Origin of the sequence: Kitasatospora cystarginea, from assembly GCF_039533515.1 — a bacterium.
GTDB lineage: Bacteria > Actinomycetota > Actinomycetes > Streptomycetales > Streptomycetaceae > Kitasatospora > Kitasatospora cystarginea.
On sequence record NZ_BAAATR010000017.1, the window covers coordinates 56004 to 169729 of the forward strand.

Below are 113726 nucleotides of genomic sequence, written 5' to 3' on the forward strand. Positions count from 1 at the left end.
GGAGTAGGCCGCACCGTTCGGTGGCGACGCCGCGGAGCGTCCTCGGGGGCTCCGCGCGGGCCGGAGGGCGTCCGGCCGTACCTCCCCGTGCGGAGCGAGGGGCTGAGTGCGGTTGCCGTCCGGTCGGGCGGCGGTCGGGGCGCGCGAGGGGCGGTGCGCGCTGGGGCGGGAACTTCGCGACGGGGGTCGGCCGTACGAGTAAGTGATCGGAAGGGTCGGACCCGGGTACGGTGGCCTGTGGCGTCGTGCCGGCGAGGCCGTCCGTCAATCCGTCCTCGGCCGTCGGCCGGGGCACCCCAAGCCGTCGCACATGCCGGGAAGGACTCAAGTCCCAGTGAAGCCGCTCCGCCTCCGCCTGCTCCTGGGTATCGCCATCGTGGCGGCGGTGCTCTCCTGGGCAGGTGCCAAGCTCTGGGACTCCTTCGGTCAGTTGCCCGGCGTTCCCACGGCCGCGCCGATCGTGCTGGCCGTGGTCGCCGTGGTCCTGCTCGCCACCGCGATCTCGCTGCGGAGCCGGCTGAAGGCCATGCGGGAGCGCCAGCCGGGCGCCAAGGGCGTGGACCCGCTGGGCGCGGCCCGGGCGGTGGTCCTTGGCCAGGCCAGTGCGCTGGTGGCGGCGGTGGTGACGGGCGTCTACGGCGGCGTCGGCGTCTTCCTGCTCGGACTGCTGGACGTCACCGCCCGCAAGCAGCAGGCCGTGACGGCCGGGTTCGCGGTGCTGGCGGGGGCCGGGGTGGTCGCCGCCGGGCTCTGGCTGCAGCATGTCTGCCGGCTTCCCGAGGACCACGACGACCCGTCCGGGCCGGCGGCCACGCCCCGCTGAGCGGACGGCGGCGGACGTGCGGGCACCGGGCGGATGGTTTCCCGGTGGTCGGGTCCGCGGTGGTCGGAGTCGCGGCGGGTTCGGTGGTTCGCGCCGCGGAACTGTCGTGACGTCAGGTGGTGGTTCGGGTACCCGAAGTGGTTCTGGCTCGCTGTCAAGACCCGAAAGGGTGTCGCGGCTGACAGGGTCCCAATTCGCACGCTAGTTTCTTTGGCATGTCACGTGGACGCCACCGTCAATCTTCCGTCCTCGGCCGGGCCGCACCTCCGATCGCAGCGGGTGCCCTCGTCCTTGCAGCACTGGTCGAACTGGTGGTCAGTCCCGATGTGCCGCTGGTCCGGTCGGTCGGAGTGGCGGCGGTCTTCGGCGCGGTCGGCATGGCCGTACTGCTGCGCCAGCGGGACCGGATCGCCAAGCAGGCGGCCGAGGCGGCCGCGAAGCGCCGGCTGGTGGCCGAGGAGCGGTACGAGGAGCAGATCGCCGAGGCCGAGTACGCCGCCGAGGTGGCCGAGGAGCGGGCCACCCGTTTCGGCCGCCGGCTGACCGCCGAGAAGGCTCGGCTGGCCAAGGCCGAGACGGAGATCGCCCGGCTGCTCCGGGAACGCGCGGTCGCCGTCGCCGAGCAGGCCATGAAGGAGGCGGAGGCGGCCCAGCGGGCACTCGTGGAGGCCCGGCCCGAGTACCCGGCCACTCCGGCGGCGTACGTCCGTGCGGCGGCCGTGCTGCGGCAGTTGGAGTGGAAGGCCGAACGGGCCGCGGCGGCTCGGGAGGGCGCGGGGCGGGCGCAGCTGGAGCTGCGGCCGAAGGCGCAAGCGGTGCCGGCTTCGGCGACGGGTGCGGCAAGGCTCGTTCCGGTGGCGCCGACCGCTCCCGCGCTGCTGGTGGCGCCCGCGGCGGCAGCGGCCGCTCAGGACGGTGCGGCGGGCTCGATCGTGCCCGCCGGGCCGGGTGGGGGACTGGTGCGCCGGCTCGCCCCGGTCGCCGCGTCCGCCGAGCCGGCCCGACCCGCGGCCACGGCCGTGCCGGTGTCCGCCGCGTCCGACCTGCCCGCTGGGGCCGAGCGGATGGCCGCTCCCGCTGCGCCCGCTGCTTCCGCCGCTCCCGTCGCGCCGGCTGTGCCCCAGCCCGCGCTGTCGGCGGTCGGCCCGCTGCCGGCCCGTCCGGCGCTGTCGGTGCCGCGGCCGGAGTCGGACGGTGGTACGGCCGAGCGGGCTGCGGTGCAGCCGCGGATGCTCGGGGCGGCGGGTGCCCCCGCGCAGGGCGGTGCCGCTCCTGCCGGGCGGCAGCGTCCGCGTCCGCAGGGGGTCGGCCGGTCCTCGGGGTTCAGCTTCTTCGGGCGTCCCGGCGCGGCTCGTCCGGCAACTCCGGTGCCTGCCGCCGATGGTGTGGCGGAACTGGGCGAGCGGGCCGATCTGGCGGACGTGGTCGGTGACGAGGCCGTGGCCGAGAGCGTCCGGTACGCCGTCCCCGGGGCGGCCGGGACGGCTGCCGAGCCCGCCGTCCCGCCCGCCGCGCAGCCGGTGCAGGCGGACGCGCGCCCCGACCACGCCCGCCCGGAGGTGGTCGACCTGACGCCGCACGACGAGACCGAGCTCCTGGAGGTCTCCGAACTCCGCGCCAAGCACAACCGGCAGCGGTAGCAGCCGGCCGTATACCGACGCGAACGCCCGGCCCCTGCTGAAGGGGCCGGGCGTTCGCGTCGGTGCGGTGCGTCAGATCGCCACGCCGAAGTCCTGGGCGATGCCCGCGAGGCCGGAGGCGTAGCCCTGGCCGATCGCGCGGAACTTCCAGTCGGTGCCGTTGCGGTAGAGCTCGCCGAAGATCATGGCGGTCTCGACGGCGGCGTCCTCGGAGAGGTCGTAGCGGGCGATCTCGGCGCCGCCGGCCGCGTTGAGCACGCGGATGTAGGCGTTGCGGACCTGGCCGAAGTTCTGGCCGCGGGCGATCCCGTCGTAGATCGTGACCGGGAAGACGATCCTGCCGGCCTCGGCTGGCAGCCCGGCCAGGTTGACCTTGATCTGCTCGTCGTCGCCGTCGCCCTCGCCGGTGCGGTTGTCGCCGGTGTGCACCACGGTGCTGTCCGGGGTGCTGGTGTTGTTGAAGAAGACGAAGTGGCCGTTGGACAGGACCTTGCCGTCCGCGTTCAGCACGATCGCGCTGGCGTCCAGGTCGAACTCGGCGCCGGTGGTGGTCCGTACGTCCCAGCCCAGGCCGACGGTGACTGCGGTCAGGCCCGGGGCCTCCTTGGTCAGCGAGACGTTGCCACCCTTGGAGAGGCTGACTGGCATGGTGTGTGGTGTCCCTTCGTTGCTCTTGTGCGTAAAGAACGTAAAGGGGCCGGACGCGGTTCCGGCGAGGCGGGGCCGATTCGTCCTCGCGTCGGTGTGGCCCGGGCGGGGACCGGTCAGACGCGGGGGTACTTCCCTTGCAGCGTCCAGATGTTGGGGTTGTCGCCCAGGCCCTCGTGCAGCTCGGTGAGATCCGCGATCACGTCCTGGAGGAAGTCCCGGGCTTCCCGGCGCAGTTCGGCGTGGCGGACCACGGCGGGCGGGGAGTTCCGCCGCCAGGTCGCGCTGATCTCCACCAGGCCGAACCGGCGGGCGAAGCGCAGCAGTTCGGTGTTCTGGGTGAAGTCCAGGTCGAAGGTCTGCACGGCGGCGGAGCGGCTGCCGCGCACGTCGCGGTCCAGCTCCTCGACGGTGTCGCAGAGCGCCCAGGCGAAGTCGAGCACCGGCACCCATCCCCAGGCTGTGGAAAAGTCCCGGTCGTCCGCCTCCAGGAAGATGTCGCCGCAGAACAGGTCGTACCGCAGGCTGCGTACCGACGCGGTGCGGTAGTCGGTCTGCGGCGGGTCGGGGAAGTGGTCGGAGAGGGAGTAGTCGAGCTCGATCACGTACGCCATTGTCCGGCACGCGGGGCCGGCGGGTGCCACCTGAGGTTGTCCACAGCTGTGGACAAGTGGAGATGGCGACAGACGAGTGGGGATGGCGACAAAGAGAGAAGGTGTTCGGTCGACGGGTGGATAACCGGGTGACCCGGGCGCGGCGGGGCGGGATGATGGGGGACATGCCTGAGCCAATCCGCGTTCGGGGCTCGGTGGTCGTACCGGAGGCCGAGCTCGTCTGGCGCTTCTCGCGTTCGTCCGGCCCCGGCGGCCAGCACGTCAACACCTCCGACACCCAGGTGGAGCTGCGCTACGACCTGGCCGCCTCGGACGCCCTGCCACCGGTCTGGAAGGAGCGGGCGCTGGAGCGGCTCGCGGGCCGGCTGGTGGACGGTCGGATGCTGGTGGTCCGCGCCTCCGAGCACCGGTCGCAGTGGCGCAACCGCGAGGTTGCCGCCGCCCGGCTGGCGTCGCTGCTGGGGGAGGCGACGGCACCGCCGCCGAAGGTCCGGCGGGCGACCAAGCCGAGCCGGGGGATGGTCGAGCGGCGGCTGGAGAACAAGCGGCACCGCTCGGAGCTGAAGCGGGGGCGGAGCCGGCCGTCCGCCTACTGATGACCGCCGCCGGGCTTGCGCGGTGGCGGAGTTGGAGACCGCCGCGATCAGGGCGACCGGGCTGCCGCGCGCGCGGTTCACGGGCGAAGGCCCCGCGGCTGTCAGCCGCTCCCGGGGTTCAGGCGAACTTGCGGTAGCCGGTGCGGAAGTAGAGCAGGGGCTTGGTGTCCGGGCCCGGGATGCGGGCCGCCAGCACCCGGCCGATCAGCAGGGTGTGGTCGCCAGCGGAGACCCGCTGCTCGGTGCGGCACTCGACGGTGGCGAGGGCGCCGTCGATCAGTGGGGCGTTGGTGAACTCGCCGCGGTGGTGCGGGGTGTCGGCGAAGAGCAGGCGGTCGCTGAGGCGGCCCTTCATGGCGAAGCGGGACGCGATCGTCCGGTGCTCCTCGCCGAGCAGCGAGACCGCCCAGGTGTCGATCCGGGAGAGCAGCTCGTCCATCCGGGAGTCCTCGCGCACCGAGATCAGCACCAGCGGCGGTTCCAGCGACACCGACAGGAACGAGGTCGCGGTCATCCCGGCGTCCTCGCCGTCGGCCCCGCCTTCGGGGTCGTGGGCGGTCACCAGGGTGACGCCGGCGGCGAGCTGGGCGAGCGCGGCCCGGAACTCGTCGGCCGTGGCGGTCGGGGCGGAGGCGGGTTGTGGGGAGCTGTACACGTACTGCACGGTAGTCGGCGCGGCGGGTGGGCGGCATCGGACCCTGGTCGTAGGACCCACCCGGACCGGAGTCCCATCAGGTGCCGGGTGGGCGGAGGAGGACTCACCCGCGAGGTGGTGGGCCGACGCCTCCCGGTCGTCACGGGGGTTGAGTGCCGATGTCCGGCCGCCGGCCACCCGATGTTCGTGATTGTCCGGGAATGGCTGGGTTTCGGGCGACTGAACGGCATATGTATACATAAGGGCTATGTGATTTGGGTCACAAGTGGCGGCCTATTGTTGACCGAGCGTGCCGATCGCAGTGCTCGCTGTGATTCAGTTCTTCTGGCAATCGGACCATAACCAATCAAGAACTATCCGAAGCAGCCGGGGAGCCCCCGCATGGAAGCCGAGTCGGAGCCGTACGTCCGCCTGGCGACCCTCCGCACCTTGCACCGGGTCGTGGCGGACCTCAACGCTGCCCGCAGCCTGGCAGGCACCCTGCAGGCCGTGGTCGAGGGCGCGGTGCACGGGCTCGGCTTCGACGCGGCCGCCGTCAGCCTGGTGCGGCCGGACGGTGATCTGGTCGTGGCGGCGGTCTGGGAGATCGAGGAGAGCGCCTTCGGCGGGCCGGCCGTGCTGCTCGGTCAGGTCGGCTCGCGGGAGTCCTGGGAGCGGCTGCTCGGCGTCAGCGACCACTGGGGCACGCTGCGCTTCCTGCCGTACGACCGGGGCTGGGCCGTCGGCCCGGACATCCCGCGCTGGACCGGTGACGGCCCGCTGCCGGTGTACGCCAACGACTGGCACCCCGCCGATGCCCTGCTGGCCCCGATGTACAGCGCGGGCGGCGATCTGCTGGGCGTGCTCTCGGTGGACCGTCCACGCAGCGGGAAGCGCCCCGGAGCGTGGACCCGCGAGGCCCTCGAGATGTTCTCCCTGCAGGCGTCCATCGCCATCGGCAACGCGAGGCTACGCGCGGAGATGCAGCGTGCGCTGGCCCGGCTGGAGAAGGAGCAGCAGGCGCTGCGGGCCAGCGAGGAGAGCTTCCGGCAGGCCTTCGAGTTCGCGCCCAGCGGGATGGCCATCACCGAGCTGCACGGTGCCGGGCGGGGCCAGCTGAGCCGGGTCAACGACGCGCTGTGCCGGCTGCTCGGCCGTCCCCGGGCGACCCTGCGCCAGCAGCGCTTCGCCGACCTGGTGCACCCCGACGACCTGGCGCTGCTGCACCGGACCAGTGCCGACGGCGGCCGGGCGGAGGTGCGGCTCTCCCGGCGGGACGGCGGCTACCAGTGGGTCTGCCTGCGCAACTCGGTGGTGACCGACGCCGCCGAGGGGCCGAGCTTCCTGCTCACCCATGTCGAGGACATCGAGGACCGCAAGCGGCACGAGCTCCAACTCGCCCACCGGGCCAGCCACGACGCGCTCACCGGCCTGCCCAACAGCGCCGAGCTGCGGGCCAGGCTCGCCCACCGGCTGTGCGACCAGGCGCAGCTGCCGGGGGCGGCGGGGCCCGCCGCGGCCCGCCCCGGGATCGCCCACGGCGAGATCGGCTTCACGCCGCCCGAGTACGTCCCGCCGGGCTACGCCCCGCCCGGGTACCCCGCCCCCGCCTACGCCGACCCGCTCGGGGCCCCGCACACCCAGCCCGCGTACGCCGCTCAGGGTGCCTCGTACGGCGCGCACGGCGACTACGAGGGGCTGGGTGCCCCGGCCACGCTGACGCACGGCTACGGCGCCCCTGACGACCCCGGGGGCGCGGGCGACTCGCGCTCGCCGGAGCGGGACCGCGCGGACTTCGCCGCCGGGCACCCGCCGGGCCGCCGGGAGGAGGCGCCGCCGGACCACGTGCACGCCGTGGTGCCGTCCGAGGGCGGCGGCGAGCTGTGGAGCGGCGGCTTCCGGGGCGGCGGGGCCGAGAAGGGGCTCGCGGTGCTCTTCTGCGACCTGGACGGCTTCAAGTCGATCAACGACCGGTTCGGGCACAAGGCGGGTGACGCGGTCCTGATCGAGGTGGCCAGGAGGCTCCAGCAGGCCGTGCGCGAGGGTGACACGGTGGCCCGGCTGGGCGGCGACGAGTTCGTGGTGCTGGCCGACGGGATCGGCCGCGAGGAGGCCAAGGACCTCGCCGGGCGGCTGCGCAACGCGATCGTCCCGCCGATGCGGATCGACAACCGGACCACCCGGGTCGGCGTCAGCCTGGGTATCGGCTGGGCGGGTTGCGGGATGAGCATCGAGGAGGTCCTGCACGCCGCGGACGAGCGGATGTACGACGAGAAGAGGGCACGTGGAGGTGCTGTGAGGGGCGCGCGGGGAGAGCGTTCGCATCGGCGTGCGGGCTGAGCGCAGTTCAGGGCGCCTTTCTCTGTTGTCCGCTGTGGAAGGTAGGGTTCCCGCGTACGAGCGTCACCACTGGCCCGTACGGCGCGCTGCCGTGCGGCGCGCTGCGATGGGGAGTTGACCACCGTGACCACGGCCGGCAGCAACGGCGCGCCCGAGGGCGCGGCCGAGGACGACCCGTTCGCCCACCTCTACCGCCCGGCGGAGGGCGAGTCGGCGCCCGACACCACTCCGATCCCGGGGCAGCCGCGCACCCCGTACTCGCGCCCGGTGGAGGTCGGCCGCACCCAGTACGGTCAGCAGTCGCGATCGCCGTACGGGCAGCAGCCGTTGGCGGTGCCGACCCAGACCGTGCCGCAGCAGAGCCGCTACGCCGAGCGCTCCCGCCCGCAGCCGGGTGAGGAGCGGGCCTCCGGCGGGCGCGGCAAGGCCGCGGTGATCGGTGTGGTCGCGGTGATCGCGGCGGTCGCGATCGGCGGCGGGATCGCGCTGTCCGGCGGCGACGCGGGCAAGTCCGACGGCGCCGCCAAGCCGTCCAACCGCGCGAGCGCGCCGGTGAGTTCGAGTGCGAACCCGAGTTCCTCGCCGTCGTCGGCGCCCTCGGTGCCGCCGCCGTCCACGGACACGATCGCGGATGCGTCCAAGTTGCAGCTGCAGGACGCCCCCGTGGACAACAAGATCAAGAACGCGAAGTCCGCGGACGGCAGCTACGCCACCCTGACCGGCGGGCCCACCTCGACGGTGAGCTGGACGATTTCGGTGGCCACCGAGGGCACGTACAAGTTCTGGGTGCACTACAACAACCCGGGTTCCGACATCAACGGCATCGTGATGGTGAACGGCAAGCAGTTCGCGTCCCCGATCGGGCTGCAGAACTACACCCACTCCAGCGATCCCGACCAGGCCTGGACCCGGAGCAACATATGGCCGCAGCTGCAGGCCGGGGCCAACACCATCTCGATCTCGGTCCCGGCCGGGAACACCGTTCCGATCGACCAGGTGGCGATCAGGCCGCAGTCGGACGGCACCCCGCCCTGGTGACCGCCCCCGCCGGCCGGGCCGCAGTCCCGGTCCGCCTCCGGCAACGGGCACGGTCGTCCCCCGGAGGGTGAGTGGCGGGGCGCAGTGCCGCCACTCACCCCCCGATGGGACGGGGAAGGCTCAGGCCGCCCGGGCGACCGCGCGGAAGCGGTCCGCGCCGGTGATCCACTCGCCGCGGCGCATCACCGCGACGAGGTCGTACGTGTCGGAGTCGAGGACGACCAGGTCGGCGTACTTGCCCACTTCCAGGGAGCCGATGGAGTCCGACAGGCCGAGTAGCCGTGCCGGGACGGTGGACAGGGAGTGCACGGCCTGGCCGAGGCTCAGGCCGTTGACGGTGACGGAGCGTTGGAGGGCGACGTCGAGGGTGAGGGTGGAGCCGGCGATGGCGCCGCCCTCGACCAGCCGGGCGACGCCGGCCTCGACCCGGACCTGGAGCGGGCCGAGCGGGTAGAGCCCGTCGCCCATCCCGGCCGCGCCCATCGCGTCGGTGATCAGCGCGACCCGGTCGGCGCCCGCCGTGCCGTAGGCGAGGTCGAGCACCGAGGGGTGCAGATGGACGCCGTCGTTGATCAGCTCGACCGTGACCCGCTCGTCCTCCAGCAGGGCGACGATCGGGCCCGGGGCGCGGTGCTGGATGCCCGGCATCGCGTTGAACAGGTGCGTGGCGACGGTGGCGCCGGCCTCGATCGCCTCCAGCGTCTTGGCGTAGTCGGAGTCGGTGTGGCCGACGGCCGCGATGATGCCGAGGTCGGCGAGCATCCGGACCGACTCCAGGCCGCCCGGCAGCTCCGGGGCGAGGGTGAACATCCTCGCCTGGCCGCGCGCGGCGTCCGCCAGCTTGCGCACCAGTGCCGGGTCAGGGGCGCGCAGCAGGTCGGGACGGTGGGCGCCGCACCGGCCCGGGGAGATGAACGGGCCCTCGAAGTGGATGCCCGCGAGCACGCCGTCCTCGACCAGCTCGGAGAGCACCGCCGCCTGGTGGCAGAGGTCGTCGATCTCGCCGGTGACGGTGGAGGCCATGGTCGTGGTGGTGCCGTGCTCCAGGTGCGTCCGGGCGACCTTCAGCGCCTCCTCGGCCACCCCGGAGGCGTACGAGGCGCCGCCGCCGCCGTGCACGTGCAGGTCGACGAAGCCCGGGACGACGGTGTGGCCGGTCAGGTCGAGGTCGCCCGGGGCGCGGTTCCCGCCGCCCGCCGGGGACTCGTCGGCCGCCACCGTCGCGATGCGCGAGCCCTCGACGGTCAGCCGGCCCTGTTCGACGACACCGCCCGGCAGCACCAGCCGGGCACCGGTCAGCGCGGTACCGGCGGCGAAGGGGACACCCCCCTCGGCCTGGCGGCCGGGGGCGCCCTCACCCGGCCGATGGCTGGGGGACGTTGACTGATTCCGCGCGGTCGTCACGCGGTCACCTCCATCGAGAGCAGGTCCCAGGCGAGCAGGCCCGCGCCCAGGGAAGCGGCGGTGTCTTTGAGCATGGCCGGTACGACCTCCGGGGGCATCTGGAAGGTCAGCCGCTCGGCGACGGCCGTGCGCAGGGGCGTGAAGAGGGTGTCACCGGCTTCCGCCAGACCGCCGCCGACGATCACCGTCGACGGATCGAGCAGGCTCTGCGCCAGCACGATGCCGTCGGCGAGTGCGTCGAGCGCGGTCTGCCAGACCTCGATCGCCCGCTCGTCCCCGGCTTCGACGGCCCTCGCGCAGGCCGCGGCGTCGGCGGTCGGGTCGCCGGAGCGCTCGGCCCAGGCCCGGGAGACGGCCGAGGCCGACGCCAGGGTCTCCAGGCAGCCGCGGGCGCCGCAGCCGCAGGCCGGGCCGCCGGGGCGGACCACGACATGGCCGATCTCCCCGCCGTAGCCGTGGGCGCCCGCCTCGATGCGTCCCTCGATGCCGATGGCGCCGGCGATGCCGGTGCCGAGCGCGACGAACAGGAAGCGGTCCACGCCGCGCCCGGCGCCGAGCCGTCCCTCGGCCAGCCCGCCGCTGCGGACGTCGTGGCCGAGGGCGATCGGCAGGCTCGCGCCGTCCGGGCCGCCGAGGCGCTCGCCGAGCAGCTTGCGGATCGGCAGGTCCCGCCAGCCGAGGTTGGCGGAGAAGACGGCGATCCCGTTCTTCTCGTCGATCGTCCCCGGTACGGCGACGCCTGCCGCGAGCGGTGCCCGACCGAACCGGCTGCGGCCCTCGTCGGCCAGGTCGGCCGCGAAGTCGAGGATGGCGGCGACCACGGCGTGGGTGCCGTGCTCCCGCCCGGTCGGCCGGCGTGCTTCGAACAGCACCGAGCCGTCCGGGGCGAGCAGCGCGGCCTTCATGCCGGTGCCGCCCACATCGAGTGCGATGACGTGCTTCACGGGTGACAGTGTCCCTTGGCCAGGTCAGAGAGGTCTAGTCCAGTCGCGGGATTGGTCTGGTCCAGCAGGGGTGAGCTTTGTCGCCATTGGAGATGTGCCGGGTTCTGCGGCCATGGGCGGCCGTCCTTTTCCTGTTGTACGGACGGCGCGGGCGGGTGTCCAGGAGCGTGCGGGGCGTGCCGGAGCGCAGTTCCTGACGGAGGGGTTCTAGCCGAGGACGACCGAGCGGGTCAGGCCGCGCGGCTCGTCGGGGTTCAGGCCGCGAGCCCCGGCCAGGGCCACCGCCAGCCGCTGGGCCCGGACCAGGTCGGCCAGCGGGTCCAGGCCGGCGGTGCCGGAGTCGGCCACCAGCAGGGCGCCGGTGCGGGCGATGTCCGCGGCCAGGCCGTCCGGCAGTTCGCCGAAGCACCAGACGGCCCGTCCGGGGGCGGCGATGCTGATCGGCCCGTGCCGGTACTCCATCGCCGGGTACGCCTCGGTCCAGGCGGTGGCCGCCTCGCGCATCTTGAGCCCGGCCTCCTGGGCGAGCCCGTACGTCCAGTTCCGGCCGAGGAAGGTGATCTGCTCGGCGCCGAGCAGGCCTTCGGGCAGCGGCCGGGCGATGGCGTCCTCGGCGTCCTCGGCGGCCTGCGGGACGCTCTTGACGCCTGCGGGGAGTGCGCCCTCCAGCTCCAGGTGGGCGCGCAGCAGTGCCAGTGCGGTGGTGGCGAACCTGGTCTGCACCACCGAGCGCTCGTCGGCGAAGTCCAGTACCAGCAGTCGGTCGGAGGCGCCGGAGATCGGGGTGCCGGGGTCGGCGGTGACGGCCGAGGTCGGCGCCTCGACCCGGTCGAGCACGTCCAGCACCTCGGTGGTGGTGCCCGAGCGGCTGATCGCCAGGACCCGGTCGTAGTCGCGTCCGTACCGGAACTCGGAAGCCGCCAGGGCGTCCGTCTCGCCGTGCCCGCCGGCCTCCCGCAGGGCGGCGTACGCCTGGGCGATGAACCAGGAGGTGCCGCAGCCGGTCACCGCGACCCGCTCGCCGCGTCGTGGCAGCGCCGGGGACGCCTCGGCGGCGAGTGCGGCGGCGCGGCGCCAGTTCGCGGGTTGGCTGGCGAGCTCCTCGCCGGTCAGGGAAGTCAAAGCCATGGGTGCGAGCTCCTCGGAGTGCTCAGGTCCATTGCTGCGTCCTGCTGGGGTGCACCAGAGAGTGCATGGAGCGCGGAGTGCGTGAATCTGATTGATTTATAGCTGTTTCGCGCAGGACTGCGCAATGAGTGGGGCCGGCGGTGTGCCGGTTGGCCGGTCGCGGACAACGTCCGGGTCGGCACTGATGTGCGAAGCTGTCCAGGCTTCGCGCATCGGCGCGCGGCAGTGACCGCGCTGTTCGCGGCGGTCGCATCGAGTGCGTCGGTACAGGAGGAGCGGCCCAGCGTGTCCAGGTACGAGCGGTGGAACGCCCTGCTGGAACTGCTCGCCGAGCACGGCAAGTTGGAGGTCGAGGAGGCTGCCGACGCGCTGGAGGTCTCCGCCGCCACCATCCGGCGCGACCTCGACCAACTCGCCCGCCAGCAGATGGTCACCCGTACCCGCGGCGGCGCGGTGGCGCACAACGTCTCCTACGACCTGCCGCTGCGCTACAAGACGGCCCGGAACACCGACGCCAAGCAGCGGATCGGCGTGGCGGTGGCCGGACTGATCGAGGCCGGCGAGGTGGTCGGCCTCAACGGCGGGACCACCACCACCGAGGTGGCCCGCGCGCTGGCCGTCCGCCCCGACCTGGCCGAACGGCCGGAGAGCGGCCTGGGGCAGAGCGTCACCATCGTGACCAACGCGCTGAACATCGCCAACGAGCTGACGGTCCGTCCGCACGTGAAGATCGTGCTGACCGGCGGTGTCGCCCGCCCCCAGTCGTACGAGCTGATCGGCCCCCTCGCCGGGCTGGTGCTGAACGAACTCACCCTGGACGTCGCGGTGCTGGGCGTGGACGCGCTGGACGCCGAGCACGGTGCGACCGCCCACCACGAGGGCGAGGCCAGCGTCAACCGGCTGCTCGCCGAACGGGCCCGCCGGGTGGTGGTGGCCGCCGACTCCTCCAAGCTGGGCCGCCGGGTCTTCGCCCGGATCTGCGGCGTGGACCGGATCGGCACACTGGTCACCGACGGGGGCATCACCCCCGAGCTGTCCGCCGCCTTCGCCGAGGCCGGGGTGCGGGTGATCGTGGCCTGAACCCCCGTGGCGAGCGCGGGAGTCGGGCAGCAGCGAAGAGTGTGGCCGTCGGGTGCGGACCAGCGCGAGGCGGCACGCCCTCGAAGGCGCCGCCCACCCTGCCGTTCCCGGCGCGGAACTCCTCGATCACGGAGAGGCCGAAGGGGTTGCCGTTGGCGGTGCCGGTCTCGGTCACGGCGGTCGTCCTGCCGGTCCGGTGACGCGGGTCTCGATCGCCGCAACACCGGCCGGCAGGGCATTCATCCCCGGGAAGTGACGGGATCTCAGTCGTTTCCGAGGTCGATCGAGTAGGCCTTGCGCAGGGTCTCGTGGACGGTCCAGGTGGTGCGGTCGCCCTCGCGCAGGACGGCGAAGTCGCCGGGGCCGACCTCCAGGGTCGTGCCGCCCTCGATCTCGATGGTGGCACGGCCGCTCACCACCACGAACAGCTCGTCCGCCTCGACGTCGGTCACCACGCCCGGGGTGACCTGCCAGACCCCGCGCAGCCGGCGGCCGTCCTCGGACTCCCAGAGCACCTTGCCGGTGACCTCCGGGGCGCCGGAGACGATCTGGTCGGGGTCGAGCGGCTCGGGGTCGAGTTCGAGGTCGGGGATGTGCAGAGCGAAGCTGTTGGTCATGCCCCGACGCTAGCCGGACGGCGGGTGCGGCGGGGGTGACAGGGTGTGTCCGAGCAGCCGGGCACAATGACACTTCGTACCGGCTCGGCAGGGAGGTGGATGTGGTGTCCGGACTGAGCGAACGCGAACTCGCGGTGCTCGCGCTGGAAGCGCGGCAGTGGCGTACGGCGGGTGCCAAGGAACGCGCCATCCGGGAGGAGCTCGGCCTCTCGGCCACCCGGTACTACCAGCTGCTCAACGGCCTGCTGGACCGGGAGGAGGCGCTCGCGCACGACCCCGTGCTGATCAACCGGCTCCGCCGGATCCGGGAGGCCAAGCGGGCGGAACGCTAGGACGCCGGGGGCCCTGTCCGCGCGGCCTCCAAGGCCTGTCCGGCGGGTCTTTCCGGATCGGCGCGCGGCGCGCCACGCCCGGCTCCGCGCGTCTTCGAAGGCTCAGTCATCCCTGTGCTGGGTAGGGTCGGTGCATGGGTAGGACCGAACAGTTCGCACCGAGTACCCCGGTCGGCCGGGCGGGCCTGGCGGCCCTGCTGGCGGCCCCGTCCGAGGCGGTGATCGCGCTCGACTTCGACGGGACGCTGGCCCCGATCGTTCCCGACCCCGAGCAGGCGCGCGCCCATCCCGACGCGGTGGCCGCGCTCTCCCGGCTGGCTCCACTGGTCGGTGCGGTGGTGGTGGTGACGGGCCGGCCGGCGGAGGTGGCCGCGCGGTACGGCGGCTTCCCGGCCGCCCCCGGCCTCGGGCACCTCACCGTGCTGGGCCACTACGGCGCCGAACGCTGGGAGGCGGAGACGGCCGAGCTGACCGCCGCCGAGCCGCCGCCCGGGGTGGCCGCCGCCCGCGCCGAACTGCCCGGCGTGCTGGAGCGGTCGGGCGCCCACCCCGGCACCTGGGTGGAGGACAAGGGGCGGGCGCTGGGCGTGCACACCCGTCGAACCGGCGCGCCCGAAGCCGCGCTCGAACTGCTCCGCGAGCCGCTGGCCCACCTCGCCGCCGACCACGGCCTGATCGTCGAACCCGGCCGCTACGTACTGGAGTTGCGTCCGCCCGGGGTGGACAAGGGTGCGGCGCTGACCGCCTTCCTGGCCGAGCGCCCGAGGGCCGGCGCGGTGCTGTACGCCGGGGACGACCTGGGCGATCTGCCGGCGTACGCGGCCGTCGAGAAGCGCCGGGCGGACGGGCTGCCCGGCCTGCTGGTGTGCAGCAGCGGGACGGTGGCGGGCGAGGCCCAGGTGCGCGAACTCGCGGAGCAGGCTGACCTTTCGGTGCCCGGACCCGCCGGACTGGCCGAGCTGCTCACCGAGTTGGCGGACCGGATCGAATCGGCGGGCTGAACCGACAGGCCTCGGGGCGGAGCGGGGCGCGGGCGAGCCGCGCCCCCCCTCCCTGCCCTGTTGGCGGCGGAACCGTCAGTCCAGCGCGCGGAGTTGGTCCAGGAACCACTGCTGGGGCGAGAGTACGGTGGCCGCGTCGGCCAGCCGCTTGGTGCGGTCGGCGCGTTCGCCGGCGGGCATGTTCAGGCCCCGGTACAGGGCGTCGGCGGTGGCGACGATGTCGTACGGGTTCACCACCAGGGCGTCGTCGGCGAGTTCGGCGTGGGCGCCGGCCTCGCGGGAGAGCACCAGGGCGCACCCCGCGTCGGAGACCACCGGCACCTCCTTGGCGACCAGGTTCATTCCGTCCCTGATCGGGTTGACCAAGGCCACGTCGGCGAGCCGGTAGGCGGCCAGCGAGCGCGGGAAGTCGTCGTTGACGTGCAGGATCAGCGGGCGCCAACGCTCCGTACCGAACTCGTCGTTGATCTCCTGGGCGATCCGCTCGACGGCGGCCGTGTACTCCCGGTACTCGGGCAGGTCGTGGCGGGAGGGGTAGGCGAAGGCGATGTGCACCACCCGGTCGTGCCACTCGGGCCGAGTGCGCAGCAGGTGCCGGTAGGCGAGCAGGCCGCGGACGATGTTCTTGCTCAGCTCGGTGCGGTCCACCCGGACGACCGTCCGGCGCGGTGTCCCGTCCGCCGAGCTGCCGACCGACTCGCGCAGCGCGGCCAACCTGGCGTCCACGTCCGGCCGGTGGGACCGGGAGCGGAGGAAGTCGGCGTCGGCGCCGAGGCTGTGCACACCGAGCCGGGTGGTGCGGCCGGAGAGGGTGACGGTGAGGGCGTCCCGGTCCACCGTCGCGCCGAGCACCGCCTCGCAGCAGTCGGCGAAGGCGAACGCCCAGCGGAGCGTCAGGAACGCCGCCCGGTCGGCCCCGAGGATGCCGGCGAGCACCGCCTCGGCGACATCGTCCGGCAGCATCCGGTAGTACTCGGGCGGGGCCCACGGCGTGTGCGAGAAGTGGCCGATGCGCAGGTCGGGCCGCATCTCGCGGAGCAGGGCCGGGGTGAGCGAGAGGTGGTAGTCCTGGACGAGCACCGCCGCGCCCGGGGCCGCCTCGGCGGCCAGGGCCTCGGCGAAGGCGGCGTTGTACGCGCCGTAGGACTCCCACGCGCGGTGGAACCGCTCGTCGAAGAGCGGCGAGAAGGGGGTGTCGTACAGCAGGTGGTGGACGAACCACAGGCTGGAGTTGGCGATCCCGTTGTAGGCGCGGTTGAAGGTGTCCGGGTCGATGTCGAGCATCCGCACGGCCTGGCCGCCGACGTCGAAGCCGCCCAGATCCAGCCTGCCCTCGGGGGAGCGGCGGACCGCCGCGCGGTCGGCGTCGCCGAGCGCGGCGCAGACCCAGACGGAGGACGGGTCGTCGATCGCGGAGAGACCGGAGACCAGGCCGCCGCCGCCTCTGCGCGGGGTCAGTGAGCCGTCGACCTCGATGCTGAAGGACACCGGGCCGCGGTTCGAGGCCACCAGGATCGGTGCCCTGCCGGTCGGATTCGAACGTTCGGTCGCGAAGTCGGCCATCAGTCCTCTTCTCAGGGCCGCGGATTCATCCGAAGGGATGGGCTCCCGGTGCGCGGTGGATGGGAGCGCTGCGGACCCGTACAGTCAGTGACCTGCCCACGGGCAGCGGTCAGGGCTTGGCCGCCGTGAGGTTCCACGGGGCCAAGTGGGACGCCCTCTCGTCGCGAGAGGGGGAGTCACGTCTTCAACCTTGCCGGACGGCAATGGTTGCAAACCACGCGCACCCCGGGCGACACACCGCGGCGGCGACCCCGCGCGGATCCTCACCCGGCGGCGGGGCGCGCCGTGTACTCGGGAACCGTCCGCATCGGGGGTCGCTCCAACGCCGCGACCGGGTGGGTGTGGGAGGCGAAGCCGCGGGCGAGCGGGTCGCGGGTGAACTGGGTGAGATGCGGGTGGACCAGGTCGTCCGCGGCCTTGAGGCGGTGGGTGCGCTCCAGTCGTTCCAGGGCGGTGCGGTAGATGGTGGCCGCCATCCGGCCGAGGGCCTGTCCGTCCTGGTGTCGGTGGTGCCGGACGCCGACGTCCACCTGGGCCAGGGCGTCCAGGCCGACCTCGTCCAGGGCGTCCACCAGCAGGCCCAGTTCGACCCCGTACCCGGTCGGGAAGTGCAGCCGCTCCAGCAGCGAACGCCGTGCCGCGTACTCCCCGCCCAGCGGCTGGACGAACCCGGCCAGCAGCGGCCAGTGCAGGTTGAGCAGCGGCCGTGCGACCAGCTCGGTCACCCGTCCGCCGCCGGCCGGCACCACCGCACCCGCGGTCTCCAGCGGCCGGTCGTACATCGCCTTGACCAGCTGGATCCCGGGGTCGGTGAGCAGCGGCCCGATGATCCCGGAGACGAAGACCGGGTCGAATTCGCGCAGGTCGGCGTCGATGAAACAGACGATCTCGCCGGAGGTGGCCAGCAGCGAGCGCCAGAGCACCTCGCCCTTGCCCGGGACGGCGGGTATCCGGGGCAGCAGGTCGTCGCGGTGCACCACCCGGGCACCGGCGGCGGCGGCGAGTTCGGCCGTCCGGTCCACCGAGCCGGAGTCGACCACCACCAGCTCGTCGACCAGCGCAAGCCGCTCCATCAGTTCGCGCCGGATCGTCCGGACGATCTCGCCGACCGTCGGCTCCTCGTCCAGCGCGGGCAGCACCACGCTGACCGTACCCGCCCGGCCCGCCGCCCGCTTGGCCGCCAGCAGGGCCTCGACGGGACGGTCGGCGGCCGTCCAGGAGCGCTCGCGCAGCCAGCGCCCCACCTCCGGCAGCAGGGCCTCGGGGGCGGTCACCGCCTGCTCGGCTCCGGGCGCTTCGATCCGGTGCCGGCGCTCCTCAACCCGGTGCTCGTTCGCCGCCTGTCGTCCGTCGCGGGCGGCACAGCCGCCGATCGGCACTGCGGCATCGGCGCGCCCCTCGACTCGGCGGGTCGGCTGGTCGGGCACGGTGTCGCTCCTTGCGCTCGGGCGGAAACTGTCGGGTTCATCTCGTGTGTCGGACGCTCCCCTTCGAGCTTGACACCTTCGGCTACAGTCTTCGTAACTCGGCCCGGGGCTTCGCACCGCGGGGCCGGCCGAGCAGCGTGACCAGCGCGATCACAACTTCACAGAGCTCATCCAGAGGGACTGAGGGAACGGCCCGTCGACGTCCCGGCAACCTTCTCGCCCGGCTGTCGCACAGGCCCCGGCGGGACAGGTGCCAATTCCGGCCCGTGGCGCGACCGCACCACGGGGAAGATGAGGAGAGAGGCCTCGCCATCATGGCTACCGCTACCCGTGTACCCGTCGCCACCGTCGACCTCGGCCCCGCCGCCGCACTGTCCTGCCGCGAGTGCGGCACCCGCTTCCCGCTCGGTCCGAGCTTCGCCTGCCTGGAGTGCTTCGGCCCGCTGGAGATCGCCTACGACTTCGGGTCGTACCGTGCCGAGGAGTTGCGCCGGCGGATCGAGGCCGGCCCGGCCAGCATCTGGCGCTACGCCCCGCTGCTGCCCGTCCCGGCCGACGTGGCCGGCAAGCCCAACCTGAACCCCGGCTGGACCCCGCTGGTCAAGGCCGACAACCTGGGCCGCGAACTCGGCTTCAGCGCGCAGCTGCACATCAAGGACGACTCCGGGAACCCGACCCACTCCTTCAAGGACCGGGTGGTCGCCTGTGCCATCGAGGCGGCGCGAGCCTTCAACTTCACCACCCTGTCGTGCTCTTCGACCGGCAACCTGGCCGGCGCGGTGGGTGCGGCGGCGGCCAGGGCCGGGTTCAGGTCCTGCGTGTTCATCCCGCACGACCTGGAGCGGGGCAAGGTCGTGATGGCCGGTGTCTACGGCGGCGAACTGGTCGGCATCGAGGGCAACTACGACGATGTGAACCGGTTCTGTTCCGAGCTGATCGGCGACCCGGCCGGTGCGGGCTGGGGCTTCGTCAACGTCAACCTCCGTCCGTACTACGGCGAGGGCTCCAAGACCCTGGCGTACGAGATCTGCGAGCAGCTCGGCTGGCGGCTGCCGGAGCAGATCGTCGTCCCGGTCGCCTCTGGCTCCCAGCTCACCAAGATCGACAAGGGCCTGCAGGAGCTGATCGGGCTCGGTCTGGTCGAGGACCGGCCGTACCGGATCTTCGGCGCCCAGGCCGAGGGCTGCTCCCCGGTCTCCGCGGCCTTCAAGTCGGGCCGCGACGTGATCCGCCCGGTCAAGCCGGACACCATCGCCAAGTCGCTGGCGATCGGCAACCCGGCCGACGGCCCGTACGTGCTGGACATCGCCCGCCGCACCGGCGGCGCGGTCGAGGACGTCACCGACGCCGAGGTGGTGGCCGCGATCAGGCTGCTGGCCCGGACCGAGGGCATCTTCGCCGAGACGGCGGGCGGGGTGACCGTCGGCGTGCTGAGGAAGCTGGTCGAGACCGGTCGGCTGGACCCGTCGAAGGAGACCGTCGCGATCAACACCGGCGACGGTCTGAAGACCCTGGACGCGGTGGCCGACGCGGGACTGACCGCCACCATCCGCCCGACGCTTAACTCCTTCCGCGCTGCGGGCCTGGCGTCCGTCTGACGCCCGCCCGCTCCCTCCCGGCCCCAAGACACCACCGCACCTAGGAGCTTCGCACCATGAGCGCTTCCGTCCGCATCCCCACCATCCTGCGCACCTACACCGGCGGTGCCGCCGAGGTGAGCGCCCAGGGCGCGACCCTGGCCGCCGTCATCGCCGACCTGGACGCCAACCACCCCGGCATCGCCGCCCGCATCCTGGACGACGCGGGCAAGCTGCGCCGCTTCGTCAACGTCTACGTCAACGACGACGACGTGCGCTTCGCGGAGGGCCTGGAGACCGAGATCAAGGACGGCGCCAGCGTCTCGGTCATCCCCGCGGTGGCCGGCGGCTGCTGACCGGCCGGCACCCGCTCCGGATGCCGCGGGACTAGCACACCGGGAGCCGTCGACGGGCATGGAATGGCTATTTCCGTGCCGGTCGGCGGCTCTCGGCGTGCCGGTGGAAAAGGGTGGCCCGAAGGGGCGGTAAAGTGCGCAGATACCGGCATGCATCCCGCCGGCCAACCCCGGGAACGCGGCCCGCGGCGGGCCCGCCCCCGACGCCCTGACGGCCGATCGCATACACAGGGCTCTTCCGGCCGCTAAGACGGACCTTGGACAGTCTGCCGCAGAAGATGTCAGGACGACGTCAGAAATTCACCGGCGATTTGCGAGCGTTCGTCCATTATGCCCGGCGGGAATAGGCACGGTCTGCCGCTTTCATCCCGCGGTATCCGAAAACTTCCGGATGGAATTCCCGGAAGTTGGGCCTGTTGCAGAGGGCACCTGTCCGGATACATTCAGCGGCGGTCGCACGCAATCACCCGTCGGCCCGGCAACTCCCGGGAGGCGGCGGAGGTTTGCGGCGTGCACGGCTGCGCCCAGGGGGGTTTCCTCGGGCCGGCCTACCAGCCTGGGCCCGCACCCTGCGGGTCCGTGAAGGGCCAGCACAGCACAAGGGGAGTTCGGAATGGCTCAGGGCACCGTCAAGTGGTTCAACGCGGAGAAGGGCTACGGCTTCATCGCGGTCGACGGTGGTGCGGACGTGTTCGTCCACTACAGCGCGATCCAGATGGACGGCTACCGCACCCTCGAAGAGGGCCAGCGGGTCGAGTTCGAGATCTCCCAGGGGCAGAAGGGCCCGCAGGCGGACATGGTCCGCGCCGCTGCGGTCTGACCTTCCGGCCTGCGGAGCCCTCGGCTCGGTCACGAGCTGGCGCTCACAACGTTGTTCGAGCAGTGGACCCGTACGACCCCCGTCGTGCGGGTCCACTGCTGTCTTCGCCGGTGTCCGGATCCGGACACCGGCGGCCGCTCGTGATCGCCGACTCCCGGTCGACACTGTCGCATTGGGCTTGCACTCGGTATCCCAGAGTGCTAATCATTGGCGTTAGCACTCTCCGCTCGAGAGTGACAACGGACCGGGTCGGTGAGGTTCCGGGGAGCGGCAGGGGAAAGGACCCCCGCTCCTGGGTGCCGTCCGTCGCGGGCACCTCTTGGTCCGAGCAGTCGACCGTGTCCTGGAGGACCACTTCCGATGGCCAAGATCATCGCGTTTGACGAGGAAGCTCGCCGCGGCCTTGAGCGTGGCATGAACCAGCTTGCCGACGCAGTCAAGGTGACGCTGGGCCCCAAGGGCCGCAACGTCGTCCTTGAGAAGAAGTGGGGCGCCCCCACGATCACCAACGACGGTGTCTCCATCGCCAAGGAGATCGAGCTCGAGGACCCGTACGAGAAGATCGGCGCGGAGCTCGTCAAGGAGGTCGCCAAGAAGACCGACGACGTCGCGGGTGACGGCACCACCACCGCCACCGTGCTGGCCCAGGCCCTGGTTCGCGAGGGTCTGCGCAACGTCGCCGCCGGCGCCAACCCGATGGCCCTGAAGCGCGGTATCGAGAAGGCCGTCGCCGCCGTCTCGGACCAGCTGCTGGCCCAGGCCAAGGACGTGGAGACCAAGGAGCAGATCGCCTCCACCGCCTCCATCTCCGCCGCCGACACCCAGATCGGCGAGCTGATCGCCGAGGCCATGGACAAGGTCGGCAAGGAAGGCGTCATCACCGTCGAGGAGAGCAACACCTTCGGCCTGGAGCTGGAGCTCACCGAGGGCATGCGCTTCGACAAGGGCTACATCTCCGCCTACTTCGCCACCGACCTGGAGCGGATGGAGGCGTCCTTCGAGGACCCGTACATCCTGATCGCCAACTCCAAGATCGGCTCGGTCAAGGACCTGCTCCCGCTGCTGGAGAAGGTCATGCAGTCCGGCAAGCCGCTGGTCATCATCGCCGAGGACGTCGAGGGCGAGGCCCTGTCGACCCTGGTCGTGAACAAGATCCGTGGCACCTTCAAGTCCGTCGCCGTCAAGGCCCCGGGCTTCGGTGACCGCCGCAAGGCCATGCTCGGCGACATCGCCATCCTCACCGGTGGCACCGTCATCTCCGAGGAGGTCGGCCTCAAGCTCGAGAACGCGGGCCTGGACCTCCTGGGCACCGCCCGCAAGGTCGTCATCACCAAGGACGAGACCACCATCGTCGACGGTGGCGGCGACAGCGAGCAGGTCGCGGGCCGCGTGAACCAGATCCGCGCCGAGATCGAGAACAGCGACTCGGACTACGACCGCGAGAAGCTGCAGGAGCGCCTGGCCAAGCTGGCCGGCGGCGTGGCCGTCATCAAGGCCGGTGCCGCGACCGAGGTCGAGCTCAAGGAGCGCAAGCACCGCATCGAGGACGCCGTCCGCAACGCCAAGGCCGCCGTCGAGGAGGGCATCGTCGCCGGTGGTGGCGTCGCCCTGCTGCAGGCCGGTGTCGCGTTCGAGAAGCTCGAGCTGGACGGCGACGAGGCCACCGGTGCCAACATCGTCCGCGTCGCGCTGGAGGCCCCGATCAAGCAGATCGCGACCAACGCCGGCCTCGAGGGCGGCGTCGTGGTGGAGAAGGTGCGCAACCTCCCCGCCGGCCACGGTCTGAACGCGGCCACCAACGAGTACGTCGACCTGGTCGCCGAGGGCATCATCGACCCGGCCAAGGTCACCCGCTCCGCGCTGCAGAACGCCGCGTCCATCGCGGCGCTGTTCCTGACCACCGAGGCCGTCATCGCCGACAAGCCGGAGAAGGCCGCTGCCCCGGCCGGCGGCGGCATGCCGGGCGGTGACATGGACTTCTGATCCTCCCCGAGGATCGGCGAGTTCTGATCGTCCACGAGGGCGGTCTCCCCACAGCGGGGAGGCCGCCCTCGCGGCGTTCCCGGAAGCGGTCACCCGTTCGTGGGACGCTGGGCGCATGGACGGTTTCGGCGGCTCCGAGGACCCGTACGGTGAGTGCGATCAGCGTCACGAGGAAGGGGGGAGGTCAGCGGTGACCGCGATGGCTGTCGAGCCGGGTCTGCACTGGAACTATCTGCTGAACACCTGGCGGGAGCTGGACGTCCCGGAGGGCTGGCGCGCCGAGATCGACGAGGGGAAGATCCACTTGGTGCCTCCGCCCGGTGTGGACCACAACATGATCGCCGAGGAGGTCCACCGGGCCCTGATCGAGTGCCTGCCGCCAGGCGTGGGCGTCTATCAGAGCCTGGGCACGGAGATCGTCCTGTGAAGACGGACGGCGTCCCGACGGCCAAGGAAGCTGCGGGAGAATCGGGGTATGGCCAGCTCTGAGATCGAAACCGCACTGCACGCCGCCCGCGCCCTGATCCTCGCCGACCTCACCGCCCGGGACGTGGCCGAGGCGGAGGTCGTCTCGATGGTCGAGAAGGCCGTGACGCACCGGCGCTGGTGGCTGGAGCAGTGGCCGGACGGAACGGATTTCGTGCTCGGGCTGCTGGCGCAGGACGTGCAGGACGCGCTGCTGGAGGCGTACGGGCGCTGGCCGCTGTGCACCGCCTGCGCCGCCGAGGGCGACCCGCACGCTCTCGGTGTGGAGCCCGAGTTGGGGCCGGAGCCGCACTGGGTCTGCGGCAAGAACGGCATCGTGGTGGCGCCGGTCGGGCAGCTGACGTGATCCTCATCGACCCCCCGGTGTGGCCGGGCCACGGCAGGCTCTGGTCGCACCTGGTCAGCGACGTCTCGTACGAGGAACTGCACGCCTTCGCCTGCGAACTCGGCGCTCCCGAGCGCGCGTTCGAGCGAGACCACTACGACATCCCGGCCGCCCGCTACCAGGACGCCCTGCGGTTGGGTGCGCAGCCGGTCGGCAGCAAGGAGCTGGTGGTCCGGCTGACCGCCGCCGGGCTGCGCCGGCGCAAGGCCATGGCCCGCTGACCGCGCGGCCGCGTCCATGGCCGGTGGGGCCGCGCCTATGACCCGCCGAGCGTGTCGAGTTCGGCGGCCAGATTGACCCGGGCCTGGGCGTCGAAGCGCTCCCGGGCCTCAGGGGTGCGGTAGAGGGCGGGCAGATCGAGCAACTGCCGCAGCACGGCGGCCCGTCCGGCCCGGAAGGCGTCCTCGGAAACGAAGCCGTACTCCTCGCGTACCGCTGCCGCGTACGCCGCGTACGCCTGGGGCGGTCCGCCGAGCACGGCCAGGTCGGCGTCGCAGAGCACCTCGCCGTTGCCGTCCCCGGGCTCGGGGCGATGGGTGACGGTGAGCCGGACCAGCCGGGCCACCTCGGCGGTCAACTCCTCGGCCAGGCCCGCATCGCGCAGTGCGCGGAGGGCCAGCCGGGCGCTGCGCTCCTCGTTCTCGGACCGGTCCGACCGGTAGACCGCGTCGTGGAACCAGGCCGCCAGTCGGACGGCGTCCGGGTCCTCGGCGTGCCCGGCCAGCCCGTCCACGTGGCCGAGCACCGCGGCGAGGTGTGCCGTGGTGTGGTACCGGCGCTGGGGTTCGGCCCAGCGCTCCAGCAGGTCGCGCCCGTACGGCGCGGGGTCGGCGGTGGCGCCGCAGCGGGTCAGCAGCGCGTTCCAGTCCTTGAGCAGCGGGTGGGTCTCGGTCGGCATGCCGTCATTGTGGCGGGTCGGGCTGACCGTGCGTCGGCCGGATCGGACGAACGGTCAGGAGCGTTGCTGGTGCCGGTGGACAGCATATGCAGTTCGCCGATATATGTAGTCGCATGACAGAGCGATCCATGCAGGAGCCCACACTGCTCCTGCTCACCGCGCTGGCCGATGCCCCCAGGCACGGCTATGCCCTCATTCAGGAGGTCGCCGCGATCTCCGACGGCCGGGTCAGGATGCGCACCGGCACCCTCTACGGCGCTCTCGACCGTCTGCTGGGCCAGGGGCTGATCGAGGTCGCCAGTGACGAGGTGGTGGACGGGCGCGCCCGGCGCACGTACGCGCTCACCGACGGCGGACGTGCGGCGCTGAGCGCCGAGACCGAGCGTCTGCGCGCCGTGGTCGTGGAGGCGGAGCGTCGACTGTCCACCGCCCGTCCGAGGCTGAGGGGGGTGACGGCATGACGGACCGTTCGCTGAAGGCCGCGTTGAGCCTGTACCCGGAGTGGTACCGGGACGACCGCGGTGAGGAGATCATCGCCGTGTACGAGTCGGTGACGGTGGGCGGTGGGCGGCTGCTGCGCCTGCGCGAACTCGCCGGCATCGCCGGGCACGGCCTGCGGGTGCGGACCGGGCTGGTCTCCGGTGGTGTACCGGGACAGGTGGTCGCACAGGCGGTGCCGTTCGTGCTGGGAGCCGGCCTCGGGCTCTGGCTCTGCCTCTCCGGGCTGGTCGACCCGTCGTCGAGCGGCCAGGGGCATGCGTGGCAGCTCGCCCTGGTCGCCTCCTGGGCGCTGGCGGCGGTGGCGGCCGTCGCCGGGCGGTGGGGCGTGGCGCGTTGGACCGGTGTGGCGGCGTCGGTTCCCGGCCTGGCGCTGCTGGCGGGGAGGGCCCTCTTCTCCGCCTCCCTCCTCGGCCTCGTCTGGGTGGTGAGCGTGCCGCTGGTGTGGCTGGCCATGCTGCTGATGGCGCCGCCGGACCTGCTCAGCGGCCGTTCCCGCCGGACGCTGCCGATGGTGCTCGCGGGTGCGGTGCTGCCCTGGCTGCTCATGTTCGGCCAGGCTTATCTGCACACCCCGCTGTTCTGGGACCCGAGTTGGCGGCCGCTCCAGCTTCTGCTGGCCATCCTGCCCCTGCTGGCGGTGCACCGGCGTCGGCTGTGGCCGGCCGGGATGGTCGTCGGCGCGCTGCCGTTGCTGGTGAGTTTCAACCTGCTGAGCCTCCTGAACGGCTTCGAGGGTCCGATCGGCATGCTGGCGGCCGTCGGGTTCGTGGTGGTACTGCCGCTGGCCGCACTCCGGCTCGTCAAGGCCGTACGGGCGAAGGGCGAACCGCCGGCAGCCGCCTGACCTCGGCGGACGTCGCCGCCCGGCCCATCCCGGGATGTGGTGGGCCGGGCGCGCGACGCGGGGCCCGCGCGCCGGCTTGGGCGCCGGCCCGGGGTGTGGCAAGGTAACGATATGTCTAGACCAATTTTCGAAGTCATCGCACTGACGGCGCAGGACGCCCGGGCTGCCGAGGCCGGCGGTGCCGACCGCCTCGAACTGGTCGCCGACATGGCCGCCGACGGACTGGCCCCTTCGGTGGCCGACTTCGCCGCCATCCGGGCCACCGTCGCCATTCCGCTGCGGGTGATGCTGCGGATCCGCGACGGCTTCGCGCCGGGCGATCTGGACGAGCTCCGCGACCGCGTCGCCGCGCTGCGGGCCGAGGGGGCCGAGGAGTTCGTGTTCGGGTTCCTGGACGCGGGCGGTGCCGTGGACCTGGCCGCGACCACCGCCGTCGCGGAGGCTGTCGCGGGCTGCCGGTGGACCTTCCACCGGGCGCTCGACCACAGCGCCGACCGGGCCGCCGTCCGGACCGCGGTCGGCGAACTGCCGGGCCTGGACACCTTCCTGACCTCAGGAGCGGCGGCCGGCGTGGACGCCGGGCTCGACGTCCTGACCGAGGAACTGGCCAAGTCCGGTGAACCGGGATATCGGCAGCGGATCCTGGTCGGCGGCGGGCTGCGCGCCGAGCACGTCCCTGGGCTGCGGGCGGCCGGCTTCGACGCCTTCCACATCGGCAGCGCCGTCCGCGAGAACGGCTGGGCCTCCCCGGTCGACCCCGCCGAGGTCGCCGAATGGCGCGCCCTGCTGGACGGTTGAGGCGGCCGGAGTGCGGGGAGTTGCGACCGGCCGAGGCTCCCCGCAACCCCGCTCGCTACCCCCGCAGTTGCTCCGGCAGCGGCTCGGAGTGGACCACCATGAGGCCCGAGACCGCGCGGGTCAGGGCGACGTACAGGCGGCGCAGGCCGGTGCGTTCGTCCGGCTCGCCGGCGACCACCGCGGCGGGTTCGTCCAGGACCACGTAGTCGTACTCGAGACCCTTGGCGAGCGAGGCCGGGACCAGGGTCAGCCGAGCCTCCGTGCTGGTCTCGGTGCCGGGGGCGAGGAACGGCAGTCCGGCTTCCGTCAGGGCCTCGGCGAGCAGCGGGATCCGGTCGTCGGCGGCGATCAGTCCGGTGGAGCCCTCACGGGCGAGGGCCTTGCGGCAGCCCTCGATCACGGCCTCGGTCAGCCCGTCCGGCCCGTCGAGGACGCGGTCGATCGCCAGCGAGCCCGGGGTGTCGCGGATCGAGGTGGCCGGCGCCAGCCCGGGGGCGATCGCGGGAAGCAGTCGGGAGGCGTACGCGATGACCTCCTCGGGCACCCGGAAGCCGGTGGTGAGCTCCTCGATGTGCGCGGTGGGCTTGCCGAGGTGCTGCAGGGCCTCGGGCCAACTGCCGGTCGCCCAGGGGGTGGTGCCCTGGGCGAGATCGCCGAGGACGGTCGCGGAGCCGGTGGAGCAGCGACGGCCGACGGCCCGGTACTGCATGGGGGAGAGGTCCTGCGCCTCGTCCAGCACCACGTGCCCGAGCGAGGGCGTGCGCTGCACCAGGTCGGCCGCCTCGTCGACGAGTACGGCGTCGGCCGGGGTCCAGGGGGCGGTCTTCAGGGACCGGCCGGGCTTGGTCCACCGGATCGCGGCCTGCTCCTCGGCGTCCAGGATCCCTTCCGCGCACTCGGCCAGGAACTCGGCGTCGGTGAGCAGCCGGTGCACCAGCTTGGCCGGGTCGACCGGCGGCCAGCACTGCTTGACCACCGCCTTGACCGCCGAGTTGCGGGCGACCGCGTCCTGCACCCGGTCGTCGGGGGCCTCGCCGCTCTGCTCCATCTTCAGCAGGACGGCGTGCGCGATGCGCTGCGGCAGCGCCTCCCCGGCCGCGCCGTAGCGGACGTCCCGGTCCTTCAACTCCTCGATGATCTCGACGAGTTCGTACGCCGGAACGCGCCAGCGGCGCGATCCCCGGATCACCATGCAGGGTTCGGTGGGCAGGCTGATCCCGGACCGCACGGCGCGGCGCAGCACCTCGGCCATCCGGGCGTCGCCCTTGACGGTGGCGGCCTCGGCGGTGTCGGCGCCGCGGACCTCGACGTGGCCGACCAGCTCCTGGACGGTGGCCTGGGCCACGTCCAACTCGCCGAGAGCGGGCAGGACCTGCTCGATGTAGTGGAGGAAGGAGCGGTTCGGACCGATCACCAGGGTGCCGGTGCGGGCGAGCCGCTCGCGGTGCGCGTAGAGCAGGTAGGCGACTCGGTGCAGGCCGACCGCGGTCTTCCCGGTGCCGGGGGCGCCCTGGACGCAGACGGTGCCGGCGATGTCGGCGCGGACGATCTCGTCCTGCTCGGGCTGGATGGTGGCGACGATGTCGCGCATCGGGCCGACGCGGGGCTTCTCGATCTCGGCCGCGAGCAGCGCGGAGCGGGTGTCCGACTCGGCGGGGTCGGTGAGGTTCTCGTCCTCGTACGCGGTCAACTCGCCGCCGGTGTAGCCGAACCGGCGGCGGCGTTCGACGTCCATCGGGTCGGTGCGGCTGGCCCGGTAGAACGGCTGGGAGACCGGTGCGCGCCAGTCGATCACCATCGGGTCGCCGTCCGAGTCGTGCACGTGCCGGCGGCCGATGTAGAACCGCTCGCCCGCCCGTCGCCCACCACCACCCTTGCCCGAAGCGCTTCGCGCGCCCCCTCCTGTGTCCTCGGCCAGGTGCTCACTGATGGCGTGCAGGTAGTCCAGCCGGCCGAAGAACAGCGGGGTGTGGGCGAGGTCGGCCAGCGCCGCGATGCGCTGCTCGATCTGGTTCTGCAGGACGGCGGCGGAGACCCAGGTGCCAGTGACGTCGCGCAGGTCGAGGGACTCGACGTCCTCGCGCATGGCTTTCAACGCGGACCTGGAGGCGGCCAGGTGGTCGCGCTCGCGCTGCAGGGGGTCGGTGGCGGAGTGGTCGGTGGGGGCGTGCACAGCGAACCTTCCCGGCCGTCCTCGCGATGGGGCGGCGGACTCGTCGTAGCTCACAGTGAAGGACGCGACCGGTTGCCGACCGGCCGGGACCTCCCACGGCTGCCGACGGTTGGCACCACGGTTCGGGAGGGGGCAAGACCGGAGATCCTAGACCGCCGCCGAGCCCGGCGCTAATCGTTTTCTCAGGGTTCACGTACGCCTTGACGTAGGGGTGTCGTACACCTGGAGAAGGACCTGGGGCCAGGTCATCGCGCCCTTCGGGCTGACGACCGGGCGGTGGCACGGCGCCTAACGTCGAGGGCATGAACAGCGAACGCATCAAGCAGCACCGACCCGGCCGGGGTGCCGTCGGCGACAGCCGCCGCCGCGGCCCGATGGCCCAGGCCGTCCGTACCGTGGGGATCATGCTCGACACCGCCGCGCGGGTGGTCTTCCTCGGGCGCGACGGCGTCAAGCTCTGACGGCCGGCCGCATCATGACCGGCCGTCACCCGTTCACACGTCGTCGGCGTCGATGATCCGGTACGCGTAGCCCTGCTCGGCCAGGAAGCGCTGCCGGTGGGCGGCGAAGTCCTGGTCCACGGTGTCGCGGGCCACCACCGAGTAGAAGTGCGCCGCGTGGCCGTCCGCCTTGGGCCGCAGCACCCGGCCGAGGCGCTGGGCCTCCTCCTGGCGGGAGCCGAAGGTGCCGGAGACCTGGATGGCGACGGTCGCCTCCGGGAGGTCGATCGAGAAGTTGGCCACCTTGGAGACCACCAGCACGCTGATCTCCTTGTTCCGGAACGCGTCGAAGAGCTTCTCGCGCTGGGGGTTGCTGGTCTCGCCCTTGATCACGGGCGCGCCGAGCGCCTCGCCCAACTCGTCGAGCTGGTCGATGTACTGACCGATGATCAGCGTCTGGTCGTCCTTGTGCTTCCTGACCAGGGCCTCCACCACCCGGCGCTTGGTCGCCGTGGTCGAGCAGAAGCGGTAGCGCTCCTCGGGTTCGGCGGTGGCGTACGCGAGGCGCTCGGAGTCGGTGAGGGTGACCCGGACCTCGCAGCAGTCGGCCGGTGCGATGTAGCCCTGGGCCTCGATCTCCTTCCACGGGGCGTCGAAGCGCTTGGGCCCGATCAGCGAGAAGACGTCGCCCTCGCGGCCGTCCTCGCGGACCAGGGTCGCGGTCAGCCCGAGCCGCCGCCTGGCCTGCAGGTCGGCGGTGAACTTGAAGACCGGGGCGGGCAGCAGGTGCACCTCGTCGTAGACCACCAGGCCCCAGTTGCGGGCGTCGAACAGCTCCAGGTGCGGGTAGACGCCCTTCCGCTTGGTGGTCATCACCTGGTAGGTGGCGATGGTGACCGGACGGATCTCCTTGCGGGTGCCGCTGTACTCGCCGATCTCGTCCTCGGTCAGCGAGGTCCGCTTCACCAGCTCGTGCTTCCACTGCCGGGCCGAGACGGTGTTGGTGACCAGGATCAGCGTGGTCGACTTGGCCTCGGCCATCGCCGCCGCGCCGACCAGGGTCTTGCCCGCGCCGCAGGGCAGGACGACCACACCGCTGCCGCCGTGCCAGAAGCCCTCGACGGCCTGCTTCTGGTACGGGCGCAGCGCCCAGCCGTCCTCCTCCAGGTGGATCGGATGCGCCTCGCCGTCCACGTATCCGGCGTGGTCCTCGGCCGGCCAGCCGAGCTTGAGCAGCACCTGCTTGATCTGGCCGCGCTCGGACGGGTGCACGATCACGGTGTCGGCATCGACCCGGGCGCCGACCAGCGGGGCGATCCGCTTGGAACGCAGCACCTCCTCCAGCACCGGCCGGTCGGTGGTGGTGAGCACCAGGCCGTGCACCGGGTGCTTGGAGAGCTGGAGGCGGCCGTAGCGGGCCATGGTCTCGGCGACGTCCACCAGCAGCGCGTGCGGCACCGGGTAGCGGGAGTAGTTCACCAGGGCGTCCACGACCTGCTCCGCGTCGTGTCCGGCGGCGCGGGCGTTCCACAGGCCGAGCGGGGTGACCCGGTAGGTGTGCACATGCTCGGGGGCGCGCTCCAGCTCGGCGAAGGGCGCGATCGCCCGGCGGCAGTCGGCGGCCTTCGGGTGGTCGATCTCCAGCAGCAGCGTCTTGTCGCTCTGGACGATGAGCGGTCCGTCGTTCACGCGGGGAAACCTCCGTAGGTCCGGTCGCAGACTTTCCAGTGTCCCGCACTCGGCCCGAAGCACGTGACCCGTGCCGAGGATCCTCGTTGAGCCGGGCATGAAGACGCCGAAGCGGGTACTCTCCGCCGTTGTCCTGTCCGGTGCCGCCTTCGCGGCCTCCGCCACCCCCGCGCACGCCCTGGCCGGGCTCGGCGAGACCGGTGGGCCTTTCACCTTCGTCGGGCTGGAGGCGGCCAGTCTGATCAGCGGCCAGGACCTCTCGCTGCCGGACACCAACAAGATCGTCCAGCAGGCCAAGGAGCAGCACGCCAAGGAGACGGCGGCCAAGGAGCAGCAGAAGCCGCACTGAGCCCCTGCGCCGCCGCGCCCCGGCCCCGCGGCCGGTCAGTCGGAGTCGTCGTCCACCTCGGCGACGCCGGTGATGCGGTGCAGGGCGAAGGTGCGTACCTCGTCCGTGAGGTGGTCATACGCCGTCACGAAGCCGCCCTCGACCTTGACCGGGTCGACGACGCGCTGCGAGGCCAGTCCCTCCGCGTTGACGTAGCCGATCCACATCCGCTCGCCGAGCAGGACGGCCGTCTGCAGGGCGGCGAGCGTGTCGGCGGCGGCGGTGCGGGGGAGCTGCCGCAGATCGGTACGGGCCGGTCCGGTCTGCTGCGGTGTGGCCGCGGGGCCGGCCACCGTCTCCTTGCGGACGGCGGTGGCCGCCCGGTCGCCCGCGCGCACCGCCTTGACCGCGGCGCCCAGCAGGACGTCGTCCGGGCGCGGCGGACCGTCGGGGACGGGTGCCGGGGAGGTCCGTGGCGGGGTGCGGTGGCTGTCGGGGCGGGTGATCAGCACATCGCCCTCGGCGGACTCGGCGGCCGGTGCGAAGCCCATGCCGCGCAGCACCGCGAGAAGGGTCTCGGGCGGTGCCTGGGCGGCCAGCACGGTCGGCGCGAGCAGCCGCAGCCGCAGCTCGGCGGCCCGCCGGTCGGCGAGCACCTCGGCCAGCAGGGCGGTGTCGTCGCAGCGCAGGTACGAGGAGGCGGCGCCGACCCGCAGCACGCCGTGCCTGCGGGCGACGTCGTCGATCAGGTAGGTCAGCGGCTGCGGGACGCCGGTCCTGGAGTGCTGCTCCAGGAAGGCGTGCAGGTCGGAGGCGGTACGCCCGGCGTCCAGCGCGCGACGCACCGACTCGGTGGTGAAGCGGTAGACCGTGGCACCGCCCTTGGACTCGATGTCCGCGCAGAGTGCCAGCGCCTGGGCGAGCGGGGTGAGCAGCGGCCCTGGCGCGATCGCGGTGAGGTCGGGCTGCAGGATCACGTGGTCAAGCGGCTGCGGCAGCAGCGGCCCGAGCACGGGTGCCGGGTCGCCGCAGGCCAGCAGCGTACGGGCCGGCGCGGCGAGTGCGCCCCGGCCGGTGAGGCCGAGCATCTCGGCCTCCTCCAGGGTGAAGTCGACCAGGTGGTCCCGCAGTTCGCGGTCGTCCTGCTGGACGGGGCCGCCGCGCAGCGGGCGCTGCCAGCGCAGTACGGGCAGCAGCGCACCGGCGCCGGCGGTGCCGCCGGGCGGCAGCGAGGCCAGTAGGGCGAGGGTGGCGCGGCGGACGGACGGGGCGAGGGTGCGGTCCAGCTCGGGGCCGAGGGCGGCCCGGATCCTGCCCTTGCCGTCAGGGGTGCCGGCGAGCCGGCCCACCCGGGTGGTGGCCAGCCAGCTGCGGGCGAGCAGCGCCCAGCGTTCGGCGATCGGCTGCTGCAGCCAGGTGTCGTACGCCGGGGTGGGTGCCCAGCGTTCGTCCACCTCGCCGTCGGAGGCCAGCAGGCCTGCGGCGTAGGCGAGTTCGAGCCAGAAGGCGGCGGTGGGCTCGGGGCACTCCAGGGTGAGCGCGGTCCGCTTGAGGTCGCGTACGCCGAGCCCGCCGGCCCGCAGGTTCGCGGGGGGTTGCAGGCCCCAGGCGTCCAGCAGCTCCTCGACGGTGCGGACGGCGGTGTACGCCTGCCCGGCGGCGGCGCTGTCCACGGCCTGCGGATCGCGCTCGGGGCCCGGTACCAGCGCCGGTGCCAGGGGCTCGACGGCGCGGTGGCTGCGGCCGCCGCGCAGGTGCAGCGCCAGCTCGCGGGGGAGCACAACCGAACCGGGGCTGGACGGCAGTAGCAGGCCGCGCGCCAGCAGCCACTCGACCGGGCTGCGGGCCTCCTCGGCGGTCACCGGGCGGGCGGCATCGGGGACGGTGCCGGTGGGCGGGCCCCAGACCAGTTTCTCCAGCAGCGCGAGCGAGGCCTCGGGGGCCTCGGCGAGCAGCGCGGCGCAGCGCTTGCGGTCGGTGAGCAGCCCGGCGAGCGCGGCGACGGCGGTGACCGGATCCGGGGTCGGCGACAGCCCGGCGCCGGCCAGCAGTTGCTGCAGCCGGGCCGGGGACATGCCGGCCGTCGCCTCGGCGAAGGTGGGGCCGAGGCCGGTGCGGCCCGGGTTGTTGGCGCTGGGCGCGAGCGCCTCGCGGACGGCGATCACCAGGCGCAGCGCGGAGTCCGGCCCCCAGAGCAGGGCCTGGCCGCGGAGGGCGGCCAGTGCGGTCGGCAGGGCGGCGGTGACGGCGGCGCGGTCGGCCGCCGCGGCCCCCGGGTGCGGTCCGACCCGGGCGGGACCGGCCAGCAGGTTGCGGACGGTGGCCTCGGAACTGCCCTCGGGAGCGGCTGCCAGGGCCTCGGCGACCTGCAGGGTGAAGCGGTCCAGTCGTTCCAGCGCGCGCAGCGCGGAGGCTCGGCCGGAGAGTCGGGCGGCCAGCTGGGTCAGGTCGCTCGGCACCGGGTTCAGCACGTCGGGGCGGGCCCGCAGCAGCTCGGCCAGCGCCTCGTCGCTGCGGGCGCGCAGTTCCTCGGCGAGCGTACGTGGTGCGGCGACGGTTCGGCCGGGGCGCGGGGCACGCTGCGATGCGGTCATTCGACCCAGCCTAGTCGGCCGTTCTTTGAGCGCACCTCCCCGAGCGGGAGGCGTTGACGCGATCAGTGGGTGGCGCCTGCGGGCCACGGGTCGGCGGCCTCAGCACCCTGCCGTCGGCCGTGCGCGACTCCCCGCGCCCCGGGCTGCGACTTCGCGCCGGCGGGATCGGCGCGGCGCGGGTGCCCGCCGCTTTCGCGCAGCTCCCGTGCCCCTGCGGCGCACCTTCCCGTGGAGGTTCCCGGCGCCCCTGAGGGTGCGGGGCTCGCGTGGGTACTCAGGGAGTGGGTACCGTCGGCGGTCGGCGGCACGGCTACACGAGGCGGGGTGGCGGGGCGATGGCGGACGGGCACGAGGGTGGCCGCTCGGACGGTGAGTGGTGGCGGGTTGACAGGCCGCAGCGGGTCCTCGGACAGCCGGGCGGTGCCGCACCCGAGGAGAGCGTGTACACGCCCGAGGGGCCGGCGGACCCCCCGCCCGCCGCAGCGCAGGCCGGGCCCGCCCCGGCGGTGGGCGCACCCGCTGCGGGGGCCCCGCGCCCCAGACGGGTCGTGCCCGGCCCCGGACCGAGCGCCGCCGACTTCCCCGGCTGGGACAGCGTCACCTTCGACTTCGGCAGCGCCGAGCCCGCGGCCGCGCCCGTCGTACCGGACCCGCGCAAGGACCCGGCCGAGGCCGCGGTGCCCGCCACTGGCGACACCCCGGCGGCCCCCACGGGGAAGCCGCCGCGCGCGGCCGGCCTGCTGGCCGGCCGCCGTCCGTCGCCGCTGCTGCTGATCGCCGCGGTGGTGCTGCTCGCCGGGGCGCTGACCGGGCAGATCCTGATCATGCTGGTCGGCTGGGCCGCCGCCTACCTCTCCGCCAGGCTGGGCGATCTCACCAAGAAGTTCGCGGTCTTCGGCATCCCGATGGCCACCATGACGGCTTCGACGGTCTGGTACTGGGGCCGGGCGAAGGGACGTTGGGGTTCCCCGGTGGCCCCGGACCAGTTCAACCACGCGGCCCTGACGGCCGCGCCGACCGTGCTGCGGCTGGCGGCGGTCCTCTCGGCGCTCTTCCTGCTGGTCGTGAACCTCCGCCGCAGCCCCAAGGGTTGAGCGGATCACCCACCGAGGAGGTGCTGGAGTTCGGCGAGCACGAGATTGGCGCCGGTGTAGCCGATCCCCTCGAACCAGAGCTGGTCGTCCACCGGGAAGACCCGGTGCGCCTTGACCGCGGCCAGCGCCTGCCAGCCGCTGCCGGCCAGTACGGCGGCGGTGGCGGCCTTCGCCGGATCGCCGTAGGTGGAGTAGAGCAGCACGTCGCCGTCGGCCTTGGCGATCTGCTCGGGCGGCACCTCGACGTCGAACTGGTCGACGTTCTGCGGGTCGGGCCGCGCGAGGCCGAGGTCGGTGAGCAGCGTGCCGATGAAGTTCTGTCTGCCGTAGAGCCGTACGTTCGGTGAGCCCTCGATGAAGCGGACGACGCTGACCCGCTTCCCGGCGGACCCGGCCTCGGCGATGGCCTGCGAGGTCTGGGCGACGTGCCGCCCGTACGCGGTGACGACCGCGGCGGCCTGCTCCTGCCGGCCGAGGGCCTGGGCGTGCAGCTGGAAGTCGGCCTTCCACGGGTAGCCGGTGGTCTGGGTGAGGACGGTGGGGGCGATCCGGCTCAGGGCGTCGTAGCGGGTGCCGTCGCGGGTCTGGTTGCTGAGAATCAGCTGGGGGGCGAGTGCGGAGATCCTGGCGAGGTCGGGGTTGCCGACGGTGCCGACGGAGGCGATCTTCGCGAGCCAGGAGGCGGGCCAGTAGCTCGGCAGGCCGCGGTCGGCGGGGGCGTGGGCGGCGCCGACCGGGCTGATGCCGAGGGTGATCGCCGAGTCGAGCTCGGCGGTGTCCAGGGTGACCACCCGGACCGGCGACCCGGGCACCACCACCGTGCCGGTGGCGGCGGTGACGGTGGTGCTGGGCAGCGGTCGCGGACTCGGTGGCCCGGTCTCGGGGACGGTGGGCGACGGCGTGGCGGGCAGGCCGGGCGAGGAGCCGCCGCCGTGGGTGCCGCCGGGCGGGGAACTGCATCCGGCCAGGGCTTCCGAGCCGAGCGCGGCCAGCCCGAGCAGGGCGCTGCGGCGGGAGAGCTGACGCGGCATCGGGCCCTCCTCGCATGGCCGTGATCGCGGACGTGCGGCCGTGGACGGGTGATCGCGAACGGGGCCGCCCGCCCAGTATGTCGGAATTGTCGTAGTAGTCAGTGCCGTGCCGCCCGGGGCGCGCCCGGGCGTCGCAGTCCAATGGCCGGCGCCCGATCCGTTCACCCGGCGGACCCGGGACGGACGGATCGCCCGCATACCCTGGGTTCCATGGCTCTCACCGTCGGCTTCGACCTCGACATGACCCTGCTCGACACCCGACCCGGGATCAGAGCGGCCTACCAGGCCCTCTCCGCCGCCACCGGCACCTGGATCGACAGTGACCTGGTGGTCACCCGGCTCGGCCCGCCGCTCGAGCACGAGCTGGCGAACTGGTTCCCGGCCGAGCGCGTGGCCGAGATGGCGGTCCGCTACCGCGCCCTCTACCCCGAGCACGCGCTGCCGGGCACCGTGGTGCTGCCCGGAGCGCGCGAGTCGATCGACGCGGTCCGCGCCCGGGGCGGCCGGGTCGCCGTGATCACCGGCAAGTACGAGCCGAACGCCCGCCTCCAGCTGGACCACGTCGGTCTCGCCCCGGACATCGTGGTCGGCGACACCTGGGCCGAGGGCAAGGGCGATGCGCTGCGGGAACACGGTGCGTCCGTGTACGTCGGCGACCACCTGGGTGACATCCGCGGTGCGCGGGCCGCCGACGCGGTCGCGGTCGGCGTGGCCACCGGGCCGTACGGCGCGGCGGAACTGCGCGAGGCGGGGGCGGACGTGGTGCTCGGCGACCTGACGGAGTTCCCGGCCTGGCTGGAGTCCTACCGCTGAGGCTGCCGGCCGCCCGGGGCGGGGGCCATCGCGCCCCGGCGCGCCGCCCGGGCGGTCAGGCGGCCGCGCGGCGGCGCTGGGCGCGGGCCGAGCGCAGCAGCCCGCAGAGCGCGAGCAGGAATCCGGCCGGCATCAGCATGCAGACCCAGTACGCGATGCTCGGGAACCGCGGCAGGCCGAAGAAGAGCGGGACGAAGGTCGCGATGGTGGCGATCGACCCGGCGAGGAAGACGATCGTGCCGGCCCGGACCAGTCCGTCGCCGGGGCTCTTGGTGCTGCTCATGCCCGTTCCTCCAGCTGGTGCGGCTCTGGTCGAAGGCGTCGACCCGGTGTCGACGGTTCAGTCTGGCAGACCCGGCGTACCCCCGCCGATCGACGGGGGTAGGCTCACCCCTGGCGCTCAGGTCTCCCAGGGAACTCTCAGGCACCCTAGGAGGATGCCGGTCTTCCGACGGGAGTCTCCCCGGGCGAAGGCCGGTGCCGATGGGGCAACGGGGAAGCATGGCCAAAGGTGGAGCCTGGCCAAAGGTGGAGCAGGGGCGTAACGACGCATGGGTCTGACCAGTCACAAGGTGCTGGCGCTGTCCGCGCTGATCTCGGTACTGATGGTCGCCGGCACCGTCTGGGTGTGGCCCAGGCTCGCCAAGCGTTCCGTGGTGGCGGTCTTGGGCCGGCTCGGCACCATCGTGGGCACGCAGTTCGCGGTGATGTGCACGCTCGGTCTGGCGGCCAACAACTACTTCGCCTTCTACAGCAGCTGGGCCGACCTGCTGGGTACCGGCAACCAGGGCCCGGTGACGATCCAGAGCGCGCTCGGCAAGGACCACCCGGGTGTGCAGCAGATCTCCACCGAGAACGTGCGCGGCGCCAACACCGTCGGCCGTGACCCGGCCGTGGTCGGCAAGCTGGAGAAGATCCGCATTCCGGGCGCCACCACCAAGCTGTCCACCGAGGGATACGTCTACCTGCCGCCGCAGTACTTCCAGCCGGACTTCAAGGACAAGAAGTTCCCGGCGGCGATCGCGATCACCGGGTTCCCCGGCGACGCCAAGAACCTGATCACCAAGCTGAACTACCCCTCCACCGAGCTGCAGCTGATCAAGGAGGGCAAGACCAGCCCGACCGTCCTGATCATGATGCGCCCGTCCCCGGCGATGCCGCGCGACACCGAGTGCGAGGACATCCCGGACAGCACGCAGTCCGAGACGTACTTCGCCAAGGACGTCCCGCAGGCCATCCGCGACTCGTACCGGGTCGCAGAGGGGCCCGGCAGCTTCGGGTTGATCGGCAACTCCACCGGCGGCTACTGCGCGCTCAAGCTGGCGATGAAGCACCCGGACGTCTTCTCCGCCGCCGTCTCGCTCTCCGGCTACTACAAGGCTGCCGAGGACGCCACCACCGGTGACCTGTTCGCCGGCAGCGAGGACCGCCGCAACGAGGCCAACCTGGACTGGCGCCTGGCCCACCTGCCCAAGCCGAAGGTCTCGCTGCTGGTCGGCGGGCCCAAGGAGGGCGACGGGAAGTACTTCGCGGACACCAAGAAGTTCATCAAGGCCACCAAGGGCAGCGACACCAAGGTCGCCTCGATCACCCTGGACACCGGCGGCCACAACTTCAACACCTGGAACCGGATGCTCCCGGCCTCGCTCGGCTGGCTGGGGCAGCACCTCAACGCCCCGTCCGCGGCCCCCGGCGGCAGCCCCGCCTGAGGCCTCGCCCGCGGCGCTCGGTTGAGTTCCGACGTCCGGACGTCCCCGTCACTGCATGCAGTTCCCCGGGAACTGGGAGTTTTGGACTCCCGTTGACCAGGGTATGCAGCCAACGCACGGGGCCGTCCGGACGCCCCGCTTTCCCGACGGGGGTGTGAGCCATGGACAGCGCTGTGCCGCGCCCCGGCCGCGCCAAGCCCGGGGCAGCGGCCGATGCCTCAGCGGCGCACGCACCATCGGCGCCCGGATCCCCCTCGCGGGACCCCAGGCGACTGCCTGGCCCGCGGTGAGCGGTTGAACCGCTAACGGATCATTAGCCTGCAGAACGAGCCCGGCCCCGCTGTCCATGTGGTCGGCTCGCCGTCCATCCGGCGATCAGCGGCCCCCGCGCCGAGATCGCCCCGCACCTACACCGAGGACTTTTCGAGATGCCCACCGGCCAGGTCAAGTGGTTCAACGAGACGAAGGGTTACGGCTTCCTGTCGCGCGACGACGGCGGGGAGGTCTTCGTCCACACCAAGGCGCTGCCCGCCGGGGTCACCTCGCTCCGGCCAGGTCAGCGGGTCGAGTTCGGTATCGCCGCCGGTCACCGGGGCGACCAGGCGATGGCCGTCACCCTGCTGGAGGCGCTGCCCTCGGTGGCCGCCGCCCAGCGCCGCAGCGCGGACGACATGGCGCCGATCGTGCAGGATCTGATCACCACGCTGGACGCGGTGCTGCCCGGGCTGCAGCGCGGCCGGTACCCCGCGAAGCCCGCGGGGCAGAAGCTCGCGGTGCTGCTGCGGGCGGTCGCCGACCAGTTCGACGTCTGAGCGGGCCGGCCGCTTCGGGGCGCGGGGAGCTCGCCGGACCGGCGGCTCCTCGCGCCCTTCGGGCCCGCGGCCCTGCCGGGCGTCAGAAGGCCAGCGCCTCCGGGTCGACCTCCGGTACCAGTCCCTCGGCGGCGGCCCGGGTGAGCAGGCCGCGCACGGCCGCGTAGCCGGCCTCGCCGAGGTCGGCGGTGAACTCGTTGACGTAGAGCGCGATGTGCTGGTCGGCGACGTCCGGGTCCATCTCCTGGGCGTGCGCCAGCACGTACGGGCGGGACGCCGACGGGTCCTGCCAGGCCAGCTCGACCGACGTGCGGATCGTCCCGGCCAGCTCGCGCAGCCGCTCGGCGCCGAGCGAGCGCCGGGCGACGATCGCGCCCAGCGGGATCGGCAGGCCGGTGTCCCGCTCCCAGGCCTCGCCCATGTCGGCCAGCTTGTGCAGGCCGTACTGCTGGTAGGTGAACCGAGCCTCGTGGATCACCAGGCCGGCGTCCACCCGCCCGTCCCGGACGGCGGGCATGATCTCGTGGAACGGCAGCACCACGATCTCCCCGAAGCCGCCCGGCACCGCCTTGGCGGCCCAGAGCCGGAACAGCAGGTAGGCCGTGGAGCGCTCGCTCGGCACCGCGACCCGGCGTCCCGTCAGCTCCGCGCCCGGTTCGCGGGTGAGCACCAGCGGGCCGCAGCCCCGGCCCAGCGCGCCGCCGCAGGGCAGCAGCGCGTACTCGTCCAGCACCCAGGGCAGTTGGCCGTAGCTGATCTTCAGTACGTCCAGTTCGCCGCGCTCGGCGAGGCCGTTGGTGATGTCGATGTCCGCGAAGGTCACCTCGGGGGCCGCCGCGCCGGGGACCAGACCGTGGGCCCAGGCGTGGAAGACGAAGGTGTCGTTCGGGCAGGGGGAGTAGGCGATCCGCAGCGGCTCAGCCATGTCCGACCTCCTGGAGCAGTTCCGGGTACGGCAGGTGGGCGAAGGCCCGCTCCAGCGCGGCGAGCGCGTCGCCGATCCGCCAGGCGGAGCGGTCGCGCGGGCCGACGGCGTTGGAGACGGTCCGCAGTTCGAACACCGGCACCCCGTGCCGGGCGGCGGCCTCGGCGACCCCGAAGCCCTCCATCGCCTCGGCCAGCGCCCGCGGATGGCGGGCGGCCAGCTCGGCGGCCCGCTCGGCGCTGCCGGTGACCGTGGAGACGGTCAGTACGGTGCCGTGCGCGGCGCCCAGCGCTCCGGCGGCGCGGCGGACGGCGGCGGGGGCCGGTGTGTGGCGCACGCTGCCGAAGCCCAGCTCGGCGACGTCCAGGAAGCCGTCGGGGGTCTGCGCGCCCAGGTCGGCGGCCAGGATCTCGTCGGCGACCACCACGGACCCGATCGGCGCGTGCGGGGCGAAGCCGCCCGCGATGCCGGCCGAGACCACCAGTTCGTAGCGGTGCAGCCAGGGCAGGCTCGCCGTCGCGGCGGCCGCCGCGGCCGGGCCGACACCGCCGGCCAGCACGTCCACCGCAACGCCGCAGGCGTGCCGGGCGCGGTGCAGTTCACCGCCGGGGACGACGAGCCGGGTGGCGTCGCTGCCGAGCCCGCGCAGCACGGCCTCGGCCTCGGCGGGTACGGCGGTGACGACGAGCAGCCGGGCGGCCTGCGCCTCCGGTTGCTCGTCGTCGTACGGACGCGTCACTCGCCGCGTCACTGCGCGGTCGGGACGAAGTCCTTGTTCTTGAGGTCGAAGAACCAGGCGGCGATGATGTCGCCGGTCTTCGCGTCGTTCTCGACCACGGTGACCCGGGTGTTCTCCGAGCTGGTGGAGAGCAGCGCGGAGGCGGGCTGCATACCGGAGAAGGTGGAGCTGGTGCGCAGCGACGCGATCTGGGCCTGGCCCTGGCCGCCGTCGGTCGCGGCCCACCAGCCGGTGTCGGAGACGCTCGGGTCCACACCGACCCCGATCCGGTCGGTGCTGGTCACGTCCGAGGTGGGCAGGGTGCCCTCGTCACCGGCCTTCTTGGCGTCGGCCTGGCACTTGGTGATGGCGTCCTTGTTGAGCGGCTTGCCGTCGTTGTAGCAGGTCGGTCCGGCGTGGATGGAGGACCGGCCGACCACCAGGGTGGCCAGCGGGTGCTCGGGCTGGCCCTTACCGCTGGCGTACGCGACGGAACCGGCGACCGTGCCGGCGCCGATCACGACAACGGCGCCGACGGCGGCGATGACACGGGTGCTGAGGCTCATGGGCACGAATCTACCGGGCAGTGCCGATCAAGGTGCGCCCGGGTGGGCAAGTCTCCGCCGCCCGTGTCATCCGGACCGGCTCGACGCACGGGAACCCGCCGGGGTGTCGGCCGGCGCATCTTCCGGGGGCACGCGGCCCCGGGGGCTCAGGCGACCCGGGGCCGGGCCGCCGGGCCGCGGAGGCCGACCCTGAGCAGGGCCCGTACGGTCCACAGCAGCACCAGGCCGACCAGTGCCGCGGCCACCGAGAGGCCGAGCGCGCCGTCCAGCGGCAGCAGGATGCCGACCGCGCCGCCCGCCACCCAGGACAGCTGGAGCAGCGTCTCGGAGCGGGCGAAGGCCGAGGTCCTGACCGCCTCGGGGACGTCCCGCTGGATCAGGGCGTCCAGGGCCAGCTTGCCGAGCGAGGCGGCCACCCCGGCCGCGCCCGCCACCACGGCGACCGTGGCGAGCCCGTACCAGAGCGCCGCCGCTCCCGCGGCCAGGGTGGCCAGCAGCAGCATCACCGTCGCGGTGGCCTCCGAGCCCCTGGTGCGCAGCCAGGAACCGAGCACCGAGCCGAGCGCGTTGCCCGTGCCGGCCGCGGCCGCGACGATGCCGAGGCTGACCGTCGGCGGCAGGTCGCCCACCGGGTCCTCGCGCAGCAGGAAGGCCAGGAACATCACCAGGAAGCCGACCAGGGCGCGCAGCGTCGCCACCACGCGCAGGGCGAGGATCACCGACGGGCCGACGGTGCGCAGGGTCGCCTTCTCCGGCATCACGGTGCTCCCGTCGGGCAGGGCCGGGTACTGCTCGTCGGCGTGCAGCACGGCCCGCTGCTCGCCCTTGGCGGAATCCACCTTGTGCGGCAGGTGGAAGGCCATCAGGGTGCCGATGACGAAGGCCAGGAAGGCTCCGCGCAGCGGCCAGCCGGGCCCGAGCAGGTGCAGCAGTCCGCCGAGGCCGGCCGCGAGTCCGGTGGCCAGCAGCCCGGCCAGGGTGACCCGGGAGTTCGCCTTCACCAGGGACAGCCGGGTCGGCAGCAGCCGGGGCACCACCACGCTGCGGACCACCCCGTACGCCTTGGAGGCCACCAGCACGCCGAGGGCCTCCGGATAGAGCGCGAGGCCGCCGTCGGTGACCGTGCCGGCCATGCTCCACGCCAGTACCGCGCGGACCAGCATCGACATCGCCATCGCGGAGCGGCGTCCGTGCGGCATCCGGTCCAGCAGCGGGCCGATCACCGGGGCCAGCAGGGCGAAGGGGGCCATGGTGATCAGCAGGTAGAGCGCCACCCGGCCGCGGGCCTCGCCGGTCGGGACCGAGAAGAAGATGGTCGAGGCCAGCGCGACGGTGATCATCATGTCGCCGAAGGAGTTCAGCGCGTGCAGTTCGATCAGCTTCGCCAGCCCCGACTCGCCCGCGCCCTCGGCGGCGGTCGCGCGGCGGATCCGCCGGCCGGTGTAGTGCACCAGCCTGCCGGTGCGCAGCCCGGCGGCACAGGCCCCGCGGAGCAGCAGGTTGCGGCGTCCGCCGGGGGCCGTGAAGAGGTCGTCCCCGGCGCCGGAGGGCTCGGGCCCCGGAGCCGTCGCGGGCGGGGCGGAGCCGCCCTCCGACTGCGGCGCGGCGCCGCCCGGGGGGACCAGCTGCTGCGGTCGCGGCACGTCGGCCGGCTCCGGGGGGAGTCCTGCCCGCTGGCCGTGCAGTGCGTGCCGCGACGGGGTCTCGTCCGCCACGTACGTCATCCTGCCCGACGAACCCTCACCGCACGAGGGAACCGGTGCCGATCGGCGCGGCTCCGCCGGGACGTCGGCACCGGACTGTCGAAGGGGGCCGACCGGCGGGTAGCCTGCACTTCGCGTGTGCGCAACCCGGTGGGCGGCGCGGCCGGTCTCCATGAGGGTTCCGGGTCGCGCAGAATGGGAGCACGGTACCCAGCGGGGCCGGAACCCGTGGCACGGTCCGGTGGAGGTTCTCGGAGCCTTCTTTCGGGAGCACTTCCCGGAGAGCTCTTCGGGTCCGACCGCGACGGACGGCCGCAGCGGGCGACCGCGCGGAGCGGGCGACGGAACGCTGGCAAGGGACCGACGGCACTGGACCGCCGGCCATGGACCGCAGGCAACAGAACTGGGAGAGAATCGACGCCGTGAGTGCTGCGATGCGAAGCCGTACCCCTGACCGGCTCTGTGCCGAGGCCGTCGAACTCGCCCGCCAGGCCGCCGTCGACAGCGTCGGGGCCGAGCTCGTGGGCGCCCACCTCGGTGCCCAGGCGGACGCCGACCGGGTGGTGACCCACACCTTCGAGTGCCTGGACGCCGCCTACCGCGGCTGGCACTGGGCCATCACCGTGGCCCGCGCGCCGCGAGCCAAGAACGTCACCCTGGACGAGGTCGTACTGCTGCCCGGCCAGGACGCGGTGCTCGCCCCGCAGTGGGTGCCGTGGAGCGAGCGGCTGCGCCCCGGCGACCTCGGGCCCGGGGACCTGCTGCCGACCGGCGCCGAGGACCTGCGCCTGGAGCCGGGCTGGACCGGCGAGGACGAGCCCGCCCCCAACTCCGCCGTCGCACTGGCCGCCGAGGAGGACGTGGTGGTCGCCGACGCCGGCGTCCAGCCCGCGCCCGCCCGCGCCCAGATCGGCGCCGTCGCGGAGGAGCTCGGCATGGGTCGGCCCCGAGTGCTGTCCCGGTTCGGGCTGCACCTGGCCGCCGAGCGCTGGGAGACCGCGTACGGTCCGCAGACGCCGATGGCGCAGTCCGCTCCGGCGCACTGCTCCAGCTGCGGCTTCCTGGTGCCGATCGGCGGGTCGCTCGGGCAGGCGTTCGGGATCTGCGGCAATGAGTTCGGTCCGGCGGACGGCCAGGTGGTCTCACTCTCCTACGGCTGCGGGGGCCACTCGGAGGCAGCGGTGCTGCCGGCTCCGCCGGTGCCCTCGGAGCTGATCCTGGACGAGCTGAAGGTGGAGCCGCTCCACCTGCACCCCGACCGCTCCAGCGGCTCGGTGGAGCCCGACGCCCCGGCCGAGGAGCTGGGTCACTCCTGAGCCTTTGGGCGGGCTGGGTGAGTGGACCGGGCCGTCTGCCCTCCGCACGGCGAAGCCGGCCCGGTGGGCTCCGGCGCGGTACCGGGAGTCTCCGGTCCGCGCGGCTCCCCGTGCCCTGACGTGCCCGCCGGCCCCCGCGCCCGGGGCTGTTCCCCCGTGCGCGAACGGCCCTGCCTCACCCCTGGTCGGTGGCAGCGGGCCGGGCGAGGGAGAATGCCCACCGTACGCAGGCAGGGTGGAGACGGCGGAAGGCGGCAGGGCCAGTGGAGCCTCGGATCATCGGCAGCGGTACGGACGAGCAGGCCCCCGACGTCTTCGACACGACCGGGTTGCGCCGTCGGGTCCTGGAGGCGTGGACGGCCGCCCCTGCCCGGTTCCGGGAGGACGCCAACGCGGAGGAGGAACTGGCTCTCGGCGGCTACCGCGACCGGCTGATCGTCGAGTTGGCGCAGAACGCCGCCGACGCCGCCGCGCGGGCCGGCACCGCTCCCGGGCGGCTGCGGCTGACCCTGCGCGGCGGTGTGCTGGCCGCCGCCAACACGGGCGCGCCGCTGGACGCCACCGCGGTGGAGTCGCTCTCCACCCTGCGCGCCTCGGCGAAGCGGGCCGAGGACGGTGCCACGGTGGGCCGGTTCGGTGTCGGCTTCTCCGCCGTGCTGGCGGTCACCGACGAGCCCGCCGTGCTGAGCGCCCACGGCGGGGTGCGCTGGTCGCTGGCCGAGGCGTACGCGCTCACCGAGGCGCGGGAGGAACTGGCCGAGGAGCTGCGCCGCCGCGAGGGCCATGTGCCGCTGCTGCGGTTGCCGTTCCCGGCCGAGGGCGCCGCGCCCGACGGGTACGACACGGTGGTGGTGCTGCCGCTGCGGGACACCGCCGCCGAGGACCTCACCCGCCGTCTGCTCGCCGAGATCGACGACGCCCTGCTGCTCACCCTGCCCGGCCTGGCCGAGGTGGTGGTGGAGACCCCGGACGGGACCCGTACGCTCACCCGGACCGCCGCGCCGCAGCGGCCGAACGGCATCACCACCGTCACCATCACCGACAACGGTGCCGAGACCGTCTGGCAGACCGTCGCCCTCGCCGGGACCACCGCGCCCGAGCTGCTGGCCGACCGGCCCACCGAGGAACGCGCCCGCCCGTACTGGACGGTGACCTGGGCGGTGCCCGTCGCCGGGGACGGCGCGCCGCAGGCGCCGCGCACGCTGCCCGTGGTGCACGCGCCCACCCCGAGCGACGAACCCCTGGGCGTACCGGCCCTGCTGATCGCCGGGTACCCGCTCGACCCCACCCGGCGGCACGTCGCGCCCGGTCCGCTCACCGACTTCCTGACCGAGCGCGCCGCCGACGCGTACGTCGAACTGCTGCGGGCCCGGGGCGCCGACCTCGGTTCGCTCTCACTGGTGCCGGGCCCGCTCGGGCAGGGCGCGCTCGACAACGCGGTGCGCGCGGCGGTCATCGAGCGCCTGCCCGGGACGCCGTTCCTGCCGCACCCGGCGCCGGTGGAGGAGGGCACGCCCGCGCTCCGGCCGCGGGACGCGACGCTTCTGGAGGGCGCGGACCACTCGGTGGTCGAGGCGCTCGCCCCGATCTTCCCCGGGCTGCTCCCGGCCGGGCTCGAACGCCGCACCGAGCTGCGGGTGCTGGGCGTGCGCCGGGTGCCGCTGGCCGAGGTGGTCGACCAACTCGGCGGACTGGAGCGGGAGCCCGCCTGGTGGCGCAACCTGTACGCGGCGCTGGCCGGGGCCGACCCGGAGGCGCTCGGCGCGCTGCCGGTGCCGCTCGCCGACGGCCGCACCGTCACCGGTCCGCGGCGGGTCCTGCTGCCCTCCGACGCCGCCGACTGGGCCGGCTACGAGGGTTACCCGGAGACCCTCGCCGAGGCGCTGGGGCTGCTCGACCTGCGCCTGGCCCACCCCGACGCCGCCCACCCGCTGCTGGCCAAGCTCGGCGCGGGCACCGCGACTCCGGCCGGGATCCTGGACACCCCCGAGGTGCGGGCGGCCGTGGCGCGTTCGCTGGAGCTCGGCGAGGACGACTTCGACGCCGCCGTCGACCTCGCCGACGCCGTGCTGGCGCTGGTCAAGGCCGCCGGGGCCACTTCGGGCGAGCACCCCTGGCTGGCCCGGCTCGCGCTGATGGACGACGAGGGCGAACTCACCCGCGCCGGTGAGCTGATCCTGCCCGACAGCCCGCTCGCCGCGCTCGCCCGCGAGGATGACGCCGGGTACGTGGACGAGGACCTGCTGGAGCGCTGGGGTGCCGAAGTCCTGGCCGCGGCAGGGGTGTTGAACACCTTCGTGCTGGTCCGCGCCGAGGACGTGGTGCTCGACCCGGACGACCTGGAGCGGCTCGATCCCACCGCACCCGCCGACCGCGCCGCCGGCGGGCGTCCCACCGGCCTGCTGGACGAGGCGCCCGACGGCCTCACCGAGTGGTGCGAGGACGCCCTGGAGGCCCTGCACGCGGACGACGACGGCGAGTTGGGCGTACCGCCGGTCGCCGCCGAGCTGCTGGCGGTGCGCGACCTGGACCTGATCGACGACGACGCCTGGCCCGAGGCGCTGGCCCTGCTGGCCCGCCCGCCGTACCGCGACGCGGTGGTCAACCCGGTGCGCACCCTGCTCCCGGACGGCTCGTACACCGACCTGCCGCCGTACACCGCCTGGTGGCTGCGCGACCACCCGGTGCTCGGCGGCCGGGAGCCCGCCGGGCTGCGCGCGGCCGGGGCCGATCCGCTGCTGCGCGGCCTCTACGAGGAGGCCCGCACCGACCTGGACGAGCCCTTCCTGCACGCGCTGGGCGTCCGCACCACACTGGCCGCGCTGCTCGCCGAGCCGCACGGCCCGGACGAGCTGCTGGACCGCCTGGTCGATCCGGCGGCGGGCGTCTCGCACCGCCAACTGCACGGCATCTACAGCGCGTTGGCGGCGCTTCCGGCAGACCGGATCGAGTCGCTGGACGAGGTGAGGGCCGTTCCTCCGCTGGACGAGGGCGCCGGCCGCCGGCCCGACGGCACGGTGGTCGTGGACGCCGCCGAGGCGGTCGTCGCCGACGCCCCCGACCTGGTCGAGCTGCTGCACGACCACCCGGTGCTGCCGGTCGCGCCCGAGCGGGCCGCCGAACTCGCCGAACGGCTGCACGTCTCGCTGGCCAGTGAGGTCGCGGGCGGCAGGGTGCTCTCCGAGGGCACCCTGCACCGGACCCCCGCCGTGGTGCGGGAACTGCTGCCCGGCTGCCCCGCCGTGTACGAGGAGCACGAGGAGCTGCTGGTGGTCGGCCCGGACGGCGAGGAGGCCGCGATCGGCTGGCGCTGGGACACCGCCGCCACCGCGCCCGAGCTTCCGTACGACCCCGAGGACGTCGAAGCCGCCGACGAGGAGGACGAGTTCGAGGTGCCGCCGGTGCCCGGACTGCTGCACGCGGCCACCCCCGAGGGCCTGGCCGCCGGGCTCGCCTGGTCGGTCGGCCAGTGGCACCGGAGGTTCGAGATCCTGGCCGCGCTCACCGAGCCCGACCGGGCCTACGAGCTGCTTGCCGCCCGGGACTTCGAGTCCTGAGCCGTGCGCCGGGCCCGGAGCCTGCGGTACGTCAGTACCGTGGCCCCGAGCCCGGCGGTGCCGGCCGTCGGCAGCCACCACCCCGGCTCGGTGGTCGACGACCCGCCGGCCACCAGCCAGAGGGCCAGTAGCACCAGCAGAGTGACCGCCAGCCCGCCGCAGAAGGCGATGAACGCCTCCAACTCCCCGTCCCGATCCGCCATTGCGCCCCCTCCCGACGGGACCCTTCCCCGCTGGACGGCGACCATGCCGAGCGCCCCCGGATCCGGCGGCCTCGGGGCAGCCCTCCTCGGATCAGCTCTCCTCGGTCCGGCGGACGACGAAGCGCCAGACGATCTCCAGGAGGATCCCGGCGAGCACGGCGATGCCCACCCCGACGAGGGGATCGCGCAGGCCGACCAGCGAGAGTTCGAAGAAGCGCGACAGCGACGGGACCCACAGGACCAGGGCGAACGCCGTGCCCATGGCACCGGTCAGGGCCAGGCGCCACGGGGTGTACGGCCGGGCCACCAGTGCGAGCACCCACATCGCCACCAGGAAGAGGGTCAGGGTGGCCACGCTGGTGTCGGCTTCCAGGCCGGTCGCGTGGTCGGCCCGGGCGAGCATGTACGCCGTGAAGGTGGCCGTACCGGCGATCACGCCACCCGGCACGGCGAGCCGCAGCACCCGCCGGACGAACCCCGTCCTGGCCCGCTCGGTGTTGGGGGCGAGCGCCAGGAAGAAGGCCGGGACGCCGATGGTCAGCGAGCTCAGCACGGTCGAGTGCCGGGGCAGGAACGGGTACGGCACGTGGCAGATCACCACCAGGACGGCCAGCAGCACCGAGTAGACCGTCTTCACCAGGAACAGACCGGCCACCCGTTCGATGTTGCCGATCACCCGCCTGCCCTCGGCGACCACCGCGGGCAGGGTGGCGAAGCGGTCGTCGAGCAGCACGATCTGGGCCACCGCCCGGGTCGCCTCGCTGCCCGAGCCCATCGCCACGCCGATGTCGGCGTCCTTGAGGGCGAGCACGTCGTTGACACCGTCGCCGGTCATCGCCACCGTGCGGCCGCGCGACTGGAGCGCTCCGACCAGCTCGCGCTTCTGCTGCGGGGTCACCCGGCCGAAGACGGCGGTCCGGTCGGCGACCTCGGCCAGCTCGGCGGTCCCGCTCGGCAGGGTACGGGCGTCCACCGGGTGCTCGGCGCCCGGCAGGCCCAGGTGGGAGGCGACCGCACCGACCGAGACCGCGCTGTCGCCGGAGATCACCTTCGCCTCGACCCGCTGGCTCTCGAAGTACCGCAGGGTGGCGGACGCGTCCTCGCGCAGCCGCTGCTGCAGCACCACCAGGGCGAGCGGGTCCAGCTGGCCGGCCGGGTCCGGCGCGTCCAGCGGGAGCGGTGAGCGGCCGAGCAGCAGCACCCGCAGGCCCCTGGCGCCCAGTTCGTCCACCTCGCCCAGGGCCGGGTGGTCCCCGGGCAGCAGGACGTCGGGCGCGCCGAGCAGCCAGCTGGCCTCGCCGCCCTGCGGCTCCAGGAACTGCACCCCGCTCCACTTGCGGGCGGAGGAGAACGGCACGGCCTCCAGTACCCGCCAACCGTCCTCGCCGTCGGGGCCGCCGTAGGCGTCGATCACGGCCTGCATGGACGGGTTGGGGCGGGCGTCCGCCCGGCCCATCGCACCGAGTGCCCGCCGCAGTACGGCCGGTTCGGCGGGAACGGGCCGGGCCGGCTGCGCGGCCGGCGCGAGCGGGCGCAGCTCGACCACGTCCATCCCGCCCTCGGTAAGGGTGCCGGTCTTGTCCAGGCAGACGGTGTCCACCCGGGCCAGCCCCTCGATCGCCGGCAGCTCCTGCACCAGGCACTTCTTCTGCCCCAGCCGCACCACGCCGATCGCAAAGGCCACCGAGGTCAGCAGCACCAGGCCCTCGGGCACCATCGGCACGATGCCGGCCACCATTCGGCGGACGGCCTCCCGCCAGTCGTGCCGCTCCACCGCCAGCTGGCTGACGATCAGGCCGATGGCCGCCGGGACCAGCAGGTAGGTGATGAACCGCAGGATGCTGTCGATGCCGCTGCGCAGCTCCGAGCGGACCAGGGTGAACCGGGTCGCCTCCTCGGCCAGCTGGGCCGCGTACGCCTGGCGGCCGACCTTGGTGGCCGTGAAGGCGCCCGCGCCGGCGACCACGAAGCTGCCGGACATCACCACCGCGCCCGGGTGCTTGAGCACGGGATCGGGCTCGCCGGTGAGCAGGGACTCGTCGATCTCCAGCCCGTCCGCCTCGGTGACCAGGCCGTCCACGACCACCTTGTCGCCGGTGCCGAGCAGCACGGTGTCGTCCAGCACGATCGAGGCCACCGCGATCTGCTGGACCGAGCCGTCCCGGCGGACCTGCGGCCTGGCCTCGCCGATCAGTGCCAGGCCGTCCAGGGTCCTCTTGGCGCGCAGCTCCTGGATGATGCCGATGCCGGTGTTGGCGACGATCACCAGGCCGAACAGCCCGTCCTGGATCGGTCCGACCACCAGGATGATCCCGAACATGACGCCGATGATCGCGTTGAACCGGGTGAACACATTGGCCCGGACGATCTCGCCGACCGAGCGGCTGGAGCGGACCGGTACGTCGTTGACCTGGCCGCGCGCGACCCGTTCGGCGACCTCTGCCGCACTCAGCCCGCTCCGGCGGCCGGGGCCGGCCCCCGGGGAACGGGCGCCCGGGTTCGCCGGACCGCGGCCGGCGTCCGCCGTCTCTTCAGCCGGGTGCGTCATGGGACCGACTGTAGGCGGGCGCTTTCTCCGGTGCGCCCGCTGCGAGGCGATTCAGTCCAACCGAGGGGTGGGGGGCTCGGCGGCCGCCTTGCTGCGCCTGATGGCGTCCCGGCGGGCGCGGCAGTACCAGAGGCCGATCAGGCCGAGGCAGCCGCCGGCCAGGCAGATCCACTGCCAGTTGCCGTGCCCGTTCCGCGCCAGCGTGCTGTGGAACGGCAGCAGCACCACGAAGGCGACGAACCACAGCACCGTGCCGCCGCCGACGATCGCGACGTCGTTCGCTTCGAGCGGCGGGGGAGAGGGGCGCAGCGGGGTCTTGGGCATGGCCCCAAGAGTACGGGGGCGACGGGGCCGGCGGCTCGGATGGCCGCCGGGATCTCCGGGGCCCGGCCGGCTCGCTCCCGGTCCCTCGGTCGGCCGGGTGCCCGAGCGGTCGGTCTTCGCGTGGCCGGCCGGGCTCTCGTGGGGTCGACCCGCCCGCGGTTGGCCCGGGGTGATCGGTCGTCATACGGCAGGTGATCGTAAGGGATGCCTTCTACGCGCGAAGATGGCGAGTGCACGACCGAGGCACACATACTTGAGGTTCCGGTTGGCTCCGGCGTGTTGGCTTGACCGCTCGGTGCTCCCGGAACCCGGCCACCGTCGCTCCGGGTTTCCCCTCCTCCTCCGCCCCCACCCGACGAGGACCTCCCGTATGTCTCCGCTGGCCCAGCCGACCGCCACGTCGCCCGAGCCTCCCCAGGACGCCCTCTCCCCCAAGGGCCCCCTGGACCGCTTCTTCCGGATCTCCGAACGGGGCTCCAGCCTCCCGCGTGAGGTGCGCGGCGGTATCGCCACCTTCTTCACCATGGCCTACATCCTGGTGCTGAACCCGATCATCCTCGCCAGCGGCACGGACGTGACCGGCGCCCACCTGAACAGCGGCCAGCTGGTCACGGCGACCGCCCTCACCGCCGGTGTCACCACCCTGCTGATGGGTGTCATCGGCAATGTGCCGATCGGGCTGGCCGCCGGGCTGGGCGTCAACACCATCGTCTCCCTCCAGCTCGCGCCCAAGATGACCTGGGCCGACGCCATGGGCATGGTGGTGCTGGCCGGTTTCGCGATCATGCTGCTGGTCGCCACCGGCCTGCGCGAGCGGGTGATGAGCGCGGTGCCGCTCGGGCTGCGGAAGGCCATCGCGATCGGTATCGGTCTGTTCATCGGCCTGGTCGGCCTGGTCGACTCCGGCTTCGTCAGCCGGATCCCGGACGCCGCCCACACCACTGTCCCGCTCCAGCTCGGCGGCAACGGCCACCTCAACGGCTGGCCGGTACTGGTCTTCATCCTGGGGCTGCTGCTCACCCTGGTCCTGGTGGTCCGCAAGGTGCCCGGCGCCATCCTGATCTCCATCGTCACCATGACGCTGGTCGCGGTGATCGTCGACAAGCTGGCGACCATCCCCGCCCTGCACTGGGGCCTCACCGTCCCCGCCTGGCCCGGCAACCCGGTCGCCGCGCCCGACTTCGGCCTGGTCGGCAAGGTCAGCCTGTTCGGCGGCTTCCACAAGGTCGGCGTGCTGACCGGTGTGCTCTTCGTCTTCACCGTGCTGATGTCCTGCTTCTTCGACGCGATGGGCACGATCCTGGGCGTCGCGGACGAGGCGCACCTGCTGGACGAGAAGGGCGACCTGCCCGGCATCAACAAGGTGCTGATGATCGACGGTGTGGCCACCGCCCTCGGCGGCGCCACCTCCTCCTCGGCCAACACCTGCTTCGTGGAGTCCACCGCGGGCGTCGGCGAGGGAGCCCGTACCGGCTTCGCCTCGATCGTCACCGGCGGGCTCTTCCTGGGCGCCCTGTTCCTGACCCCGCTGGCCACCATGGTCCCCGCCCAGGCGGCCACCCCCGCACTGGTCACGGTCGGCTTCCTGATCCTGGCGAACTCCGTCCGGGAGATCGACTGGAGCGACTACACCATCGCCGTCCCGGCCTTCCTGACCATGGTGATGATGCCGTTCACGTACTCGATCACCAACGGCATCGGCTTCGGCTTCATCACCTTCTGCGTCCTGCGCCTGGCCGCCGGTCGCGGCCGGTCGGTGCCGGTGGCGCTGTACGCGGTCGCGGGTGTCTTCGCCTTCTACTACCTGATGCCGGCGTTCGGCCTCAGCTGACGCGAGTCCGCGCCCTGGCGTGGTTTAGAGCCCTCCCGCCGGGTCGCTCCGGAGGGAGGGCTCGCCGCGTTCCCGGGGCCCTTGAATTTGGAACAGCGCCCACACGGCCGCCGAGGCGGGAGATCACCATGCCGGTGCCAGTGATCCACCCTGCCACGAGTCGAGGGAGACACTGGGGCCGTTGCCGAGGTAGCTGAGCATGGCCACCCTCGTGGTGGACACGAACTCCTGGGGAATGGCGGCGGCGCTTACCCAAGCGACCTCTGAGCGCTTCTCGGGCTCCCCGTTCGTCAGTTCGTCTGACCACGAGTGGGCGGCGAAGACGACGGTCGGGAAGCCGTGGGGTGCCTCTACTCCTCGGCCCGTGGACCAGGCGCAGGTTCTCGGGAGTGACGACGAGGCCGGTCTCCTCCTTCAGCTCGTGGACGGCCGTCTACGTGATGGGCTCGCCGGGTTCGCTCTTGCCGACCGGAAGGTCCCACATGCCTGGCGCGAACTTGGCCGGGCACGTGGACCCGAAGAACCGTGAGAGCCAAGCGGACTTCGGGTGCACCGCCTGTCGGCATCGGGACCACGCCGATGTGAACGCCGCGAAGAACATCCTCGACGCCGCAGGGCGTGCGGTGTCAGGGCGTGGAGACCTTGCCATGAGGCGGTCCGTGAAGCGCCAACCACCGGCGACGCACACCAGTGCGGGGCGAAGTCCCCGCACGGTACGCACAGCCGGCATCCTCGCCCCTTAGGGCAAGGAGGAAGTCAACGTTCTGTAGGGCGATCGGGCGCCTGGTCGCGTGTTTGTGCGAACACCGTGAGGGGTTGGGGAGTTGAGACGATCACGGCTGTTTGTGTGGCATGGCCATGGTTGGATGGCCCGCGGCCCGGGGTCGGGCGGGTGTCTGGTGCTGCACGCCCCGGTGACGTGAAGTCGCGAGGTGCGTACCGTCGTCGGGGCCTGTGCGGCCCGAGGGACGGACAGATCCGGGGGATTACACAGCACTGCTGACAACACTGTCGGAGGGCACCTTGCGCATCCTGCTGATCGCCAGCGCGTTCAACAGCCTCACCCAACGCGTCCACACCGAACTGCGGGAGCGGGGCCACCACGTCGGCGTCGAACTCGCCCTCGGGGACGAGCCGGTACGGGCCGGCGTGGCCCGCTTCCGGCCCGATCTGATCCTGGCGCCGATGCTCACCCGGGCGATACCGGAGGACATCTGGTCGCGGCACACCGTGCTGATCGTGCACCCCGGCCCCAAGGGGGACCGCGGCCCGTCCTCGCTGGACTGGGCGATCCACGAGGGCGCGTCCGAGTGGGGCGTCACGGTGCTGCAGGCGGTCGCCGAGATGGACGCGGGTCCGATCTGGGCCTCGGTTCCGTACCCCGTACCGCCGTGCGGCAAGAGCGAGTTGTACCGGAACGAGGTCGCCGACGCGGCCCTGGAGGCGGTCCTGCTGGCGGTGGACCGCTTCGAGAGCGGGTGGCCGGCGCCCGAGCCGCTGGACTACGGGCGCTGGGACGTGCAGGGTCGGCTCCGCCCGTACCACAAGCAGGAGTTCAGGCGGATCGACTGGGCGGCGGACGACACCGCCACGGTGCTGCGCAAGCTGCGCTCCGCCGACTCGCAGCCGGGTGTGCTGGACGAGCTGTACGGACGCGAGTTCTTCCTGCACGGCGGGCACGCCGAGGACGAACTCCGGGGCGTGCCCGGTTCGGTGATCGCCACCCGGGACGGCGCGATCTGCCGCGCCACCGTGGACGGCGCGGTCTGGATCCCGCAACTGCGCCCGCGGCGCGCTCCCGACGGGCCGGCGACCTACAAGCTGCCGGCCGTCCAGGCACTCGGCGACCTGGTGGCGGACGTACCGCACTCGCCGATCTCTCCGGTGGCGGCGGCCTGGCGGAAGGACACCTGGTCACAGATCCGCTACCGGGAGGAGGGGAGGGTCGGCTACCTCGAATTCACCTTCCCCGGCGGCGCGATGAGCACCGGGCAGTGCCGGCGGCTGCTGGCCGCGTACCGCGAGGCGGTGGAGCGTCCGACCTCGGTCCTGGTGCTCGGCCCGGCCCGGGACTTCTTCTCCAACGGCATCCATCTGAACGTGATCGAGGCCGCGGCCGACCCCGCCGAGGAGTCCTGGCAGAACATCAACGCCATGGACGACCTGGTCGAGGCGATCCTCACCACCGAGGACAAGCTCACGGTCGCGTCCCTGGCCGGGAACGCGGCGGCCGGCGGTCTGATGCTGGCGATCGCGGCGGACGAGGTGTGGTGCCGGGAGTCGGCGGTGCTCAACCCGCACTACCGGCTGATGGGCCTGCACGGCTCCGAGTACTGGACGTACACCCTGCCGCGCCGGGTCGGCCCCGAGTGGGCGGCCCGGCTGACCACGGCGGCGCTGCCGGTCGGCGCCCGGCAGGCCCGGCTGCTCGGCCTGGTGGACCGGACGAAGTCCGGCAGCGCGGCGGAGTTCCGGTCCTGGACGGTACGGCGGGCCGAAGCACTGGCGGCGGCACCGGGGTTGGCGGCGCGGCTGCTGGAGAAGAAGCGGCGGCGGGCCGAGGACGAGGCGGCGAAGCCGCTCGCGGCCTACCGGGAGGAGGAGCTGGCCGAGATGCGGCGCAACTTCAGGGGCCCCGGGGAGCCGTACCACGCGCTGCGGCGCGCCTTCGTGCACAAGGTGTGCCCGGCGGCGACGCCGGAGCACCTGAGGGGCTGAGGACTCCCACCGGGGTGCGGGGCTGCGACGAGCGGCCCCGCACCCCGGCGCTGTCCTCCCGCGCCGCCGTTCACCGGCGCGGAAGCCGTACCGCGCTATCGGCGGAGCGGGGCGGCCCGGCCGGTGAGGACGGGCGGGCGCCGCGCGGTCTTGCTGGGGGCGACGGCGAAGGCGAGGGCGCTGGCGAAGACGTACGTGCCGAGGCCGACGGCGAGCGGGAAGATGAACTCCAGGGCGACCATGCCGCTGGCTGCGGAGCCCTCGCCCGGGTCGAGGTGCACCGAGACCGCCGCCATGCCGGTGTAGTGCATCGCGCAGACCGCCACGCCCATCACCGGGGCGGCGCCGGCCACGGCGAGCGTGCCCTGGATGTTCAGCGCGGCCCAGAGCGCGGCGGTGGCCGCGAGGACCGCGATGGCGACCGAGGCCCCGACCGTGACGGGGGTGTACGAGAGCGAGCCCGGCAGCCGCATCGCGGCCATGCCCAGGTAGTGCATCGCCGCGACCCCGAGGCCGGTGAACACGCCGCCCACGAGCACGGCGCCGAGCGGCCGCCTGCTGTAGCCGATGGTGAAGATGCCCGCGCCGACCACCGCGACCGCCACGAGCAGGCTGAGCGCCGTCAGCGGTACGTCGTAGCGGATCTCGACGCCCGAGACGGTGAAGCCGAGCATGGCGATGAAGTGCATGCTCCAGATGCCGAGGCCCAGTGAGAACGAGGCGAACGTCAGCCAGTTGCGCTTGGTCCGGCCCCTGGTGAGCAGGGCCCAGCGGGTGCTGCGCAGTGCCAGCAGGGAGCCGATGCAGGCGACGGCGTACGAGACTGCCGGTGTCAGCCAGCCGTAGACCGCATGGTGGATGTGACCCAAAAGGACTCCCTGGATGGGGGGGGGTTCATGCCGGTGCTGTGTTCCTGACAGCGAGGCACAGTAGCCATGCCCCGGGATGTGGGCAAGATCCGTGGTTTCGGTGAACTCCCAGGTCAGTACGGGTACTTCACGATCAACGCACGAGTGGCGCGGGAAGCTCCACCGGATTCCCAGGCTTGCTCCGTGAGATGGAGGCGCCGGGGAGGAGCGGTGTCGCGGCGACCGCCGTTCACCGTGGCCTTCTTGATGACACGGAAGTTGGACTACGATCCGACTGCGGGAGAGCTGTCGGGGCGAGGGGGCGTCATGGCCATCGAACTGCCTGGCGAGGTGGTTTCTTTCCTGTCGTTCATCGGCATCAACTGGCCGACGGTGAACGAGGACAAGGTCCGTGAGTTCGCCTCGCACGTGCGGGAGTTCGCGGACAGCATCGACTCGGCGCACCGGGATTCGACGGCGACGATCCAGCGGCTGGGCGAGGCGTACCAGGGGGCTTCGTACGAGGCGCTGCTGGCCAAGTGGGTGCAGTTGTCCGGCAGCCACATGGACGAGCTGGTGCAGGCCTGTCATGTGGTGGCCACGGCGCTGGACGCGGCGGCCGAGGTGATCGTGGCGATGAAGGTCGAGACGATCGCCGAACTGGTGTTGATGGCCGCGGCGTTCGTGGCCGACCAGGCGGCTGCGGTGGCCACCTTCGGGCTGGCCGAGGCGGCGGTGGTCGCGATCGAGGCGGCCGCCCGGAAGCTGGTCAACTACCTGGAGCAGCAGCTGGAGCAGTACATCATCGGCCAGGTGATCGAGGCCGCCATCGATCCGCTGGTCGAGGTGGTGGGGCGGGCGGTCAGCGGGTTGGTGTTCCAGGCCGCCGGGTCGGCCCTCGGGATCTCCGGCGGCGGCGCGGGCGGTTCCGGCTTCCGGATCGACCCGGCGGCGGTGGAGGAGCACGCGCGGATGATGCACGACCACGCGGAGACGGTGGCGGGGCACGCCCAGACCTTCCAGTCGCGGATCGCGGGAGTGAGCTTCGAGTGACCAACCAGGTGACCAAGGCCCTGGAGCACGGGGCGGAGAAGCTCGGCAAGACGCTGGCCGACGACGCCGGCAAGGCGGTCAAGGACTTCTACCACTCGACCGGGGACAACCTGAAGAAGGTCGCCCACAACACCCGCGAGGCCGACGCCAAGCACGCCGGCGACCTGAAGCGGATGCTGGACGGCGAGCCGAAGAACGGGCCCCGCGCGCCTCACGAGCCCGCCGGGCCGAGCGGCTCGCGCGGCGGTGGAGGCGGTGACGGCGGCGGACGCAAGAAGTACTTCGTCCATGACGACGGCAGGGTCCAGGAGATCCGGGGCGGCAAGCTGGTGGACCTGGACCCGAAGGACAAGTCCGGTGTCCACACCCTCCTCGACTCCTCGAGCGGCAAGGTCAAGGACCCGTCCGCGAAGGACATGGAGAAGAAGTACCACGCCCAGAAGGACCCGAAGAAGCCCGGCGAGAAGGTACACAGCGACAAGATCGACGATCCGACCGAGCTCTCGCGGGCCGTGGAGGAGGCCCGGCGGGGCGAGTCCGACTACAAGGGCAAGAACTACGCGGCGCTCCGGTACAAGGACAAGGACGGCGAGTTCATCGTGGTGGGCCGGAGCGGTGACCTCCGCAGCCACTCCGAGCGGTCGATCGGAAAGCCCCTGCTCGGCGGCAAGGAGCAGAACGTCAAGGAGCTCTACACGGAACGGGCGCCCTGCCAGAAGAACGCGAACTGCGAACGCTGGCTGGCCAGGCACTTCGAGCCGCACAACTCCGACCTCTCGGTCTCCCACGGCGTCGAGTACAACAACAGCATCCCCCAGAAGGACCGGGACTGGGCCCACAGGGCCTACGTCAAGCAGCTCAAGGACGACCACGACGCCGGCAACTACGGTGGCACGATGGGGAAGCACGACTTCGACGACCAGGGCGCGAAGGACAAGGCGGCCGCCGACGCCAGGCGGGCCGAGCGGCCCGCGAAGCGGGCCCGCAAGGGACAGTAGAGTCGACGCGGTGGATCGGGAGGAGTGACAGGTGCTGGTACGGATCGACTGGCAGGCGATCGCGGAGGAGACACCGGCGGGCGGTCTGCTCAGGCTGCGGCCGGACGCCGCCGCGCGGATCTTCCCGGACGAGGACGCCGCGCGCTTCGCCGCCGAGTTCGGGATCCCGCACTCGGGCGGGCTCTTCCGGCTCCTCGCCGACCTGGCCGAAGGCGACCCGGCGTACCCGGACTGGGCCCTCGTCGAGCCGCTCGCGCCCGGACCGGTCGACACTCCGCACGGGAAGCTCCAGCAGCTGGGCGAGCTGTACAAGGGGTACGTCTTCGTCCGGCTCTCCGACGGCACGATCTGGGTGTCCGATCCGGACTCGGAGACCGAGTACGAGCTGATCCACCAGGACCTGTCCTCGCTGAGCTACCTGGTGTACAAGGTCGCCGCGGAGCGGCCGGGCCCCGAGGAGGACCCGGACCCCAATGACTGGGCGGACGTCGAGGAGATCATCCGTGAGGACGCGACCGCCTGGGACCGCCTGCCGTTCGAGAGCGGAGCACACTTCTGGGAGATGTACCTGGAGGACCACCCGATGCTCTGACGCCCGCCCCGGGAAGGGCCCGCACCGGTGCCCGCCGCCGAGCCCGGCCCTTCGCACGAGGTCCCGCGCCCGGCGCCGAAGGCCGGGAGGTGCCGGAACCACCGGGTGACCGAGAGATAGGTATTGGCAGATGAGTGATGACCTGTCGGCCGCGCTGCTGGCGCACTTCGGCGAGCGGGGGCTGCACAGCCTGCCGATCGCCCCGGCCGGGCCGCTGCGCAGTCCCGGGCTGCCGCTCCAGGTGGGCCCGTACTTCCGCTCGGCCGAGCCTTCGGAGCCGCTCTCGCTGGGCGAGTACGCGGCCGAGCAGGGGCTGGACGCCGGCCCGATGGCGGGTCAGCTGCGGATCGGGACCGACCGCGGCGCGCAGTTCTACTTCGCCCCGGACCGCTCCGTCAGGGCCGTGGTGCTCGGCACCGATCTGCCGGAACTGGCCGTCAACAGCGGCGTGGAGGCCTTCGCGGCCGGCCTGCTGCTGCTGGACGGGCAGCTGCCCGCGGTGAGCGACACCCAGGACGAGGACGCGGCGCTGGCCGCGTACCGACAGCTGCGACAGGGGCTGCTCGATCTCGACCCGGCGGCCTTCGAGGACCGGGAGAGCTGGTGGCCGCGGGTGCTGGACGACCTGCGCCGGCCGCTGAACATCGACTCCTCGGCGGCCTTCGAGTACGTCGACGAGCACGGCGAGAAGAAGATCGTCACCGGCGGCAGCGGCATCGGGACGGCCCACCCGGAGGAGGTCGTGTGGCACCGGCTGCGGGCGGCGGGGGTCGAGCCGGAGCAGGTCACCCAGGTCTACTGCGAGCTGGAGCCGTGCCTGATGCCGGGGCACTACTGCGCGCTGTGGCTGGCGGAGACCTTCCCGGACGCGCGGTTCACGCACAGCTTCGACTACGGGCGGACGGCGGAGTCCCGGGAGGAAGGGATCAAGGCGCTGATGATCAGTCTGGCGGAGCGGCACGGCTAGCACGGCCGTCCGGCCGGGAGGGGAAGCGAGGACATGGCGGAGAACGGACGGTGGGTGCCCCCACTGACGGCGGGGCGCCGGGCGGCCGGCCTGGCGCTGCTCGGCTGGCTGGAGGACCCGCGGGCACCGCGCCTGTGCCGCGTCTCCGGGCCGTCCGGCGCGGGGAAGTCGCATCTGCTGGCCTGGCTGGTGGCCGGCTGCACCACGTCCGGGACGCCGGGCGGACAGCGGATCCACGCGGTACTGCCCGCCGCCGGGGCGACCGTACGCAGCGCGGTCTGGACGCTCGGGCAGCAGCTCGGCGTGGTCGCGCACGGCGTCCGGCCCCTGCTGGAGGTACTGGCCGCCGACGACCGGCACACCGTCATCTGCGTACCCGAGCTGGACTCGGCGGCCGAGCCGGGTCGGCTGGTGACCGAACTGCTCGATCCGGTGATGGAGTCGGCGCACGTACGGCTGGTGGTGGAGGCGGCCACCGGCGGTGAGGCGGCCGGCGCCTTCGCGACGGTGGCGGAGTCGGCCGTACTGGAGCTGGACGATCCGCGGTGGACGGACCGGGCGCGCTTCGACGCCTGGTGCGCCGAGGCAGGCGCGGACGCGGGTGCCTACCCCCTGCCGGGGCCCGCGCTCGGGCTCGCGCGGCCGCCCGCCCCAGCCGGCGCGAAGGAGCTGATCGCCCGGGTGCCCCGGGACGCCGACGGCGCGCTCGACCTGCGGGCGGCCGACCCGGACCTGCTCTCGGACGTCTGGACGGCCGCCGCCCGCGCGGGTGACCTCGGGCCGCTGACGGCGGATCCGCTGCTGTACGCGCTGGCCCGGCCGACGGCGGTGACGGCCGCGACCGAGGGGAGCACGGACGAGGTCGCCCTGGCCTGGGACGCCGCCGGTCCCGCCGTGATCGACGAAGGCGACCCCGGGACCAGGGCCGCCGTCCTGCGCACCCGGCTGCTGGGCGTGGACGCCGCCGCGGCGTCCACGCTGGCGCCGCTGTCCGGCGCCTGGGCCGGGCGGTGGGCCCGGTGGCGCCGCACCGAGGGCTGGCCGGGCCCCGCGGTCGCCATGGCGCCGGGCGCGGCCCAGTACGTCTCGCAGTTGCTGGTCGCCGATGCGGGCGGTTCGGTGCGCGGTTACGACGCCGCCACCGGACGGCGGTCCGGCTCGGTGGTGGTGCCCGATCCGAGGCCGCTGCGCGCGCTGGCGGTGACAGCCGGCGGCACCGTCGTGCTGCTCGACCCGTGGGGCGGCACGGAGCTGGTGGTGCCGACCGAACCGCGGCCGGGCGTGGAACCGCACGCGCTGACCGCGGCGGTCGATCAAATCTCCTCGATCGCGGACGAGTTGACCGCGCTGGCGGCGATCGGCCTGCTCCCGAAGGCCGCACCGGCCTTCGGGGACGCGGCCGGCGAGGTGCACTGGTACCAGGACGGCGAGGTGGTCAGCGAGCGGCTCCACCACGGTGCGGTCACGGCGCTGGCGGCCACCGCGGTGGGCGGCCAGGGGCTGGCGGAGCCGGAGATCCCACTGCTGGCGAGCGGCGGCCTGGATGGAGCCGTCCGACTGTGGGGCCCGTACTCCGATCCGCTGGCCGAGCCCTGTGACCGGCGCGACTGCCCGGTCACGGCGGTGGCCGTCGGCTCGACGGCGGCGGGCCCGCTGGTGGGCGCGGCCTGGGCCGACGGGCTGGTCCGAGTGCGCGGCCTGGGCCCGGGCGGCGAGGTGCGCGACCTGCGGCTGGGTTCGGAGATCTGGTCGATGGCGCTGATCGGCACCCTGCTGGCGTTGGGGATGCCGGACGGTGTGGCCGCGATCGACCTGCGTGCCCGGGCCGGCGGCCCGGGCACGGGGAGCCGCTGACCGCGCGGCGGTGCGCCCGGGCCGGACGGGCGGCCGGTGGTTCGCGCCGTTATCAATTTTCGTTAGCGAGAGTAATGACGTAGTCTAAGGACATGCCCGAGATGTCCGAGGAGGACCTCGCAGCTGTCAGTCAGCTGAGGTCCTCCGCGATGCGCCTTGCCCGACGACTGCGACACCAGCGTGTCGAGGAGTCGCTGAGCCCTACCGAGATGGGGGTGCTCGGCACCCTGGGGCGCTGCGGCAAGGCCACGCCGGGTGAGCTGGCCCGCAAGGAGCACGTCCAGCCGCCCTCGATGACCAGGATCATCGCGATGCTGGAGGAGAAGGGGCTGGTCCGGCGCGAGCCGCACCCGGAGGACCGTCGGCAGGTGGTCGTCAGCAGCACCGAGCAGGCCGACGAGATCCTCGCCGAGAGCCGCCGCCGCCGCAACGCCTGGTTGGCCGAACTGGCCCAGGGGCTCGGCGAGGAGGAGTGGGCGGTACTCAAGGAGGCCGCTCCGGTGCTCTACAAGCTGGCCCACCTCTGAGCAAGTCGGCCCACCGCAGCCGCATCGACACATCGGGACCGGAAGAAGGAGCACCGCATCACCGCAGGACCAGAACCTGACACCAGCCGCGCGGCGACCGCCCTGCAGATCGCCGCGCACCGAGGGGAGACCACCGTGACACCGCCGGCCGCCGCCAGCGCCGCCGCCATCCGAACCGACGACTCCACCACCGACCAGGCAGCCGCTGCTGCCACCGCCGAGAGCCAGGCGCCCATGCCCGTGGGCCTGCCCGGCAGCGGCGACGACGACCCCGAGGAACGCACCGCGGCGGCCTCCACCGCCGCGCCGAGCCCCACCGGGGCGCGTTTCACCCGGCCCGGAGGGATGTTCTCCTCCCTGCGGATCCGCAACTACCGCTACTACTTCGCCGGCCAGGTGGTCTCCAACACCGGCACCTGGATGCAGCGCATCGCCCAGGACTGGCTGGTGCTGAGCCTGACCAACAGCCCGTTCGCGGTCGGGGTGACCACCGCGATGCAGTTCCTGCCGATGCTGCTGTTCGGCATCTACGGCGGCGTGCTCGCCGACCGGATGCCCAAGCGGCGCCTGCTGGTCGTGACCCAGGGCATGATGGGCCTGCTGGCCGCCGGCCTCGCCGTGATGACCGTCACCGGTGCCGTCACGGAGTACTACGTCTACGCCTTCGCGCTGCTGCTCGGCCTGGTGACCGTGGTGGACAACCCGACCAGGCAGGCCTTCGTGAGCGAGATGGTCGGCCCCAAGGACCTGGCCAACGCGGTCAGCCTCAACGCCGCCAACTTCCAGACCGCGCGGCTGGTCGGCCCGGCGGTGGCCGGTCTGCTGATCGCCGCCGTGGGCAGCGGCTGGGCCTTCGCGGTCAACGCGCTGTCCTTCGCCGCCGTGATCGGCGGTCTGCTGGCGATGCGCGGCAGCGAGCTGCGCCCGGTCGACCCGATCGCCCGGGACAAGGGTCAACTCCGGGAAGGGCTCCGCTATGTGAAGGAGCGTCCGGAACTGCTCTGGCCGATGGTGCTGGCCGGGTTCATCGGCACCTTCGGGTTCAACTTCGCGACCGTGCTGTCGGGTTTCGCGTACGACGTCTTCAGGGTCGGCGCGGGTGAGTACGGTCTGCTGAACACCGGGATGGCGGCCGGTTCGCTGGTCGGTGCGCTGCTGGCCGCGCGACGCGGTGCACCCCGGCTGCGGCGGCTGGTCGCGGCCGCGCTGGCCTTCGGCGTGCTGGAGGTGCTGGCCGCCTTCGCGCCCGGGTACTGGACCTTCGCGGCGCTGCTGCCGCTGATCGGTGTCTTCGGCCTCACCTTCAACACCTCGGTGAACTCGATGCTCCAGCTCTCCACCGACCCCGAGATGCGGGGTCGGGTGATGGGCCTGCTGGTGCTGGTGTTCACCGGCGGCACGCCGATCGGCGCTCCGCTGGTGGGCTGGGTCACCGACGTGTACGGGCCCCGGCTGGGCCTGCTGGCCTGCGGTGTGGTGTCGGCGCTGGCCGCCGCCGTGGTCGGCCTGGTGCTGGCCCGGGTCGCCGACCTGCGGGTGCGGCTCGACCTGCACCCGGGGCGCGGCGGACGGGTCGTCGCCGTGGTGCCGCGCGCCATCCCCAAGCAGCGGCTGGCGGCCGCCTGCTGACGCACCGTCGGACTCGGAGGCCCCTGCCGCCGGTCAGATCCTGATCTCCAGGATCTGGCCGCGCCAGGGGCCGTTCGGCTGTGCCACCTCGAAGGCGTCGGTGGGCGTGAAGCCCAACTTCTGGTACTGGCCGACCAGTCGGCGGTCGCCGTCGGCGTAGCAGTCCACCCGGACCAGAGCGATGCCCCGGCGGCGGGCCTCCTCCAGCGCGTCCGCCACCAGCGCCGCGCCGATCCCCGAGCCCTTGCGGCTGCGGTCGGTGACCAGGTTGCGGATGTACAGCTCGCGCTCCCCGGCCACGGTGGCGTAGTCGGTGGCCTGTTCGGAGAGCACGCAGGAGCCGACCACGGTGCCGTCCTCGGCCTCGGCGATCCGGAGCAGGAAGGTGTCGGCGTCGCCCGCGTAGGAGCGCACGCGCTCGACCGCGGTGGGACGGCTGGACCACGGCTGGTCGCCCCACTGCCCGGTCCGGCCGAGCGAGGCCAGCCAGGCCACCGCGCCGTCGAGCAGCCCGAGGACGCCGATCAGGTCGTCGGGGCCGCCGGTACGAATCCTCATGGACACGGTTCTACCGGTTCAAGGCCGTTCAGCGGAAGGGTTTTCAGACCGGTGCCACGGGGGCGGGGGTGTCGGCGCGGGGAGCGCGGGTCCAGCGGGGAGGATGGGGCCATGAGGCTCTTTGTGGCGGTCGATCCGCCTGCGATGGCGGTGCAGGAACTCATTGACGCCGTGGCGCCGTTGCGGGAGATGCCGGGCGCCGAGCGGCTGCGCTGGACGGGCGTGGAGGGCTGGCACCTCACCCTGGCCTTTCTCGGCGAGGTCCCGGTGACGGAGGTCGAGCGGCTGGAGGAGGTGCTCGCGGGCGCGGCGGCCGTGAACGGCGCGCACCGGCTGCGGCTGGCCGGTGGCGGACACTTCGGCGACCGGGTGCTGTGGGTCGGGGTGGACGGCGAGACCTGGGCGCTGCGGCGGCTCGCGGACTCCGTCCGGGAGGGGATCAAGGAGCTCGGATTCGAGGCCGACGAGCGGGGCTTCCACCCGCATCTGACGCTGGCCCGGGCCGGTTCCGGCCACGGGCACAGCCGGGCGGTCCGGCGGTCCGCGCCCGGGGAGCTGCAGGGCATGGCGGCCGCGCTGGAGGGGTTCCGGGGGAGCGAGTGGGAGGCCGGCGAGCTGCGGCTGATGCGCAGCACCCTCAGCTACGGGCCGGCCAGGTACGAGCAGCTGCGGGCCTGGCCGCTCGCACGCTGGGAGGCCTCCTCGTAGGTCCCTCCGGGCCGGCCCCGGGCCTTGCCCGTCGCGGCGTGCCCTCCGGGAGGAAGTCCCCGAAGGGCATGCCGCACGGTCCCAGCCGTGGTGGAACGTCCGCCCGCCGGCGCCGCCGGAGACCGACCGGACCTCGTGGATCTGCGGTCTTGGTCCGTGGCTTGAGGGACGTGACGCTGCCGGGTGCCTATGGCACCCCCGCCCCGATCGACGGCTCGGTGCGAAGCTCGACGAACCGCGGCTCGGCGTCGCCGAGTTCGAGCAGGACTAGTTCGTTGCGGCCGGTCCGCAGCAGCGGCTGGGGGCAGAACAGGGCCTGCTGCGGCCCGGTGGCGTCGTAGCGGCCGAGCAGGAAGCCGTTGACCCAGAGGTAGCCGCGCCGTCCACCGGGCACCGCCAGATAGGTGTCACCGGTCGCGTCCAGGGGCAGTACGCCCCGCGCGAGTCCGAGACCCCCGTCCCCGGTGACGAGTTCGGGCAGCGGTGCGTCCAGGTCGAAGACCTCGGCCCGGCAGCCGTGCAGGTACTGCCGTTCGTGCCGTACCCCGCCGGTGATGCCCTTGGGCTCCCCGCCGTGCGGGCCGTAGTTGACCCGGCCGAGCGAGTCCACCAGCAGTTCGACCAGCGCCCCGCCCGCCACCGTCACCGGCTCGCCGGCCACTGAGCGGGCCAGCTCGGCGACCCGCTCCCCGTCCACCAGCAGCACCGCCCGGTCGTGCAGCCCCTCGACCGTCAGCGGAAGGCCGGGTCGCCGCTCGGGCACCCGGAAGGTGTACCTGACCAGCCCGTGCTCGATCCCCAGTTCCTCGAAGGACGGTGGGACGGCGGACTCCACCGGCGCACCGAACGGGACCGGTGCCCGCTCGGTCAGTTCGACCGTCGCCGGGCCCAGCAGCCCGGGCAGCTCGGGCAGCCGCGGAGTGGTCTCGGAACGGAACCGGGCCTGTTCGGGATGGAGCGCCGCGAACTCGGCCAGTACCGAGCGGAACAGCTCGTACTTGGCGGTCGGCGCCCCGCGCTCGTCCAGCGGTGCGTCGTAGTCGTACGAGGTGGTGACCGGCTGGTACGGCGAGTGCGTCCAGTCGGTGGAGTTGAACGGCGGGTCGGCGTGGTTGGCCCCGGCGCCGGTGCCGAAGTTGGTGCCGCCGTGCGCCATGTAGAGGTTGACCGAGGCACCCGCGGCGAGGATGCGCCGCAGCGTTTCGGCGGCCTCGGCGGCGTCCCTGGTGTGGTGCGGCTCGCCCCAGTGGTCGAACCAGCCGTTCCAGTACTCCATGCAGAACGGCGGGTCCTGCGGCCGGTGCCGGCGCAGTACCTCGAAGGCCGCCTCGGGCGCGGAGCCGAAGTTCACGGTGGCGAGCACCCCGGGCAGGGTGCCGCCGGTGAGCATGTGGTCCTCGGGGCCGTCCGAGGTGAACAGCGGCACGGTGACCCCCCGCCGCCGCAGCCCGTCGGCCAGGTGCTGCAGGTAGCCGGCGTCGCTGCCGTAGGAGCCGTACTCGTTCTCCACCTGCACCATGAGCACATTGCCGCCCGCGTCCACCTGTCGCGCCGCCACCGCGGGCAACAGGGCGTCGAAGTAGCGGTCCACGGCGGCGAGATAGGCCGGGTCGCTGGTCCTGGCCCGCCGTCCGAGCCGGGAGGTCAGCCAGCCGGGCAGGCCGCCGTTGTCCCACTCGGCGCAGATGTACGGCCCGGGCCGGACGATCGCCCAGAGCCCCTGCCGGTCAGCCTCGTCCAGGAAGCCGGCCAGCTCGGCCAGCCGCCGGAACTCGCCGGGCCTGGGCTCGTGCAGGTTCCACGGGACGTACGTCTCGACCGTGTTGAGTCCCATCGCGCGCAGTGCCGCCAGCCGCTGGGGCCACTGCTCGGGGCGGGTACGGAAGTAGTGCAGGGCGCCGGAGAGGATCCGCAGCGGGCGGCCGCCGAGCCTGAAGCCCGCGGAGTCGTAGGTGAGCATGCGCCCAGCCTGCGGGAGCGGCGGGCCGGACGCCACGGGCCCGGCCGCGGGGCGTGTCGGACCGCCGGGCCGCGGTGCGCGGTGCGGGGGAGTGCCGAGGTCCGCGCGGCCACCCGGTAACCTCGATGGACGTGGACCCCAAGACTCGTATGCGGATCGTGTCCGGCGCGCTCGTACTGCTGCTGGTAGTGGTGCTGATCAGCTCACTCGCCAAGTGATCACAGCGGTTCCCGCGGGGCGGCCGGGCCCGTTCCCGGTACCCGGGCCGCCCCTGCCCAGTTCCGGCTACAGGTGGTCCACCACGTAGTCGATGCAGGCGGTGAGGGCCTGGACGTCGGCGGGGTCGATGGCGGGGAACATCGCGATGCGCAGCTGGTTGCGGCCCAGCTTGCGGTAGGGCTCGGTGTCCACGACGCCGTTGGCGCGCAGTGCCGTGGCGATCGCCGCGGCGTCGATCGACTCGTCGAAGTCGATGGTGCCGACCACCTGCGAGCGCTCCTCGGGCCTGGCCACGAAGGGCTGCGCGAAGGAGGACCGCTCGGCCCAGCCGTACAGGATCGAGGAGGACTCGGCGGTCCGCTTGACCGCCCAGTCCAGCCCGCCCTGGCCGTTCAGCCAGTCCAGCTGCTCGGCCAGCAGGAAGAGGGTGGAGATCGACGGGGTGTTGTAGGTCTGGTCCTTCGAGGAGTTGTCGATCGCGGTCGGCAGGTCGAAGAACGGCGGGACGTACCGGCCGGAGGCGGCGATCTCGGCGGCGCGCTCCAGCGCGGCCGGGGAGAAGGTGGCCAGCCAGAGCCCGCCCTCGGAGGCGAAGGACTTCTGCGGGGCGAAGTAGTAGACGTCGGTCTCGCTGATGTCGACCGGCAGGCCGCCGGCGCCCGAGGTGGCGTCCACCAGGACCAGCGAGCCCTCGTCCGCGCCCGCCGGGCGGCGGATCGGCATGGCGACACCGGTCGAGGTCTCGTTGTGGGTGAGCGCGTAGACGTCCACGCCCGCCTCGGCGGACGGCAGCGGGTGGGTGCCCGGCTCGGTCTTGATCACCGACGGTTCGGCCAGCCACGGCGCGGCCTTCACCGAAGCGGCGAACTTGGACGAGAACTCACCGAAGTTGAGGTGCTGGGACTTCTCGCGCACCAGCCCGAAGGCCGCGACGTCCCAGAACGCGGTGGAGCCGCCGTTGCCGAGCACGACCTGGTACCCCTCGGGGAGGGAGAACAGGCTGCTCACGCCCTCGCGGACGCGCTTGACCAGGTTCTTGACCGGGGCTTGGCGGTGCGAGGTGCCCAGCAGCGAGGTCCCGGTGGCGGCGAGGGCGCTCAGGGCCTCGGGACGCACCTTGGACGGGCCGCAGCCGAAGCGGCCGTCAGCGGGCAGATTGTCGATGGGGATCTGGATCTGAGCCACGGGCGCAGCCTAGTGCCCCGGGTCGCGCTCGCGGGAGCTTCGTCCGCCCGCTGAGATGTGATCTTTTCCCAAGCGGGCGGGCCTGGAGGGTACTTCCCGGCCCGCCCGAAAGAGTGATACGGCGTCAGGGCGCCGGCCGGTCTCAGTGGGAGATCGCGTCCCAGCCCTCGACCTCCTGCGGGCTGCGCGGGCCGGGGCCCACATAGCGCGCGGAGGGGCGCACGAGGCGTCCGGTGCGCTTCTGCTCCAGGATGTGCGCCGACCAGCCGGCGGTGCGGGCGCAGGTGAACATCGAGGTGAACATGTGCGCCGGGACCTCGGCGAAGTCCAGCATGATCGCGGCCCAGAACTCGACGTTGGTGGCCAGCACGCGGTCGGGGCGGCGGTTGTGCAGCTCCTCCAGCGCGGCCTTCTCCAGCGCCTCGGCGATCTCGAAGCGCGGCGCGCCGAGCTCCTTGGCGGTACGCCGCAGCACCCGGGCACGCGGGTCCTCGGCGCGGTAGACGCGGTGGCCGAAGCCCATCAGGCGCTCGCCCTTGTCGAGGGCCTTCTTCACGTAGCCGACGGCGTCGCCGGTGCGCTCGATCTCCTCGATCATGTGCAGCACGCGGGAGGGTGCGCCGCCGTGCAGCGGGCCGGACATCGCGCCGACGGCGCCCGACAGGGCCGCCGCCACATCCGCGCCGGTCGAGGCGATGACCCGGGCGGTGAAGGTGGAGGCGTTCATGCCGTGCTCGGCGGCCGAGGTCCAGTACGCGTCGACGGCCTTGACGTGCTTGGGGTCCGGCTCGCCCCGCCAGCGGATCATGAACCGCTCGACCACGGTCTCGGCCTTGTCGATCTCGCGCTGCGGGACCATCGGCAGGCCCTGGCCGCGCGCGGACTGCGCGACGTACGAGAGCGCCATGACCGCGGCGCGGGCGAGGTCGTCGCGGGCCTGCTCGGCGGAGATGTCCAGCAGCGGCTTGAGGCCCCACACCGGCGCGAGCATGGCGAGGGCGGACTGCACGTCGACCCGGATGTCACCGGAGTGCACCGGGATCGGGAACGGCTCGGCCGCGGGCAGGCCCGGGTTGAACTTGCCGTCCACCAGCAGGCCCCAGACGTGGCCGAAGGAGACATGACCGACCAGGTCGTCGATGTCCACGCCTCGGTAGCGCAGCGCGCCGCCTTCACGGTCGGGCTCGGCGATCTCGCTCTCGAAGGCGACTACTCCCTCAAGCCCGGGTACGAAATCGGACATCAGCGGCTCCTTCAGTGATCCGGTCCGGCGGGCGCCATGGTGGGGCGGCTCCGTCGGGTGACCGATGGTGGTTGGCACTCGGTGCCAGCGTGGCAGGCACGGAGTGCATTGCGCCATACACCACCATGGTGATGTTTCCCCTTGCGCCACATCCAATCCGGTGCCGGGGTCCGGGTTGGGGGTGGATTTCCTTGATAAAACCCGACAATTCCGGACATAATCCCCGGCTGGCAGGCGGTGGCGCGTCGGCGAGTCACGGTATCTCCCGCCCAGGTTTCCCCGGACGTAGCGGTACCCGACGCTTGTCGTACGGGATGATGTTGGCGTGCCTACCGCGGAACGCCACCCGACATCCCTGACCACGCCGACCGAGGACCGGCCGGGTCCGGACCTGACCGTGATGCGCAAGCATTACCAGCACGAGGGCCTGGTCGAGGAGCAGCTCGCGGCCGACCCGGTCGCCCAGTTCACCCGCTGGTTCCACGAGGCCGACGAGGCCGGCGTGGTCGAGCCGAACGCCATGGTGCTCTCCAGTGCCGACGCCGAGGGTCGGCCGAGCTCGCGCACCGTCCTGCTGAAGGGCTACGACCAGCGCGGCTTCGTCTTCTACACCAACTACGGCTCGCAGAAGGGGAGTGAACTGTCCGTCAATCCCCATGCGGCGCTGCTCTTCCCGTGGATCGCGATCGCCCGCCAGGTGCTGATCACCGGCCGGGTGGAGAAGGTCGGCCGGGACGAGACGGCGGCCTACTTCCGTACCAGGCCGCACGGTTCGCAGCTCGGGGCCTGGGCGAGCGAGCAGTCCAGCCCGGTGAGCAGTCGGGAGGTGCTGGAGCAGCGCTACGCCGAGCTCGAGCGCCGCTACCCGGAGGGCGAGGGCGTGCCGGTGCCGCCGTTCTGGGGTGGGTACCGGGTGGTCCCCGAGCGGGTGGAGTTCTGGCAGGGACGGGAGAACCGGTTGCACGACCGGCTGCGCTATGTCGCCGAGGGCGGCGGCTGGCGGGTCGAGCGGCTCTGCCCGTAGCGGAGCGCGGGGCGCCGGATCGTGCGGCCGGTCTACGCTGGTTGCAGTAGTCGGCGCTCCGCTGAAGCGACGGATTCAGTCGCACGAACGGGTGTTTCTCCCGGTTCCTCCCATAGGCTCGTGGTTCGGCGGCCCGGACTGCGGCTGTAGCTGATGCCGTCAGTCGCAGTAGCGCGATTCGCTCAACATGCTGAACCAACTCACTCGGACGGGTTAATAACGGGGAAACCGCAGTCACCTCTCGGGATACTCGCCGTTGGGTGGACCAGGGCGAGGGGAGGTCTTGTGTTTGACCCGATCCCTCACCGTTCCACTCGCAGAAACGAGACATCTCATGGTCGCCGCACTCGTCACCGGACCAGCTGATCGCGAAGCCGTCGAGGAGCCAGCCCCACGGGCCTCACTCGCCTCACTCGCCGCTCTGGGCACCGATACCCTCACCGCTGACCTGCACCGGGTGCTGCCGGGCGCGGATTCCGGCCGGCTCGCCGTGGCGGCCTTCAACTCCTCTATCTGACGGGCTGATACGGCCGGCAGACGCTGATGTCCCCCTTGACGGTCCCGTTCTCGCAGTTCGTTCTCAAAGTGCACAGCAGATGCGATCTCGCCTGTGACCACTGCTACGTGTACGAGCACGCCGACACCAGCTGGCGCGGCAAACCCCGCGCGGTCTCCGAGCGAGTGCTGGTCGCGGCGGCCGAGCGGATCGCCGAACACGCCAGGGCGCACCGTCTGCCGGCTGTCCACGTGGTGCTCCACGGCGGTGAGCCCCTGCTGGCGGGCCCCGTACTGCTGCGCCGGGCCGCCGAGGAACTCCACCGGGCCCTCCCCCCCGGATGCGCCCTGGACCTGCGGATCCACACCAACGGTGTGCTGCTCAGCCGGGCCTTCTGCGACCTCTTCGCCGAGCTGGAGATCAAGGTCGGGATCTCGCTCGACGGCGACCGCGAGGCCAACGACCGGCACCGTCGCTTCGCCGACGGGCGCAGCAGCCACGACAAGGTGCTGGCCGCGATCGGGCTGCTGCGGCTCCCCGAGTACCGGCACCTGTACGCCGGGCTGCTCTGCACCATCGACGTGGAGAACGATCCGGTCGCCGTCTACGACGCGCTGGTCGCCCTCGAACCGCCCCGGATCGACTTCCTGCTCCCGCACGCCACCTGGGACCAGCCGCCGAAGCGGCCGGACGGCGCGGGGCAGACGCCCTACGCGGATTGGCTGATGGCCGTCTACGACCGCTGGACGAGCCAGGGCCGTCCGGTGCCCGTCCGCACCTTCGACTCCGTGCACCGCACCCTGCGCGGGCAGTCCAGCCTCACCGAGTCGCTCGGGCTCGACCCGGCCGACCTGGTGGTCATCGAGACCGACGGTACCCTGGAGCAGGCGGACAGCCTGAAGACCGCCTACGACGGCGCCCCGGCCACCGGATTCGACCTCTTCGAGCACAGCCTGGACGAGGTGGCCGCCCACCCGCGGATGGTGGAACGGCAGTCGGGGCTGGCCGGGTTGTGCGAGAAGTGCCGCTCCTGTCCCGTCGTCCGCTCCTGCGGCGGTGGCCTGTACGCCCACCGCTACCGCAGCGGACGGGACTTCGACAATCCCTCCGTCTTCTGCGGGGACCTGATGAGACTGATCACCACCATCCGGGACCGGGTGGTCACCCGCGCCGCCGTCCCCGCCCAGGTCGCACCGGTCGAACCCGCGCTCACCGAGCGCCAGTTGGACGAACTCGCCCGGGGGTACGGCAGTGCGCCGACCGTGGCGGCGCTGGCCGCGGCCCAACTCGGCGTCACCCGGCGGCTGCTGGCGGCACTGGCCGGCGAGCCGGCCGAACCCTGGTCGCTGCTCACCGAGCTGGACGCCAGCGCGCCCGAGGCGCTGGACGCGGTGCTCGCCCACCCCTACGTCCGGGCCTGGGCGGTGCGCTGCCTGAGCGGCGAACCGGGCGCCGATCTCGGCACGCTCGCCGAGGTCGCCGCGGCGGCCGCGCTGCGGGCCGGTCTGGACTTCGAGCTTCCGGTGCCGGTGCGGGGCGGCGCGGTCCACCTGCCGACGCTGGGCCGGGTGCTCACCGTCGGCGCCGGCCAGGCCGAACTGCACGGCAACGCCGACGGGTTCACCGTGCGCGGGGTCAGGGTCGGCTGGGACACGGCGAGCGGCGAGCAGTGGCAGCCGGTCCGGCGGCTCGCGCTGGCGGGTGGCTGGACGGTCGCACTGGAGGACACCGACCCGCAGCGCGACTGCCACCAGTGGCCGGTCGAGGACCGCCTGGGTGAGGACGAACTGCTGAACTGGGCAGGCGCGTTGCGCGAGGCCTGGGAGCTGATCCTGCGAGACATGCCCGGCCACGCGGCCGGAGTCCGGGTCGGGCTCGGCACCGTCACCCCGCTCCGTCCGGGGCCGGCCGGGAGGGACGTCAGTGCGGCGGCCCGGCAGGCGTTCGGCACCGTCGGCATCGCCAGGCCCGTCACCGCGCCCACCCTGGCGCTGCTGATCACGCATGAGTTCCAGCACGTCAAGCTGGGTGCGGTACTGGATTTCCACGACCTGTACGACCCGGAGGACCAGAGCCGCTACTACGCGCCCTGGCGGCCGGACCCGCGCCCGCTGGAGGGGCTGCTGCAGGGCACGTACGCGCACCTGGCCGTCTCCGAGTACTGGGCGAGCAGGGTCCGGGCCTACGACGGGCTGCCGGGCGAACTGGCAGACCATGCGCGGGTGGAGCTGGCGACCTGGCGGGCGCACACCGCGCAGGCCCTGGACACGCTGGCCGGCTCCCGCGCGCTGACGGCGCTCGGGGCGCGCTTCGTCGAGGGAATGCGCGCCGGGCTCGAACCCTGGCTGCGACTGCCGCTCCCGGCGGAGGCCGAGAGCGCCGCGCGCCGGGCGGCCGAGCGCAACCTCGCCGAGTGGCGGGCCCGCGCCGCGCTGACCGGTTCCTGAGCCAGGGACGCCAGGGAGGGGCGGCGATGTACGGCGTGGACCGGCTGGCGGAGGACCTGACCCGACTGGGCGTGGAGCGGGGAGAGACGCTGCTGGTGCAGTCCTCGCTCCGCTCGATCGGCCCGATGGCGGACGGCCCCGGCACCCTGCTGGAGGCGCTGCGGCGGGTGCTGGGCCCCGAGGGCACCGTGGTGGTCTACACGGCGACCCCTGAGAACTCCAACACCTCCCGGCTGGCGCTGGCCCCCACCGACGGGATGACCCCCGAGCAGAGCCGGGCGTACTGGGAGGCCAAACCCCCGTTCGACCGCGCCAGGACGCCGACATCGAAGATTCTCGGCCACTTTTCCGAGCTGGTCAGACGCCACCCGGACGCGGTGCGCAGCAGCCATCCCCAGACCTCCTTCGCCGCGCTCGGCAGCCAGGCGCGGGAGTTGACGCGGCGTCACCGCTGGGCCGGCCACCTGGGGCAGCACTCGCCCGTGCAGAAGCTGTACGACCGGGGGGCCCGCGCCCTGCTGATCGGCGTCCCCGTCTGGTGCTGCACCGCCTTCCATCTCGCCGAGTACCTGCAGGACGACCCGCCGATGCAGCGCTACGGCTGCGTGATCACCGACCCCGGGGGGCGGCGGCGCTGGGTGCACTTCGAGGCCGTCCACCTGCGGGACGAGCACTTCGAACCGATGGCCTCCGCTCTGGAGACGGGTATGCCGAGCCTGCTCTCGGGTACTCTCGGTGATGCGAGCTGCTACCTGCTCCGGATCGCCGAGGGAGTGGACGTGGCGGACAAGTTCCTCCGTGGCAACCGCAGTTGAATCTCCGCAGTCCAGCCGCCCTGATTGACGGTGGCACGGGCAGTCGACGGGTGTCGCCCTATTCCCTACGGGAAGTCCAGGTTCCTAGACTGACAACCCCTCTGTGGGGGAACGACGTAACTGGGAACCGGACGTAGTACCGACTACGTCCGGTGCGGTACACCACCATCACACACCGGACGGTCTCGGGGGAGGCGCGTGTGTACGACGACCCTGGGGGTTGGGACGAGGACACGGCACGGCCGTACTTCTTCCTCAGCTACGCGCACACTCCGCGTGCGGGTACCAGGGGAGCGGGAGACCCCAACCACTGGGTGAGCAAGCTGTACGAGGACCTCTGCGAGGCCGTGCTCCAGCTCACCGACCTGCCGGAGGGCGCACCGGTCGGATTCATGGACCAGTCCATGCACCAGGGGACGCTGTGGGCGAAACGGCTCTCCCAGGAGCTGGCCACCTGCCGGGTCTTCGTCCCGCTCTACTCCCCGCGCTACTTCAACAGCCTGGCCTGCGGCCAGGAGTGGTACTCCTTCACCCAGCGCCCGGTCTACCCGGAGCGCTCCACTTCGGAGCGGACCAGCGGAATCGTTCCGGTGCTCTGGGTCGCCATGGGGAACTACCAGTTGCCCGAGGTGGCCAGCCAGCTCCAGTTCAACCACAGCAGTTTCGGCCCGGACTACGCCGCCGAGGGGCTGTACGCGCTGATGAAGCTGAGCTACTTCCGCGCCTCGTACGAGCTGGCCGTGCACCGGCTGGCCAAGCGGATCGTGGACGTCGCCGAGGAAACGGTCATCCCGGTCGGGCGGCCGCTGGACTTCCAGTCGCAGCCCAGTGCCTTCAAGGCGCTCGCGCCCACCAAGCAGCTGCGGATCTCGGTGTTCTCCTACCGCCAGTCGGAGCTGCCTCAGGAGCGGAATCCCGACTACTACGGGCCGCGCCGGATCGACTGGCACCCCTACCAGCCGCAGTCCGCACGGCCGTTGGCCGAGCACGCGATGCGGCTGGCCAAGCAGCTGGGCTTCCACCCCAGCATCCACGAGTTCGACCAGGAGGTCGAGGAGATCCTCTCCAACCGGGAGCCCGCCGCACCCGGACTCGTGCTGCTGGACCGCTGGGCGCTGCGGGACGAGGAGCGGCGGGAAATGGTCGCCCGGTTCGACCGCAGCAATCCGCCGTGGGTGAGCGTGCTCGAACCGTGGAACACCTCTGACGCGGACTGCGTCGAGCACGATCAGCCGCTGTTCGAACTGAGTGCGAAAACACTGAAGTCGAAACGACGCGAAGCCAAACCGAGTTTCCAGGAGGACGCCGCGGGACTGGCCACGCTGGAGGACTTCGAGGACGCGCTGCCCCGGGCCGCGATGCGGGCCAAGTACGCCTTCGAGGACCGATCCAGAAGCGGCCAGGTGAGGTCGGGCGCACCCAAGCCCAGCCTGCGGGAGGCCTTCGGCGGGGAGCCCGGGCCGTGGCGGCCCGGGACGGGGCGCGGCGAGCCGGGCGGCCAGGAGGCGGCCCGTTACGAGGACGGTCCACAGTCGGGGGCCGGTCCAGGGGGAGGAGAGGAATGACCGAGAACCCGACCAGGAACCTCAAGCGGCACGCCCCGGGCGCCTTGGCACCCGCACCCGAGTCACAGGCGAACGAGGACCGGCAGGGCCGGATCGTCACCTTCTACTCGTACAAGGGCGGCACCGGGCGCACCATGGCGCTGGCCAACACGGCCTGGATCCTGGCCGCCAACGGTTTCCGGGTGCTCACCGTCGACTGGGACCTGGAGGCGCCCGGCCTGGCCCGGTTCTTCCACCCGTTCCTCGATCCGGTCGCGCTGGCCGGGACGACCGGGATGATGGACCTGATCACCGAGTACCGGGAGGAGGCGCTGCGCGAGGTCGACCACGTCCCCGGCTGGCACGAGGACTTCGCCCGGGTCCACCCGCACGCCCTCTCGCTCTCCTGGCCGGGCTTCCCGCCCGGCGGCAGCCTGGACTTCCTCTCGGCCGGCCAGCAGAACCGGGACTACTCCGAGTCGGTGGGCCGGCTCGACTGGGACCTGTTCTACGAGCGGTTCGACGGCGGGCTGTTCTTCGACGCGCTGCGCCGGGACATGAGCCGCCGCTACGACTACGTGCTGATCGACAGCCGTACCGGCCTCTCCGACATCGCCGAGATCTGCACCGTGCAGATGCCGGACGACCTGGTGGTCTGCTTCACCCTCAGCGACCAGTCGATCGACGGTGCCTCCAAGATCGCTCAGCACATCAACGACCGGTACCGGGAGCGCGGCATCCGGATCCTGCCGGTGCCGATGCGCATCGACGAGGGCGAGAAGGAGAAGGCCGACGCCGGGCGGGCGCTGGCCAGGCTGCGCTTCGCCGGCCTGCCCGAGGGCCTGGCGGACGAGGAACTCGCCCAGTACTGGGGCTCGGTGGAGGTGCCGTACCGGCCGTTCTACGCCTACGAGGAGATCCTGGCCACCTTCGGGGACCAGGTGGGGACGCCCACCTCGATGCTGGCCGCCTGCGAGCGGATCACCTCGGTGATCACCAGGGGCCGGGTCACCGGGCTGCCGCCGGTGGACGAGGAGGTCCGGCTGCGGTTCGTGGACGCCTACACCCGGCGCCGGCCGACCGTCCCGGCCGACCTGTACCTCAGCTATGTGCCCGAGGACCGGATGTGGGCGGACTGGATCGCCGCAGTCCTGGAGAACGCCGGGTTCCGGGTGGTGCCAAGGGACCTGGGCGCCGGCGCGGACTCGCGCACGGAGACCGAGCGGGGCATCGACGCCGCGTTCCGGACGGTCGCGGTGTTCTCGGCCGCCTATCTGCGTTCGCCGCAGGCCCGGGCGCTGTGGGACTCGATGGCCGGCTTCGACCCGGCGGGCACCCGCCGCCAGCTGGTGCCGGTCCGGGTCAGCGACGTCCGCCTCGCCGCGCCGTTCAACAGCCGCAACCCGGTCGACCTGGTCGGCCGCGACGAGGACCAGGCCGCCGCGATCCTGCTGCGCGCGCTGGGCCGGGAGAACGCGGGCGGCGGCGAGGGCAACGGCGGGGCCGTGCCGCGCTTCCCCGGCACCAAGCCCTCGTACTGGTCGGTGCCGCAGCGAAACCCCTCCTTCACCGGGCGCGCCAAGGTCCTGGACGAGCTGCGCGACCAGCTGGTCGGCGGGCCCACGGCGGTGCTGCCCACCCCGCAGACGCTGTACGGGCTCGGCGGCGTCGGCAAGACCCAGCTGGCGCTGGAGTACGCCCACCGGTACATGTCGCACTACGACCTGGTCTGGTGGATCGACGCCGAGCAGACCGAGCTTGTTCCCGCCTCCCTCGCGGACCTCGCCAACCGGCTGGGCCTGCGGGTCGGCGACAGCGTCAACGAGGCCGCCGAGGCGGCCCGGGAGGCACTGCGCCGGGGCACCCCGACCTCCCGCTGGCTGCTGATCTTCGACAACGCCGACGAGCCCTCGGAGATCCGCAGGTACTTCCCCGGCGGCTCCGGGCACATCCTGGTGACCTCGCGGAACCAGGCGTGGTCCGGGCAGGCCGGGGTGCTGGGCGTCGACGTCTTCACCCGCGGCGAGAGCATCGAGCACCTCACCCGCCGTACCCGCGGGCTCTCCCGGCAGGACGCCGACCGGGTGGCCGACGCGGTCGGCGACCTGCCGCTGGCCGTCGAGGTGGCGGCCGCCTGGCTGGACACCACCCGCACCCCCGTGGACACCTACGTCGCCCAGCTGCACGCGGAGGCCACCAAGGCGCTCGCGGTCGGCCGGCCCGTCGACTACCCCAGCCAGGTCGGCGCCACCTGGAACGTCTCCATCGCCCGGCTGCGCGAGCAGTCCCCGGCAGCCGTGCGGCTGTTGCAGCTCTGCGCGTTCTTCGCGCCCGAGCCGATCTCGATGGACCTCTTCTACAGCGACCAGATGATCCGTGCCCTGGTCCGCTACGACGAGGACCTCAGCGACACCTTCATGCTCGGCAAGGTGATCCAGGCGGTCGGCCGGTACGCGCTGGCCAAGGTGGACGCGGCCAGCAACAGCTTCCAGGTGCACCGCCTGGTGCAGGCCGTGGTCCGCGCCGAGATGAACGAGGACGACCGGGTGAACGCGATGCACGAGGTGCACCGCATCCTGGTCGGCGCCCGCCCGGTGCTCGGCGACACCGACAACCCGGCCAACTGGCCGCGCTTCGAGAGGATCTGGCCGCACCTCGCGCCCTCCCGGGCCCAGGACTGCGACGAGCGCGAGACCCGCGAACTGCTGATCGACCGTGTCCGCTACCTCTGGAAGCGCACCGACCTCGACCGCGCCCGGGCACTGGCCGAGCAACTGGACGCCACCTGGGTCGAGCGACTGGGCAGCGAGCGGGACGACATCGAGCGCCGCAACCTGCGCCGGCAGATCCTCAGCCTCAACTTCCAGCTCGCCAACGTGCTCCGCTCGCAGGGCAACTACGCCGACGCGCTGGAGCTCGACGAGGCCACCCTGGCCGGGCAGAAGGAGCTGCTCGGAGAGCACAACCCGTACACCCTGATGACCGCGGGTTCGCTCGGCGCCGACCTGCGGGCACTGGGCCGGTTCCAGGACGCGCTCGACCTCGACCTCGAAACCTACAGCCAGTTCCGGGAGTTGTTCGGCGACGAGAACGCCCGCACCCTCTCGATCGCCAACAACCTGGCGATCGACTACCGCCTGGTCGGCGACAGCGAGGCCGCTCGCGACCTCGACCAGGAGACCTTCGACCGGCGGCTCGCCGTGCTCGGCCCCAAGCACCCGTACACCCTCTCCAGCAAGTCCAACCTGGCCCGCGACCTGCGCGAGGTCGGGGACTACAAGGGTTCGATCGAGCTCCTGCGCGAGGTGACCGAGGAGCTCGCCGACGTCCTCCAGCCCGACCTGCCGGAGAACCTGCGCAACGCCAAGTCCCTTGCGGTGTCGCTGCGCAGGGAGGGCCACCTGAGGGAGGCCAGGCAGCTCACCATGCAGACCTACGAGCGCTACCTGGACCGGTACGGCGCGGAGGCGGCCGACACCCTGGCCTGCGCGCTCAACCTGGCGGCGGACCACTCCGCCTCCGGCGACAAGGAGGCCGCCCGCGACCTCGCCACCACGGTCTACGAGGGCCACCGGCGGCTGTTCGGCGACGAACACCCTTTCACCCTGGCCTGCGAGAACAACCTCGGCATCTACCTGCGCGGCAGCGGCGAGGTCGAGGAGGCGATCCGGCGGGGACGGCACACCGTGGAGGGCCTCCAGCGGGTGCTCGGGCCCGATCATCCCTTCACGCTCAACGCGATGATCAACCTGGCCAACGCGTACGGCGAGGACGGGCAGCTGGCGAGGGCGGAGGAGCTGGAACGGACGGCCTACGCAGGCCTGTGCAACCGGTACAGCCCCACGCACCCGGACGCCATCGCCTGCGAGGCCAACCTCGGGGTCACCCTGCGCAAGGCGGGGCGGCTGGCCCAGGCCACCGAGCTGCGGGACCACGCGGTGGCCGAACTGATCCGGCTCTTCGGCGAGGAGCACCCCAACACGGTCTCCGCCCGCGGCTGGAAGCGGATCAACCGCGACCTGGAGCCCCAGCCGGTGTGACGCCTCTCCCCGGGCGATCGGGTGCAGCCTTCGAGGCGCGTACCCGACCGCCCCGGGGCGCGGCGTGTACGCTGCCGAGCTGTGACCGAGACCTCGCTGCCGTCCGTACTCGTCACCCGCCGGCTCGCCCCGGGGGTGCTGGAACGGCTCACGCCGTCCTGCGACGTCACCCTGCACGACGACGATCTGCCGATGCCCAGGCCCGAGTTGCTCCGGGCGGTGGCGGGCAAGGCGGCCGTCGTCACCACCCTGGACGACCTGGTGGACGCCGAGTTCCTGGATGCGGCCGGCCCCGGCCTGCGGCTGGTCGCCAACCACGCGGTGGGCACCCACAACGTGGACCTCGCCGCCTGCGCCGAGCGCGGGGTCCGGGTCAGCAACACCCCGGGTGTGCTCACCGAGGCCACCGCCGACATGGCCTGGGCCCTGCTGCTGGCCGCCACCCGCCGGCTCGGCGAGGGCGAGCGCTGGCTGCGCTCCGGGCGGCCCTGGGCCTGGGCACCCAACTTCCTGCTCGGCATGGAGCTGTCCGGGACCCCGCTGGGCATCCTCGGCATGGGCCGGATCGGCCGGGCCGTGGCCCGTCGCGCCGCCGCCTTCGGCATGCCGGTCGGCTACCACAACCGCACCCGGCCGGCCGAGGTCGCCGAGGACGGTCCCCGGTGGCTGCCGCTGGACGAACTGCTGGAGCGCTCACAGGTGCTGGTGGTCACCTGCCCGCTCAACGCCGCCACCCGGCACCTGCTCGACGCCGACCGCCTCGCGCGACTGCCCGCCGGGGCGGTGGTGGTGAGCATGACCGCGGGCGTGGTGGACGAGGAGGCGCTGGCGGCCGCCCTGGACTCCGGTGCGCTGTTCGCGGCCGCCGTGGACAACTTCGAGCGCGAGCCCGAGGTCCCGGCCGCCCTGCTCGCCCAGGAGCGCGCGGTGCTCGCGCCGCATCTGGGCAGCTCCACCGTGCGCACCCGGCAGGCCATGGGCGGCCTCGCCGTCGACAACGTCCTCGCCGTCCTCGCGGGCGCCGCACCGCTCACGCCGGTGCAGGCCGTCCGCAGCTAGCAGCGCGCCCCGTCAACTGGCGGGCCCGGCCGCCCATTTCATCTCCTCCGCCATCACCCGCAGGGCCCCGAAGTGGGCGGCGCCGGGCTCCAGGTAGAGCTCGGCACCCGGGATGTGGTCGGAGAGCCACTGGGAGTGCTCGACCGGGGAGAACTGGTCGTCGGCGCCGTGCCAGAACCTGGTCGGGACGGTGATGTCCTCCACCTTGAAGCCCCAGTCGGTGGTGAAGGCCAGTACGTCGTCGATCCAGCCGTACGCGCCGTACCTGAACGCCTCCCGGTAGGTGCTCAGCAGCATCCGGCGGATGCCGGCGTCGGAGACCAGCGTCCGGTCCGCGGGCGAGAGTTCCGGGACCAGGCCCTTGATCAGGGAGGTCGGATCGTCCTTGATCTTCCGGGACCTGACCTGGAAGGCGTCCACGAAGCGGTGCGGGCCGCGCTCGACCTCGCTGTAGCTGTGCCGGTTGGCCTCGGTCATCCCGGCGTACCAGTCGAGCCCCTCGGCGTGCCGGGGAGCCAGGCAGACCAGCACCGAGACCCTGGTCACCCGGTCCGGCAGCAGCGCCGCGCAGGCCAGCGCGTGCGGGCCGCCGCCGGAGCGGCCGAGCACGGCGAACTCGCCGATGCCGAGGGCGTCGGCGATGACCGCCACGTCGGTGGCCGCCGAGCCCACCCGGCGGCCGGGTAGCCGGGTGGAGTCCCCGTACCCGGGGCGGTCGAAGGAGATCAGTCGTACGCCCAGCCGGTAGAGCACGGAGGCGCGTGGCAGCGGGCCGACCCGGCTGCCGGGTGTGCCGTGCAGCAGGAAGACCGGACGGCCCTGCATGTCTCCGTGGGTGTCCACCGCCAGCCTGCGGCCGTCGGGGGCCTGGACCAGGAGTTCCGCCACTCGGTCTCTCCTTCGTCAGGGGGTAGTGATCCTTGACGCGCCTGAAGGGTGAGGGAGTTCGGCGCGGAGGATCTCCCGTCCACGGCAACCGGCGCAGCTGGGCCGCGTCGTACCGTGCCGTCGGGAACGTCCATGTCCGGTACATGCCCGCTGCGGGGGTCGGTCACCCCGCCACATCCAGGTTCCGGACCTCTCGGCGGGCCTGCCAGGTGGTGTGCTCCCGCGAGATCGCGTCCTCGGCGTCCCTCGCGAGCCGCGCCCAGACCTCCTCGGCCTCGCCCGAGTTGAGGTTGAGCCTGCCCAGCTGGGCCTCGATCACGGCGAGTTCGGAGGCAGCCAGGGAGTACGCGGCCGCCTGCGGCCGGTACTGGCGCAGCTGGGCCCAGGCGGCGATCGAGGCGGCGACGGCGGAGACCGTGCCGAGCGCGTCATAGCTGAAGTACCCCAGCGCGCGCAGTACCGCCAGCCCGAGGCCCAGCAGCGGCAGTGCGATGCCGAACAGACTGGTCCAGCGGCTGGCGGCGGCGCACTGCCGGGCCTTGGTGTTGTACCAGTCGCGCTGGGTCTGCACCCGCTCGCGCAGGTAGACCTCGCGCCGGATCACCAGCGGCTGCTCGCGCAGCGCCGCCATGGTCTCGGTGATCTGCGGGTGGCGAGCCGGACGCCCGTCCGCCGGTCCGCGCCAGGTGGACAGCTCGGCCTGCACCCGGTCGAACTGCGGGATCGCCCGGCCGGCACCGAACTGGCCGATGATGCCGCCGAGTTGCGCGTCGTACAGCAGCTCGGCGTCCGGCAGGGCACGCGGCGGCGGCTGGTAGGCGTCGGCGCGGACGGCGTACTTCCAGGAGAGCGTCTTGACCGACTCGGCGGCCGCCCGGCCCTCGTACCAGAGGCCCTGCGGGTTCTGGCGGCCGATCACCGCGGCCAGGGCGACGGTGCACAGGTAGGCGAAGGCCGCGAGCCAGGCCCAGAGCGTGCCGTCCGCCGAGCCCGCCGCGGCCGCCGCGACCAGCAGCAGCAACTCCCAGCGGGAGAGCGCGACGGCACGGCGCTGCCCCTGCAGCGAGGAGGAGTCGGCCGTCCAGAACAGCCCGGGTAGCAGGTCGCGCTCCTCGTAACGCCGGTTCGACCGCCCTGACCTCGCTGCCATGTCGGCCCCCACTGCCACTTCGCCGTGTCATCAGCAGGTACCTACTGCCCCGGCGGCGAGTCGGGTACGCGTCACGTCCGGCCAATCTCCGGACACAGCACACCAGTTCAGGCCGCCGGGCCGGGCTTTCCGGGCGGGTAGGCGTAGTAGATCCGGTCGGCGTTCTCGGCCATCATCCGGGCGTTCCACTCGGTGCCGCCGTCCACGTTGCCGGAGCGGAACAGCGGCGGGGTGATGCCCCGGTCGGCGAGCTTTCCGATCGCCGAGGCCACCACGGCCTGCATCAGCGCACTGGTCACGACGGTGGAGACGGACCCGAAGGCGGTCCCGGCCCCGGGATGCGACAGCTCCCCGTCGCCGACCGCGACCTTGCTGTCCAGCACCACGTCGCAGTGGTCCTTGAGGTACGTCCCGGACGGGTGCTGCGAGGCGACCTCGCCCGGGTAGGCCAGCGAGGTGACCCCGATCACCCGCAGTCCGCGCGCCCTGGCGTGCTGTGCCAGCTCGACCGGCATCACCTGGCGCCCGGAGAGCGAGATGACGAAGACGAGGTCGCCTTCGCGGGCGGGGGTGAGGTCGAGGGTGGCCGGAGCCAGGCCGGAGACCCGCTCCAGCGCGCTGCCGAGCGGCGCGGGCATCACGCTGACCCCGATCATGCCGGGTACGTTCAGCAGGTTGACCACCGCGAGTCCGCCGGCCCGGTAGACCACGTCCTGGGCCGGCAGTGAGGAGTGTCCGGCGCCGAAGGTGAGGATCCGTCGTCCCTCGGCCACCGCGTCGGCCAGCAGCGACGCGGCCCGCTCGATGTTCCCGGACTCCTCGGTGCGGACTCGCTGCAGGTGGGCCACCGCGGCATCGAAGTACTGCTCGACCAGGTCGCTCATCAGATCTCCGTACCGTGCTGTGCGGCCGGGACGGTCCGGACCGCAGTTCGGGAAAGGCAATGGCGAAAGCTACGGCGAGCACCGTGCGGCTTGTGGCGGCCTGCTGTCAACAGGGACGAAATGCCCGGGGCACAGGGGCCGAGCGGCTCTGGTAGTCGGCGCGGTACGTCAGAATTGGCGGTGAGGACACCGATGAACGGAGCCGGCTGCGATGTCTGGGCTGATCGACACCACTGAGATGTACCTTCGGACCATCCTGGAGCTGGAGGAGGAAGGCATCACCCCGATGCGCGCCAGGATCGCGGAGCGGCTGGAGCAGAGCGGTCCCACCGTGAGCCAGACCGTGGGCCGGATGGAGCGCGACGGCCTGCTCCGGGTCGCCGGCGACCGGCACCTCGAACTGACCGAGGAGGGCCGCCGGCTCGCCGTCCGGGTCATGCGCAAGCACCGCATCGCCGAGTGCCTGCTGGTGGACGTGATCGGCCTGGAGTGGGAGCAGGTGCACGAGGAGGCCTGCCGCTGGGAGCACGTGATGAGCGAGACGGTGGAGCGCAAGGTGCTCGCGATGCTCGGCCACCCCACCCAGTCCCCGTACGGCAACCCGATCCCCGGCCTGGACGAGCTCGGTGACGCCAAGGCCGAGGGCGAGGGCTTCGACGCCGCCCTGGTCACCCTGGACGCGGTGCAGCCGGGCGAGAGCGGGACGAGCGTGGTGGTCCGCCGGATCGGCGAGCCGATCCAGACCGACGAGGGCCTGATGCGTACGCTGCGCCGCGCCGGGGTCCGTCCGGGTGCCACCGTCCAGGTCGCGGCCGGGGTCGGCGGTCTGCTGGTCGGCAGCGGCGAGAGCCCGGCCGAACTGGGCAAGGACATCACGGCGCACGTCTTCGTCACCCAGTCCTGAGCCGCCGCGCCGCCGGTGGGGCATGCCCGGCCGAAATGGCCTGCCCGACCGGAGAGCCTGCCTGACTGGAGAGGTGTGCCCGGCCGGAAGGACCTGCCGGGCGCGCGCGGCCTGTGGGCAGGCTCGCGCGAGCGTGTTCCGCACAACGCCGACGGGCCCGGTGCATCCCCGTGCACCGGGCCCGTCGGCCCCTCCCAGCCCTCCCCGCTTCCCTCCCCGGCCCCCCGGCCCGTGACCCCGACCACCCCGAGCGCGATCGGTGTCACGGCCCCCCGGCTTCCTCCCCGTTCACCGCGCTCGGCTTCCCCGTCCGAGCGCCCTCCCCGGTGTCCCCCGGTCCCTGCTGCCCCGATCCCCGTAGCCCCGCGACGGCCCCTGTGCGTGGCTCGGGTTTCCTGTTGCTCTGCTGCCCTCCTGACTGTCTCGCCGACCGCCCCTCTCGACGCAATTCCTCCCCTCGGCAGATCACCGCAATCCTTGAGCGGTGTCACTCGTACGAGGGGCTTTCACCTCTGACGATCGGGTACACCGGTCTTTTATCCGCACATGCGTCTGACGGGCCCCGTCTCCGGTGGGAGACAAGGCCCGTCAGGTGCGCGCGTGGTGTCGCGCAGCGCCGCCCTTCACCCGATAGGCCCAGGGCGGTGGTCGGGGTACGGCCGGTCGGCCGTCCGGGGCGGGCTCAGCGGGCCGCCACCGGCTGGGGCCGCGTCGCGCCTGCGGGCGCGGCACCACCCCGCCCGCAGGCGTACGCGAGCGGGCTGATCAGCTCGGTGGCGTCCGGCAGCCAGCGGTTCAGCGCGGACGGCGGCCGGGCCCACTGGGCGAACCGGTACGGGCCGACCCGGGAGGGCGGGGCGACGATGAAGTCGCCCTCGCCGCGCGCCGCCAGGTCGAGCCGGCCCGGCGTCCAGCCGAGCTTGCGCAGCAGCTCCGGCAGCTTGCTCTGCACCCCGGGCAGCACCAGGAAGTGCAGCCGCCGTCCGACCTGCCCGGCCGCCGCCGGTACGGCCACCACCGGGCCCAGCTGCAGCCCCATCCGCTCCATCCGGGCCAGTGCCAGGCAGCCGGCCACCTCGGGGACGTCCAGCACGTCGAAGGCGCTCCCGGTGGGCAGCAGGATCGAGGCCGAGGGGGTCTCCGTCCACCAGCGTCTGACCACCCCCGGGCCGGCGCTGGCCTTGCGGCGCCAGTCGGCGCCGGTGGGATGTGCGCCGGGGAACGCGCAGTCGAGGTCGCCGCACGAGCAGCGCGCCGGGCCGTCCCCCTCGATCAGCCAGGTGCCGGGGGCGACTTCCCAGTGCCGGTCCTCGGCGTATCGCACGGCTTCGATGAGCAGTTGGGGCAGCTCCTGCTCCTGGGTTCCTGGGGTGTCTTCCACGCGCTGCTCAACTACGGTCCGTGAATGGGGTTACGGCTGGGACCCGCGTGGTCAGCGAGCCGGATGCGATGTCACCCGTATCGGTGAGGTGCGCCAACCCCGTTAGGGCGCAGTGCAGTCGAACGGGGGTCGCGCCGGGCGCAGCAGGGGGCGCACAGGGGCATTTGGCAGGGCGCGCGGGGAGTGGGTTCGTCACCGTGGGTATCCCGCAGGTGTTGCTGATCGCTAATCTGAGGTCAGAAGCCCTAACCGGTCGGCACGTCGGCACCAGAGCATGCAGAATCGTCGCCCGCCGGTCAGCGCCGGGGGCGTGGGGAGGCGAAACCCATGGCCGCGAGACCACTTGTCGCACGACAGCCCAACGAGCGCTTGCAGCAGCTGATTCAGGAGGCGAGCTGCTCGAACGCCGGGCTTGCCCGCCGGGTGAACCTCTGCGGCGCCGAGCACGGCCTCGACCTGCGCTACGACAAGACCTCGGTTGCCCGTTGGCTGCGCGGCCAGCAGCCGCGCGGCCAGGCGCCCGCCGTGATCGCCGAGGCGCTGGGCCGCAAGCTCGGCCGGAGCGTCACGGTGGACGAGATCGGCATGGCCGACGGCAAGAACCTCAGCTCCGGTGTGGGGTTGCAGTTCGCGCCCACCCTGAGCGCCGCCCTGGAGCAGGTCTGCGAGCTCTGGCGCAGCGACGTCGGCCGCCGTGAGTTCCTGACCGGGGCGACGGTGGCCGCCTCCGCGCTGGTCGAGCCCAGCCGGGACTGGCTGATCACCCCGCCGGATCCGGTGGTGGCCCGCACCGGCGGTCCCCGGGTCGGCCCGGCCGATGTGGCGGCGATCCGGGCGACCACCCAGATGCTGGTCGAGCTGGACCACCGTTTCGGCAGCGGCCATGTCCGCCCGGTGGTGGTGCACTACCTCAACTCCGTGGTCTCCGGCCTGATCGGCGGTGCGTACCGGGAGGAGACGGGCCGCCAGCTGTTCGCCGCGGTCGCCCGACTCACCGAGCTGGCGGGCTACATGGCGGTGGACACCGGCCAACCCGGCCTCGCCCAGCGGTACTACATCCAGGCGCTGCGGCTGGCCCAGGCCGCGGACGACCGCGGGTACGGCGGCTATGTGCTCGCCGCCTCGATGAGTCACCTGGCGGCGACGCTCGGCAATCCGCGTGAGATCGCCCAACTCGCCCGCGCGGCACAGGAGGGCGCCCGTACGGTGGCCACCCCGACTGCGATGGCGATGTTCTATGCGGCGGAGGCCAGGGGGCACGCCCTGCTCGGTGACGCCCGCTCCTGCGAGGCGGTGGCCGCCAAGGCGCTGGCCGCGATGGAGCAGCGCAACCCGCAGGACGACCCCGATTGGATCGTCCACTTCGACGAGGCATACCTGGCCGACGAGCTGGCGCACTGTCACCGGGACTTGGAGCAGGCCGCGCAGGCCGAGCGCTACGCCCGCACCGCGCTCGAACTCCACCCGCCGACCCGGGTCCGGCGCCGCGCGGTGGACTTGGTGCTGCTGGCGACCGCCCAGCTCCAGCAGCGCGAGGTCGAGCGGGCCTGCGAGACCGGCGCGCAGGCGGTGCGGCTGCTCAGCGGGCTGCGGTCGAACCGGGGCGTGGAGTACCTGGACGACTTCCGCCGCAGGCTCGAACCGTACCGGGACAACCGGGTGGTCCGGGAGTTCCAGGCCCGGGTCGACGTGGAGGCCGCGTGAGAGAAGACCGGCCCGCGTAGTCACCCGTGCCGGTGAACAGGTAGCGTGGGCCCGATATTCGGCGTTGGAGCGCCGTCGCAGACGTCGCGCGACGCGCCGGGTGGTCGTGGTCCGCCGTCAGCGAGCGCGCGGAAGAACCGAGGAAGGCCCGGGTGCAGACGCGGTTTCGACGGTTCGGGCGGCAGGACGCCGCCCGGCTGTCGCCTGCCCGCGCGTGCCAGGTGCCACACACAGGTGAGGAATCGCGTTGAGCCAGCGCCGCTCGTACTCCAGCTCCAACGACTTCAACCTGGACGATCTGTTCCGGCCCGAGCCGGCCGGTGCCCAGGGCGCCACGCCGCCGCAGCAGCAGGACGTGCCGACAGAGCAGTTCCAGGGTGGTCCCGAGTACCTCGGCGGCGGCCCCGTCGGAGCGGCCCCGCACCAGGCCGCCCCGCAGCCGCCGGCCGACGCGGCCGCGGCCACGCAGTACCTGCCGCCGTACCCGGCCGGCGAGCCGGCGGCCGGTGCCGGCCTGCCCCAGCAGCCGCTGCCGGGCCAGGCGGCGATGCCGGGCCAGCCCTCGTACGGCGGGCAGCAGTCCTTCGGAGGTCAGCAGCAGTTCGGCGCCGAGCAACTCGCCGCGCAGCAGACGATGGCCGCGGGCATGCCCTCGTACGGCGGGCAGCAGTCCTTCGGTGAGCAGCAGTCCTTCGGAGGTCAGCAGCAGTCGTTCGGCGGCCAGCAGCAGTCCTTCGGGGGCCAGCAGCAGGTCGGGGCGCCGCAGCAGCCGTACGGCAGTGCGCCCGCACAGGGCTTCCCGAGTGCGCCCCCGGCGTACGCTCCGGGCACGGAGGACGGGGGTCGCCGCCCTTCCAACAAGCTGCTGATCGGCGGTGCGGTCGTCGGCGGTCTGGCGGTGGTGGGCATCGTGGCCGGCCTGATGATGAGCGGTGGTGGCGGCAAGACGGACAACACCAGTGCCGCCAAGACGACGTCGGTCACCAAGACCACCGCGAGCAACGCGCCGAGCCCGGCCGCCTCCGGCGGCTCGGCGGCCGACCCGCAGCTGCAGGCCCAGGCGCAGGCGGTCTCGGACCTGCTGGGCAAGGCCAGCACCAGCCGTCAGGCCGTGATCGCCGCAGTGGCCGCCGTCGGCAAGTGCCAGCAGCTGCCGGAGTCGCAGCAGACGCTCACCCAGGCGGCCGCCCAGCGTGACCAGCTGATCGCCGGGCTGAGCGGGCTGAAGGTCGACAAGCTCCCGAGCGGCGCCCAGCTGGTCGAGCAGCTGCAGAAGGCCTGGCAGGCGTCGGCTACCGCGGACCGCGAGTACGCGGGCTGGGCCGGTGACTCGGTCGCCAGCTGTGACGCGTCCAAGCAGGACAACCCGCACCTCAAGGCGGCCACTGAGGCCAGCGGTACGGCCAGCACCGCCAAGGGCCAGGCCTCGACGCTCTGGAACGCCATCGCCGCCCAGACCGGCCTGCCCACCAAGAGCACCAGCGAACTCTGAGGCCGGGAGACCGTTCCAGAGCGGGCGCCCGGGCGTGATGAGCCCTCCCGGGCCCCGGGACGGCGAGGGTGGGAGTGACTTCCCCGTGCCCGGGGGCTGCCGCCCGGTCGGTGCGGTCCGCCGGCTCAGGCCGGCGGCTTGCCGCCGACGAGGACCCAGCGGACGTCGACGAAGCCCGGGTGCGGCTCGGTCAGGCGGCCGTCCTTGACCTGCTGGTAGGTGACCGAGGTGTTCACCAGGCGGGGCGAGTCCGCGCTGGGCAGCATGCTGGTCATGCCCCAGTTGAGGGGCGGGGTGGCGCCGGCGGTGTCGATCGGCTCGCCGCCGTCCAGGACGTTGCGGAGCGCCTTAGGGGTGAGCGGCTTCCCGTCGCCGACCCGCTCGGCGGCCTGCCGGACGACCTCGTACGCGACCCAGGTGGTCTGCACCCCGGGATCGGACACGTCGATGGGGGTGTCGCTGCTGCCGTAGTCGTGCACGGTGGTCCGCAGTGCGTCCCAGACGTGCGAACTCTCGGGCGGGTACCAGCCGGTGGCGTAGGCGCCGCCGAGCGGTCCGCTGTCACCGCCGGTGGAGTCGACCACCGACTGCTGGAAGCTGCCGATCACCGAGGCCAGCACGGTGTTCTTGGGCCCGAGCCGCCGGTACGGATCGAGCAGGTTGGAGGTGGCCTCCGCACCGAGCGCGCTGGTGATGCAGTCGCCCGGCCGGTCCGCGCCGATGGACTTGGCGGCGATGGCCGCGTAGTCGCTGGACTGCTCGGGCGCGCGGAGGTCGATCAGCTTGACCTTGGCGGGCGCCAGGGCTCCGGCGAGGTAGCCGAGCAGGGTGTCGCCGGCCCGGGTGTCGGGCCGGATCAGGGTGACGGTCCTGCAGCCGACCTCGACCAGCTGGAGCCCGCTGCCCGCGATCAGCGCCGGGGTGCCGCCGTCCACAGGATAGGAGAGCGGGCTGCTGAACTCCGGGGTGGAGAGCCCGTATCCGCCGATGTACGGGATGCCGGCGGCCTCCAGCACGGGGACGAAGTTGCCGCCGAACTGGCTGTACGAGCCCACCACGGCGGAGGCGTGGGCACTGACGGCCTGCCGGGCGCAGGCGGTGGCGCCGTCGGCGGTGTTGCGCTCGTTGCAGGTCAGGACGGTGACCTGGTGACCGGCCAGGCCGCCCTTGGCGTTGAGTTCGCGGCCGATCGCCTCGGCCAGCGCGGTCATGCCGGGCCGGTCGGCGGCGCCGGTGTCGGCCGGTGCCCAGGTCATCAGGGTCACCTGGCGGTCCGCGGTCGCGGCGGCGTCGGCGTGATCGCCGCAGGCCGAGGCGGAGAGCAGCGCGGGCAACAGCGCGACGCTCGCGGCGAGCGCTCCCATGGTGCGCTGGCGGGCGCGTACGGGTTGTCCGCCGCCGGTCGAGTGCCGCTGACCGGGATTTCCACTCGGTTCCATGATGGTGCCCCTCCCGGGGTTTCCTGGGCGTACGGCCGCTCAAGCCTCGACCCGGCCGGGTGCGGGGAAAGGTCCGTCGGGAGAACGGCGGACCAATGGAGAGGGAACTCCGGGGGCGATGCTGGGATGACGCGTGTAGAGCGCATGTGGATGGCTAACGGTGGGGGAACGTACGATCGTTGCCCATGTCCGCCAGTTCAGATTCCTCGTACCGGTCTACCCGAACCACTTCTCGTGGCGGGCACCGTTCAAGCACGATGGGCGGCATGCCGCTCAACGACCTGCCCTGGTGGCGCTGGCGCGCCCGCCTCCGCTCCGCGCTGCACATGCTCTCCGACCCCGCCTTCCAGCAGCAGACCTGGCTGGCCGGGCACGGCGGCTACGGCGATGTGACCGACGCCGTGTACCGCCTGGTCGAGGACACCTGGCTGGACCGCTGGTCGGCGGAGAAGTACGTCGGCACGATATTCCGGGACAGCACCGAGGCGGCGCTGGTGGACCACGCGGTGCTCCGGGTGCTGCGCATCCTGCACGCCGTCGGCGCGGACGCCCCCGCCGCGAGTTACCTGAGTCACCCGGACTGGCCGGAGGCGGTGCGGGTGGCGCGGGAGGCGCACGTGGTGCTCGCGACGAGCGACGGGGAGGACCCGGACGCGGCGCCGCGCTCGCTGGAGGTGCTCCGGATCCTGACGAAGATCGGGTGAAATCCCGGTGGCGTGGGCCCCGCTCGCCCGGCCGAGTGCGCGCGGCGGGCGGCGCCGGGCCGCGGCGTCCGCCGGGAAGCGGGCCGCCCCACCGGACCGGCCCGCTGCGGCCGCGCCCCGGTCCGAGCGGTTCCCCGCGCCACTCCTGGCCCGGATTCCCCCCCGGGCCCGTCCGGCGACGGTGCGTTCCGGATGGCGGGCAGTGCGGCGAGCGGTGTCCGGTATGTGACACCCTGGACCGCCTGCGCACCCATCGACCTCAGGACGGGAATCCCCACCGTGGAACAGCCGCCGGCCAGCACCCAGTACGTTCTCACGCTGTCCTGCCCCGACAAGCAGGGGATCGTGCACGCGGTCTCCAGCTACCTCTTCATGACCGGCTGCAACATCATCGACAGTCAGCAGTTCGGCGACAGCGACAGCGGACTGTTCTTCATGCGGGTGCACTTCTCCGCCGAGCAGCCGGTCAACGCGGAGAAGCTGCGGGCCAGTTTCGCCGCGATCGGCGCCTCGTTCCGGATGGACTGGCAGATCCACCCGACCGACGAGCGGATGCGCGTCGTCCTGATGGTCAGCAAGTTCGGCCACTGCCTGAACGACCTGCTGTTCCGGACCCGGATTGGCGCGCTGCCGATCGAGATCGCGGCGGTGGTCTCCAACCACACCGACTTCCGCGAGCTCACCGAGTCGTACGGCATCCCGTTCCACCACGTCCCGGTCACCAGGGAGACCAAGGCCGAGGCCGAGCAGCGGCTGCTCGACCTGGTCGCGGCGGAGAAGGTGGACCTGGTCGTGCTGGCCCGCTACATGCAGGTGCTCTCGGACGACCTGTGCAAGGCGCTGTCCGGCCGCGTGATCAACATCCACCACTCCTTCCTGCCGAGCTTCAAGGGCGCCAAGCCGTACCACCAGGCGCACGCCCGGGGCGTGAAGCTGATCGGTGCCACCGCGCACTACGTCACCGCCGACCTGGACGAGGGCCCGATCATCGAGCAGGAGGTGGCCCGGGTCACCCACGACGTGACGCCGGACCAGCTGGTGGCGCTCGGCCGGGACGTCGAGTGCCAGGCGCTGGCCCGTGCGGTGAAGTGGCACAGCGAGCGGCGGGTGCTGCTCAACGGCACTCGTACCGTCGTCTTCGGCTAGGCAGTTCACGCCCCCGGTGGACGCCGCCCGGGCCGGCGGCGCCGCTACGGGCGGGAGAGCAGCGGGGCCGCCCGCAGTACCTCCCGGATCGCGGCGCGGTCGCCGAACTCCCCGACCAGCACGTGCTCGGGCTGCTCGTGGGCGGCGGCCAGCCGGCAGAAGTCCAGGCCGTCCAGGACCATCGAGGCGACCGGATCGGTGTCGTCCGGCGGTGACTCGGGGCCGTCCAGCGGGATGAGCCACTCGCCGCCGCCCGGGCCGTCGGCGACCATCCGGACCACCCGCCCACGCGGCGGCGGTCCGCCGAACCCGACCGGCTCCGGCTGGGGTTGGCGCAGCGCGGCCAGAGCGAGCGGGAGCGTCCGGGCAGCCAGGTCGATCATCGACCGCAGGTGCTTGGGCTTCGGCGGAGAGTACGGGTAGTCCACCGCGCGGGCGATGTCGTCCCCGTGGATCCAGCACTCGAAGGCCCGGTCGAGGAAGGCGTCGCGCAGCGGCACGGTGGCGAAGCCGAAGTCGACCGGAGCGCCGCCGTCGGCCCGCAGCGCGGCGCCCTGCACCAGGGCGTGGCTCTGCCGCCGCCACATCCAACGGACGGCCGCCGGCTCGGACCCGGCCCGATCGGCCATCAGTCGCTCGCTGCGTTCCAGCACTCCGAGCGGCCCGCCGCTCCGTGGGGGCCGTGCCACCGGGCCCGGTTCGCTCCGCGACGGCGCCCGGGACGGGGCGGTGAGGGGCGCGGGCGCTCCAGGGACGGGGTCGGGCAGTCCCAGCGCGGGCGCCAGAAGACCGTCCACCGCCGCGAGATGGCAGAGCACCTGAGCCGGACGCCAGCGCTGCACCCCGCCGTGCCAAGGGAGTTCGGCGACCTCCTGCCACTCCTCGGGGCCCAGGTCGCGCAGCAGCGCGTCCAGCTTGGCGGTCTCGGTCGCGTACGGCGCGGCCCAGGACGGGACGGGCAGTTCGGCGGGCCTGCGCGCCAGGCACCAGTCGAGTACCTGCTGGCGCAGCGACCCGGGAGGGTCGAGCGGATCGTCGGCGGAGAGCCGGGCGGCGGCGTCCCGCAGTCGGGTGGCCTCCCGGGCGCACTCCGGGCAGAGCGCCAGGTGCTGGGCCACCTCGGCGGCCTCCCGGCGCGGACAGGCGTCCAGCGCCCAGACACCGAGCAGGGAGCGGAGGGACTCGTGCCGCGCGCCGTCGTCGCTCATGTGCCCGCCCCCGCTGCGTCCGTGCGCCCGGATTCCGTGGGCCCGGATTCCGTGGGCCCGAGTCCGGGGTGCCTGAACTCCGTGTGCGCAGGCTCCCGATGTGGGCGCGCCGGGCGCGCAAGCCCGGTCTCCCTGCGCCCTGGACCCGTATGCGTCGGGCTCGTGCGCTCGGCGCACACGCGTGCTTCCGAACTCCCTGCCTCAGGAGGCCGGCCGGCTGCCGGGTTCGCGTCCGGCTGCTCGTCCTCGCCCCGGAGCACTCCTCCGCCGTCGTCCTCCTCCTCGCCCTGCCCGCCGTCGCCGAGCTGGTCGGCCAGCAGTTGCAACCCGAGCCGGATGCGCTGTTTGGTGTCCTGCTCGCTGATGCCCAGTCGGAGCGCAGTCTCCTGGTAGGTCCGGCCGTCGAAGTACGTCACCGCGAGGGTCTCGCGCAGTGGATCGGGCAGGGCCGCGACGGCGGACTGCGCCCGGGCCGCGCCGGCGCGCGCCCGTAGCTCGCGGTCGTCCGCGTGCAGCGTGCGCAGCCGGTCGAGTGCCCGGTGGCGGGTCAGCGCGCCCAGCCAGGACCGCAGTGAGCCCTGGGTCGGGTCGAAGGAGTCGGGGTGCTCCCACAAGTGGGCGAAGACCTCGCGGGTGAGCTGCTGGGCGGCCATCCGGTCGTCCAGGATGCAACCCGCCAGCCCGTGCACCAGCGGGGCGAAACGGTCGTACAGCTCGCCGAGGGCGGTCTCCTCGCCCCGGGCGAGCCGCCACTGGATCAGCTCGTCCCAGCTCGGGCCGCCGCTACGGGTGCCGCTCGGGGCCGCACTCGGGACGGCCCGTCGCGGGCCGGACGCCGCGGCAGCGGCCATGGCCCCTCCATCGTCCGTGGATCAGAACCGGTCTGCTGGGCCGGCAGCCCGCGGCCGGGTGTTTCTCCGCGCCTTCGGCACCACGTTATCCCGCTGCCTTTCCCGGCCGTGGCGGAATCGTCGGAAGAAGCGGAAGAAATGTTTCTGATCGTCAGATAGTGACAATGGCTCCGTTACCGGTGTTCGAAGGGTCGTGGACAGATCTAGGAAGGGTGGTTCGCTCGTGGCGATCGCCGGATCCGGGGTTGGTGGCGGTACGTTTCGTTACGCTCGTGCACAGGGTGTCCACCGGGCCTCGTCGAGCCACCGGACGAGCGCCGGTGCGAGGCTCGTCAGGGTGAGCGGGACAGTATGCACTGCACTGTCCCTCGATCGCTGGAATATGCCCGAAGCGCTTGCTGCGTCCGGTCTGCCGGATCATCCTGAGGCGTATTCGTGACGAAGCCATGGGCGGTTCGAGCCATGGGCAGTCCGATCGGGCCTCGGAATGCTCGTGGCCCACCGGACCGGCGTGATCAAGTGCCCCGCTGCCCGGGTCGGGCGGTCGGGAGAGTGGCCGAACTGCGAGTGCGGGTGGTGGAGCGGTGCAGGTACTTCAGGTGCAGCTGGCGGTCCAGGCGGATCCGGCCGAGGTGGGCAGGGCGCGCCGCTGGGTGCGCTCGCGGCTCCAGGGCCAGGGAGTCGAGCCGGACGCGCAGCTCGCCGAGACCCTCGTCCTGGTGGTGTCGGAACTGGTGACCAATGCGGTGGTGCACACCGGCTGTCCGGCGGTGTTGAGGCTCTCCATGCCGGTCTGCTGTCCGGGCGCGGGCGGTGCGGCCGGTGCCGGCGGCGGTACGGCGGCGCCAAGTGGCCGCAACGGTGTTCCGGTGGTGCGGGTCGAGGTGGCGGACGCGAGCCGGGCCGCTCCGGCGCCCCGGCACGCGGCCGGGGACGCGACCAACGGCCGGGGGCTCGAACTGGTCGAGATGCTCTGCGACCGCTGGGGCTGGTACCCGGACGGGTCGGGCAAGCGGGTCTGGTGTGAGATCGGGCCGGACCTGGCGGTCGACCACTCGGTCGAGCAGGCTCCCGCGGCCGGCGCGTACGCCCGCTGACGTACGGTCTCACCCGCCCTGTGCACACGCCCCCTGACACCCGGCCAGCGCCCGGTGCCCGGCTGTTGGCCGGCCGTCCGGCGCACCGGGGTACGTCTCGGCGCGAGTTCTCGGCGTGGTGTGGCTCCGGCGCTCCGCGCCCGGCGCGCGGCCGGGGCGCGTGCGATCCGCGCCTCCGGCGCGCGGACCGCGCCCCCGTGAACCAAGAAATGCGCCGCAACCATTCCGAATTTCAGACAAACCATTGACGTGAAGTATCCGACTGATCACTCTTGGGTGCAGCTCTCCGTTGCGAGGGGACGTCGAGGGAACACTCGAACCGGGTCAGCAGGGGGAGTTCTGTGGCTGCCGGTCAGCCGGGTGTGCCCCTTGGCGAGTGCGGAGTGCCCGTGCGCGGGTTCAGGGCCCGCGTCCCGGAGGGATGGCGGCCCGTACCGTGCTGGGGTGCGTACGACGCGCCGCCATCCGCTCCGGCTCCCGTCGGTGAGACGGCCCGCGGAGAGCCTGTCGCAATGGGTGGATAGCTCCGGGCCCATGACGTTGATCCTCACCCTGGATCCCGACCTGACTCCCGGACTGCAGGACGGCATCGTCGGCCTGTGGGCGGGGGTGAGCGATGCGGGCGGTGCCGTGGGCTTCGTGCCGCCGGTCACCGAGGACCGGGTGTGGCGGTCGCCGAGGGTGACGACCGCGACGACGTCACCATGTGGCTCGACTGGCGTGACCGGCCCGGGCCCGGCGCCCGCCCGGGGAGGCCCGGGCGGGCGCGATGTGAGGCATGCTTCACTGGAAGACCGGCGCGCAGCGCGCCGACCCGTCCGGCCGGCCGCACCCCTGCAGTAAGGAAGTCCATCGTGAGCAGCAACGCGAGCAGCGGGAAGCACGCCACGCTCCGCTACACCTCCCTGCGGGCCAGCATCTTCCTCGGCTGCCTGCTGGTCGCCCTGCTGCTGGGCCACTTCGGCATCATCCCGGTGGTCGGCACCACCGGGATCGTCTTCCTGGTGCTGCTTGCCGCGCTGGTGTCCGCCCCGCTGAGCTACGTCCTGCTCAGCAAGCAGCGGGACGAGATGTCGGCCCAGATCTCCGAGAAGATCACCGGCATGCGCAGCCGCACCGCCGACCGGATCGCCGCCCAGAACGCCGAAGAGGACGCGGCGGACGAGGCCGCCCGTGCCGCCGCCGCGAAGGGCTGACGGGCAGCGCCGACCCGTATCCGTGCCATGACCGCCGCCGACCCGACCCAAGAACCCGCCGAGCCCGGTTCCGAGCTCCCCGCGTCCGGGCGCAGGCCCACCGGGAGGGACGTGGCGCGGCTGGCCGGGGTCTCGCAGGCGACCGTCTCGCTGGTCTTCTCCGGTACCGAGTCCGGGCACCGGGTCTCCGAGGCCACCAGGCACCGGGTCCGCGAGGCCGCCCGCGCCCTCGGGTACCGGCCGCAGGCGGCCGGGCGCCAACTGCGGCTCGGTCGTAGCGGGATGATCCTGCTCGCCGTGCCGAACATCCTCGGGCCGTTCTTCGGCCGGGTCCTGGTCGGCGTCCACGAGGAGGCCGGGAAGCACGGCCTGGCCGTGGTGGTCAGCTCCGGCTGGGGTAGCGCGACGCTCGCCGAGGCGGCCACCACCAGCCGCTTCGACGGCCTGCTGATCTGCTCGCCGGACGACAGCCAGCTGGGCGAACTGCCCTCCGACGTCCCCGCCGTGTTCCTCGACGCCGATCCCTCGGCCCCGTCCGGCGGCCAGGCCAGGCCCACCGTCGAACTCGACGTCGCGGGCGGCATGCGGGCCGCCGTCGAACACCTCGTCGGCCTCGGCCACCGGCGGATCGGCCACCTGCGCTCGACTCACTCCGCGTACACCTTCCGGGTCCGGCAGGCCGCCTTCGAGGCCGCCGCCAAGGGACTTGAGGTGGTCGAGCTCGGGGTCACCCTCAACGAGGGGCAGCGGGCCGCCCGTTCGGCCGCCCACCAGCTGCTCAGCGCGCCGGACCGGCCGCACGCGGTGGTCTGCGACGACGACGTGGTGGCCTCCGGTCTCTACCAGGCCGCCGCCGACCTCGGCCTGCGCATCCCGGCCGACGTCTCGGTGGTCGGTATGGACAACATCCCGGTGGCCGATCTCCTCGCACCGCCCCTGACCACCGTCGACCTCCCCGGCGAAGCCCTCGGCCGGGTCGGTGTCGCCGCCCTCGCTGCCCTGCTGCGCGGTGAGCCGGTGGTCTCGGCCGCTCCGCTGGAGACCGGCCTTGTGGTCCGCAACTCCACCTGTGCGGCACCTGCGGACGGTGACTGAGGAGCCGTCACTCGGTGTTCGATTGGGCCGGATCCGGATGGCTCCGTGCCAGGACCGGTCCGGTTTCAGGCGGTCAGCACCTGCTCCGTGACCGGATCGGGAGATGTCGAGGCGGCCGGGCGGAACAGCCGCCGGGTGGCGAACAGCAGCAGGCCGCCGAGACAGATGCCCGCGGTGGCGCAGAGAGCGACTGCGCGCAGCGAGTCGGCGACCAGGGCGCCGGAGACGGCGTAACCGGCCGCGTTGCCGGTGGCGAACAGGGTGACCAGCCAGGCGAAGGCCTCGGTGACGGTGCCGGTGGGGGCGAGCTCGGCGACCAGGACGAAGGCGGCGGCGAGCAGCGGGGCCAGCCCGACGCCGGAGACGAAGGCGAGGGCGGCCATCGGGACGGGGGCCGGGAGCAGGAGCAGCGGCAGGTAGGAGACGCCCATGGCGAGCGCGATCACCCAGGTGCGGGTGGCGGTGCTGCTGCGCCACCGGACCGCGCCGTAGGCCAGCGCGCCGAGCAGTCCGCCGAGGGCGGCCAGGGCGAGCAGGGTGCCGGCGCCGCCGGGCAGGCCGTGCGGGTGCTCCTCGGCGTAGGCGATGAACAGGACGTTCTGCGCGCCGACCGCCCAGCCGGCTCCGGCCAGCCCGATCAGCAGGACGACGAGACCCGGCGAGCGCAGCGGCCCGAGCAGTCCGGCGGAGGCCTCGCGGGCGGGGGCCCGCCAGGCGCGGGCGGGTGCGGCGGTGGCGACCACCAGGACGCCGAGCAGGCCGAGCACGGCGGCTGTCCACAGGGCTGTGGACGGACCGAACAGGCCGGAGATGCCGGCCACCGCGAGCGGTCCCGCGACGTAGAGGATCTGCTGGGAGGCGGAGTCGAAGGCGTACGCGGTGTCGAGCTGCTCCTCCTTGACCACGGCGGGCCACAGGGCGCGCAGGCAGGGTTCGAGCGGCGGCATGGCGAGTCCGGCTGTCGCGGCGCCGAGGGGTGCGGCGATGGCCGAGCCGGGGGCGAGGGCGAGCATGGCGTAACCGAGGCCGGCGACCAGGGCGGAGCCGAGCAGCACCCGGGGCTGGCCGGTGCGGTCGACGATCCGGCCGAGGACCGGGCCGCCGATCGCGGCGGAGAGCGCGTAGGCGGAGGTGGCCAGGCCGATCCGGGCGTACGAGGTGTGGGCCTCGCGCAGGGCGAGTGCGATGACCAGGCCGGTCATGCCTGCGGGCAGGCGGCCGAGCAGGGTGCCGAACAGGAGGCGGGTGACGTGGGGGGCGCGGAGCAGGGCGAGGTAGCCCATGGCGGTCGGTTCTCCCGTTCGGGCACAGGGGACGTGGGATCGTAAGCAAGTTATACGTATAACTAATCAGGGTCAATCGGCGGACGGGCGCCGGGCGCGCGGCTTCGCGGGGAGCCGGCCGAAGGCGCGCGGCTGTCAGGGAGGGTCGGTCTCGTCCGCGATCGCCGACGACGGTGTGCTGATGCGGCCGTCCGTGGTGGACCGGCTCACCGACCACCAGGGGCGGACCGTCGAGGACTTCAAGCCGCAGCAGCTGTCCCGGGTGATGAGCGAGCGGACGGCCGGTCAACTCCGGTCCGCCATGGTCACGGTGGTGACCGGCGGGACCGGGACGTCGGCGGCGGTGGACGGGGTGGCGGTCGGCGGCAAGACCGGCACCGCGCAGAACGGTGTGGGCAACAGCGGCACCCCGTACGCCTGGTTCACCTCGTACGCGGACGACGGCAACGGGCACCGGATCGCCGTCGCGGCGGTGGTCGTGGACGGCTCCGCCGGCCGGGCGGACGTCACCGGCGGCGGGCTGGCCGCGCCGGTCGCCAAGGCCGTGATCAAGGCCGCCTTCGGGAAGTAGTCCGGAGCGCCACCGGGGTGCGCCGGGGATGGTTCGCAGCCGCACCTCAAACAAGTACTTTGAACATCTCAAAGGTTTATTGCTACTGTGTGGGCCGTGACCACCACAGGCGCGCCTCACCGGCACGGGATGAGCACCCCGCTCATGCCGTGCTCGTGCCTGTCCGGTGCTGTGGACAGTCCGCGCCCCCGCCGCGCGCCCAGCTGTATGCCGGCGGCACGCCCTTCCTGACGTCCGGGCCCTTCCCGCCCGCTGCTCGTCGTCGTGCCGCCGTGTCCCTCCCGCCCTCTTCCGCCCCGTCCTCCGGAGCCGCACCACCATGTCCGCAGCGCCTGCCGCACCAGCGCCCTCCCCGCTCGGGAAGGTCCGCAAGACTCCCTTCTGGGTCCAGATCGTCGCCGGCCTCGTCCTCGGCCTGCTCCTCGGCTACCTCGCCCGGGCCTTGGACGTCTCCTGGCTGACCAGCACCCTCGACACCATCGGCAAGACCTTCGTCCAGCTGCTCAAGCTGGCCGTCCCGCCGCTGGTCTTCACCGCGATCGTGGTGAGCGTCGCCAACCTGCGGAACGTCACCAACGCCGCCCGGCTGGCGGTCCGTACCCTGCTCTGGTTCCTGATCACCTCGCTGATCGCGGTCAGCATCGGCCTCGGCCTCGGCCTGCTCACCGACCCCGGCCAGGGCGCGAACCTCTCCACCGCCGGGCTCAAGGCGCCCGACCACGCCGGTTCCTGGGTCGACTTCCTCACCGGGATCATCCCGACCAACATCGCGACCAGCTTCGTCGAGGTGAACGTCCTCCAGATCGTCTTCCTGGGAGTCGTCACCGGCGCCGCGATCCTCAAGATCGGCGAGAAGGCCGAGCCGGTCCGCAAGCTCAGCGAGTCCGTGCTCGACCTCACCCAGACCGCGCTCTGGTGGGTCATCCGGCTCGCCCCGATCGGCACCCTCGGCCTGATCGGCAAGTCCGTCGCCAAGTACGGCTGGGACCTGCTCGAGCCCTTCGCCACGCTGACCGCCGACGTCTACGTGGGCTGCGCGCTGGTGCTGTTCGTGGTCTACGCAGCTCTGCTCCGCTTCGCGGGCGGCCTCAACCCGCTGAACTTCTACCGGGGTGCCTGGCCGGCCATCCAGCTGGGCTTCGTCTCCCGCTCCTCGGTCGGCACCCTCCCGGTCACCCGCCGGGTCACGGAGCGCCTGGGCGTCCCGAGCGAGTACGCCTCCTTCGCGGTGCCGTTCGGCGCGACCACCAAGATGGACGGCTGCGCCGCGATCTACCCCTCGCTGGCCTCGATCTTCGTCGCCCAGGTCTACGGCATCCACCTCGGCATCGGCGACTACCTGCTGATCGCGTTCGTCTCGGTGATCGGTTCCGCCGCCACCGCCGGTCTGACCGGTGCGATCGTGATGCTGACGCTGACCCTCTCCACCCTGGGCCTCCCGCTGGAGGGCGTGGGCCTGCTGCTGGCCATCGACCCGATCCTGGACATGGTCCGCACCGCCACCAACGTGGCCGGCCAGTCCGTGATCCCGATCCTGGTCGCGGCCCGGGAGAAGAGCCTCGACCTCGCCGCCTACGACAACCCCACGGGCGATCTGATCGACGACGCCCCCGCTGCCGAGGCGGCTGTCGTCGCGGCCTGACGCGCCACCGGCCACGAAGAGCCCGTACCCGGGAAACCGGGTACGGGCTCTTCGCCGTCCCGGGGCGCCCTCAGGTCCGGGTCCCGGTGCGGCCCCACGCTGGGCGAGGACGGTGCAGACCATCAGCTGGATCTGGTGGAAGAGCATCAGTGGAAGGACCGTCAGGCCGACCGAGGCCGCCGGGAACAGGATCACGGCCAGCGGGAGGCCGCTCGCCCGGCACTTCTCGGAGACGCAGAACCGGACGGTGAGCCGGTCGGCGCGGTCGAAGCCCAGCGGGAGGATCTCACCGGCGGTGACCCGGCTCCAGATGCCCTGCCGGACGCCGCCGCTGAAGGCGCTGTAGGCGATCAGCAGGATGGAACCCGGGGACACGACCAGGGTCATCGGCCGGCTCCGCCGTATCCACGGCCCGACCCGGCGGCGCAGCAGCTTACCGAGCAGGATCGGCAGCAGCAGCTGCAGCACAATGTCCGGAATCTGTCCCTCGCTCACCCGGACTCCCGCTCCGCCGGCCGGCCACCAGGTCGTCGGCAGCGGGGTGAGCATGCCCAGCAGGCTGGCGGAGGTGGCGGCGCAGATCGCCACCGCGACGTTGCCGTGCGCCATCGAGGTGAAGGCGATGGACGACTGGACGGTCGAGGACAGCAGGGTGGGGTACAGCACGCCGGTGGCCGGCCGGGGTGGCAGCACGCTGTCCGGCAGCGGCCGGGCGGCCTCGCCGAGCAGCGGGAACGGCAGGTAGGTGGAGCCGGTCATCGGCGGGTGCAGGCGCCGGTTCCGGGCGCTGGCCAGCGCCCGGCGGGGGACGGCCGCGCGCCGTACAGGAGGGGAGCCGGGTGGCCAGGGCGACGGTGCCGAGCAGCAGCGGGATGAAGGCGTCGACGCCGATCCGCCGCAGGGCACGGTTCGCCGCGGTGATCACGGTCCGCGGGCGGCGCATGGTTTCGATCACGCCTGCACCGGGCGTGGACGCAGGCAGGGGGCCCGCCGCGTACGGGACGTGGCGGGCCCCCTTGGTACTGCTTGTCGTGCTCTTGGGGGCGGCCCTGACGGCCGCCTTTCGGGCCAGTGAAGGCCCCGAGCGATCAGATCATCAGAGGAGATGTCAGATGACGGTGACGTTCTCCGCCTGCGGGCCCTTCGGGCCCTGGGTGACGTCGAACGAGACGTTCTGGTTCTCCTCCAGCGAGCGGAAGCCGCTCGCGTTGATGGCGGAGTAGTGGACGAAGACGTCGGGGCCGCCGCCCTCCTGGGCGATGAAGCCGAAGCCCTTCTCAGCGTTGAACCACTTGACGGTTCCCTGAGCCATGCCGTTCTCCTTGCGAGGGACGTGTTGGAGGCCACACCGTGTGGCATCCGGTCCGCTGCGCTGATCGCCCTGCCTCCGGAATGTTCCGGAGTTTTTCGATAATGCTGAAAAACTACAAAAAGCCCGCGGTTACATGCTCCGCAGGCTTCAAGTACTGCAAGGGGAATCAAACTGCAACTGAGTGGAACGGTAGCACGCGAGGGCGGCCCCGACCAGGGGTGACCGAAGGCACATCGTCAGGTGTGTCGCAGTGATTCAGCCATGTGTCGGCAGCCTGGTTTGAAGCCGTTGACAGCCGGTCGACGGCGTGCCGGAAGGCTGGTGTCGGGGCCGCGAGGGGGCGGGCATACCCTGCGGGAGAGTACGAACAGAGCACCCAGAGGAGTGTGTGGTGACCGCACAGGATGCGAGTGGCTCGGTGGCGGTAAGGCCCCGGGTGGGACATATTCAGTTCCTCAACTGTCTGCCCCTCTACTGGGGGCTGGCCCGGACGGGCAATCTGCTCAACCTGGACCTCACCAAGGACACTCCCGAGAAGCTCAGCGACCAGCTGGTGAACGGCACGCTCGACATCGGTCCGATCACCTGCGTCGAGTACCTGCGGCACGCGGACGAGCTGGTGGTCCTGCCCGACATCGCGGTCGGCAGCGACGGGCCGGTGATGTCCTGCGTGATCGTCAGCAGGCGGCCGCTCAGTGAACTGGACGGGCGCAGGGTCGCGCTCGGCTCCACCAGCCGCACCTCCGTGCGCCTGGCGCGCCTGCTGCTGGAGGAGCGGGAGGGCGTGCGCCCGGAGTACTTCAGCTGCCCGCCCGACCTGGACGCGATGCTCGCCGAGGCCGACGCCGCGGTACTGATCGGCGACCCCGCGCTGCGCGCCACGCTGGAGCAGGCGCCCGAGCGGGGGCTGGACGTCCACGACCTGGGCGAGATGTGGAAGGAGTGGACCGGGCTGCCGTTCGTCTTCGCGGTCTGGGCCGCCCGCCGGCCGTACGTGGAGCGCTACCCCGAGCTGGTCGACGCCGTGCACCGGGCCTTCCTGGAGTCCCGGGACCTCTCGCTGGCCGAAGCCGGGAAGGTCGCCGAGCAGGCTGCCCGCTGGGAGTCGTTCGACGCGGCCGCGCTGGAACGGTACTTCAGCGAGGCGCTGGACTTCTCGCTCGGCGAGCGGCAGCTGGCGGGCATCGCCGAGTTCGCCCGGCGCACCGGCCACGACAGCGGTTTCGCACCCGATGTGACGGTGCGGCTGCTCCAGTCGGCCCAACCGGTCGGGTGAGGCCGCCGGCGGTGCGGAGGGCGGGTGAGGCGGAGGGCAGGCGTCCGTTCTGACCTCCGCGCACCATCCCGGCGGCGCGCGCGAGGCGTGAGCGGCCCGCCGTAGGGGCGAGCGTCCCCGCGCCCGGGCCGGCCGGGCAGTGCTGGGGCGGGGGCGCAAAGGTGGCGCAAAGGTGCTGGCGTAGGCTGGTTCGGCCATGTCGGCCGAGCGATTCGTCCCCTGTCCCGCTCGGCCGAGGCGCCCCGATGCCGGAGAGAAAGAAGGCCCGACAGGTGTCCGAGCAGACCCTCCCCCAGCCTCCGGCCGGGGGGACCCCCACCCCGCCTGCGGCGTCCCAGCCTCCGGCCGGGGGGACCCCCACCCCGCCTGCGGCGTCCCAGCCTCCGGCCGGGGGCGCCCCCACCGCCACTGACCTGCAGGCCGTTCTCGACCGTGCGGCCGCCGGGGGCCGGATCACCCCCGAGGAGGCGCTGGACCTCTACCGCTGGGCACCGCTGCACGCGCTGGGCTCCGCCGCCGACGCCGTCCGCCGCCGCCGGTACGCCGGGGTCGAGCACATCGCGACGTACATCATCGAGCGGAACATCAACTACACCAACGTCTGTGTGACGGCGTGCAAGTTCTGCGCCTTCTACGTGCCGCCGAAGAGTGACAAGGGCTGGTCCCGGGACCTCGACGAGATCCTGCGCCGCTGCGCGGAGACGGTCGAGCTGGGCGGTACCCAGATCATGTTCCAGGGCGGTCACCACCCCGACTACGGCGTCGAGTACTACGAGCGCGCCTTCTCCGCGATCAAGGCGGAGTTCCCGCAGCTGGTGATCCACTCGCTGGGCGCCTCCGAGGTCGAGCACATGTCCCGGATCTCGGGCGTCTCCATCGAGGAGGCCATCACCCGGATCCACAAGGCGGGTCTGGACTCCTTCGCCGGTGCCGGAGCCGAGCTGCTGCCCGAGCGTCCGCGCAAGGCGATCGCCCCGCTGAAGGAGTCGGGCGAGCGCTGGCTGGAGATCATGGAGGCCGCGCACGGCCTGGGTGTGGAGTCCACCTCCACCATGCTGATGGGCACCGGTGAGACCAACGCCGAGCGGATCGAGCACCTGCGCATGATCCGCGACGTGCAGGACCGTACGGGCGGCTTCCGCGCCTTCATCCCGTACACCTACCAGCCGCAGAACAACCACCTCAAGGGCTCCACCCAGGCGACCGTCTTCGAGTACCTGCGGATGATCGCCATCGCGCGGCTCTTCCTCGACAACGTGGCGCACATCCAGGGCTCCTGGCTGACCACCGGCAAGGAGGCGGGCCAGCTCTCGCTGCACTACGGGGCCGACGACCTCGGCTCGGTGATGCTGGAGGAGAACGTGGTCTCGATGGCCGGTGCCAAGCACCGCTCCAACCTGACCGAGCTGATCCACCTGATCCGGGCCGCCGACCGGGTCCCCGCGCAGCGCTCCACCACCTACGAGCACCTGCGGGTGCTGGTCGACCCGGCCAACGACCCGGTCGACCCCCGGGTCGCCTCGCACATCGCCTCCACGGCGATCGAGGGCGGCACCGCGCACCCCGAGCTGAAGATCCTCTCCGCGAACTGATGCTGACGCTGCACCGCGCCGCCGTACTGGTGGTCGACCCCGCCGCCCCGCCGGTCCACGACGGGGCGGTGCTGGTCGACGGCGGCGTGGTGGCCGCCACCGGTCCGTACCGGCCGGTGGCCGGTGCCAGGGAGCGGACGTGGGACGGGCTGTTGGTGCCCGGCCTGCGCAATCCGTACGGGCAGTGGCTTCTGGAGCGGGCGTACCACCCGGACCCCCGGGAGGAGCTGGGCAGTGAGCCGCTGTCCGGCGCGGCGTACGCCGAGGCGTTCGGCGGGGAGCCCGGTGAGCTGGACCAGGAGCGGCGGGGCGGCAGCGCCCGGCGCGGTCTGCAGCGGATGCTGGCGTACGGGACCACGGCGGTCGCGGGGCCCTTCGAGCTGCCGGTGGTGCGCACCGCCGTGGCCAGGTCCGGGCTGGTGGCGCTGGCCGGGGACGGCGCCGAGGGCGGCCTGGACCCGCTGGCCGGCACCGGACTGGCGCAGGCCGTGCACCGGCCGCTGGCCGTCGGCGGGCGGGCCGACTTCGCGGTCTTCGATGTGAGTTCGGTCGCCGAGCTGGAGGCGGCGGGCGCGGGCTGCTGTCTGGCCACGGTGCTCGGCGGAAGGCTGCTGTACCGACGGCGCTGAGGAAGGGCCTGTTGCCGCGGAAGGATGGCTGGTGCACGGACGGAATCTGGCCGGAGACCAGCGCGCAAGCTGGTTGGTCCGATGAACTGATTGATCGTTGTCGTGACCTGAGGCCCCGCCAGCGGTTACCATCCCGGACAGCCCTTCAGATCGCCTCCCCCAGCGATTGAACGGGTCACCTCACCATCGGCCCCTTCCCCCGGGGGCCTTGTCCGGCAGCCAGGACAGGAACCATGCGATCCGCGACCGTCCCCCGCTTTCGCAGCGCGCGCCTCGGCCGAGGCTGGTACCTCGCCGCAGTGCTCAGCGCCGTGCTCGCGGTCGGGATGTGCCTGCTCGGCTGGCGTCAGGCCGACCAGGCGGAGCGGATCACCGCCCACCCCGTCCGCACCGAGGGCACCGTCACCCAGCTCCCGTCCGGCAGCGCCACCTACAGCGCGGTCAGCTACCAGGCCGACGGGCGGCAGCGCACGGCGGCCGACCTGTGGCTGCCGGCGGACGCCAAGGTCGGCGACCGGATCTGCCTGGAACACGCCGCCGACGACCTGAGCGCCGTCCGGGTCTGCGGCGAGCACTACCCGCAGCCGGCCGGGATCGGTCTGGCCCGGGTCAGCGTGCCGACGGCGCTGCTGCTCTGCGCCGGCTGCGTGGTCCGGATCTGGCGGCACCGGCGGGCCACCCAGTCCATCCAGCAGTCCGTACGGGTACACGGCCGGGGCGCCCGGATCAGCACCACGGTGGCCTTCGCCACCGAGGCGCTGGGCGAGGGGATGCCCTCGATCACCCACGGCAAGCGCTCCCGGCGGCGGCGCAGGGGCGGGCGGCGCGCGCTGCGCTGAAGGTGTGACGTGGCTGCCGGGAGCCGCGCCGGAGGGGCCGCCGAGGGTGCGGCGAGGGGGCGCCGGGAGCCGCGCCGGAGGGGCTCTCGGGAGGTGTACGCACACCCGTTGCCGTGGCGTCGGGTGCCAGGGTGAAGAATGGGGTCCGTGACCCGAGCCTCTCTGGACAAGCAGCCGCACGAAGTCGCCGCGATGTTCGACGATGTCGCGGCCAAGTACGACCGCACCAACGACGTGCTCTCGCTCGGCCAGGCCCGTGCCTGGCGGCGTGCGGTGGCCGACGCGGTGGACGCCAGGCCCGGTGAGCTGGTGCTCGACCTCGGCGCCGGTACCGGCACCTCCTCGCTGCCCTTCGAGGAGGCCGGTGCGAAGGTCGTGCCGTGCGACTTCTCGGTCGGCATGCTCGCCGAGGGCAAGCACCGCCACCCCGAGCTGGCCCTGACCGCCGGGGACGCCACCAGGCTGCCGTTCGCGGACGGCGTCTTCGACGCGGTCACCATCTCCTTCGCCCTGCGCAACGTCCAGGAGACCGACGCCGCGCTGCGCGAGATGCGCCGGGTCACCAAGCCCGGCGGCAAGCTGGTGATCTGCGAGTTCTCCACCCCGACCTGGACGCCCTTCCGGAGCGTCTACACCGAGTACCTGATGCGCGCCCTGCCGCCGGTGGCGACCGCCGTCAGCAGCAACCCGGACGCGTACGTCTACCTCGCCGAGTCGATCCGGGCCTGGCCCGACCAGCCCGGGCTGGCCACCAAGCTGCAGCAGGCCGGCTGGTCCAAGGTCGCCTGGCGCAACCTCACCGGCGGGATCGTCGCCCTGCACCGGGGTTTCAACCTCTGAGCCCCACCGGGCAGTCGGGCTCCGCCCCGAGGGGCCCTCGTTAGACTCGTCCGAGCCCGCCCCGGCCCCCTCGCGGGCCAGGACGGGCCCTTGCCGCCCAGACCGACCCGCTGCCCGCAGGAGTGTGCCCACCGTGTCCGAGACCGCAGCCGACCTGAGCGCCGACACCGTCGAGAGCAGCGCCGACGTCATCGTGGTCGGTGCCGGCCCGGCGGGTTCGACCACCGCGTACTACCTGGCGCAGGCCGGACTCGACGTCCTGCTGCTGGAGAAGACCGCGTTCCCGCGCGAGAAGGTCTGCGGTGACGGCCTGACCCCACGCGCCACCAAGCAGTTGGTGGACATGGGCATCGACGTCTCCACCGCGAACGGCTGGCTGCACAACCGGGGCCTGAGGATCATCGGTGGCGGCGTCCGGCTGGAACTGGACTGGCCCGAGCTCTCCGCGTTCCCCGACTACGGCCTGGTCCGCAAGCGCGCCGACTTCGACGAACTGCTCGCCCGGCAGGCCCAGAAGGCCGGGGCCCGGCTGTACGAGCGCTGCAACGTCAGCGGCCCGGTGCTAGACGACCGCACCGGCCGGATCGTCGGCGTCACCGCCAAGCTGGGCGAGGAGCGGCGCCCGGTGGCCTTCCGCGCACCGCTGGTGGTCGCCGCCGACGGCAACTCCACCCGGCTCTCCCTGGCGATGGGGCTGCACCGCCGCGAGGACCGCCCGATGGGCGTGGCCTACCGGACGTACTTCAAGTCCCCGCGCCACGAGGACGACTACCTGGAGTCCTGGCTGGAGCTCTGGGACACCCGCGGCGGTCGGCGCGAGCTGATGCCCGGCTACGGCTGGATCTTCGGCATGGGCGACGGCACCTCCAACGTCGGCCTCGGCATCCTCAACTCCTCCGCTTCCTTCGGGGAGTTGGACTGGCGTGAGGTGCTCAAGGCCTGGTGCGCCGGCATGCCCGAGGAGTGGGGCTACACCCCCGAGAACATGACCGACCCGATCCGCGGCGCCGCCCTGCCGATGGCCTTCAACCGCCAGCCGCACTACACCCGCGGCCTGCTGCTGGTCGGCGACGCCGGCGGCATGGTCAACCCCTTCAACGGCGAGGGAATCGCCTACGCGATGGAATCCGGCCAGCTCGCCGCCGGTGTCATCGTCCAGGCCCACGCCCGGGTCACCCCCGCCGGCCGCGAGCGCGCCCTACAGGCCTACCCCCGCATCCTCAAGGACGTCTACGGCGGCTACTACACCCTCGGTCGCGGCTTCGTGAAGCTGATCGGCAACCCGAAGGTCATGCAGCTCGCCGCCCAGCGCGGCCTGACCCACCCCGTCCTGATGAAGTTCGTCCTCAAGATGCTCGCCAACCTGACCGACCCTCAGGGCGGCGACGCCATGGACCGCATCATCAACGGCCTCGCCAAGGTCGCGCCCAACGCCTGACCTCTGCCGTCGGTTTGCCGTGTTCCGTCGGCGCCGTTACGCTCCCCGGCGCGCTGTCCGGGGAGCGGACGGCGGGACACGACGGGGGACGTACGTGCTCGACAACGGCCATCTGCCCGACCGGCGCCTGTGGTTGCGCTCGGCGCTGTGGGCCTTCCTGCTGTGCGTGGCCTCGGTGGCGGCCGAGATCACCGACAGCCTGCTCTACGACCACTACGTCGTCGAGCCCACCAGGCACTGCCACCACGCCGGCGCGGTCCCACCACTCGCCATCGGCCTCGGCGCGCTCTCCACCCTCCTCGCCCTGGTCACCGCGGTCTGGCTGATCCGGCTCCTCTCCACCGCCCCGCGCGGCGGCGGTGCACCGGTCCGCGCCGTCCAGGCCGGCCTGGTCGTGCTGCTGCTCCTCGTCACGCTCCTGCTCGTGGCCGACGTGCTCTCGCTCTGGACCGAACTCGACCCGCCGGAGCTGGACCCGTTCAACTGCGGGGAGTGACCCGTTCGCAACCGGCAACCGGCAACCGGCAACCGGCAGCCGGCAGCCGGCCGGAGTCGATCGCGGCGATCTGCTCGTCCGTCCCACGGAAGACGACAGGGGCGCAGTGGGCGAACGGCCGAGCGGGGCCCGTACGGCGCCGGCGCGCCCGCGCCGTACGGGAGTTGAGGGTCAGCGGTTGGTGATGCGGACCTGGTGGATGTTGACCGGGAGGGTGGGGTAGCCGTCGCCGGGGTTGTTCTGGTCGTCCTCGCCGGCGGCGGCGATCTTCTGGAGGACGTCGAGGCCGGCGGTGACGCGGCCGAAGGGGGTGTAGGCGGGGGAGAGCTTGGTGTCCTTCCAGACGAAGAAGAACTGGCTGCCGTTGGTGTTGGGGCCGGCGTTGGCCATGGCCACGGTGCCGGCGGGGTAGGTGGCGCCGGTGAGGTTCTCGTCGGGGAAGGAGTAGCCGGGGCCGCCGCTGCCGGTGCCGGTGGGGTCGCCGCACTGGAGGACGTAGATCCCCTTGGTGGTGAGGCGGTGGCAGTGGGTGCGGTTGAAGTAGGAGTGCTCGGCCAGGAAGCGGAACGAGAAGGTGGTGCAGGGCGCCTTGTCGGTCAGGGCCTGGAAGGTGATGGCGCCCTGGCTGGTCCGCAGCGTGGCGTGGTAGGGCTTGGCGGCCTTGACCGGGTCGAAGACCGGTATGCCCTTGAAGTTGTCGGCCGGGACGGCCGGTGTGTAGCTGCAGGCGGTGGGCGCGGGGGTGGGGGCCGGGGTCGCCGCCTCGGCTTCGGTGGTGGCGAGGCCGAGGGGCAGGGCGACGGCGGCGGCGAGTGGCAGTGCCCAGTGCTTGCGCTTCATGCGGGGTTCCCTCCCGGGGGTGTGTGCCATGGCAGTTGGCATGGCGTACTCACTGATGCCCCCGGGGTGAACCTGCTATGCGTGGGGCGGTTTGGTGTTAGCGGGGCTGCGGAGAAGGGGAGTTGTCCTGCGGTTCGGGGGAGAAGAGGCCCGCGCGGGCGGCGAGCAGGGCGGCGGCCGCGGCGCGGGTGGCGGCGGGCTCGTCGAGGGGTTCGCCGGTGAGGAAGAGGCGGTGGTAGAGCGGGGCGGTCGCGGCCCGGACCAGCTCCACCGGGTCGGCGCCGGACGGGAGTTCACCGCGTTCGACGCCCCGGACGGCGACCTCGGCGGCCTGCCGGTGCCGGGCCGCGAAGAAGGCGTGCAGCGCCTCGGCGCCCCGAGGTGAGCGCAGTGCGGCGGCGATCAGGGCGGTCGGGGTGGTGCGCAGTTCGGGGTCGGTGAAGGTGGCGTACACCTCGTGGGCGAGCAGGCGGACGTCCTCGTCGACCGAGCCGGTGTCGGGGATGGGCCAGGGCTGCTCGGCGGAGGTGGTGAGGGCCTGGGCGATCAGGCCGTCCATGCCGCCCCAGCGGCGGTAGAGGGTGGCCTTGTGGATGCCCGAGCGGTTGGCGACGGCGTCCACGGTGAGCTGGTCGTACGGCTTCTCGGAGACCTCGGCGAGGGTGGCGGCGACGACGTCGGCGAGGACGCGGGCGCTGCGGCCGCCCGGCCGGGGGGTGGGGGTGGCGGTAGGCAAAGTCGACTCCAGTCGCGTTAAGAGTTGCCAGATTGGTGCCGCACTGACATGCTCCATCTTAATGCGACGTCGGTCGCGTTAGATTGTCCCCAGTGCCGGAGGTACCGCTGTGCCCGATGTGATCCCCGACCCCACCGTGCTGCATCCGCTGGCCGGGCACGACCGCGTCGTCCTGCTGCGGAACCTGGTCACCGATCCGCGGATCGAGGTGGGCGAGTACACCTACTACGACGACCCGGACGGCGCGACCGAGTTCGAACAGCGCAACGTGCTCTACGCGTACGGGTCCGAGCGGCTGGTGATCGGGCGGTACTGCGCGATCGCGAGCGGCACCCGCTTCCTGATGGCGGGCGCCGAGCACCCCGCGATGGGCGTCTCGACCTTCCCGTTCACCATGTTCGGCGGCACCTGGACCGAGCGGACGCTCGACCTGGTCACCGGGATGCCGAGCCGGGGTGACACGGTGGTCGGGCACGACGTCTGGTTCGGCTACGGCGTCACGGTGATGCCGGGCGTACGGATCGGCGACGGCGCGATCATCGCGACGGGTGCGGTGGTCACCGCGGACGTCGCGCCGTACACCGTCGTGGGCGGCAATCCCGCCCGGCCGATCAAGCGGCGGTTCTCCGACGAGGACGTCGAACGGCTGCTTCGGGCCGCGTGGTGGCACTGGCCGGTCGAGCTGGTCACCGAGCACCTGCGGGTCATCATGTCGGGTACGCCGGCGGAGATCGAGGAGATCGCCCGGCGGAACGGGCTGTTGACCGAGGAGGGCTGACCCGGCTCGCGCGTGAAGGTGGGCCCCTCCAGGAGGGCCGCGACGACGGCCTTCGGGGAGCACGGCGCCCGCGCCGGGGCTTCCAAGATCCGGAAAGCCGTTGATCGTTCGTCCGGTGCCGCGCGAGGATGTCACCCCGCCGCCGCAGAACCGTCCGACGCCGTACGGGCCTTCGGCCTTCCACTCCCGGAGGGAACATCGTATGCGCTCCGTCCCGCCGATCGTCCGTGACCTGCCCGTGCTCGCGGTGGCCGTGGTCTGGGGATCCAGCTTCCTGGTGGTCAAGCAATTGGCGACGCCGCAGACCGTGCTGCCGGTGCTGGTACTGCGCTTCGGCCTGGTGCTGCCGCTGCTGGGCCTGTTCGCGTTCCGGGCACTGCGGGGGCTCACCGCGCGCGAGTGGCTGGGCGGGGCCGCGCTCGGCGCGGTCCTCGGCGCGATCTTCCTGCTGGAGACCTACGGTGCGGTGCACACCTCGGCGACCAACGCCGGTCTGATCGTCAGCCTCACCATGGTGCTCACGCCGCTCGCCGAGAGCGCGGTACGGCGGACCGCGCCGTCCTGGTCCTTCCTCGGGGCGGCCGGGCTCTCGGTGCTCGGGGTCGCCCTGCTGACCGGCGGCGGATTCCGGGCGCCGGGCATGGGCGACCTGCTGGTGCTCGCCGCGGCGTTGGTGCGGACCGTCCACGTGCTCACCATGTCCCGCACCAGGGCCATCGCGGGGACCGACTCGTTGGCCCTCACCTGGGTCCAACTCGCCACGTCCGGGCTCGTGTTCGTGATCGCCTCGGTCTTCACCGGGCCGTCCGCGCTCGCGGTGGCGGCCGGGTTCGGGCCGGTGCAGTGGGTGTACCTGCTGCACCTGTCGCTGCTCTGCACGCTGTTCGCGTTCTTCGTCCAGATGTGGGCGGTCCGCGCCACCTCACCCTCTCGGGTGAGCCTGCTGCTGGGCACCGAGCCGCTCTGGGCCGCCGTCTTCG

Annotated in this window: 101 protein-coding genes, 3 pseudogenes and 1 riboswitch (2 of these 105 cut by a window edge); of the genes and pseudogenes, 64 read left to right on the plus strand and 40 right to left on the minus strand. The window is 72.7% G+C overall.

The features are described from left to right. The 3 genes from folK to ABD369_RS19775 all read left to right on the plus strand — a co-directional run. A protein-coding gene (gene folK / locus ABD369_RS19765; protein WP_344637778.1) for a 2-amino-4-hydroxy-6-hydroxymethyldihydropteridine diphosphokinase crosses the window boundary here: on the plus strand, positions 1-7 show its final stretch. Its footprint begins 590 nt before the window's first position; the window shows 7 of its 597 coding nt (coding positions 591-597); the start codon falls outside the window, past its left edge; the stop codon is at positions 5-7. A gap of 327 nt (positions 8-334) precedes the next feature. Continuing rightward, entirely contained in the window at positions 335-823 is a 489-nt protein-coding gene (locus tag ABD369_RS19770; RefSeq protein ID WP_344637779.1) for a DUF3180 domain-containing protein, read from the plus strand. A gap of 215 nt (positions 824-1038) precedes the next feature. Beyond that, a complete protein-coding gene (locus ABD369_RS19775) occupies positions 1039-2463 on the plus strand; it encodes a hypothetical protein (RefSeq protein WP_344637780.1) in 1425 nt (474 codons plus the stop codon). A 72-nt stretch (positions 2464-2535) separates the two neighbouring features. Here the strand turns inward: ABD369_RS19775 and ABD369_RS19780 are convergent, their stop codons facing one another. Together ABD369_RS19780 and ABD369_RS19785 are read right to left on the minus strand one after the other, a co-directional pair. Beyond that, complete coding sequence (locus tag ABD369_RS19780; protein ID WP_344637781.1) at positions 2536-3111, minus strand: TerD family protein; 576 nt, start codon at positions 3109-3111, stop codon at positions 2536-2538. Between the two features lie 116 nt (positions 3112-3227). After that, on the minus strand, positions 3228-3716 hold the full coding sequence (locus ABD369_RS19785) for a hypothetical protein (RefSeq protein ID WP_344637782.1): 489 nt from the start codon (positions 3714-3716) through the stop codon (positions 3228-3230). 164 nt (positions 3717-3880) lie between these two features. On the opposite strand from ABD369_RS19785, the gene arfB reads away from it, so the two are divergent. After that, the gene (gene arfB, locus ABD369_RS19790; protein ID WP_425557684.1) at positions 3881-4321 is read left to right on the plus strand and encodes an alternative ribosome rescue aminoacyl-tRNA hydrolase ArfB; all 441 of its coding nucleotides are present in this window, start codon (positions 3881-3883) and stop codon (positions 4319-4321) included. Between the two features lie 118 nt (positions 4322-4439). On the opposite strand, the gene ABD369_RS19795 is transcribed toward arfB, so the two are convergent. Next, the gene (locus tag ABD369_RS19795) at positions 4440-4976 is read right to left on the minus strand and encodes a flavin reductase family protein (RefSeq protein WP_344637784.1); all 537 of its coding nucleotides are present in this window, start codon (positions 4974-4976) and stop codon (positions 4440-4442) included. Positions 4977-5357: 381 nt separating this feature from the next. On the opposite strand from ABD369_RS19795, the gene ABD369_RS19800 reads away from it, so the two are divergent. Beyond that, entirely contained in the window at positions 5358-7295 is a 1938-nt protein-coding gene (locus tag ABD369_RS19800) for a GGDEF domain-containing protein (RefSeq protein ID WP_344637785.1), read from the plus strand. A gap of 114 nt (positions 7296-7409) precedes the next feature. Beyond that, on the plus strand, positions 7410-8333 hold the full coding sequence (locus ABD369_RS19805; protein ID WP_425557676.1) for a carbohydrate-binding protein: 924 nt from the start codon (positions 7410-7412) through the stop codon (positions 8331-8333). A gap of 120 nt (positions 8334-8453) precedes the next feature. Here ABD369_RS19805 and nagA read toward each other — a convergent pair whose 3' ends face one another. The 3 genes from nagA to ABD369_RS19820 form a co-directional block, all read right to left on the minus strand. Next, complete coding sequence (nagA, locus tag ABD369_RS19810; protein ID WP_344637876.1) at positions 8454-9632, minus strand: N-acetylglucosamine-6-phosphate deacetylase; 1179 nt, start codon at positions 9630-9632, stop codon at positions 8454-8456. 101 nt (positions 9633-9733) lie between these two features. Then, complete coding sequence (locus ABD369_RS19815; RefSeq protein WP_344637786.1) at positions 9734-10681, minus strand: ROK family protein; 948 nt, start codon at positions 10679-10681, stop codon at positions 9734-9736. Between the two features lie 207 nt (positions 10682-10888). Next, positions 10889-11809, minus strand: coding sequence for an SIS domain-containing protein (locus ABD369_RS19820; RefSeq protein WP_344637787.1), 921 nt, complete (start codon positions 11807-11809; stop codon positions 10889-10891). 285 nt (positions 11810-12094) lie between these two features. Between ABD369_RS19820 and ABD369_RS19825 the strand changes: the two genes are divergently transcribed. Next, on the plus strand, positions 12095-12889 hold the full coding sequence (locus ABD369_RS19825; protein ID WP_344637788.1) for a DeoR/GlpR family DNA-binding transcription regulator: 795 nt from the start codon (positions 12095-12097) through the stop codon (positions 12887-12889). Between the two features lie 263 nt (positions 12890-13152). On the opposite strand, the gene ABD369_RS19830 is transcribed toward ABD369_RS19825, so the two are convergent. Then, the gene (locus ABD369_RS19830; protein ID WP_344637789.1) at positions 13153-13506 is read right to left on the minus strand and encodes a cupin domain-containing protein; all 354 of its coding nucleotides are present in this window, start codon (positions 13504-13506) and stop codon (positions 13153-13155) included. 104 nt (positions 13507-13610) lie between these two features. On the opposite strand from ABD369_RS19830, the gene ABD369_RS19835 reads away from it, so the two are divergent. Together ABD369_RS19835 and otsB are read left to right on the plus strand one after the other, a co-directional pair. Then, positions 13611-13838: a DUF3263 domain-containing protein gene (locus ABD369_RS19835; RefSeq protein WP_344637790.1), complete on the plus strand. Its 228-nt coding sequence runs from the start codon at positions 13611-13613 to the stop codon at positions 13836-13838. 134 nt (positions 13839-13972) lie between these two features. After that, positions 13973-14839, plus strand: coding sequence for a trehalose-phosphatase (otsB, locus tag ABD369_RS19840; protein WP_344637791.1), 867 nt, complete (start codon positions 13973-13975; stop codon positions 14837-14839). A gap of 75 nt (positions 14840-14914) precedes the next feature. Here otsB and ABD369_RS19845 read toward each other — a convergent pair whose 3' ends face one another. Both ABD369_RS19845 and ABD369_RS19850 read right to left on the minus strand, forming a co-directional pair. Continuing rightward, a complete protein-coding gene (locus ABD369_RS19845; RefSeq protein WP_344637792.1) occupies positions 14915-16402 on the minus strand; it encodes an alpha,alpha-trehalose-phosphate synthase (UDP-forming) in 1488 nt (495 codons plus the stop codon). Positions 16403-16665: 263 nt separating this feature from the next. Then, the gene (locus tag ABD369_RS19850) at positions 16666-17658 is read right to left on the minus strand and encodes a glucosyl-3-phosphoglycerate synthase (RefSeq protein ID WP_344637877.1); all 993 of its coding nucleotides are present in this window, start codon (positions 17656-17658) and stop codon (positions 16666-16668) included. Between the two features lie 335 nt (positions 17659-17993). Next, positions 17994-18127, plus strand: a riboswitch (SAM riboswitch). A 16-nt stretch (positions 18128-18143) separates the two neighbouring features. Here ABD369_RS19850 and thrC point away from each other — a divergent pair. The 7 genes from thrC to ABD369_RS19885 all read left to right on the plus strand — a co-directional run bounded on the left by thrC (position 18144) and on the right by ABD369_RS19885 (position 23657). After that, positions 18144-19427 carry a threonine synthase gene (thrC, locus tag ABD369_RS19855; RefSeq protein ID WP_344637793.1) on the plus strand — a complete coding sequence of 428 codons (1284 nt, stop codon included), beginning with the start codon at positions 18144-18146 and terminating at the stop codon, positions 19425-19427. Positions 19428-19483: 56 nt separating this feature from the next. Then, positions 19484-19762 carry a ubiquitin-like small modifier protein 1 gene (locus ABD369_RS19860; protein WP_344637794.1) on the plus strand — a complete coding sequence of 93 codons (279 nt, stop codon included), beginning with the start codon at positions 19484-19486 and terminating at the stop codon, positions 19760-19762. A gap of 613 nt (positions 19763-20375) precedes the next feature. Then, entirely contained in the window at positions 20376-20582 is a 207-nt protein-coding gene (locus tag ABD369_RS19865; protein ID WP_344637795.1) for a cold-shock protein, read from the plus strand. A 360-nt stretch (positions 20583-20942) separates the two neighbouring features. Continuing rightward, positions 20943-22565 carry a chaperonin GroEL gene (groL, locus tag ABD369_RS19870; protein ID WP_344637796.1) on the plus strand — a complete coding sequence of 541 codons (1623 nt, stop codon included), beginning with the start codon at positions 20943-20945 and terminating at the stop codon, positions 22563-22565. A 190-nt stretch (positions 22566-22755) separates the two neighbouring features. Next, positions 22756-22992, plus strand: coding sequence for a hypothetical protein (locus tag ABD369_RS19875; protein ID WP_344637797.1), 237 nt, complete (start codon positions 22756-22758; stop codon positions 22990-22992). Positions 22993-23040: 48 nt separating this feature from the next. Then, the gene (locus ABD369_RS19880; RefSeq protein ID WP_344637798.1) at positions 23041-23397 is read left to right on the plus strand and encodes a hypothetical protein; all 357 of its coding nucleotides are present in this window, start codon (positions 23041-23043) and stop codon (positions 23395-23397) included. Next, on the plus strand, positions 23394-23657 hold the full coding sequence (locus tag ABD369_RS19885) for a DUF4031 domain-containing protein (protein WP_344637799.1): 264 nt from the start codon (positions 23394-23396) through the stop codon (positions 23655-23657). Before ABD369_RS19880 ends, ABD369_RS19885 begins: the two co-directional genes overlap by 4 nt. 35 nt (positions 23658-23692) lie before the next feature. On the opposite strand, the gene ABD369_RS19890 is transcribed toward ABD369_RS19885, so the two are convergent. Further along, complete coding sequence (locus ABD369_RS19890) at positions 23693-24334, minus strand: HD domain-containing protein (protein ID WP_344637800.1); 642 nt, start codon at positions 24332-24334, stop codon at positions 23693-23695. 113 nt (positions 24335-24447) lie between these two features. On the opposite strand from ABD369_RS19890, the gene ABD369_RS19895 reads away from it, so the two are divergent. The 3 genes from ABD369_RS19895 to ABD369_RS19905 all read left to right on the plus strand — a co-directional run bounded on the left by ABD369_RS19895 (position 24448) and on the right by ABD369_RS19905 (position 26477). Further along, positions 24448-24795: a PadR family transcriptional regulator gene (locus ABD369_RS19895; protein ID WP_344637801.1), complete on the plus strand. Its 348-nt coding sequence runs from the start codon at positions 24448-24450 to the stop codon at positions 24793-24795. Beyond that, a complete protein-coding gene (locus tag ABD369_RS19900; RefSeq protein WP_344637802.1) occupies positions 24792-25679 on the plus strand; it encodes a hypothetical protein in 888 nt (295 codons plus the stop codon). Before ABD369_RS19895 ends, ABD369_RS19900 begins: the two co-directional genes overlap by 4 nt. A gap of 111 nt (positions 25680-25790) precedes the next feature. Then, complete coding sequence (locus tag ABD369_RS19905; protein ID WP_344637803.1) at positions 25791-26477, plus strand: copper homeostasis protein CutC; 687 nt, start codon at positions 25791-25793, stop codon at positions 26475-26477. A 55-nt stretch (positions 26478-26532) separates the two neighbouring features. Here ABD369_RS19905 and ABD369_RS19910 read toward each other — a convergent pair whose 3' ends face one another. Beyond that, positions 26533-28650: a HelD family protein gene (locus ABD369_RS19910; protein WP_344637804.1), complete on the minus strand. Its 2118-nt coding sequence runs from the start codon at positions 28648-28650 to the stop codon at positions 26533-26535. 302 nt (positions 28651-28952) lie between these two features. On the opposite strand from ABD369_RS19910, the gene ABD369_RS19915 reads away from it, so the two are divergent. Continuing rightward, complete coding sequence (locus tag ABD369_RS19915) at positions 28953-29111, plus strand: hypothetical protein (RefSeq protein WP_344637805.1); 159 nt, start codon at positions 28953-28955, stop codon at positions 29109-29111. A 33-nt stretch (positions 29112-29144) separates the two neighbouring features. On the opposite strand, the gene ABD369_RS19920 is transcribed toward ABD369_RS19915, so the two are convergent. Continuing rightward, complete coding sequence (locus tag ABD369_RS19920; protein ID WP_344637806.1) at positions 29145-30779, minus strand: DNA repair helicase XPB; 1635 nt, start codon at positions 30777-30779, stop codon at positions 29145-29147. 97 nt (positions 30780-30876) lie between these two features. Here ABD369_RS19920 and ABD369_RS19925 point away from each other — a divergent pair, with 97 nt between their 5' ends. Further along, positions 30877-31128: a hypothetical protein gene (locus tag ABD369_RS19925; RefSeq protein ID WP_344637807.1), complete on the plus strand. Its 252-nt coding sequence runs from the start codon at positions 30877-30879 to the stop codon at positions 31126-31128. Positions 31129-31163: 35 nt separating this feature from the next. Here ABD369_RS19925 and ABD369_RS19930 read toward each other — a convergent pair whose 3' ends face one another. Then, positions 31164-33701, minus strand: a complete 2538-nt coding sequence (locus ABD369_RS19930) for a helicase-associated domain-containing protein (protein ID WP_344637808.1) — start codon at positions 33699-33701, stop codon at positions 31164-31166. A gap of 266 nt (positions 33702-33967) precedes the next feature. Here ABD369_RS19930 and ABD369_RS19935 point away from each other — a divergent pair, with 266 nt between their 5' ends. After that, the gene (locus tag ABD369_RS19935) at positions 33968-34795 is read left to right on the plus strand and encodes a hypothetical protein (RefSeq protein ID WP_344637809.1); all 828 of its coding nucleotides are present in this window, start codon (positions 33968-33970) and stop codon (positions 34793-34795) included. Positions 34796-34800: 5 nt separating this feature from the next. On the opposite strand, the gene ABD369_RS19940 is transcribed toward ABD369_RS19935, so the two are convergent. Beyond that, the gene (locus ABD369_RS19940; RefSeq protein WP_344637810.1) at positions 34801-35826 is read right to left on the minus strand and encodes an ABC transporter substrate-binding protein; all 1026 of its coding nucleotides are present in this window, start codon (positions 35824-35826) and stop codon (positions 34801-34803) included. A gap of 210 nt (positions 35827-36036) precedes the next feature. On the opposite strand from ABD369_RS19940, the gene ABD369_RS19945 reads away from it, so the two are divergent. Further along, on the plus strand, positions 36037-36639 hold the full coding sequence (locus tag ABD369_RS19945) for an HAD family hydrolase (RefSeq protein ID WP_344637811.1): 603 nt from the start codon (positions 36037-36039) through the stop codon (positions 36637-36639). A gap of 55 nt (positions 36640-36694) precedes the next feature. On the opposite strand, the gene ABD369_RS19950 is transcribed toward ABD369_RS19945, so the two are convergent. Continuing rightward, positions 36695-36922 (minus strand): hypothetical protein, encoded by a 228-nt coding sequence (locus ABD369_RS19950; protein WP_344637812.1) that lies wholly within the window; start codon positions 36920-36922, stop codon positions 36695-36697. A gap of 268 nt (positions 36923-37190) precedes the next feature. Between ABD369_RS19950 and ABD369_RS19955 the strand changes: the two genes are divergently transcribed. Then, positions 37191-38348 (plus strand): alpha/beta hydrolase, encoded by a 1158-nt coding sequence (locus ABD369_RS19955; RefSeq protein ID WP_344637813.1) that lies wholly within the window; start codon positions 37191-37193, stop codon positions 38346-38348. Between the two features lie 428 nt (positions 38349-38776). After that, positions 38777-39160 (plus strand): cold-shock protein, encoded by a 384-nt coding sequence (locus ABD369_RS19960; RefSeq protein WP_344637814.1) that lies wholly within the window; start codon positions 38777-38779, stop codon positions 39158-39160. A gap of 82 nt (positions 39161-39242) precedes the next feature. Here the strand turns inward: ABD369_RS19960 and ABD369_RS19965 are convergent, their stop codons facing one another. From ABD369_RS19965 to ABD369_RS19980, 4 genes are all read right to left on the minus strand, one after another. Further along, positions 39243-40085: a 1,4-dihydroxy-6-naphtoate synthase gene (locus ABD369_RS19965; protein WP_344637815.1), complete on the minus strand. Its 843-nt coding sequence runs from the start codon at positions 40083-40085 to the stop codon at positions 39243-39245. Continuing rightward, entirely contained in the window at positions 40078-40824 is a 747-nt protein-coding gene (locus ABD369_RS19970; RefSeq protein WP_344637816.1) for a futalosine hydrolase, read from the minus strand. The genes ABD369_RS19965 and ABD369_RS19970 overlap by 8 nt, the downstream gene beginning before the upstream one ends. Before the next feature lie 8 nt (positions 40825-40832). Continuing rightward, complete coding sequence (locus ABD369_RS19975; protein ID WP_344637817.1) at positions 40833-41369, minus strand: hypothetical protein; 537 nt, start codon at positions 41367-41369, stop codon at positions 40833-40835. Between the two features lie 146 nt (positions 41370-41515). Then, the gene (locus ABD369_RS19980) at positions 41516-42868 is read right to left on the minus strand and encodes an MFS transporter (RefSeq protein WP_425557685.1); all 1353 of its coding nucleotides are present in this window, start codon (positions 42866-42868) and stop codon (positions 41516-41518) included. 638 nt (positions 42869-43506) lie between these two features. Here ABD369_RS19980 and ABD369_RS19985 point away from each other — a divergent pair. Continuing rightward, positions 43507-44388 (plus strand): DUF3027 domain-containing protein, encoded by an 882-nt coding sequence (locus ABD369_RS19985; RefSeq protein WP_344637879.1) that lies wholly within the window; start codon positions 43507-43509, stop codon positions 44386-44388. Between the two features lie 263 nt (positions 44389-44651). Further along, positions 44652-47945 (plus strand): sacsin N-terminal ATP-binding-like domain-containing protein, encoded by a 3294-nt coding sequence (locus ABD369_RS19990; protein WP_425557679.1) that lies wholly within the window; start codon positions 44652-44654, stop codon positions 47943-47945. Here ABD369_RS19990 and ABD369_RS19995 read toward each other — a convergent pair. The 3 genes from ABD369_RS19995 to ABD369_RS20005 form a co-directional block, all read right to left on the minus strand. Beyond that, positions 47909-48148, minus strand: a complete 240-nt coding sequence (locus tag ABD369_RS19995) for a hypothetical protein (protein WP_344637818.1) — start codon at positions 48146-48148, stop codon at positions 47909-47911. The two genes, ABD369_RS19990 and ABD369_RS19995, sit on opposite strands and share 37 nt — an antisense overlap. A gap of 91 nt (positions 48149-48239) precedes the next feature. Continuing rightward, entirely contained in the window at positions 48240-50696 is a 2457-nt protein-coding gene (locus tag ABD369_RS20000) for an HAD-IC family P-type ATPase (protein WP_344637819.1), read from the minus strand. A 51-nt stretch (positions 50697-50747) separates the two neighbouring features. Then, positions 50748-51020 (minus strand): DUF2530 domain-containing protein, encoded by a 273-nt coding sequence (locus ABD369_RS20005; protein WP_344637820.1) that lies wholly within the window; start codon positions 51018-51020, stop codon positions 50748-50750. A 370-nt stretch (positions 51021-51390) separates the two neighbouring features. Between ABD369_RS20005 and ABD369_RS20010 the strand changes: the two genes are divergently transcribed. Then, positions 51391-52851 (plus strand): NCS2 family permease, encoded by a 1461-nt coding sequence (locus tag ABD369_RS20010; RefSeq protein ID WP_344637821.1) that lies wholly within the window; start codon positions 51391-51393, stop codon positions 52849-52851. 123 nt (positions 52852-52974) lie between these two features. Here ABD369_RS20010 and ABD369_RS20015 read toward each other — a convergent pair. Next, a pseudogene (locus ABD369_RS20015) lies at positions 52975-53452 on the minus strand (NUDIX domain-containing protein). Between the two features lie 422 nt (positions 53453-53874). Between ABD369_RS20015 and ABD369_RS20025 the strand changes: the two are divergent. Then, positions 53875-55569 carry a hydrogenase maturation protein gene (locus ABD369_RS20025; protein ID WP_344637823.1) on the plus strand — a complete coding sequence of 565 codons (1695 nt, stop codon included), beginning with the start codon at positions 53875-53877 and terminating at the stop codon, positions 55567-55569. Between the two features lie 95 nt (positions 55570-55664). On the opposite strand, the gene ABD369_RS20030 is transcribed toward ABD369_RS20025, so the two are convergent. Next, positions 55665-56438, minus strand: a complete 774-nt coding sequence (locus ABD369_RS20030) for an MHYT domain-containing protein (RefSeq protein WP_344637824.1) — start codon at positions 56436-56438, stop codon at positions 55665-55667. 306 nt (positions 56439-56744) lie between these two features. Between ABD369_RS20030 and ABD369_RS20035 the strand changes: the two genes are divergently transcribed. From ABD369_RS20035 to ABD369_RS20065, 7 genes are all read left to right on the plus strand, one after another. After that, the gene (locus ABD369_RS20035; protein WP_344637825.1) at positions 56745-57470 is read left to right on the plus strand and encodes a WXG100-like domain-containing protein; all 726 of its coding nucleotides are present in this window, start codon (positions 56745-56747) and stop codon (positions 57468-57470) included. Beyond that, entirely contained in the window at positions 57467-58468 is a 1002-nt protein-coding gene (locus tag ABD369_RS20040; RefSeq protein WP_344637826.1) for a nucleic acid/nucleotide deaminase domain-containing protein, read from the plus strand. The genes ABD369_RS20035 and ABD369_RS20040 overlap by 4 nt, the downstream gene beginning before the upstream one ends. Before the next feature lie 31 nt (positions 58469-58499). Continuing rightward, positions 58500-59060, plus strand: a complete 561-nt coding sequence (locus ABD369_RS20045; protein ID WP_344637827.1) for an SUKH-4 family immunity protein — start codon at positions 58500-58502, stop codon at positions 59058-59060. 130 nt (positions 59061-59190) lie between these two features. Continuing rightward, positions 59191-60027 carry a nucleic acid/nucleotide deaminase domain-containing protein gene (locus tag ABD369_RS20050; protein ID WP_344637828.1) on the plus strand — a complete coding sequence of 279 codons (837 nt, stop codon included), beginning with the start codon at positions 59191-59193 and terminating at the stop codon, positions 60025-60027. A gap of 33 nt (positions 60028-60060) precedes the next feature. Then, entirely contained in the window at positions 60061-61881 is a 1821-nt protein-coding gene (locus tag ABD369_RS20055; RefSeq protein ID WP_344637829.1) for a WD40 repeat domain-containing protein, read from the plus strand. A gap of 92 nt (positions 61882-61973) precedes the next feature. Beyond that, positions 61974-62408 carry a MarR family winged helix-turn-helix transcriptional regulator gene (locus ABD369_RS20060; protein ID WP_344637830.1) on the plus strand — a complete coding sequence of 145 codons (435 nt, stop codon included), beginning with the start codon at positions 61974-61976 and terminating at the stop codon, positions 62406-62408. A gap of 234 nt (positions 62409-62642) precedes the next feature. Next, a complete protein-coding gene (locus tag ABD369_RS20065; RefSeq protein WP_344637881.1) occupies positions 62643-64037 on the plus strand; it encodes an MFS transporter in 1395 nt (464 codons plus the stop codon). Between the two features lie 33 nt (positions 64038-64070). Here ABD369_RS20065 and ABD369_RS20070 read toward each other — a convergent pair whose 3' ends face one another. Next, positions 64071-64595 (minus strand): GNAT family N-acetyltransferase, encoded by a 525-nt coding sequence (locus tag ABD369_RS20070; RefSeq protein ID WP_344637831.1) that lies wholly within the window; start codon positions 64593-64595, stop codon positions 64071-64073. Positions 64596-64706: 111 nt separating this feature from the next. On the opposite strand from ABD369_RS20070, the gene thpR reads away from it, so the two are divergent. Further along, positions 64707-65303 (plus strand): RNA 2',3'-cyclic phosphodiesterase, encoded by a 597-nt coding sequence (thpR, locus tag ABD369_RS20075; RefSeq protein ID WP_344637832.1) that lies wholly within the window; start codon positions 64707-64709, stop codon positions 65301-65303. A gap of 187 nt (positions 65304-65490) precedes the next feature. Here thpR and ABD369_RS20080 read toward each other — a convergent pair whose 3' ends face one another. The 3 genes from ABD369_RS20080 to ABD369_RS20090 all read right to left on the minus strand — a co-directional run bounded on the left by ABD369_RS20080 (position 65491) and on the right by ABD369_RS20090 (position 69910). Continuing rightward, entirely contained in the window at positions 65491-67263 is a 1773-nt protein-coding gene (locus tag ABD369_RS20080; RefSeq protein WP_344637833.1) for a glycoside hydrolase family 35 protein, read from the minus strand. 285 nt (positions 67264-67548) lie between these two features. Further along, on the minus strand, positions 67549-68667 hold the full coding sequence (gene serC / locus ABD369_RS20085) for a phosphoserine transaminase (RefSeq protein WP_344637834.1): 1119 nt from the start codon (positions 68665-68667) through the stop codon (positions 67549-67551). Between the two features lie 142 nt (positions 68668-68809). Then, a complete protein-coding gene (locus tag ABD369_RS20090) occupies positions 68810-69910 on the minus strand; it encodes a citrate synthase 2 (RefSeq protein WP_344637835.1) in 1101 nt (366 codons plus the stop codon). A gap of 400 nt (positions 69911-70310) precedes the next feature. Here ABD369_RS20090 and pdxH point away from each other — a divergent pair, with 400 nt between their 5' ends. From pdxH to ABD369_RS20125, 7 genes are all read left to right on the plus strand, one after another. Continuing rightward, positions 70311-70934, plus strand: coding sequence for a pyridoxamine 5'-phosphate oxidase (gene pdxH, locus ABD369_RS20095; RefSeq protein WP_344637882.1), 624 nt, complete (start codon positions 70311-70313; stop codon positions 70932-70934). 334 nt (positions 70935-71268) lie between these two features. Further along, on the plus strand, positions 71269-71451 hold the full coding sequence (gene fxsA / locus ABD369_RS20100; protein WP_344637836.1) for an FxSxx-COOH cyclophane-containing RiPP peptide: 183 nt from the start codon (positions 71269-71271) through the stop codon (positions 71449-71451). Positions 71452-71477: 26 nt separating this feature from the next. After that, on the plus strand, positions 71478-73877 hold the full coding sequence (locus ABD369_RS20105; RefSeq protein WP_344637837.1) for an FxsB family cyclophane-forming radical SAM/SPASM peptide maturase: 2400 nt from the start codon (positions 71478-71480) through the stop codon (positions 73875-73877). A 26-nt stretch (positions 73878-73903) separates the two neighbouring features. Next, positions 73904-74692 (plus strand): AAC(3) family N-acetyltransferase, encoded by a 789-nt coding sequence (locus ABD369_RS20110; protein ID WP_344637838.1) that lies wholly within the window; start codon positions 73904-73906, stop codon positions 74690-74692. 200 nt (positions 74693-74892) lie between these two features. Then, positions 74893-76257, plus strand: a complete 1365-nt coding sequence (locus ABD369_RS20115; RefSeq protein ID WP_344637839.1) for a TIR-like protein FxsC — start codon at positions 74893-74895, stop codon at positions 76255-76257. Continuing rightward, positions 76254-80276, plus strand: a complete 4023-nt coding sequence (fxsT, locus tag ABD369_RS20120) for an FxSxx-COOH system tetratricopeptide repeat protein (protein ID WP_425557680.1) — start codon at positions 76254-76256, stop codon at positions 80274-80276. The genes ABD369_RS20115 and fxsT overlap by 4 nt, the downstream gene beginning before the upstream one ends. An 81-nt stretch (positions 80277-80357) precedes the next feature. Further along, a complete protein-coding gene (locus ABD369_RS20125; RefSeq protein WP_344637840.1) occupies positions 80358-81335 on the plus strand; it encodes a 2-hydroxyacid dehydrogenase in 978 nt (325 codons plus the stop codon). Positions 81336-81347: 12 nt separating this feature from the next. On the opposite strand, the gene ABD369_RS20130 is transcribed toward ABD369_RS20125, so the two are convergent. The 3 genes from ABD369_RS20130 to ABD369_RS20140 all read right to left on the minus strand — a co-directional run bounded on the left by ABD369_RS20130 (position 81348) and on the right by ABD369_RS20140 (position 84257). Beyond that, entirely contained in the window at positions 81348-82223 is an 876-nt protein-coding gene (locus tag ABD369_RS20130; protein ID WP_344637841.1) for an alpha/beta fold hydrolase, read from the minus strand. Between the two features lie 163 nt (positions 82224-82386). After that, the gene (locus tag ABD369_RS20135) at positions 82387-83373 is read right to left on the minus strand and encodes a DUF4231 domain-containing protein (RefSeq protein WP_344637842.1); all 987 of its coding nucleotides are present in this window, start codon (positions 83371-83373) and stop codon (positions 82387-82389) included. Positions 83374-83480: 107 nt separating this feature from the next. Beyond that, positions 83481-84257: a sugar isomerase domain-containing protein gene (locus ABD369_RS20140; protein ID WP_344637843.1), complete on the minus strand. Its 777-nt coding sequence runs from the start codon at positions 84255-84257 to the stop codon at positions 83481-83483. A 211-nt stretch (positions 84258-84468) separates the two neighbouring features. On the opposite strand from ABD369_RS20140, the gene ABD369_RS20145 reads away from it, so the two are divergent. Further along, on the plus strand, positions 84469-85161 hold the full coding sequence (locus ABD369_RS20145) for an iron-dependent transcriptional repressor DtxR (RefSeq protein WP_344637844.1): 693 nt from the start codon (positions 84469-84471) through the stop codon (positions 85159-85161). Between the two features lie 682 nt (positions 85162-85843). Here ABD369_RS20145 and ABD369_RS20150 read toward each other — a convergent pair. Next, on the minus strand, positions 85844-86542 hold the full coding sequence (locus ABD369_RS20150; RefSeq protein WP_344637845.1) for a bifunctional DNA primase/polymerase: 699 nt from the start codon (positions 86540-86542) through the stop codon (positions 85844-85846). Between the two features lie 327 nt (positions 86543-86869). Here ABD369_RS20150 and ABD369_RS20155 point away from each other — a divergent pair, with 327 nt between their 5' ends. Then, a complete protein-coding gene (locus tag ABD369_RS20155; protein ID WP_344637846.1) occupies positions 86870-88246 on the plus strand; it encodes an NsdA family TPR-like regulatory protein in 1377 nt (458 codons plus the stop codon). A gap of 247 nt (positions 88247-88493) precedes the next feature. Beyond that, complete coding sequence (locus tag ABD369_RS20160) at positions 88494-89738, plus strand: flagellar basal body-associated FliL family protein (RefSeq protein WP_344637847.1); 1245 nt, start codon at positions 88494-88496, stop codon at positions 89736-89738. A 125-nt stretch (positions 89739-89863) separates the two neighbouring features. Here the strand turns inward: ABD369_RS20160 and ABD369_RS20165 are convergent, their stop codons facing one another. Then, entirely contained in the window at positions 89864-91177 is a 1314-nt protein-coding gene (locus tag ABD369_RS20165; protein ID WP_344637848.1) for an ABC transporter substrate-binding protein, read from the minus strand. A 185-nt stretch (positions 91178-91362) separates the two neighbouring features. Between ABD369_RS20165 and ABD369_RS20170 the strand changes: the two genes are divergently transcribed. Then, a complete protein-coding gene (locus ABD369_RS20170; protein WP_344637849.1) occupies positions 91363-91881 on the plus strand; it encodes an SCO4402 family protein in 519 nt (172 codons plus the stop codon). 270 nt (positions 91882-92151) lie between these two features. Continuing rightward, positions 92152-93027, plus strand: a complete 876-nt coding sequence (purU, locus tag ABD369_RS20175) for a formyltetrahydrofolate deformylase (protein WP_425557686.1) — start codon at positions 92152-92154, stop codon at positions 93025-93027. Positions 93028-93071: 44 nt separating this feature from the next. Here the strand turns inward: purU and ABD369_RS20180 are convergent, their stop codons facing one another. Next, a complete protein-coding gene (locus ABD369_RS20180; protein WP_344637851.1) occupies positions 93072-94235 on the minus strand; it encodes a hypothetical protein in 1164 nt (387 codons plus the stop codon). Continuing rightward, positions 94232-95086: a sigma-70 family RNA polymerase sigma factor gene (locus tag ABD369_RS20185; RefSeq protein ID WP_344637852.1), complete on the minus strand. Its 855-nt coding sequence runs from the start codon at positions 95084-95086 to the stop codon at positions 94232-94234. The genes ABD369_RS20180 and ABD369_RS20185 overlap by 4 nt, the downstream gene beginning before the upstream one ends. 584 nt (positions 95087-95670) lie before the next feature. On the opposite strand from ABD369_RS20185, the gene ABD369_RS20190 reads away from it, so the two are divergent. From ABD369_RS20190 to ABD369_RS20205, 4 genes and pseudogenes are all read left to right on the plus strand, one after another. Beyond that, positions 95671-96183: an ATP-binding protein gene (locus ABD369_RS20190; RefSeq protein WP_344637853.1), complete on the plus strand. Its 513-nt coding sequence runs from the start codon at positions 95671-95673 to the stop codon at positions 96181-96183. 534 nt (positions 96184-96717) lie between these two features. Next, positions 96718-96849: pseudogene (locus ABD369_RS20195) on the plus strand (GNAT family N-acetyltransferase); the annotation flags it as partial. 188 nt (positions 96850-97037) lie between these two features. Continuing rightward, the gene (locus ABD369_RS20200; RefSeq protein WP_344637854.1) at positions 97038-97379 is read left to right on the plus strand and encodes a DUF4229 domain-containing protein; all 342 of its coding nucleotides are present in this window, start codon (positions 97038-97040) and stop codon (positions 97377-97379) included. A gap of 27 nt (positions 97380-97406) precedes the next feature. Further along, entirely contained in the window at positions 97407-98474 is a 1068-nt protein-coding gene (locus ABD369_RS20205; RefSeq protein WP_344637855.1) for a LacI family DNA-binding transcriptional regulator, read from the plus strand. Between the two features lie 65 nt (positions 98475-98539). On the opposite strand, the gene ABD369_RS20210 is transcribed toward ABD369_RS20205, so the two are convergent. Then, on the minus strand, positions 98540-99757 hold the full coding sequence (locus tag ABD369_RS20210) for an MFS transporter (RefSeq protein ID WP_344637856.1): 1218 nt from the start codon (positions 99755-99757) through the stop codon (positions 98540-98542). On the opposite strand from ABD369_RS20210, the gene ABD369_RS20215 reads away from it, so the two are divergent. Together ABD369_RS20215 and ABD369_RS20220 are read left to right on the plus strand one after the other, a co-directional pair. Then, a complete protein-coding gene (locus ABD369_RS20215) occupies positions 99756-100328 on the plus strand; it encodes a penicillin-binding transpeptidase domain-containing protein (protein WP_344637857.1) in 573 nt (190 codons plus the stop codon). The genes ABD369_RS20210 and ABD369_RS20215 overlap by 2 nt on opposite strands. A 319-nt stretch (positions 100329-100647) precedes the next feature. Then, complete coding sequence (locus ABD369_RS20220; RefSeq protein WP_344637858.1) at positions 100648-101970, plus strand: dicarboxylate/amino acid:cation symporter; 1323 nt, start codon at positions 100648-100650, stop codon at positions 101968-101970. A 156-nt stretch (positions 101971-102126) separates the two neighbouring features. Here ABD369_RS20220 and ABD369_RS20225 read toward each other — a convergent pair. Further along, positions 102127-102729, minus strand: a pseudogene (locus ABD369_RS20225) (bile acid:sodium symporter); the annotation flags it as partial. 349 nt (positions 102730-103078) lie between these two features. Beyond that, on the minus strand, positions 103079-103282 hold the full coding sequence (locus ABD369_RS20230; protein ID WP_344637859.1) for a cold-shock protein: 204 nt from the start codon (positions 103280-103282) through the stop codon (positions 103079-103081). Positions 103283-103673: 391 nt separating this feature from the next. Here ABD369_RS20230 and ABD369_RS20235 point away from each other — a divergent pair, with 391 nt between their 5' ends. The 7 genes from ABD369_RS20235 (at position 103674) to ABD369_RS20265 (ending at position 110392) form a co-directional block, all read left to right on the plus strand. Then, entirely contained in the window at positions 103674-104558 is an 885-nt protein-coding gene (locus ABD369_RS20235; RefSeq protein WP_344637860.1) for a menaquinone biosynthetic enzyme MqnA/MqnD family protein, read from the plus strand. Between the two features lie 413 nt (positions 104559-104971). Beyond that, positions 104972-106150 carry a cyclic dehypoxanthinyl futalosine synthase gene (mqnC, locus tag ABD369_RS20240; RefSeq protein ID WP_344637884.1) on the plus strand — a complete coding sequence of 393 codons (1179 nt, stop codon included), beginning with the start codon at positions 104972-104974 and terminating at the stop codon, positions 106148-106150. Next, the gene (locus ABD369_RS20245) at positions 106150-106779 is read left to right on the plus strand and encodes a hypothetical protein (RefSeq protein ID WP_344637861.1); all 630 of its coding nucleotides are present in this window, start codon (positions 106150-106152) and stop codon (positions 106777-106779) included. The genes mqnC and ABD369_RS20245 overlap by 1 nt, the downstream gene beginning before the upstream one ends. Positions 106780-107012: 233 nt before the next feature. Beyond that, positions 107013-107618 (plus strand): hypothetical protein, encoded by a 606-nt coding sequence (locus ABD369_RS20250; protein WP_344637862.1) that lies wholly within the window; start codon positions 107013-107015, stop codon positions 107616-107618. A 147-nt stretch (positions 107619-107765) separates the two neighbouring features. Then, entirely contained in the window at positions 107766-108458 is a 693-nt protein-coding gene (locus tag ABD369_RS20255) for a demethylmenaquinone methyltransferase (protein ID WP_344637863.1), read from the plus strand. A gap of 133 nt (positions 108459-108591) precedes the next feature. Beyond that, a complete protein-coding gene (locus ABD369_RS20260) occupies positions 108592-109896 on the plus strand; it encodes a geranylgeranyl reductase family protein (protein ID WP_425557681.1) in 1305 nt (434 codons plus the stop codon). A 94-nt stretch (positions 109897-109990) separates the two neighbouring features. Next, a complete protein-coding gene (locus ABD369_RS20265) occupies positions 109991-110392 on the plus strand; it encodes a hypothetical protein (protein ID WP_344637865.1) in 402 nt (133 codons plus the stop codon). 171 nt (positions 110393-110563) lie between these two features. Here the strand turns inward: ABD369_RS20265 and ABD369_RS20270 are convergent, their stop codons facing one another. Next, positions 110564-111232 (minus strand): peptidylprolyl isomerase, encoded by a 669-nt coding sequence (locus ABD369_RS20270; RefSeq protein WP_344637866.1) that lies wholly within the window; start codon positions 111230-111232, stop codon positions 110564-110566. A gap of 97 nt (positions 111233-111329) precedes the next feature. Next, positions 111330-111968, minus strand: a complete 639-nt coding sequence (locus tag ABD369_RS20275; protein WP_344637867.1) for a TetR-like C-terminal domain-containing protein — start codon at positions 111966-111968, stop codon at positions 111330-111332. A gap of 109 nt (positions 111969-112077) precedes the next feature. Between ABD369_RS20275 and ABD369_RS20280 the strand changes: the two genes are divergently transcribed. Continuing rightward, the gene (locus ABD369_RS20280; protein ID WP_344637868.1) at positions 112078-112746 is read left to right on the plus strand and encodes a CatB-related O-acetyltransferase; all 669 of its coding nucleotides are present in this window, start codon (positions 112078-112080) and stop codon (positions 112744-112746) included. Positions 112747-112948: 202 nt separating this feature from the next. Continuing rightward, positions 112949-113726: the 5' portion of a DMT family transporter gene (locus ABD369_RS20285; RefSeq protein ID WP_344637869.1), read on the plus strand. Its footprint extends 206 nt past the window's final position; the window shows 778 of its 984 coding nt (coding positions 1-778); it begins with the start codon at positions 112949-112951; its stop codon lies beyond the right edge, outside the window.

What these genes read in the sequence shown, in the direction of transcription:
- ABD369_RS19775 (WP_344637780.1), top strand. Translation starts at nt 1,039, where the DNA reads ATGTCACGTGGACGCCACCGTCAATCTTCCGTCCTCGGCCGGGCCGCA.
- ABD369_RS19780 (WP_344637781.1), bottom strand. Translation starts at nt 3,111, where the DNA reads ATGCCAGTCAGCCTCTCCAAGGGTGGCAACGTCTCGCTGACCAAGGAG.
- arfB (WP_425557684.1), top strand. Translation starts at nt 3,881, where the DNA reads ATGGGGGACATGCCTGAGCCAATCCGCGTTCGGGGCTCGGTGGTCGTA.
- ABD369_RS19800 (WP_344637785.1), top strand. Translation starts at nt 5,358, where the DNA reads ATGGAAGCCGAGTCGGAGCCGTACGTCCGCCTGGCGACCCTCCGCACC.
- ABD369_RS19820 (WP_344637787.1), bottom strand. Translation starts at nt 11,809, where the DNA reads ATGGCTTTGACTTCCCTGACCGGCGAGGAGCTCGCCAGCCAACCCGCG.
- ABD369_RS19830 (WP_344637789.1), bottom strand. Translation starts at nt 13,506, where the DNA reads ATGACCAACAGCTTCGCTCTGCACATCCCCGACCTCGAACTCGACCCC.
- otsB (WP_344637791.1), top strand. Translation starts at nt 13,973, where the DNA reads ATGGGTAGGACCGAACAGTTCGCACCGAGTACCCCGGTCGGCCGGGCG.
- ABD369_RS19845 (WP_344637792.1), bottom strand. Translation starts at nt 16,402, where the DNA reads ATGGCCGACTTCGCGACCGAACGTTCGAATCCGACCGGCAGGGCACCG.
- thrC (WP_344637793.1), top strand. Translation starts at nt 18,144, where the DNA reads ATGGCTACCGCTACCCGTGTACCCGTCGCCACCGTCGACCTCGGCCCC.
- ABD369_RS19860 (WP_344637794.1), top strand. Translation starts at nt 19,484, where the DNA reads ATGAGCGCTTCCGTCCGCATCCCCACCATCCTGCGCACCTACACCGGC.
- ABD369_RS19865 (WP_344637795.1), top strand. Translation starts at nt 20,376, where the DNA reads ATGGCTCAGGGCACCGTCAAGTGGTTCAACGCGGAGAAGGGCTACGGC.
- groL (WP_344637796.1), top strand. Translation starts at nt 20,943, where the DNA reads ATGGCCAAGATCATCGCGTTTGACGAGGAAGCTCGCCGCGGCCTTGAG.
- ABD369_RS19880 (WP_344637798.1), top strand. Translation starts at nt 23,041, where the DNA reads ATGGCCAGCTCTGAGATCGAAACCGCACTGCACGCCGCCCGCGCCCTG.
- ABD369_RS19890 (WP_344637800.1), bottom strand. Translation starts at nt 24,334, where the DNA reads ATGCCGACCGAGACCCACCCGCTGCTCAAGGACTGGAACGCGCTGCTG.
- ABD369_RS19895 (WP_344637801.1), top strand. Translation starts at nt 24,448, where the DNA reads ATGACAGAGCGATCCATGCAGGAGCCCACACTGCTCCTGCTCACCGCG.
- ABD369_RS19900 (WP_344637802.1), top strand. Translation starts at nt 24,792, where the DNA reads ATGACGGACCGTTCGCTGAAGGCCGCGTTGAGCCTGTACCCGGAGTGG.
- ABD369_RS19905 (WP_344637803.1), top strand. Translation starts at nt 25,791, where the DNA reads ATGTCTAGACCAATTTTCGAAGTCATCGCACTGACGGCGCAGGACGCC.
- ABD369_RS19915 (WP_344637805.1), top strand. Translation starts at nt 28,953, where the DNA reads ATGAACAGCGAACGCATCAAGCAGCACCGACCCGGCCGGGGTGCCGTC.
- ABD369_RS19925 (WP_344637807.1), top strand. Translation starts at nt 30,877, where the DNA reads ATGAAGACGCCGAAGCGGGTACTCTCCGCCGTTGTCCTGTCCGGTGCC.
- ABD369_RS19930 (WP_344637808.1), bottom strand. Translation starts at nt 33,701, where the DNA reads ATGACCGCATCGCAGCGTGCCCCGCGCCCCGGCCGAACCGTCGCCGCA.
- ABD369_RS19940 (WP_344637810.1), bottom strand. Translation starts at nt 35,826, where the DNA reads ATGCCGCGTCAGCTCTCCCGCCGCAGCGCCCTGCTCGGGCTGGCCGCG.
- ABD369_RS19945 (WP_344637811.1), top strand. Translation starts at nt 36,037, where the DNA reads ATGGCTCTCACCGTCGGCTTCGACCTCGACATGACCCTGCTCGACACC.
- ABD369_RS19950 (WP_344637812.1), bottom strand. Translation starts at nt 36,922, where the DNA reads ATGAGCAGCACCAAGAGCCCCGGCGACGGACTGGTCCGGGCCGGCACG.
- ABD369_RS19955 (WP_344637813.1), top strand. Translation starts at nt 37,191, where the DNA reads ATGGGTCTGACCAGTCACAAGGTGCTGGCGCTGTCCGCGCTGATCTCG.
- ABD369_RS19960 (WP_344637814.1), top strand. Translation starts at nt 38,777, where the DNA reads ATGCCCACCGGCCAGGTCAAGTGGTTCAACGAGACGAAGGGTTACGGC.
- ABD369_RS19965 (WP_344637815.1), bottom strand. Translation starts at nt 40,085, where the DNA reads ATGGCTGAGCCGCTGCGGATCGCCTACTCCCCCTGCCCGAACGACACC.
- ABD369_RS19975 (WP_344637817.1), bottom strand. Translation starts at nt 41,369, where the DNA reads ATGAGCCTCAGCACCCGTGTCATCGCCGCCGTCGGCGCCGTTGTCGTG.
- ABD369_RS19985 (WP_344637879.1), top strand. Translation starts at nt 43,507, where the DNA reads ATGCGAAGCCGTACCCCTGACCGGCTCTGTGCCGAGGCCGTCGAACTC.
- ABD369_RS19995 (WP_344637818.1), bottom strand. Translation starts at nt 48,148, where the DNA reads ATGGCGGATCGGGACGGGGAGTTGGAGGCGTTCATCGCCTTCTGCGGC.
- ABD369_RS20000 (WP_344637819.1), bottom strand. Translation starts at nt 50,696, where the DNA reads ATGACGCACCCGGCTGAAGAGACGGCGGACGCCGGCCGCGGTCCGGCG.
- ABD369_RS20005 (WP_344637820.1), bottom strand. Translation starts at nt 51,020, where the DNA reads ATGCCCAAGACCCCGCTGCGCCCCTCTCCCCCGCCGCTCGAAGCGAAC.
- ABD369_RS20010 (WP_344637821.1), top strand. Translation starts at nt 51,391, where the DNA reads ATGTCTCCGCTGGCCCAGCCGACCGCCACGTCGCCCGAGCCTCCCCAG.
- ABD369_RS20035 (WP_344637825.1), top strand. Translation starts at nt 56,745, where the DNA reads ATGGCCATCGAACTGCCTGGCGAGGTGGTTTCTTTCCTGTCGTTCATC.
- ABD369_RS20050 (WP_344637828.1), top strand. Translation starts at nt 59,191, where the DNA reads ATGAGTGATGACCTGTCGGCCGCGCTGCTGGCGCACTTCGGCGAGCGG.
- ABD369_RS20055 (WP_344637829.1), top strand. Translation starts at nt 60,061, where the DNA reads ATGGCGGAGAACGGACGGTGGGTGCCCCCACTGACGGCGGGGCGCCGG.
- ABD369_RS20060 (WP_344637830.1), top strand. Translation starts at nt 61,974, where the DNA reads ATGCCCGAGATGTCCGAGGAGGACCTCGCAGCTGTCAGTCAGCTGAGG.
- ABD369_RS20065 (WP_344637881.1), top strand. Translation starts at nt 62,643, where the DNA reads ATGCCCGTGGGCCTGCCCGGCAGCGGCGACGACGACCCCGAGGAACGC.
- ABD369_RS20070 (WP_344637831.1), bottom strand. Translation starts at nt 64,595, where the DNA reads ATGAGGATTCGTACCGGCGGCCCCGACGACCTGATCGGCGTCCTCGGG.
- thpR (WP_344637832.1), top strand. Translation starts at nt 64,707, where the DNA reads ATGAGGCTCTTTGTGGCGGTCGATCCGCCTGCGATGGCGGTGCAGGAA.
- ABD369_RS20080 (WP_344637833.1), bottom strand. Translation starts at nt 67,263, where the DNA reads ATGCTCACCTACGACTCCGCGGGCTTCAGGCTCGGCGGCCGCCCGCTG.
- ABD369_RS20090 (WP_344637835.1), bottom strand. Translation starts at nt 69,910, where the DNA reads ATGTCCGATTTCGTACCCGGGCTTGAGGGAGTAGTCGCCTTCGAGAGC.
- pdxH (WP_344637882.1), top strand. Translation starts at nt 70,311, where the DNA reads ATGCGCAAGCATTACCAGCACGAGGGCCTGGTCGAGGAGCAGCTCGCG.
- fxsA (WP_344637836.1), top strand. Translation starts at nt 71,269, where the DNA reads ATGGTCGCCGCACTCGTCACCGGACCAGCTGATCGCGAAGCCGTCGAG.
- ABD369_RS20105 (WP_344637837.1), top strand. Translation starts at nt 71,478, where the DNA reads ATGTCCCCCTTGACGGTCCCGTTCTCGCAGTTCGTTCTCAAAGTGCAC.
- ABD369_RS20110 (WP_344637838.1), top strand. Translation starts at nt 73,904, where the DNA reads ATGTACGGCGTGGACCGGCTGGCGGAGGACCTGACCCGACTGGGCGTG.
- fxsT (WP_425557680.1), top strand. Translation starts at nt 76,254, where the DNA reads ATGACCGAGAACCCGACCAGGAACCTCAAGCGGCACGCCCCGGGCGCC.
- ABD369_RS20135 (WP_344637842.1), bottom strand. Translation starts at nt 83,373, where the DNA reads ATGGCAGCGAGGTCAGGGCGGTCGAACCGGCGTTACGAGGAGCGCGAC.
- ABD369_RS20140 (WP_344637843.1), bottom strand. Translation starts at nt 84,257, where the DNA reads ATGAGCGACCTGGTCGAGCAGTACTTCGATGCCGCGGTGGCCCACCTG.
- ABD369_RS20145 (WP_344637844.1), top strand. Translation starts at nt 84,469, where the DNA reads ATGTCTGGGCTGATCGACACCACTGAGATGTACCTTCGGACCATCCTG.
- ABD369_RS20155 (WP_344637846.1), top strand. Translation starts at nt 86,870, where the DNA reads ATGGCCGCGAGACCACTTGTCGCACGACAGCCCAACGAGCGCTTGCAG.
- ABD369_RS20165 (WP_344637848.1), bottom strand. Translation starts at nt 91,177, where the DNA reads ATGGAACCGAGTGGAAATCCCGGTCAGCGGCACTCGACCGGCGGCGGA.
- ABD369_RS20170 (WP_344637849.1), top strand. Translation starts at nt 91,363, where the DNA reads ATGTCCGCCAGTTCAGATTCCTCGTACCGGTCTACCCGAACCACTTCT.
- ABD369_RS20180 (WP_344637851.1), bottom strand. Translation starts at nt 94,235, where the DNA reads ATGAGCGACGACGGCGCGCGGCACGAGTCCCTCCGCTCCCTGCTCGGT.
- ABD369_RS20185 (WP_344637852.1), bottom strand. Translation starts at nt 95,086, where the DNA reads ATGGCCGCTGCCGCGGCGTCCGGCCCGCGACGGGCCGTCCCGAGTGCG.
- ABD369_RS20205 (WP_344637855.1), top strand. Translation starts at nt 97,407, where the DNA reads ATGACCGCCGCCGACCCGACCCAAGAACCCGCCGAGCCCGGTTCCGAG.
- ABD369_RS20215 (WP_344637857.1), top strand. Translation starts at nt 99,756, where the DNA reads ATGGCGGTCGGTTCTCCCGTTCGGGCACAGGGGACGTGGGATCGTAAG.
- ABD369_RS20210 (WP_344637856.1), bottom strand. Translation starts at nt 99,757, where the DNA reads ATGGGCTACCTCGCCCTGCTCCGCGCCCCCCACGTCACCCGCCTCCTG.
- ABD369_RS20220 (WP_344637858.1), top strand. Translation starts at nt 100,648, where the DNA reads ATGTCCGCAGCGCCTGCCGCACCAGCGCCCTCCCCGCTCGGGAAGGTC.
- ABD369_RS20230 (WP_344637859.1), bottom strand. Translation starts at nt 103,282, where the DNA reads ATGGCTCAGGGAACCGTCAAGTGGTTCAACGCTGAGAAGGGCTTCGGC.
- ABD369_RS20245 (WP_344637861.1), top strand. Translation starts at nt 106,150, where the DNA reads ATGCTGACGCTGCACCGCGCCGCCGTACTGGTGGTCGACCCCGCCGCC.
- ABD369_RS20250 (WP_344637862.1), top strand. Translation starts at nt 107,013, where the DNA reads ATGCGATCCGCGACCGTCCCCCGCTTTCGCAGCGCGCGCCTCGGCCGA.
- ABD369_RS20270 (WP_344637866.1), bottom strand. Translation starts at nt 111,232, where the DNA reads ATGAAGCGCAAGCACTGGGCACTGCCACTCGCCGCCGCCGTCGCCCTG.